Below are 114028 nucleotides of genomic sequence, written 5' to 3' on the forward strand. Positions count from 1 at the left end.
GCGCGATGCTTGTTGTTGGTCAGTTTCAGCGCCCGGCGATACAGCGACTGGGAATGCTGCGGAAGGAGGGTGTGAAAAGGGTGTGGTGTGATCATTGGTGCCTCTCGCTAAGGATGATTTTCGTCGCGCAAATCGGCCGCCGAAATGCACAGGCAACCGAAGGAGATGCCCGGAACCCGTATCCGTGGGGCAGAGGCGCGGGATCGCGCTTGCCGCTACGTTGCTGTCCGCGCACCACGAAGCGGCGGAAGCCGCAGTCTGGTTTTCCGTCAGGCACGGTGGCCCCGGCCTTGATGGCGCGTGCTGTTGCCTCGGCCTTGGTCAAGCGCCGCTTTCATGCGCGCTGCCGTTTCCAGATGACGAGGCATTGCCGGCTCCATCGGCGTGGCGCAGCGCGATCTCATAATGCTCGACCGCTTGCGCAAGCGAGGTCAGCGCGGCGTCCTTGCTGCCGGGTGCGCCGATTTCGATCATCAGCGCTTCGGCTTCTTCGATCAGCCCGACCATGGGGCCGTATTTCTTGGCCTTGGCGAGCTTGCCAAGGCTTGCGAAGATCTCTTCGAGCCGCGCAAACTGTTCACTCGTCCCTTTGCTCTGCGGCAGCGGCGCGTGGTTCGGCTCCGGATCGCTGATCATGCTTTGCATCTGTGGCTGCGCCTCGTGCATCTTGCGCTCGGCGTAGAGCACGTCTTTCAAGGTGTGCAGGCACAGGTCGTCCAAGGTTTCGGCTTTCATGAATTTGCTCCTGAATTTCGGTCTGATGCGCTGTGAGCGCGTGCGGCAATGTCTCTTGCCTGTCAGTTGCCATGATCCAGGGTTCGCGTCGTTCGACGTTTCCCCCTGTCGGCATCGGCCCGAGGCGCTGGAACGAGCGATTTGAGATACGCGTTGACCCTGAGGCGCAGCTGCGTCTTCTTGCGCTGGACTTCGTGGTCGCGCATCTCCTCGAGGGTCTGAATGAAAACATTTGCTTGTGTCTTGGGCAGCATGGTGAGTTTCCTTTCGGGTTGCAGCGGAGCGCAAAGGCCAGAACAGAAGGTCAACCAGCGCAGCAGAGCGATGGCGATCAAGGGACACAGAGCGGTCCGCAGATTGTTAAGAAGGGGCACGGGGACTGGCCCGGTGGGCATTGCCAGTCTGGCACCGTCCCAAGGCATCATGCCTTCGGACCTCAAGCCGGGGTCTTGAATAATTTTCATCACGCCCGATTGAAGTGCCCTCTGGTAGCCCTGCATTGCGCTCGTCTGACGAATTCAATCCGTCAAGACGCGCAATTAGCCAAAGCCTATAAGGCTGAGCACCACCAAGACGATGACAACTGCGCCAACAATATAAACGATCCGGCTCATGTGTAGTCCTTTCAAATGGTCACAGCGCCTGCCCCTCCAAAGTGTCGTCATGGTTCGAGAGGATGGCGCGCTTTCCCACGCGGCCAGCCTGCAAGGCGCAGCGATCGTCCGTTGCGAATGGGCAGTCAGGTGTTCTTGGCTACAGTGATGCATCAAGGGGAAGGGACGCCTCCAATTGCATCGAGCGAAGTCCTGACTGCCCGGTCTCGAAGTGCCCCCGTCGAGACTCGTGGACACGAATCAACATTACGTTTTGACGCAGGGGCCACATAGGGTCGGAATCTACTCACTATGGGGAAAGGGTCCGCCAGCACCCTGACGCTTCGATCAAGCGGGCAAGCCGCTTGTCCATACCGCCAGGACGCGCAGGCGAGGCTGCTGGCCTGGATGGCAACCGAGTGGGCGCTCGAGCGATACCTTCAAGGACGGCCTCACGGCCGTGCGGATATACTTCATCCGGTATCCGGACCATCGCACATCCCAAAATCTGCGCGTTCGTTCAACCCAGGTGGGGAAAGTGGTGAGCCCTGCAGGATTCGAACCTGCGACCCACTGATTAAAAGTCAGTTGCTCTACCAACTGAGCTAAGGGCCCACTGCCGCGGTATCTAGAAAGAGCGTGGCCGGGGGTCAACCCCAATTCCGACGACAAAGCCTCGCAATCTCTGGATTCATTTCCGGCGGGGGGTTATATGCCGCCACATGGATAAACGACGCAATACGGGTTTGCCTTTCATGAAGATGCACGGGCTGGGCAACGACTTTGTCGTTGTCGATGCGCGCGCGCATGAGTTCGGCATGACCGCCCCCTTGGCGATGGCGATTGCCGACCGGCATCGGGGTATCGGCTTTGACCAGCTGGCCGTGATCGAAACTGGCGCAGGCGACGCGCATCTGACCTTCTGGAACGCCGATGGCAGCACCGCAGGCGCCTGCGGCAATGCCACGCGCTGCATCGCGCGCTACCTGATGGACGAGACCGGCAAGGACACGCTGCTTCTCAGCACCGCGCGGGGCGATTTGCGGGCGCAGGACGCCGGCGGCGGGCAGACATCGGTCAACATGGGCGCGCCGCAGCTCGACTGGCAGGAAATTCCGCTGGCCGAGGAAATGGACACACTGGAACTGCCGATCGAGGGCAGCCCCGTGGCCACCGGCATGGGCAACCCGCATTGCACCTTTTTCGTTGCTGATGCGGACGCGATCCCGCTGGAGCAGTTCGGCCCCCGGTACGAGCATCACCCGCTTTTCCCTGAGCGCACGAATGTGCAGGTGGCAACGATCACAGGCCCCAACCGTATCCGCATGCGCGTGTGGGAGCGGGGCGCGGGCCTGACCCTCGCCTCCGGCTCTTCGTCCTGCGCCGTGGCAGTTGCGGCAGCGCGCCGGGGCCTGACGGGCCGCACCGTGCAAATCGCACTGGACGGCGGCACCCTGGACGTGGAATGGCGCGAGGATGGCGTCTGGATGACCGGGCCGACGATGCATGTCGCAAGCGGCACGCTGACCGCGCAATTCCTGGAGAGCGTCAGATGAGCGCGCCGATCTTTTCCAACCACGGCTGCCGCCTCAACGCTTACGAGACCGAGGCGATGAAGGAACTGGCCGCAGATGCGGGTCTGAAGGGCGCGGTCGTGGTCAACACCTGCGCCGTAACGTCCGAGGCCGTGCGCAAGGCGCGTCAGGATATCCGCCGCCTGCGCCGCGACAATCCGGGCGCGCGCATCATCGTCACCGGCTGCGCCGCCCAGACCGAGCCTGCGACCTTTTCGTCGATGCCCGAAGTCGATGCGGTGATCGGCAACACCGAAAAGATGCAGGCGGGAACATGGGCCGCTCTGGCGGGCGATTTCGGAACCGAGCCTGTTCAGGTCGATGACATCATGTCCGTGACCGAGACGGCAGGCCATCTGATCGACGGCTTTGGCACCCGCAGCCGTGCCTATGTTCAGGTTCAGAACGGCTGCGATCATCGCTGCACGTTCTGCATCATTCCCTATGGGCGGGGCAATTCGCGCTCGGTGCCTGCGGGCGTGGTGGTGGACCAGATCAAGCGTCTGGTGCAGCGCGGCTATAACGAGGTGGTGCTGACTGGCGTGGACCTGACCAGCTGGGGCGCCGATCTGCCCTCGGCGCCGCGTCTGGGCGATCTGGTGATGCGCATCCTGAAGCTGGTCCCCGACCTGCCGCGCCTGCGGATCTCCTCGATCGATTCGATCGAGGTGGACGACAACCTGATGCAGGCCATCGCGACCGAGCCGCGTCTGATGCCGCACCTGCACCTCAGCCTTCAGCATGGTGATGACCTTATCCTCAAGCGGATGAAGCGGCGACACCTGCGGGACGACGCAATTCGCTTTGCCGAAGAGGCGCGACGCCTGCGCCCCGAGATGACCTTTGGCGCTGATATCATCGCTGGTTTCCCCACCGAGACGGAGGCGCATTTCGAGAACTCGCTTGCTCTGGTGCGGGACTGCGATCTGACATGGCTGCATGTGTTCCCCTATTCGCCCCGCCCCGGCACGCCCGCTGCGCGGATGCCCCAAGTGGATGGCCGCGCCACCAAGGAGCGCGCGGCACGGCTGCGCGCGGCGGGCGATGCACAGGTTGCGCGTCATCTGGCGGCGCAATTGGGCCGTGCGCATGATGTGCTGATGGAAAACGCCCATATGGGCCGGACCGAACAATTCACCGAGGTCGCCTTTGACGCGCCCCGCGCCGAGGGCCAGATCGTGCACGCACAGATCAGCGGCGCGCGCGGCGTGCAGCTGTTGGCCGCCTGATGCATCCCAATCCCGCCTTTCGCGGCGCGGCCGCCGATTTCAACCTTGATTTCGCCCGCCAGCAGGGGTTTGGCATGTTGGCCGTCGCGGGCGACGGTGCGCCCCTCATCAGCCACATCCCCTTCGTTCTGAACGCTGCGGGCGACGTGGCGGATTTCCACCTTGTGCGCTCGAATCCTATTGTGGCTCTGGCCAAGGGCGGCGCCCATGCGCGCCTCGCCGTGCAGGGCCCCCATTCCTACATCTCGCCCGATTGGTATGGCATAGGGGATCAGGTGCCGACGTGGAATTACATCGCCGTTCACCTCGTGGGCGAGATTGCCCTGCGGCCCGAGGAAGAACTGCGCGACCTGCTGGATCTGCAATCAGAGGCATATGAAAAGCGGCTCGCGCCCAAGACGCCCTGGACATCGGACAAGATGACCGATGGCGTGATGGAGCGGATGATGCGCCAGATCATGCCCTGCCGGATGCAGATCAGCGAAGTGCATGGCACATGGAAGCTGAGCCAGAACAAACCCGAGGCGGCGCGCCTGAGCGCCGCAGGCCAGGTCGATGCCTTTGGGATGGGTCAGGAGATCGCTCTGTTGTCGGCGCTGATGCGCGGCGCGGTCTAGGGGTATCGGGACAGCGCTGGTCTCTGGACAGGCGCAGGGCGCCCTCATAGGCTGACGCAAATCGCACTCAGGAGAGCGCCCAGATGAAACTGCTTACCGGCCCTACATCCCCTTTTGCGCGCAAGGTCGCGGTCGTCCTGCACGAGCTTGGCATGACGGACGACGTCCAGATGCAGATCGTCACGACAACGCCGATCCAGACCGACGCCGACGTCGCTGCCGCAAATCCCTTGGGCAAGATTCCGGCCCTGATCCGCGATGACGGCGGCGCGCTCTATGACAGCCGCGTCATCTGCCGTTATCTGGACGCGCACGGCGGTGGCGGTCTCTATCCCGCGACGCGCCTCTGGGAGGTGCTGACGCTGGAGGCGACGGGCGATGCGATCATGGATGCCGGCCTTGCGATGGTCTACGAGGTGCGTATGCGCCCCGAGGCCAAGCAGTGGGACAACTGGATTGAGGCGCAGTGGGGCAAGATCACCGCCGCAATGGATGCGCTGGAGGGTCGCTGGATCAGCCATCTTTCGGGGCCGCTGGACATGGGGCAGATCTCGGTCGCTTGCGCGCTCAGCTATCTTGATTTTCGCCAGCCGCACCGCGAATGGCGCGGTGCGCGCCCGCAACTGGCCGCATGGTATGGCAAGTTCGACCAGCGCCCCTCCATGCAAAGCACCAAGCCGGAATAGAGGCTGCGCAAATGAAACGGCCCGAAACGCTGGCTGGCGTTCCGGGCCGCAAAAAGCGCAAATAACTATCCGCGATCAGAAGCTGTAGCTGATACCGATGTTGACTGCATGCGTCACAAGCTCGGTGCGCAGTTTGCCGTCCGGTTGGCCGATATCGCCCTTGATCGTCACGTCATTGTCGGACCAGGTGATCTGATATTCACCAAAAAGCGCCCAATCCTCCGTCAGGTCATACTTTATTCCCGCGATGCCGCGCAGGGCAAGGCCGGTTGTCTCGTAGTCATAGGTGCGCCGGCCCGACCCAGGCACCTGAATGTCGACATGGGGAATCGCCAGACCGATGCCCGCGCCCGCATAGGGGGTAAAACGGCTACCATCGAAGGCGCCGGGATAGCGCTTCATCACGTTGGCGGTGAAGATGTTGTGCCCATCAGTGAACTCGAGGCGGCTGACACCAATGGCCGCGCGATCTGCGGCGCTGGCATAGGCCTTGGTATGGGTGCCCTCAAGGCCGAAACCAAGGCCATTGTCCATCCACCACATGGCGCGGCCGCCGTAGTAGTAGGGATTGTCAAAGGACTTCCCGTCCCAGCTGACCTTGCGGTCAAACAGGGTGCCATCGGGCAGATAACCCGATGCATCACTATCGCTGGCGGTCTGCGTGCCAAGATAGAAGCTAAGCTCCAGCTCGGCTGCGGCGGGCGTGGCCACGGCCAGCGCCACAATTGCGGCGGCGGACTTGAAGGCATTGGACATCATATGTGACATTGGGATGAGCGCTTTCACTTTGGGCAGGTGATTGAGCGATCTGATACACCCCGCACTCCCGCGCCTCAAGCGCCGTGCGGCCAGTTGCCGCCACATGGCCGTCTCTCTGCGACATGCGCGACACATGCGCGCTCCTGCCGCATGGGGCACATTGCGCACTGGACGGGCTGGTAAAGCCCAGCTAAAACCCCGGTCGGAACGGTTGCGGGATACCTGCGACCTCAAACCCGCATGGGGCAGACTGAACCGCCCCTGAGAATGGAGTAAACCTCGTGTCCCACGCAGAAGATCACGAAGGCACCCGGAGGGATTTCCTCTATTACGCGACCGCCGGTGCAGGCACTGTCGCAGCCGGTGCCGCCATCTGGCCGCTCGTCAATCAAATGAACCCATCGGCCGACGTTCAGGCGCTCAGCTCGATCCGGGTGGATGTCGGCGGCCTCGAGCCGGGCTCGCAGCTGACCGTGAAATGGCTGGGCAAGCCGGTCTTCATCCGTCGCCGGACCGAGACCGAGATGGAGGCTGCCAATTCTGTCGATGTCTCGACACTGCCGGACCCGATCGCGCGCAACGCTAATATCGATGGAACCGCACCCGCGACGGACGCGAATCGCAGCCTTTTGACCCCTGACATGGAGGCCGGTTCGGACAGTGAATGGCTGGTCATGATGGGCGTTTGCACTCACTTGGGTTGCGTGCCGCTCGGCGATGGCGCCGGTGAGTTCGGCGGCTGGTTCTGCCCCTGCCACGGTTCGCACTACGATACTGCGGGACGCATTCGCAAAGGCCCCGCACCAACCAATTTGCCGGTGCCACCCTCGTCGTTTGACGGCGACTCAACGATCATTTTGGGATAAGGACACAAGCAATGGCTGGTATTCCGCACGATCATTATGAACCGACCTCGCGGGGGGAGAAGTGGCTGCACAAGCGCTTGCCCATCGTTGGTCTGCTTTATGACACGATCATGATTCCGACGCCCAAGAACCTCAACTGGATGTGGATCTGGGGCATCGTCCTGACTTTTTGCCTCGCGCTGCAAATCATTACCGGCATCGTTCTGGTCATGCATTACACGCCGCACGTCGATTACGCCTTTGCGTCGGTCGAGCATATCATGCGGAACGTGAACGGTGGCCACTTCATCCGCTACCTGCACATGAATGGCGCCTCGCTGTTCTTTGTCGCGGTCTACGCGCATATTTTCCGCGGTCTCTACTATGGCTCCTACAAGGCGCCGCGCGAGATCACATGGATCATCGGCATGCTCATCTATCTGATGATGATGGGCACGGCATTCATGGGCTATGTCCTGCCATGGGGCCAGATGTCGTTCTGGGGCGCCACGGTCATCACCGGCCTGTTTGGCGCAATCCCCTTCATTGGCGAGCCGATCCAGACATGGCTGCTGGGCGGACCGGCGGTGGATAACGCAACGCTGAATCGCTTCTTCAGCCTGCACTACCTTCTGCCGTTCATCATCGCGGCATTGGTGGCTGTGCACATCTGGGCATTCCATACGACGGGCAACAACAACCCGACTGGCGTTGAAGTGCGCCGCACGTCCAAGAGCGAGGCGGCCAAGGATACTGTTCCGTTCTGGCCCTACTTCGTGATCAAGGATCTCTTTGCGCTCGCCATCATCCTGATCGTCTTCTTTGCGATTGTTGGCTTCATGCCCAACTACCTGGGTCACCCTGACAACTACATCGAAGCGGATGCACTGGTCACACCTTCGCACATTGTGCCCGAATGGTACTTCCTGCCCTTCTACGCCATCCTGCGCGCCTTCACTGCTGATGTATGGGTCGTGATGGCGGCCAGCTGGATAACCGGCGGCATCGTTGACGCCAAGTTCTTTGGCGTGCTGGCAATGTTCGGCGCGATCGCGGTCATGGCTCTGGCGCCTTGGCTGGACACGTCCAGCGTCCGCTCGGGCCGGTATCGTCCGATGTTCAAGTGGTGGTTCGCGCTTCTGGTCCTCGACTTCTTCGTCCTGATGTGGGCCGGCGCCATGCCTGCCGAAGGCATCTATGGCGTCATCTCGCTGATCGCATCTGCTTATTGGTTTGCGTATTTTCTGATTATACTGCCCCTCCTGGGCGTCATCGAAAAACCGCTGCCGCAGCCTGCGACCATCGAAGAAGACTTCGCGGCGCATTACGCTCCCAATACGGGTGGTACGCAAACCATCGTCAAACCGGCCGAGTGAGAGGCAGAATGATGAACGCAACATTTCGCAAATTTGGCGCACCTGTCGCCGTGGCACTGTCGCTGACCCTTTCGGGCGGCGCGGCGCTGGCGGCGGGTGGCGAGGTCCACATCGAGGATGTGGACTTCTCGTTCGAAGGACCATTCGGCAGCTTTGATCCGCTTCAACTTCAGCGTGGACTCAAGGTTTATACCGAGGTCTGCGCGTCCTGCCACGGCCTCGAGTATGTGCCCATCCGCACATTGAGTGACGACGGTGGTCCACAACTTCCCGAGGATCAGGTGCGGGCATACGCCAGCCAATTCGAGGTCTTTGACCCCGAGCTGGACGATTACCGCGATGCCAAGCCGTCGGATCGTTTCCCCGAATCAATGCTGGAAAACGCGCCTGACCTGTCCTTGATGGCCAAGAAACGGGCCGGTTTTCACGGACCTTACGGCACTGGAATCAACCAGTTCCTCAAGGGGATCGGTGGGCCCGAGTATATCTACAACCTCATGACCAGCTATGATGAGACACCCGAATGCGCGCCTGACGATTTCCCCGGATACTACAATTCTGTGTTCGGCGCAGGCGGCTATCCGGCGGAATGCAGGGACGAAGACGGCAACTACACCGTTCCGGGCAGCTGGATCAGCATGGCTCAACCCATCTACGACGATATGGTAGAGTTCGACGATGGCCACGAGGCCACCTTGGAAAGCCAGTCGATGGATGTCGCGGCATTCCTGACCTGGACTGCCGAACCCAAGATGATGGCGCGCAAGTATGCGGGCCTGACGGGCGTCATCTTTCTGACGATCCTGTCGGTCCTTCTCTACCTGACGAACAAGCGCATCTGGGGTCCGATCAAGGGCAAGAAAAAAGACTGATCTTGCTGCGATCGCCCAATCGTAAATTCAGCCTCGACCGGTCACCCGGTCGGGGCTTTTCTTTTGGGCTGGGTGCAAGCTGCGCGGGGCGCGCGCCGCGGACCAGAGCAACGTCAGTGCGATCTGAAGCATTCCCTTCGCCACACAAGCGCAGGCCTCACGGCTCGGCGGGCTAAGGCCGGCGGAGCGTATCGCCATAGCTGATCTGGGGCTCCAGTGCGATGCGCTGGGGCCCCACGTCGGCACCCGGCTTCGCCCGATCCGCGATGATCTGCGCCGCGCGACGGCCAATCTCGTGGCGGCAGGCGTCCATCGTTGCCAACTCGCGCGGCAGACCCTTGAGCATGTTGAGCCCGTTGAAACCCGCCAGACCGATCGTGCCGGGGATGTCATAGCCCTGCTCCAACAACCACAAAAGGCCACCTGCCCCAATCATGTCGTTGGAATAGTAAAGAAAATCCAGATCAGGATCACGCTCCATCATGGCGCGGGTCATCTCACGCCCCTTCAGCAGGGCCGACCCGCCCGAGTAGAACTCGCGCTCGGCAATCTCGACCCCCGCCTTGCCCAGAACATCCGTCAGCCCCTCAAATCGTTTGCGGGCACGATGGTCGCGCGGCATCGTCGTGCCCATGAAACCTATGCGCCGATATCCCCCCTTGAGGATTGCGCGCCCCATCTGCTCGCCCGCGCGGCGGTGCGAGATGCCGACGACAGAATCGACCGGTGTGCCATCGACATCCATGATTTCGACGACAGGAATACCCGAAGCGCGCAGCATCGCACGCGACGCCTCGGAATGCTCAAGCCCTGCAATAATGACACCCGAGGGACGCCATGACAGCATCTCGTAGAGCACCTTTTCTTCCTTTTCGCGGGTATAATCCGTCAGGCCCATGACGGGCTGCAATTCCGTCTCTTCCAGCACCTCATTGATGCCCATCATGACCTCGGGAAAAACCATGTTGGACATCGACGGAATGATGACCGCAACCAGATTGACCCGGTTGGATGCCAGCGCGCCTGCGATCTTGTTCGGAACGTATCCAAGCGCCTTGGCACTGGCCAGCACGCGCAGGCGCGTCGCCTCGGACACGTCACCGCGGTTGCGCAGGACGCGGCTAACGGTCATCTCGGACACACCCGACGCCTCCGAGACGTCGCGGAGGGTCAACGTACGATTAGGTGGTTTGTTCAAAGCGGGTATCCCGGTAAATTCATGAAACGTTACCGCGAACATGAGGCACGGATCAAGCGCGATGCCCGGCCTGACCTGCACATGTCATTCGCCGATGACAAACCCGCCGCACCGCGCTATGCAGTCACCGCTGGCCCCGTGGCTCAACTGGATAGAGCAGCCCCCTCCTAAGGGGCAGGTTGCAGGTTCGAATCCTGCCGGGGTCACCACTTTCGCTCAAGTCAATGCGAGTCAGCTGCGCGCGCCCGGGCGCAATCGCAGCAGCCAGACAAAGACCAGTGTCATCACAAGGAACATCAGGCTGAACGGGCTGGTGATGAAGATCAGCGGATCGCCCTGCGAGACGATAAGTGAGCGGCGCAGGAACTCTTCCAGATAGGGGCCAAGAATGACGCCCATCAACATTGGAACGACCGGGTAGTCGAAGCGGCGCAGTGCGTAGGCGAAAATGCCGATCGCCAGTGCCATCCACATCTGGAATCCAGAAAAGGACGAGGCGTAGACCCCCGCCATCGAGATCAATGCAATGAATGCATAGAGGACGCCCCGGTTTATGCGTGCCAGCTTCAGGTAGAAGGGGCCAAAGAGCATTACGGAGATCATCACGAAACTCGACGCCACAAACAGCGCGGCGAACATCGGTGCGACGGTTGCCGTATGATCGACCAAGAGGCCGGGTCCGGGCACGAGGCCATGCAGCAGGAACACGCCAAAGATGATCGCTGTCACCGCGTCTCCGGGAATGCCCATCGTCAGCAACGGGATGATTGCGCCGCCGCACATCGCATTGTTGGCCGATTCGGAGGCCGCCAACCCCTCGTGCGATCCTTGGCCGAACTCCTTGGGGTGCTTGGCCGTGCGCTTGGCCTCGGCATAGGCGATAAAGGACGCCATTGACGCGCCGCCGCCCGGCAGCATCCCGATCAGCACGCCGATGACCGAGCTTTTGATATAGAGAAAGGCGCCAATCTCGCGGATGATGCCAAAATTCGGGATGAAGTCACGGTGCCGAAGTCGCGGCATATCGGCCACCGCGACGCCCATCGCATTGCGCGCGGGCGTCGCCGCCTGCACCAAAAGCTCGCAGATCGCAAAGAGGCCGATCACGGCGGGCAAGAGGCCGATCCCCTCGACCAGGTGATAGCTGCCGAAATCGAACCGTCCCGTGGGCACCATCGGATCGATCCCCACGGTCGAAATCATCAGGCCCAGCGTCATGGCCACGGTCGCCTTCCACAGCGATCCGCGCGCAACGATCGTGACGGTAACCACCGCCAGCAACACCAGTGAGAATTTTTCTGGCGTCCGAAACAGCAGTGCCAATTCGCTGATCGGCTGTGCCAGCAGCATCAGCACCAGCGCGCCGATCATGCCGCCAACCGAAGACGCGAAGGCGTCGAGGCTGAGCGCTTGCGCGCCATGGCCCTTCTTCATCAGGGCATGGCCATCGATACTGGTGATCGCGCCCGAGGGCGCGCCGGGAATGTTCAGCGTGATCCCCGTGATCGAGCCTGCATAGATGCCCGCCATGTAGATGCCCATCACCATGACAAGCGCGTTCACCACCTCCATCCCGAAGGTGAAGGGCAGCAGCAGCGCAATCGCCAGCGTTGCTGTCAGGCCGGGTATCGCCCCAAAGAACAAACCCAGCAAAAAGCCCCCGACAAGGTAGAGAAACGGCCAGAGCGTGAAGAGTGTGGTGAAGCCACCAAGAAGGTCCAGCATGATCCTAAAGACTCCACGTTGGCAGATAGAGACCGAACAGCTTCACAAAGAAGAGCCAACAGAAACCAGTGATTCCCAAGGCTGTGATCGCGGCGAGAGCAATGGCGCGCAGCGGGCGTCCGTGCTGCTCGTAATTGAAATAGAGGGCAACGGCGAACGTATAGGCGCCAGCGGAAATGATATACCCGACACGCTCCAGTCCGGCGGCAAAGCCCATGGTGAGGATGGCGATGATGACCGGCCCGATGATCCCGACATTCGACACGTGATCCGATTGCGCGGCAGCAGTGGCGGCTGCGCGCCCTTTGCGCAGCTCCTCCACAAGGATGCGCCCGGCGGACACATACATGATCGCGCTCAGCACGATCGGCATGAACGATGCGCCCGGCTCGACCCCGTTCGAAAAAGGCATGCCAAGGCTGAAAATCTGGCTGGCATAGACGGTGGTCAAGACCAGCAAAACCAGCGCAAAGATCGCCGGGCCGCTGGGTCGCACAGTGCGGGTCATGCGGAGATCATCCTTTGCGCGATCTGAATGGTTGGGCAGGCGCACCGATCCGGGCGCGCCCCGCCCAGCTTATCACTTCTCGAGGATACCTTGCTCGACCAGATTGTCGATCAGGGCAAACGCTTTTTCCTGCGATGCTTCGACATAGGCCGTGGTTTCGGCCCCGTCCATGTAGACAGCACCCATCGCGGTCTCTTCTGCACGTTCTTGGAACTCGGGCAGTTCGAACACATCGGCAAACGCCTTTTCCAGCACTTCGCGCTGCGCGGGGTCGATCCCCTTGGGCGCGGCGATCAGGCGAAAGCTGCCCCAGACGACATCATAGCCCAATTCCTGCATCGTCGGCACATCAGGCAGGAATTCGCTTCGTTCGGTGCCCATGACAGCCAGAACGCGCGCCTGGCCGGATTCCACCGCGGCATAGACCGCCGATGCGCTCAGCGATGCGGCGTCCGTCTCGCCAGAGAGCAGCGCCTCGCGCTGCGGGCCCGAACCGTCGGGATAGGGCACATGATTGACCTCGATCCCCGTCGCATCCGCCAGATCCAGCGCAGGCAGATGCCACACGCCGCCACTGCCGACGTTCGAAATCGACAGATCGCCGGGCGCTTCCTTGGCCGCCGCAACGAAATCTTCCAGCGTCTCATAGGGCGAATCCGCGTTCACCGCGATCACCGTGGGGTGCACCGTGACCGACGCCAGATACTCCAGCTCGGCGGTGTCATAGCCCGGCACGAGGCCATAGTAGGGTACGGTGATGACGCTGTCCCACGTCAGCGAGCCGATTGTATAGCCATCGGGACGCGCCTTCATCAGGCGCAGCGTGCCGATCCCGCTTTGCGCACCGGTGATGTTCTGGGTATTGATCCCGACACCCAGCGTCTGCTCGGCAAAATTCATGAAGGTCCGCATGACGGTATCCGTCCCGCCGCCCGCGCTCCATGGCATGATGTGCGTAAGATCCTTGGCAGGGTAGTCCTGCGCCGACGCGCCGCCAAAGGGCAACGCCAATGCCAGAGCCGCAAGCGCGGCCGTTCTGCGAGTGAATGTGATCATTTCATAGTCTCCCTGTGTATTGTTTTGTGTCTTGCCTTGCGCGCCCCGAACACTCCGAGGCGCCCCACATCAACCCATCCAGCGGCGGACAGGCGCCTTGGCCTCTTCCAGCGGCTGGCAGACGACGTCGACCAGAGTCGGCCCGTCATGGGCAATCGCCTCGCGCAGCACGCCCTCCAGCTTGGCCGGATCTTCGACGCGCCACGATTTGACGCCGTAGGCGGCAGCAACGGCGGCCTGATCGACCCGGTTGAAGTCGACATTATAATAGCGCCCACCGCAATCGTCATGTTGGCTGGCCTTGATCCAGCCGAAGCTGGAGTTTGAAAACACGATATAGGTGATCGGTGCGCGGCAGCGCGTCACTGTCTCAAGCTCGCCGCAGGTGAATCCGAACGATCCGTCGCCCATGAGGCCAACAACCTTGGACTCGGGCCTGCCGAACCACGCCCCGAGGGAGGCCGACAGCGCGTATCCCAGCGCGCCGTGCGCGCGGTTGGTGATGAAATGGCGACCGGCCTTGGGCAGTTGATAGTAGGACGAAAAATAGGGGCAGGACGTGCCGGGGTCCGACACGACGGTCGCATCCTCAGGCAAAACGCGTTGCAACGTGGCGATGATGCGCTCGGGACGAATCGGCGCCTCATCCGACTGGGCCAGGACGTTGAACTTGTCGAACTTGCGTTTCTGGATATCAGCCACGGCGGCGGCCCCGCCGAAGGTGCCCGCGCCCTGATCGCGCCTGTCCAGCTCGGCGTTCAGCGCGTCCAGCGTCATGCGCAGATCGCCAACGACGCCCACTTCGGTCGGCAACACGGCCCCGATCACCATAGGATCGACATCGCAATGCACGACCCGCGTCCCCGGCTTTGGCGCCTCCCACCGCGACGTGGTGGTCGAGCCTGCCCGGCAGCCCATGAAGACGACCAGATCCGCGCCTGCCATCGCCTCCCATGTCTCGTCCGTGCCGCCGTTCGAGCCGACGACGCCAAGGCAATTGGGATGCGTCTCGGCAAGGCTACCCTGCCCTGAAATCGAGGTCGCAACCGTGATGTCGAGCCGGGCGGCAAGGCGGTCCAGCGCCTCCATTCCGCCCGAAATCACGACCCCGCCCCCGCAGACGATCAGCGGGGATTTGGCCGACAGGATTGCATCGAGCGCTGCCTCGACAGCGCCCTGTTCGGGGCCGGTGCGATAGGCGGGATAGCTGGTCAGCTTTGGATCGGCCCAGACATCCTCGGCAGGCACCTGATCGTATTGGATGTCATAAGGCAGCCCCAGATGCGCCGCGCCCGAGCGCCCCGTGGTCATGGCGCGAAACGCCTGACGCACCATGCGCGGGATATGATCTGCGCGCTTGATCACCGTGTTCCACTTGGTCAGCGGGCGCATCAGCGCCTCCTGATCCACTTCGGTCAGCGGATAGCGCCCGTAGCTGGCGACCGATACGTCCGTAGTGATGCCGAGGACGGCATAGGAACTCTCGCTTGCCTCGATGAGGCCCGGCAGGATGTAGGTCGCACCGCCACCTGACGGCCCCTCGCAAACGCCCACCCGGCCGGTGACACGCGAATAGGCGTCGGCCATATATGTCGCGCTGCGCTCGTCCCGCGTCAGGACATGCTCGATCGGGTGATCCAGTTGCAACATCGCATCATAGAAAGGCAGCGTCGTGTCGCCACAAAGCCCAAAGATATGCCGCACGCCATGCGCCTCGAGGCTGCGAACCATGGCCTGCGCGCCTGTCATCGAATTGCTCATGCCTACTCCTTACTGTGGCGGTGGGGCCACCAAATCTGTATACAGCACAATATGCAGAACGGTGTGCAAATCAATTGCTATTTTTCAGGCACACGGTAATTTCGTTTCAGCGGCCCACATCGGGGCAGAGTTTCAAGGCAGTCGCATGATCCAGGATACTGATCCCCAAGATACCGGCGCGGTCGAGCGCGCCTATCGCACCCTCAAGGAAATGGCCGCCAGCTTTGAGTTCAAGCCGGACCAGCGCCTGAACGAAAGCGCGATTTCCGTGCAATTGTCGATCAGCCGCACGCCCTTGCGCGAGGCACTGAATCGCCTGACCGCCGAGGGCTTCCTGACGTTCAAACGCGGTCAGGGCTTTCACTGCCGGGCGCTGAACCCTGCCGAGATGATGGACCTTTACGAAGCCCGCGCCGCGATCGAAGGCGAAGCCGCGCGCCTCGCCGCGCGCCGCGCCGCACCAGAGGATATCGCCCGCCTTCGCGCCGATCTGGAGCAGTCGAAAGACCGATACACCAGCGGTGTTTCGGCGGTCGAGCTGATCCGGCTCGATGAGGATTTTCACCGCCGCATCGCGCTGATGTCACGCAACGCCGAATTGGTGCGCCTGCTGGATAACGCCGCCGCGCGCATTCACTACATTCGCGTCATCGACCTGCAACTGCTCAGCGAGCGGGACGGCGCGCCCGCCATCACCACACAGCCCCACGCACGCATATTGGATGCCGTGGCGGCGGGCGATGAGGAGGGCGCAGCGCGCGAGATGCGCTGCCATATCTCGCGCAGGCTGGAAGAGGTGACGGCAAACGTGCGCCACGCCTTTTCAAGGCTCTACGCGCCGTAACAGAGCCTCAAAATCCAGCGGCGTAGCCGTCCTTGCGGTGGTCCGACCCGGCGACATATCCGCCCTCGCTGCGCCGGATGAGCTGCGCCCCGCCAAAGCCGAACTCGGCCGCCATGCCGCCGCGCACAACGTCATGCCCCATCTCTTCGAGCGCCGCGACGGTTGCATCGGGCATCGTATCCTCGACCGCGACGCGCCGGCCAGACACGGCCTGCCACCGGGGCGCATCGCTGGCCGCTTGTGGACCCTGCCCCCACAGCATCGTGCGCAGCATCATCTGAAGATGCCCCTGCGCCTGCATCGGGCCGCCCATAACGCCAAAGCTCATCTCGGGGGCGCCACCGCGCGTGACGAAGCCGGGAATGATGGTATGGAACGGACGGCGCGATGGGCCGACAGCGGCGGGATGGCCACGTTCGGCGACAAAGCCGGCACCGCGATTCTGCATGTGGATACCCGTGCCCGGCACGACCACACCCGCACCAAAACCCATGTAGTTGGACTGGATGAAGGACACCATGCGCCCCTCGCTGTCTGCCGCCGTGAGGTAAACGGTGCCGCCCGCCTTTGGTGCGCCGGCGCCCGGATCACCCGCGCGCCCCGGATCAATCAGCGCCGCACGCGCGTCCAGATAATCGCCGGACAGCAGCGCCTCGGGGCCAAAGGCCATCGCGGCCGGATCGCCCACATGCGCGGCGGAATCGGCCAGCGCCAGCTTGGTCGCCTCGATCTGAAGGTGCAGCGCCACCGGATCGTCTGGCCCGAAATCGGCCACCTTGGTCCGGTCGACAAGGCCCAGCGCGATCAGCGCGGCGATGCCCTGCCCGTTGGGCGGAATCTCGTGCAGCTCGGCCCCGCGGAATGGCATCTGGATCGTGCCGCACCAATCGGCCTCGTGGGCGTCCAGATCGCCCTCGCTGATCGCCGACCCATTGGCGCGGGCCGCTTGAGCGATCTTTTCCGCCAAAGCGCCGCGATAGAACGCCTCGCCGCCAGTATCGGCGATCAGCTCCAGCGTCGTTGCCAGCGCCTCATTTCGGAACACCTCGCCCGCGCGGGGGGCCCGCCCGGCGGGCATGAAACATTCGGCAAAGCCCGGCTGATCCTTGAGCAGGGCCGCACCCTTGGCCCAGAGCGCCGCGATGGTGGGCGAGACGGCAAAGCCGCCGCGCGCATAGCCAATCGCAGGCTGAAAGAGCTGCGCAAAGGGCAAGCGCCCATGTTCGCGCGACAGCCGCATCCAAGCCGAAACCGCGCCCGGCACCGTCACCGCATCCCAGCCACGCTGCGGCACGCCGCCGTCAAACTGCGCCTCGGTCCAGGCGGCGGGCGAGCGGCCCGATGCATTGAGGCCATGGAGCTTGTTGCCGTCCCAGAGAATGGCGAACGCGTCCGATCCAAGGCCATTTCCCGTCGGCTCGACCACCGTCAGGCATATGGCCGTGGCCAAGGCTGCGTCGATCGCATTGCCGCCCTCGGCGAGTATCCTCAGCCCGGCCTGCGCCGCCAGAGGCTGCGACGCGGCAACCATGCTGCTGGCGAAAACGGGCGTGCGATGCGTAGGATAGAACGGGGCGTCGGTCATTTTGCGTCTTTCGTTTGGCTTCGGATGCTGTGGCAGTGCAACGTCACTCCGAGCGCCGGAATGGTCAAGACCCCGCCGCCCCCGCGCGGCTGCCATTCGGCGCCGCCCGTGGCCTCGGCGCGTGCGGCGATATGCTCGACCGTCTCGAAGGCAAGCGTGGCATCCACAAAACGGTCCGCACCTTCGGTGATATGGAGGGCAAAGCCACCGCCCGTCACGCGCCAGCCCCCGTCCGCCTGCGCCGCCTCACCTCGCGCCAGCATCGCATAGCGCGCAGCCTCCGCGCCCGGATCGGGGCTTTGCACGCTCATGCCGGTGATGCCGCAAAATCCGTTCGGATGGTCCAGCCACTCTTTGCGCCAGACCAGATCGGGCGTCAGATGCTGGCAGAAATAAACGCGCCCTGCCGGAAACTCGGCAAATGTCATGCGCACATTGTGAAAGCGGGCCATATGCTCCGCACCGTCCAGCGTCACGGGCCGCTCCAGCAGGATCGGCTCTTGCGGGGCAAAGCCCGCATCGCGCAGCCGGGCATAGGTCGCCCGCGCATCCTCAGCGCGAAAGACCAGCCCGCTGAGGCCGATGGGACTGTCCAGCACATCCTGCCGCTGCTTGCCCGTCTCGGGGACGCCCACCAGCTCCAGATAGCTGACCGGGTCCAACATCAGATGATTGATCGAGCCCAGAGAATGATGGCCGCGCGGTGTCAGATGAAACCCCAGATCGGCAAACACCTCGGCCGCCACGTCCATCCCAAGGCGGGTGTTGATGACCAGATGATCCAGTTGCATGACGTGCCTCCGCTTAGATTAGGGCTCTATCTGCACCGCCATGCGTCAGATGTCGAACCAGTTGATCCCCGGCCCAAGGTTGCGCACCAATGCGCGGCCCACCTGCCCTTGGGCACCCCAGGACGCATGGATATGACCGCACAGACAAAGCGGGCTGTGCGACGCGACAATCGCATCGCGGATCGCCGCGCTGCCCTCATGTGCGCCGTTGCTCTGCACATCGGCAGTGCCCAGCGGCGGCGTGTGGGTGATCAGCACAGCGCGCTCGGGACAAGCGGCCAGCATCAGCGCAGCATCAACCTCGGAATGGGCGATGTTCCAGTCGTGGGCCTTACGCCCCGGCACCTCGCCGCCGATGCCAAAGAACGCGGTGCCACCAATGTCCGCGCCGGTGCCGTGCAGATAGGTGATATTGGGCCAGCCATCGCAGAGGCGCGCGATCTCGTCCGGGCTGTCATGATTGCCGTGGACGATCAGAACGGGCGCGCGGCAGGTCGCAAGGATGTCCAGCGTCTCGGCCGCGCCGATCTGTTTGGACGCGAAATCACCGGCGCCCGCCACCACGTCCGCATCCGCGCTGGCATCGACGATGGCTTGGGCCGCCGCCTTGTCGCGGTGCAGATCAGAGAAGGCCAGAATACGCATCCCGGCTCAGGACTGCCGCGCGAAACGAAGCAGCACCGCGCCCGCCAGCATCCCCGCAGTCGCCAAAACCTTGGCCAGATCGAGCCGCTCTTTCAGGAAGAAGACGCCGATGAGCAAGGCAAAGACCACGCTTGTCTCGCGCAGGGCCGTGACCAGCGCGATCGGCGCCTGCGTAAATGCCCATGTTACCAGAGCATAGGCGACAAAGGACCCGCCCCCGCCCAGCACGAAAATGACGCGCCCCGGCCCCGCCATGCGGCGCAGGGTGCCCGGATGGCGTGCCGCGAGGTAGAGCGCCATGAGCAGCGAATTGACCAGCGCCACCCACGCATAAAACCCCAGCGCTGTGCCCGCGATCCGCGCGCCGTAGCCGTCGACCAACGAATAGGCGGCGATGAACATGCCGGTCACGAGGGCCAGCCCCGCCGCACTTCCGTTGCGCAGGCCATCGGCCCGGCGCACGGCGGCAAGGCTGATGATTCCCAGCGCGATGATGGCAATGGCCAGAAGCTCGGCCCCGCTCAGGTGTACGCCCAGCGCCGTCACAGAAACGACCGCCACGATCAGCGGGGCCGAGCCGCGCGCGATCGGATAGACTTGGCTCAGATCACCCGTCTCATAGGCGCGCATGAGGAACAGCTGATATCCCATATGAAGCGCCAGACCGCCGGCCATCCACGGCAGCGCGGCGGCATCCGGCATCGGCGCGATGATGATCGCGACCAGCGCGAATGGCACATGGCCGACCACCACGGCGCCCATCGCAAGCGTCTTGTCGCGGCCGCCCTTGACCGCCGCGTTCCAGATGGCATGCAAGAGGGCGGCGCCGATCACGGCAAGAAAGACGGTCAGGCTCATGTATGGCTCCCTTGTATCGCGGTCACGCTAGGCGGTTTGTGATCGGGTGGGAAGGCCCCGCCCCCAGGCCGCCCTGATCGCCGCACATGACGCAGGCCTTCCGAGCAGAGCTTCAAGAGTGCGCAGCGGCACCCAAGGGCGCCAATCTGCGCTATTCCAAACCGGTGCCGGAGTTGCTAAGCCCGCACCACCCCGAGCCAACCGATGCGAGGCGCCCCATGACCGACATTAAGCTGCACAACACACGCACGCGCAAGAAGGAGGTGTTTACCCCTCTGGATGAGAAAAATGTGCGGATGTATGTCTGTGGGCCCACGGTCTATGACCGCGCCCATCTGGGAAACGCGCGCCCCGTCGTGGTGTTCGACGTGCTCTACCGGCTCTTGCGGCATGTCTATGGCGAGGATGCCGTGACGTATGTGCGCAACTTCACCGATGTCGATGACAAGATCAACGCGCGCGCCGCCGAGAGCGGTCGCAAGATCGGCGACATCACGGAAGAGACGATCCGGTGGTTTCTGGACGACATGGGCGCGCTTGGCGCGCTCCAGCCCGATCAGATGCCGCGCGCGACGCAATTCATCCCCCAGATGGTCGCCATGATCGAGGATCTGATCGCCAAGGGCCATGCCTATGAGGCCGAGGGGCACGTTCTCTTTGCCGTCGAAAGCTACACCGAATACGGCGCGCTTTCGGGCCGCAGCATCGAAGACATGATCGCCGGCGCCCGCGTCGAGGTCGCCCCCTACAAGCGCAACCCGATGGATTTTGTTCTGTGGAAGCCATCCAGCGGCAACCAGCCGGGATGGGACAGCCCTTGGGGCCATGGCCGCCCCGGCTGGCATATCGAATGCTCGGCCATGGCGTATGAACTCTTGGGCGCAAGTTTCGACATCCACGGCGGCGGCAACGACCTGATGTTTCCACACCACGAGAACGAGATCGCCCAAAGCTGCTGCGCCCACCCCGACGGCGGCTTTGCGCAGGTCTGGATGCACAACGAGATGCTGCAGGTCGAGGGCAAGAAGATGTCCAAGTCGTTGGGCAATTTCTTTACCGTGCGGGATCTGCTGGAACAGGGCGTGCCGGGCGAGGTTATCCGGTTCGTGTTTCTATCGACGCATTACCGCAAGCCGATGGATTGGACGGCGGAGAAGGCAAAGGAGGCGGAGGCGACGTTGCGGAAATGGTATGTTCAGGCGGATCGTGCGCTTGATAACGTTAAACCATATCAAGCCGTCGTTTCCGCGCTCGCAGATGACCTGAATACATCAAAGGCTGTCAGCGAAATTCATCAGCTTTCCCACGCGGACGACGCCCCGGCTCTACGCGCCAGCTTGAAACTCTTGGGATTGATGGCGGAGCAGACGCCCTCGTGGGCGGCTGCGCCTGAAGTTGACCTTTCCGGCTGGGAAGACCGCCTCGCAAAGGTCCGGGCCAGCGCGATGGCCAACAAGGAGTTCAGCGAACTCGACCGACTCAAGGCTGCGCTTATCGACGCAGGCATCGAGGTGCGGATGCAAAAAGATCGCGTAGAATTGGTACCGGAGTCCAGTTTTGACCCAGCCAAACTTGAGGCTCTCGAATGAGCGGCGCATATCACGTCGAAAGCCCAGCCGCGCGGCGCCCGACCGCGGGGGGGCGCCGCTTTCCTATGGTCGGTGCGCTTTATGGTGCAAACACATCGGACGGGTGGTCATTGCCCAGACAGGGTAAAAGCGCCCGCCCGGGGGGCGGTCGGGCGCTGCGCGGCGGCGCGCTGGCGCACGCCTTGATTCGGCGCAAAGGGGATTCCGAGTTATGAAACATCGCCTCTCCATCTACGACACGACCCTGCGCGATGGGCAGCAGACGCAAGGCGTCAGCTTCTCAACTGCCGAGAAGCAGCGCATCGCCGAGATGCTCGACAGCCTCGGCGTCGATTACATCGAGGGCGGATGGCCCGGTGCCAATCCGACCGACAGTGCCTTCTTCGACGCTGCGCCGCGGACACGCGCGAAAATGACCGCTTTCGGCATGACCAAGCGCGCGGGGCGCAGCGCTGCCAATGACGATGTGCTCGCCGCCGTGATGAACGCAGGCACCGGCACCGTCTGCCTTGTCGGCAAGGCGCATGATTTCCATGTGGAGCGTGCCTTGGGCATCACCTTGGCGGAAAATACTCAGAATGTCGGCGAGTCCATCGCACATCTGGTCGCCAGTGGGCGCGAGGCGCTGCTGGACGCCGAGCATTTCTTTGACGGCTACAAGGCGAACCCCGCCTATGCGCTCGAGGTGTGCCGCGCGGCCTATGAGGCGGGTGCGCGCTGGATCGTGCTTTGTGATACCAATGGTGGCACCCTGCCGACCGAGATCGGGCGCATCACGTCCGAAGTCATTGCTGCGGGCATCCCCGGCGAGCGCCTAGGCATCCACACCCATAACGACACCGAAAATGCCATCGCCGGATCGCTGGCCGCCATCGACGCGGGCGCGCGGCAGGTGCAGGGCACGCTCAACGGGCTGGGCGAGCGTTGCGGCAACGCGAATCTCACCACGCTGATCCCGACCCTTCTGCTCAAGGAGCCCTACGCCAGCACCTATGAGACCGGCGTGACACTGGACGCGCTCAGGGGTCTCAGCCGCATCAGTCGCAAGCTGGACGATATCCTCAACCGCGTGCCGATGCGGCAGGCGGCCTATGTCGGCGCCTCGGCCTTTGCACACAAGGCCGGGCTGCACGCCAGCGCGATCCTCAAAGACCCCTCGACCTACGAGCATATCGAACCGGCCCTCGTGGGCAATGCGCGCATCATTCCGATGTCCAATCAGGCGGGCCAGTCGAACCTGCGCCAGCGCCTCTTGGAGGCCGGGATCGAAGTCGCGCCCGGCGATCCGGCCCTCGCCCTCATCCTCGACCAGATCAAGGAGCGCGAGGCCGAAGGCTATACCTACGACAGTGCGCAGGCCAGTTTCGAGCTTCTGGCGCGCCGCGCGCTGGGCCAGTTGCCCGATTTTTTCGAGGTCAAGCGCTACAAGGTCACGGTCGAGCGGCGCAAGAACAAGTATGACAAGATGGTCAGCCTCTCGGAGGCGGTCGTCGTGGTAAAGATCGACGGCGAGAAAAAGCTGTCGGTCAGCGAGTCGATGGACGCGCTGGGCTGTGACCGCGGCCCGGTAAACGCCCTGTCCAAGGCGCTGGCCAAGGATCTGGGCCGCTATCAGAGTGCCATCGACGACATGCGCCTCGTCGACTTCAAGGTGCGCATCACCCAAGGCGGCACCGAGGCCGTGACCCGCGTCATCATCGACAGCGAGGACGATCAGGGCCGCCGCTGGTCGACCGTAGGCGTCAGTCCGAACATCGTGGATGCCTCATTTGATGCGCTCCTCGACGCGATCAACTGGAAGCTGCTGCAAGGTGCCTGATCTGGGCCACGATCTAACCGGCTGCGCCGAACTGCTGCGCCGGGGCGACCCGGACCGGTTTCGCGCCGCGATGGCCGCGCCCGTGGCCGCGCGCCGGGTACTTTTTCCCATCTATGCGTTCAACGTCGAAGTGTCTCGCGCGCCCTGGATGACCCAGGAGTCCATGATTGCCGAGATGCGCCTGCAATGGTGGCGCGACGCGCTGGAGGAGATTGCTGAGGGCGGCAAGGTGCGGCGCCACGAGGTGGTGACGCCCCTGGCAGAGGTGCTGGACCCCGAGGGCGCCAGACTGCTCGACGCGCTGGTCGTCGCGCGCCAGTGGGACATCTACCGCGATCCCTTCGAGGACGCGGCCCATCTGACCCGCTATCTGGAGCACACCAGCGGCAACCTGATGCTGGCCGCCGCCCGCGCGCTGGGCAAGGTGGACGCACAGGTGGTGTTGGATGCAGGCTATGCCACCGGCGTCGCGGCTTGGCTGCGCGCCATCCCCGCGCTGGAGGAGGCAGGGCGCATTCCCCTGTTGGATGGCCGCCCCGAGGGGATACGCGCGCTGGCCGAGGACGGGATGCAGCGCCTGCGCGCCGCGCGCGCCCAGCGCGGCAAGATCAGCGCCGAGGCGCGCCCCGCGCTGCTGGCTGCGTGGCAGACGGGCGGAATTCTGCGCCGCGCGGCGGCCCATCCGGCGCGGGTCGCGCACGGCGGGCTGGAGCCTTCGCCGATTCGCTCAGCACTGGGGTTGATGGCGCGCTCGATGACCGGACGGTGGTAGGAACAGCATTCCAGTCACATCACGGCACACCCGTGCGAATTAAAATTTTGTTCCAATCAGGCGCCTCACCTGCAAACAAAACACCCGACTTTTGCCAAGGCGCGGACCAACACACCACGCCCCGCGTCACGTGCTGAACGGCGTTTTGGGGCCCAGAGGGCATGCCAGCGCCGCCCCTCTTCCCAAGGCGGAAATACAGCGCCATATGTTGGTGCATGCTCGACGCGCTCCCCCTCCCGGCCCATGAGTGGCCCATGATCCAGCCCGGTTGGGTCTGGCTGTGCGGTGCCGGTCCCGGTGATCCCGGCCTGCTGACGATCCACGCGCTAAACGCGCTGCGTCAGGCCGATGTGGTCGTTTATGATGCGCTTGTTCAGGAATGCATCCTCGACTGGGCACCGCAGGCGGAAAAGATCTATGCGGGCAAGCGCGGCGGCAAGCCATCAGCGGTGCAGCGCGACATCTCGCTGCATCTGGTCGATCTGGCGCGTGCGGGCAGGCGGGTGCTGCGCCTCAAGGGCGGCGATCCCTTTGTCTTTGGCCGCGGCGGCGAAGAAGCGCAGACGCTCGTGCAGCACGGCATCCCGGTGCGCATCATTCCCGGCATCAGCGCCGGGATCGGCGGGCTGGCCTATGCTGGCATCCCCGTGACCCATCGCGACGTGAACCAGTCGGTAACCTTCGTCACGGGTCACGACCAGACGGGCAACGCGCCCGCCTCGGTCAACTGGAAGGCGCTGGCCGAAGGCTCTCAGGTGCTGGTGATCTACATGGGCATGAAACATGCCGATCAGATTTCTACCGCGCTGATGGAGCATGGCCGCGACCCGGACGAGCCCTGCGCGGTCGTCTGCAACGCAACCACGCCGCAGCAACAGGTGCTTGAGACGACGCTCGGCCGCATGGCCGAAGATATCCGTGCCAGCGGGCTCGAGCCGCCCGCATTGCTGTGCATCGGGCGCTCGGTCCTGATGCGGCAGGTTCTGGACTGGCAGGGCCAGATGCAGGGCGAGCCGGTGCGCGACATGGATCCGCTGGGCCGGGGACTGGCAGCCGAGGTCGCCTAAGGCGCCTTTCGCAACCGCACCTGCCAGACACCTCGCGGAAACCCACCGGGGCCTCTTGCTAAGCCGATTCAACGGGGCTAGCAGTTTGCGGCATGACAGACGCCGCCCTCACCCCAGACGACGCCCGCGCGCGCCGCAACGTCACCGTTCTGGTGCTGGCGCAGGCGTTTTTGGGCGCGCAGATGCCCATGATCTTTATCGTCGCGGGCCTTGCCGGCGATGGTCTTGCGTCCAATCCCTGCTTTGCCACGCTGCCGATCACGCTGACCATCATCGGCTCGATGCTGTCCGCGACGCCAATGTCGGCCATCATGCAGCGCTATGGGCGCAATGCGGGCTTTGTTGTCGGCACGATGGGGGGCGCGCTGGGCGGCGCCGTGGGCGCCTACGGGCTATACACCGCCTCGTTCACGTTGTTTCTGATCGGCAGTTTCCTGACGGGCGTCTACATGAGCGCGCAGGGCTTCTTTCGCTTTGCCGCCGCCGATACCGCCAGCGACGCGTTCCGCCCCAAGGCGATTTCATATGTTCTGGCGGGCGGCCTTCTGAGCGCCATCATCGGGCCCCAGCTGGTCAAGGTGACGGCGCAGTCGATGGTGGTCCCCTTCATGGGCACCTATATCGCGGTCATCGGGCTGAACGTCATTGGCTCGGCGCTGTTTCTGTTTTTGAACATCCCCAAACCGCCCATCCCCAGTGAGGACGCCCCGCGCGGTCGCACCCGGATGGAGCTACTTAAAACGCCGCGCATCGCCGTGGCGGTGATTTGCGCCATGGTGTCCTATGCGCTGATGAACCTCGTCATGACCTCGACACCGCTGGCCGTCGTGGGCTGCGGGTTTGGCCCTAGCCGCGCGGCGGATGTTGTCACGGCGCATGTGTTGGCCATGTATGCACCCTCCTTTTTCACCGGCCACCTCATCGCGCGCTTTGGCGTTGAAAAGATCATGGGGCTGGGTATTGCGCTTTTGGCGGTTGCCGGTGTCGTCGCGCTGCAGGGCGTTGAGCTTGAGAATTTCTTTGTCGCGCTGATCCTCTTGGGCCTTGGCTGGAACTTCGGCTTTATCGGGGCAACATCGATGCTGGCGGGCGCACATGAGCCGCACGAGCGCGGGCGCATGCAAGGGCTCAACGATTTTCTGGTATTCGGCGGCGTCACCGTCGCGTCATTGGCCTCGGGCGGGCTGATGAACTGCGCGGGCGGCACTGCCGAGGCGGGCTGGACAGCCGTCAACCTCGCGATGACGCCTTTCCTCGCGCTCGCCGGGGGCGCATTGATCTGGCTGATGCTGCGAGACCGGCGCGAGGCCTGAGCTGAGCCGCCTCAGCCCAGCCCCAGCTTGTCCGCCATGAAGGCCAGAGCCACCTCCAGACCATCAGGCGCAATGCCGTGGCCGGTGCCCTTCATCACATGAGCGTAGACATCCTTCCAGCCGGCCGATTGCAGCGCCTCGGCGGCCTCGGGCAGCGATTGAGGGGGAACGACCTCATCGGCATCGCCATGCACCAAAAGGATCGGAGGGCGCGAAACCACCTCATCCACCAAAAGCTCGGGGCGCAGCAGGCGACCGGAAAAGGCGACGATCCCCGCCATCTCATCCTCGCGCCGCGGCGCAACATGCAGGGCCATCATCGTGCCTTGGGAAAAGCCAAAGAGAACGACCTGCTCGGGCAGGACATCCTCGTCCACCATCAGCGCATCGAGAAATGCGTTGAGGTCGTCGGCAGCCGCCAGCAGGCCACGCTCGGCCTCTTCCTCGCTGCTGTTGTCGATCCAGGGAATGGGAAACCACTGAAAACCGTTGGGCATGCCCGCCACGTTCTCGGGCGCGTCGGGCGCGACAAAAAGGGTATCGGGCAAATGCTCGCCCAAGGGATCGGCAAGGCCCAGAAGGTCAGGGCCATTGGCCCCATAGCCATGCAAGAAGACCACGATGGATTTCGTTTCGCCCGAAATCGGCTCTCTGCGGCCAGCGCTAAGTACTCGCGTCATCTGATGCCTTCCCTTTGTTTTGCAATCCGGTAGTAGGCCCAAAGAAGCCGCGCGGCAACCGACCTATAGGGGCTCCAATCCGCGGCCATGGCCCGCATCGCCCGCTCTTTCGGGCGTTCGGGCAGATCATAGAGGATGCGCGCGGCCTCTTGCAGGGCCAGATCGCCATGGGCAAACACATCGGCGAGGCCAAGGCTGAACATCGCATAAATCTCGGCCGTCCAGGTGCCAATGCCGGGCACGGCAGTCAGCGTTTGCAGCACCTCCTCCGTCGGCGCGGCGCGCAGCGCGTCATAATCGATGCCGGCGCGGGCCAGCTCCTGCGCATAGCGGATCTTCTGCCGGCTGAGACCAGCGGTGCGCAAGCCGTCCTCGCCCGCCTGCAAAACCGGCGCGGGCGCGGTCAGCCCCGCCTCCTGCATCCGCCCCCAGATGGCGCTGGCCGAGGCAACGCTGACCTGCTGGCTGACGATGGCGCTCAGCAACTCGGCAAATCCGTCCGGCCTGCGCCTCAGCGGCAGCGCGCCCGTTTCGGCATAGGCGCGCGCCAGATGCGGGCAGAGTGCGCAAAGCTCATCTGCATCTGCCGCCACATCGGCGTCCGTCTCGATGATCCGCAGGCTCATGGCGCGCAGGCCCTGCAGGCCCATGCCAGCGCCTCTGCCTCGGTCTCGACGCAAGGCGCGTCGGGCGGTGCGGGGCGCGCGATCATCGCCGCGCGGATACCCAGCGCGCGGGCGGCGGTCAGCTTGGTCTCGGCCCGCGCGCTGCCGGCATTGCGCAGGACCAGCCAGTCGATGCCAAGACGTTTGAAGAGCAGGGTCTCCTCCTCCACCGGAAAGGGCGGCTCCTGCACCAGCCATTCGCCGTTCGGCAACGGGCACGGCACACCGGGCGCGCCAATCTGGCGGCAATAGATGTGGCAGGTATCCAGCGCGGCATATGCCTCCAGCCCTTCGCGGCCCGTCGCCACCAGAACGCGGCTCCCCGGCGGAATATGCCGCACGGCATCCGCGTCACTGGTCACATGGGTCCAAAAATCGCCCGGCTGCGCGCGCCATTCGGGGCGGCGTAACAGGCAATAGGGCAAGCCGTTTGTCATGGCATGCTGCGCAGCATGGTGCGAGATTTCCACGGCGAAGGGATGACTGGCATCCAGCACCGCTGCTGGCCGAAGGGTGGCGAGGCAGTCAGCGAGGGCGCTGCCATGCACCGGCGCGGGCCACGCGCGGCCCATACGCGTTCCCTCGGGCTGCCAGATGGTGAAGTCAATTCCACGCGCCGCCAGCCCGGCGGCGACCCCGCGCGCCTCGCCCGTCCCGGCCAACATCAGCAGGGTCACGGCAGGCACCGACGAAAGGCAGGGCTGGGGCAGATCATGAGGGTGAGTTTAGCGAGGGTGCGGCCCCGCGCCAATCGCCAAAAGCGGGCACACCCTGCAAAGCACGCCCTCTCCGGCCGCACACAAATGGCAGATTGCCGAGAAAATTCAATGGCTTCTTTACGACGGCATCCAACGCATGAAAAAGAGCGGGCACACGGCCCGCTCTACAAGTATCAGCTGACTGAAGTGGCGCTTAGACGTGCGCCTTGGACCCGCGCGGACCTGCAAGCAGCCATATGATAAAGCCGAGGATCGGCAGGATCAGGATCAGCAGTGTCCAAAGCACTTTCTTGCCGGTGGATGCGGCAGAGGTCAGCACCTGATAGATCGCATAGATATCCGCGATCAGGACGATAATTCCGAATAGTCCAAATTCCATGGTAGATCTCCTATCTTTCGATTGGAGATACAACGTGAATGTGAGCGGTCCGGTTCCGACGAAGCGCGCCTACTTCTTGCGCCGCTTCACGTTCCCGCCCCGCTGCCCCGGCTTGCCAGCCGTCGAGCGGCCACGCGTCTTGGACCCTGCGGCGACAGCTTCGTCCACCGCAGTCTGGCGCGCCAGGGGGTCGTCGGAAATCGCCAGATCGACCGCCTCGAGGCGTTTGACCTCGTCGCGCAGGCGCGCGGCCTCTTCGAATTCGAGGTTCTCGGCGGCCTTGCGCATGTCGGTGCGCAGACCGTCCAGATGCGCCTGCAAATTGGCACCATGCAGCGGCTTGTCGACCTTGGCGGTGACGCGGTTCATATCCACATCGCCCTTGTAGAGCCCGGCGAGGATATCCTCGACGTTCTTCTTGACCGTCGCGGGCGTGATGCCGTGCTCTTCGTTATAGGCGATCTGCTTGGCGCGGCGGCGGTCCGTCTCGCCCATCGCGCGCTCCATGCTGCCGGTGATCCGGTCAGCATACATGATCACGCGCCCCTCTACGTTTCGCGCGGCGCGCCCGATTGTCTGGATCAGCGAGGTTTCCGAGCGCAGGAAGCCTTCCTTGTCAGCGTCGAGGATTGCGACAAGGCCACATTCGGGGATGTCCAGGCCCTCGCGCAGCAGGTTGATGCCGATCAGCACGTCGAACGCCCCAAGCCTCAGATCACGCAAGATCTCGATCCGCTCGATCGTGTCGATTTCCGAGTGCATGTAGCGCACCCTGATGCCCTGCTCATGCATGTATTCGGTCAGATCCTCGGCCATCCGTTTGGTCAGGGTGGTGACCAGCGTGCGAAAGCCGTCGGCAGCGACGCGGCGCACCTCGTCCAGCAGATCATCCACCTGCGTCTCGACCGGGCGAATTTCGATCACCGGGTCCAACAGGCCAGTCGGCCGGATGACCTGTTCGGTAAAGACGCCGCCAGTCTGCTCGATCTCCCATTTGGCGGGCGTCGCGCTGACAAAGACGGACTGGGGCCGCATCGCATCCCATTCCTCGAATTTGAGCGGGCGGTTGTCCATGCAGCTGGGCAGGCGAAAGCCATGCTCGGCCAGCGTGAATTTGCGGCGATAGTCGCCTTTGTACATCGCGCCGATCTGCGGCACCGACACATGGCTTTCATCGGCAAAGACGATGGCGTTGTCGGGGATGAACTCGAACAGCGTGGGGGGCGGCTCGCCCGGAGCGCGGCCCGTCAGGTAGCGCGAGTAATTCTCGATCCCGTTGCAGACGCCGGTCGCCTCCAGCATCTCAAGATCGAAATTCGTGCGCTGCTCCAGCCGCTGCGCCTCAAGCAGTTTGCCCTCGCCTACGAGTTGATCGAGCCTGACGCGCAGCTCTTTCTTGATGCCCAGAATGGCCTGCTGCATCGTCGGCTTTGGCGTGACGTAGTGGCTGTTGGCGTACACGCGGATCTGCTCGAAGCTGCCGGTCTTCTCGCCCGTGAGCGGATCAAACTCGGTGATCGCCTCCAGCTCGTTCCCAAAGAAGCTGAGCCGCCATGCGCGATCCTCAAGGTGAGCTGGGAAAATCTCGAGGCTGTCGCCCCGCACGCGAAAACTGCCCCGCTGGAAGGCGGCATCGTTCCGCTTGTATTGCTGGGCCACCAGATCGGCCATCACCTGCCGCTGGTCGTAATCGGTGCCCACCTTCAGATCCTGGGTCATCGCGCCGTAGGTCTCGACGCTGCCGATACCGTAGATGCAGCTGACCGAGGCGACGATGATCACATCGTCCCGCTCCAACAGGGCACGCGTGGCCGAGTGGCGCATGCGGTCGATCTGCTCGTTGATCTGGCTCTCCTTCTCGATGAAGGTATCACTGCGCGCGACATAGGCCTCGGGCTGGTAGTAGTCGTAATAGCTGACGAAATACTCGACGGCATTATTGGGAAAAAACCCCTTGAACTCGCCATAGAGCTGCGCCGCAAGCGTCTTGTTCGGGGCAAGGATGATGGCAGGGCGCTGCGTTTCCTCGATCACCATCGCCATCGTGTACGTCTTGCCCGTACCAGTCGCGCCCAAGAGCACCTGATCGCGGTCGCCGTCCTTGATCGACTGGCTGATCTCGGCAATGGCCGTGGGCTGATCGCCTGCGGGCGAGAACTCACTGACCATCTCAAAGCGCTTGCCGCCCTCCAGCTTGAGCCGTTCGCGCACATCGGGCGCGGGGTTGGCCAGAACGGCGGGCTGGCTGTCGGAATGGGCGTAGGGCATATCTGAACATCCTCAGGGCGGCGTGCGTCACACTTGATGCTTTTTACGCGCCATTCAACCCACGGGCGCGCCGCACCATGGATGGAAACTTGTTTATCTGCGGCGCGATGCGCCATATACAAGGCACGGCGATACATACCCCAGTCTGGATAGATCCATCATGCAGCTCGTTCTTCACGCAGGCGCCCACATAACCGACGAAGATCGCCTGCTGAAATGCCTGACGGCCAATCAGACCATGCTGGCCGAGCGCGGCACTGAGGTGCCTTATCCCAAGCAGTACCGCCGCCTTCTGCGCGATGTCCTCCATGCCGCGCCCAGCGGTCTGGCCGAGGACACGCGCGAGGTGCTGATGGATGCCTTGGGCTTTGACGAGGCGCCCGACCGTCTCATCCTGTCCAATCCGGGCTTTTTCGGAACGCCCAAGATGGCGGCATCGGGCGGGGATTTCTATACCGCCGCCGCCGGGCGCACGCAGGTCTTTCGCCAGATCTTTGCCGGGGACGAGATCGAGATGTTCTTTGCCATCTGCAACCCGGCGACCTTCCTGCCCGCCATCATGGCCCAGACCAAGTTCGACAGCCTGCGCGCGTATCTGGGCGGCGTCGATCCGCGCGAAATGCGTTGGTCGGCAATGATCGAACGTGTGCGCGGCGCCATTCCCGATATTCCCATCACCGTCTGGTGCAATGAGGACACACCCCTGATCTGGGGCCAGATCCTGCGCGAGATGGCGGGCGTCGAGCCGGGCCTGCCGCTAATCGGCGAGCATGCCCTGCTGCGCGAAATCATGACGCCCACCGGCATGGCCCGCTTTGAAAGCTATCTTGAACAGCATCCCGGCATGACCGAGATGCAAAAGCGCCGTGTCATCTCGGCCTTTCTGGACAAGTTCGCCAATGACGATGCCATCGATCAAGAGCTGGACCTGCCCGGCTGGACCGACGAATTGGTCGACGAATTGAGCGACCTTTACGACGAAGACGTCTACCGCATTGGCCGCATGCCCGGCATCACGCTCATCACACCCTGAGCGCGCCCGATCGCCGCTTGCCAAGCCTGCAACCCCCTGCTAAATGCCAATCCGGCGCCCCTATAGCTCAGCTGGTAGAGCAACTGATTTGTAATCAGTAGGTCCGCGGTTCGAGTCCGTGTGGGGGCACCATTTAATTCACCTAAGACGTTGCTTTATATTAATAAAATGTGATGTGCTTTTTTACGCATCCCCCCAAATATCCCCCCTAAGAGCGGCGATGAGGTCGGGTTATGGGCAAATCTATCGCCTCAGCCGAATCGCGCGCTCCACGGCCCAGCGCGTTCACCAATTTCCGCAAAGCGATTGCATCAACGCTACGCGCGCCGTGCTTCCAGTTCGGATGTTCAGCCCCAGCTTTCACACCGCCCCTTGCGCCGTGCATCCGGCATACCTTCCAGCCGCGAACCGCAGGGGCATGGCATGGCTTTCCGGTGCGTTTGGATTTTGCGGTGCATCGCGGTGCATCGTGTGCCCTTTGCATGGGGTTAGCGTCACTTTTCATGTTTGCCCCCCGCTTGCACGTTTCCGACGATAGCTTGCCCGCCGTCTGCGACACTGACGTGTTGCACCGTCACTGTCTGGTTACCCCCGTTGCGATGTTTTCGCAGCGCTTCCATTTGGGCCGTAAACGTTCGCGCCAGCTTGTTCACCGCCCGCTCCAAAAACTCAAGTTGTGGCGTTGTCTGTGCGTTGGCCAAGAGCATCGAAAAGCGCATCATCGCCGTATGCGTCGCTGCCATCTGTGTCGCCAGCAATGATTCCACAGCGTCCCTCGGCTTGATTTCAATAGCTATTCCAAGCGCACGGTTTCCATCATCTACGTCCGTTGTCTTGCTGCCTGCGAGCTGCAGGCAGTTGTATGCGCGTTCGGTTGCAAACTCGATGGACGTCCCGCCAAATGCGTTGCTAATCATCTCACCTGACACAAGGCGCAGCACGCATGTGCCGTCATCATTCAATGCAAATTCCGGTAGTTTTTTGCCCTCTGCGCTTGGCAGGTTTTCGACTTCGTCAGTCATTATTGCCTCCAAAATTTGAACCTTCACGCTTGAAAAACCAAGTTCGGGATAAGCCACACCAGCGCCGCCCGTTCGGCCCGTGCCGTTCCCATGCGGTCAGCCTGCGCCATTCGTCCAGCGACACGACACGCCCCGTCCAAGTCGTCACACGGCCCCCGGCTGTTTGGTCATAAGATTCGATTTCCGAAGCGCTGGGCGTTGCGACACTCGCGACATTTGCGACATTCGCGGCGATGTGCCGGGCCGGTGTCGCAGAAGTCGCGGTTGTCGCTGGGGGCGCTGCTACATCCGCTACAATCGCTACAAAGGGGCGCTGTGTAGCAGATGTAGCAAGTGTAGCAGGGGGGCAGGTGTCGCTTTCACGGCCCCCGCCCAGCTTTGCGAGTTCGGCTTGCGCATCAAACCACATCACTTGCCCCCTTCACTACCTTTGGCCAAGCATTCGTCCGTCCGGAGTGAAATCCTTCAATATCTGAGTAGATTCCGACCCTATAAACGGAAACACCCGAACCATAAATGTTAAGTGACGGCAGGGCCTCCCTCCTGCGCCGTTGAAACTTGGCGAGGCTTTCTGTTGGCGTTCTCCAATTTAACCGACAGACGGCTTCGTCCATTTTCGAAGCGGCGTGGAAATCCGGACTAGGGTCAAACCACATCGCCACCGCCCCGCACGATGCGCCATGCTTCGGCCCGCGCCGCCCCGCGCACAATCGCGCCCTCATCCAGTCGTGCCAGCCATCCATGCTTCTCGAGGATGCCCAGCGCGGCCCGCGCTTTCGGTGTCTCGCGCAAGGCGTTCGGCCCCATTTGCACCACGTCGCGTGTCATCACGTCAGGATGCGACCAGCCTGCGCTTGCGTATGAACATTTTAGCGGTTTAGGCACTGCGGATCGAGTTTTGGTGGAGTTGCGCATAGATCGAGACGCATGCTTCGCTGCCAAACGGGACGTTGCCATCGCAAGCGAGACTGATGTCAGGTTGCATTTCAAAAGCTGGCCTTCAGTGACGGTCATGCCGCTTTAGGCAAAGGACTATTTGAAACGGGTTTTCACGGCAAAGCCGGATTCCGCATAGCGCATCCCATCGACGATCGCCGCAGGCTCAAGCGTGGCGGCAAACCCCTATGACTCTCGCCCATCACCACCGCAAATGATGTGCACGAATCGGGTCAGTTAAGAGCCGCTCACGTCGCCTGACAGAATGAGCGCCGTTGCTCTTTCTAGCCCGCCGTCCAACCGCCATCGACCAGCAGATGCGTGCCAGTGATCATTGCGGCCGCGTCCGAGCAGAGGAACACGGCCGGCCCCATCAGGTCGGTCACCTCTGCGACGCGGCCCAGCTTGATCTTGGCCTCGATCCACGCGCGCTTTTCGGGGTCGGCAAAGGTCGGCTCGGTCAGGGGGGTGCGGATGAAGGTCGGACATAGCGTGTTGATGCGCACATTGAAGGGGCCAAATTCGATCGCCATCGCCTTGGTCATGCCTTCCACAGCGTGCTTCGACGCACAATAGACCGCTCGGTCAATGCCGCCCACATGACCCATCTGGCTGGAGACATTGAGGATCGCGCCACCACGCGGCCGCATGGCGCGGGCTGCCGCCTGGCTGAGGAAGTAGGCGGCGCGCAGGTTGACGTCCACGACCGCGTCGTAATCCTCGGGCGCCGTTTCGAGCGCGGGGCCGTGCCGAGCAAGGCCCGCCGAGTTGACCAGGATGTCGAGTTGGTCAAAACCTTCGATGGCCTGCCGCGTCGCCCCGGCGTCGGTGATGTCCAGGGCGAGCGCATCGGCGCTGTGACCGGCCTCGCGCAACGCCTGGGCCACCTCTTCCAACGGGCCTTGGGTGCGCGCTGCCAGCGTCACATGGGCACCCGCCTCGGCCAGCGCGGCGGCAAGGGCCAAACCGATGCCGCGCGAGGCACCCGTGACAAGCGCGCGCTTGCCGTCCAGACGCATCGACGGGGTGCGGGGCAGGTCCATCATCTGCGCGCCGGTCATTCGCGCACGAGGGGCGCGCCTTCGCCATAGGGGACGTTGATCCCGCCATAGCGGCGCACGCGGATGTTGCACTGCTCGGCATGGCCGACAAAGCCCTCCAGCATGCACAGGCGCGACCCATAAGCGCCGACCCTGGCCGCCGCCTCATCAGTGGTAACGCGCTGGTAGCTGTGGGTTTTCAGAAACTTGCCGACCCAGAGACCGCCCGTATAGCGACCCGCCTTCTTTGTCGGCAGGGTGTGGTTCGTGCCAATCACCTTGTCGCCATTGGCCACGTTGGTGCGGGGCCCGAGGAAAAGCGCCCCGTAGCTGTGCATATGCTCCAGAAACCAGTCGTCGCGGTCCGTCATCACCTGCACATGCTCGCTCGCGATGTCATTCGCGACCTCCAGCATCTCGTCGTAGGTGTCGCAGACGATCATTTCGCCATAGTCGCGCCACGAGGCACTTGCCGTCTCGGCGGTGGGCAGGATCTGAAGCAGGCGGTCGATCTCTGCCAATGTCGCATCGGCCAGCTTGGGCGAATTTGTGACCATGACCGCGGGCGAATTATAGCCATGCTCGGCCTGACCCAGAAGGTCAGTGGCACACATCTCGGCGTCCACCGTTTCGTCGGCAATCACCATTGTCTCGGTCGGCCCGGCAAAGAGGTCGATGCCGACGCGGCCATAAAGCTGGCGCTTGGCCTCGGCGACAAAGGCGTTGCCGGGACCGACCAGCATGTGCACGGGGTCAATCGTCTGGGTCCCCAGCGCCATGGCGCCGACAGCCTGCATGCCGCCCAGCACATAGATTTCATGCGCCCCGCCCATATGCTGCGCGGCGACGATGGCGGGGTGCGGCGCCCCCTTGACCGGCGGCGCGGCCGACACGATGCGCGGCACGCCCGCGACCGACGCGGTCAACACTGACATGTGGGCGCTTGCAACCATGGGAAACTTGCCACCCGGCACGTAGCAGCCGACGGATTGCACCGGGATGTTCTTGTGACCCAGAATGACGCCGGGCATCGTCTCGACCTCGATATCGGTCATCGACGCGCGCTGTGCCTCGGCAAACCTGCGGATCTGCTTCTGCGCAAACTTTATGTCGTCCATCTCCTGCGCGGTCACTTTTTGCATCGCCGCTTCGATCTGGCTGGGCGTCAGGCGGAAATCATCGGGTGCGTAGCCGTCGAACTTCTCGCTCAATTCGCGAATAGCTTCATCGCCGCGCGCCTCAATATCGGCCAATGTGCTCTCGACAATGCCGCGCACCTTTGCGTCATCCTCGCTGCGCTCCGCCTCGGATTTGCCGCGCTTGAGATATCTAATCGTCATCTTCATCTCCATTCGAAAAACATCTGACTTCGGCCAGACCCGAACCAAGCTCACGTCAAGCGCAAGGCCAGATCCGCAAAGGCAATTGGCTGGCCATCAAGGCGGAGGCCCGATATCCTCTGTATGTCCCAGCCCGGATCACGGTTTGCCGCCGCAGGCTGGGACACAGACTTTCCCAAGCTTTTCCCACATCAAAACGCAGATGCCCAACTCCAAATCGGGGGCGTTTCAAAAAAGCCGCTTACCACAAGCGCTCGAGTCCGAACTCCCGGAGACGGGGCGATACGGTTTTCAATCCTCCGCATATTTTTTGTCGAATTCCCAAACATCTGGAAATCCGATCAGTTTGTTGAACTCCTCAAAGGAGTAAAGCGGCGAACGCTCGGTCGTTCTGCCATTCTCTAGCAGGTCTGCGTAGACGTTTTCCAGTGCCGCGCCAGCCGCTAGAAAACCTGCCCCCGGAAAGATGGCGATGTTGTAGCCCATTTCCTCCAGACCGGCCTTGGACAGGATCGGGGTCTTGCCACCCTCCACCATGTTGGCCAGCGTCGGAGCGTCAATCTCGGCATTGACCCGGCGCATCTCATCTTCCGATTCAACGCTTTCGACGAAAACGACATCAGCTCCGGCCTCCTTGAACGCTTTGCCCCGGCGGATCGCCTCATCCAATCCCAGCGCAGTGCGGGCGTCAGTACGTGCGATGACCAAGAAGTCATCTGAACTGCGGCTGTCGCAAGCGACCTCGATCTTGCGCAACATCTCGTCGAGCGGCACGACCTTGCGGTTCGGAGTGTGGCCACATTTCTTGGGGAACTGCTGATCCTCCAGCTGGATGGCGGCAACCCCTGCCTGCTCGTAGCCTTTCACCGTGTGGGCCACATTGAGCAGCCCTCCATACCCGGTATCAGCGTCTGCAATCAGCGGCGTCTTGGTCATCATCGCGATGCGGCCTGCCCGCTCGACCATATCACGGTACGTGGCGATCCCTGCATCCGGCAGTCCAAGATAGCTTGCGACCGTGCCGTATCCGGTCATGTATAACGCCTGAAATCCCATCCAATCGGCCATGAGCGCCGAGATCAGATCATAAACACCTGGGGCGAGGACGAATTCGCCATCCGTCAGCATCTGTTTGAGCGTCTTGGTCATCTTTTTTCCTTATAGTTGATGGGGTCCGGCCAGCCAGGGGCGTGACTGCCTATGCTGACTTTCAAAGGTTTCGATCTTGGACAGGCTGCGCAATGTATCGGATGTCTCCGACAATCCATTGAGCAGGCATTCCTTGCGATATGGATCTATCTCGAACGTATAGGAGAGATTGCCGCAAACCACCGTTTGCGCGTCCAGATCCACGGAGATTTCAGTACCCGGATTGCCGCTCAGCGTGGTGCAGAGCTGGTCTACCGTCGCCTGCGGTGTCGGGATCACCAGCAGCCCATTCTGAAGCGAATTTCCATGAAAGATATCGGCAAAACTGGGCGCGATCACCACCCGGAAGCCATAGTCGGCCAGCGCCCAGACGGCATGTTCCCGCGACGACCCGCAGCCGAAGTTGTCGCCAGCAACTAGGATCGAGGCGGTATCGAAAGGCGACTGATTCAGGACAAAATCCGGGGCTGCCGTGCCGTCAGACTCATAGCGCAGATCGGAGAACAGCGCATCGGCAAAGCCATCCTTGCGCGCGCGAAAGAGGTAGCGGGCCGGCACGATCAGGTCAGTGTTGATATTGGACTTCGGCAGCGGCGCCGCGACGCCTCGGTGGGACTTGAAAGGTTGCATGAGGCCTCCTCAGAGCTTGCGGACATCAGCGAGATGGCCGATGACGGCCGCCGCGGCGGCCATGGAAGGGCTGACCAGATGTGTCCGGCTGCCGCGGCCCTGCCGGCCTTCGAAGTTGCGGTTCGAAGACGAGGCGCAGCGCTCGCCCGGTGGCACCAGGTCGCCGTTCATGGCGACACACATGGAGCAACCCGGATCGGTCCACTCGAAACCAGCCTCGGTAAAGATGCGGTCGATCCCTTCTGCCTCGGCTTGAGCCTTCACCTGGCCGGAGCCGGGCGTGACAAAGGCCGGCACCTGCGCCTTGCGACCCTTTGCGATGGCGGCGGCGGCACGCAGATCCTCGATGCGGCCGTTCGTGCAGGAGCCGATGAATGCGCGGTCGATCGAAATGTCTGTCAGCTGCATTCCCGCAGTCAGTCCCATGTATTCGAGGGCGTGGGAAATCCGTTTCCGTTCGTCATCGGTGTCCGCGATGGACGGGTCGGGAACTGTGCCAGTGATTGGCAACACGTCCATAGGGGAGGTGCCCCACGTGACCATCGGCGCGACCTCGTCGGAATGCATCGAGACCTCTTGGTCGAAAACGGCATCATCATCGCTGACCAATGTGCGCCAATGCGCGACGGCTTGGTTCCATGCCGCGCCCTTGGGGGCGTAGTCGCGACCCTCGATGTAGGAGAATGTGGTCTCGTCCGGGGCGATCATGCCTGTGCGCGCGCCCGCTTCGATGGTCATGTTGCACACCGTCAGGCGACCCTCCATCGACAGTCCGCGAATGGCGGATCCGGCATATTCGATCACATGGCCGGTGCCGCCACCGGCACCGATCTTGCCGATGAGTGCGAGTATCAGGTCCTTGGCCGTCACGTTCGGGCCCAATGTGCCGTCGATTGTGACCCGCATCTGCTTGGGTTTGCGCTGCCAGATTGTTTGCGTTGCCAGAACGTGGGCGATTTCGGATGCACCAATACCAAATGCCAAAGCGCCGAGGGCGCCGTGGGTGGCGGTATGGCTATCACCGCAGACCAAAACGCACCCCGGCAAAGTGATGCCAAGCTCTGGCCCCGCGACGTGCACGATGCCTTGTTTGCGCGCGCCCGGGCCGAAACTGTCAAAGCCCCAACGCCTCGACTCGGCAGCCAGCCGGTCCACCATCTGATCGAATCTCGGTTTGCGCTGCGCTGCGGAATTGCCGGTTGCGACATAGTGATCGGCAAGGCCAAAAGTCAGGTCAGGGCGGCGCAAGGCATGACCTTCCTCCTCCATCTTGTCAAAGCCTTGCGAGGTGGCGTCATGGACAATGTGGCGGTCCACGAACAGAAGTGTTGCGCCATCGGGGCGCTCCATCACGCTGTTCGCGGTCCAGATCTTCTCGAAAAGTGTGGTGCCCATCAGACCTCTCCGTTCATGTTCATTTTTTCTCGATCTGCTTCACCAGGCGTGCGTTCAGGCGCCGCATCGCAAGCGGCGTCAGGACCGCAAGAACGAGGAGAACCAGAAGCGTGAGCGAAATCGGGCGCTCAATGAAAATGCCCAGATCGCCACGTGACAGCTGCCATGTGCGCAGCAGGTTTCCCTCCATCATGCTGCCAAGCAGGATGCCGATGACCATGGCCACAGCCGGATAGTTGTAATGCTTCATGATCAGCCCGAGGATAGCGGCCGCAGTCAGTGTGATTGGGCCGACCATGGTCCCCGAAAGTGCGTAGGATCCCAGAACGGTCAGAATGGTGATTGCCGGAAGCAGGTAGCGCAAAGGCACCTTTACGATGGTCACTGCGACACGCAGGAACAGAATGCCGACCGCCGCCAGCATCAGCGCCTGGATCAGGTTCCCGCCGATGATGGCATAGACGATGTCTTTGTTGTCCGAAATGAACCGCGGCCCGCCGGTCACATTGTGCATGGCAAATGCCCCAAGCATGATAGCCGTGCCCGCGCCGCCGGGAATGCCCAACGCGAGCAGCGCGACCATTGAGCCGCCTTCCGACGAGGAGTTTGCGGATTCCGCCGCAATCACGCCGTCGGGGTTGCCAGTACCAAAGCTATCTGGATCCTTGGATACACTGCGCGCGAAGGAGTAGGACACGAGGTTCGCCACGGTCGAACCCACGCCAGGAACTGTCCCGACAAAAGCCCCGATGAGACCGCCACGGAAAATCATCCCCCACCTTTTGAATGCTCCGAAAAATCCTTTGGCTATCAGCGATAGCTTTACCTGCCTGGCCGAGGCGTCTGCGACGATGTAATCCTTGCGAGCGAGGCCAAACAACTCGGACGCTGCGAAAAGGCCGATGATGGCGGCGGTCGTGGAAATGCCATCAAGCATATACATCGAGCCCATTGTTCCGCGCATTACACCCGACGAACTCATGCCCATCGTGCCGAGCATCAAGCCGACAGCGCCGGCAAGGATACCCCGCCAGAAGTATTTTCCTGACAGCGCGGCGATGAGAAGCAAGCCCGCGACAGCAATCAAGAATAGCTCCGGTGCCCCAAGTTGCAGCACGAAGCGCGAAATGGGCTCCAGCAATATGAAGAGAAGCGTGTAGCCTATCACTGTCCCAACCGTGGAGGCGGCAAGGGCAAGGCCAAGCGCTTCGTTATGTCGGCCCTGCCGCGCCATGGGGTATCCATCGAAACAGGTGGCGATTGCCGCCGTCGTTCCGGGCACGTTCATCAGGATCGCCGGCACCGAGCCACCAAAGCCGCCCCCGGTGAAAATTGCGGTCAAGAACAGGATCGCCGACAGGAAATCCATGTAGAGCGTAAAGGGCAGAAAGACCGCCATCGCAATAGGCACGGACAGTCCCGGCAAGACGCCAAAGACGAGCCCGATGATCAGACCAATCGGCACGACGAACCAGGCGGAGGGCGTGCTGACAAGAAGCGAAATGGCGTCGCTGACGGCGTTCAGGTCAAACATGGGAGCTCACAGGAACAAGGTCGGGACTGGGATGGAAAGCACGTGTTCCAGCGCCCAGACCGGCAGCAATCCAAAGATCAGCGAGAATACGAGAACGGCGATCCAGTTGCGCGCGCCCTGCATCACCATGCTGGCCGCAATGAACACGACCGTTGCCACGTCAAAGCCAATGAATGGCATTGCGATAACGTATACCGCCATGCCGACGGACGCGCCGAACGTTCCATAGCGTTGCTGAAAAGTGTCCCTTGGCTCATCGTCCGGGACGGCAACGTCAGTGCCGCGCATCATGCTTCGGATCACCGAAAAGGCGATCAGTACAACGAATACGAGGACGATCGCACTCGCAGGCGCTATCAACAGCATGTTCTGGATCTTGGATTGCGCGGCAAAAGCGTCGCGTGCATACCAGATCGCGTATGCAGCGAACCCGGCAAGCAAAAGCAGATGCCCGGCACCGCCTGTCAGATGTCGTTTCAGCTTGTCCATGTCACCCCCCCCGATGCCGGTCGCCGCGCATGGAGAGCGCGACGACCGGGCTTGACGTTGATCACTCGAGTTTGTCGACGTACTGCGAAAAGATCTTGTAGCTTTCGTTCAAGCTCTCTGTCGTCGCCTCGGGGCCCATCCATTCGCCACCGATCTGACCCTCTGCAATAAATTGCTTGAAGTCGTCGCGCTCCAGCATGCGCTTGTAGGCGTCGACCAGTTGCTGATAAGTCTCTGGGTGGTTTTCCTTGAAGGAGGTCTGCACGGTAAGGGTCCGCAGATCTGCGGCGAGTATCGGTATTTCGACATCGAATTCCGCCAGGACCTCGTTGATGTTGGGCGCGGCCCAGATGTCGTCCGGCTCTTCCTTGATGACAGCAAGCGCGCGCACGTCGTCGGCGATGACAGAAGACCCCAGACCCGAGATGACCGAGAACGTCACCTGATTTCCGGCCAGAGCTGTGCGCATCGGCGCGCCGCCGTCATAGCTGACGAAGGTGACCGCGTCGCTGGACAGGCCCAGACGCTCCAGCATGATCAGGGTGGCAAGATGGCCGCCGTCGCCGTTGATGATGGCCGAGCTGGCCTCGCCCGGATTGTCGATGATGAACTGGACGAGTTCTTCGCCGGTCTGGAAAGGCTGATCCTTGTTCACCAGAAAGACATAGTAGTCCTGCCATTGCCCGTTGATAAAACTGAAGTCCTCCCAGTCCAACGCGCCCTGATCCCGAAGGATGTTGGAAATCAGGTAGGGGTTGACTGGCGAGACCAGCGCGACAGACCCATCGTCCGGTTGTTGCTGAAACCAGGTGTGGCCAAGCGCGCCCGACCCGCCTGCACGGTTTACCACGGTCACCGGTACGCCAAGTTCTTCGGGCAGGTAGGACGAAATGGCGCGGGCCATGCGATCGGCAGATCCACCCGGGTTGAACGGAACAATGATGCTGAGTTTGCCGGGCTCATAGCTGTCCTGCGCAGCGGCCGGAACAGCCAGACCGATTAATGCAGCGCCCAGTGTCATTGCGCCGACGATGCTCTTGAAGCTCGCGCGGCGGCTTGGTTCCTTCGTCATGTCTTTCTCCCATTGAAAAATTTTCAAAAGCGGGAACCGACATGGTTCGGCCCTCCTCCCGCAGGAGAAAATTTATTGATCGTATACAATCAGTCAAGTAGTATCTTAATCGAGAGCGATTTTGCTCTATTTTGTATGCAATATGAGTAAGGTGTGATGGCGACAGCCAAGACAACAAGTCAAAAGACAGCTTCGGTGCGTGTGTATGAACAGGCCCGCAATCAGATTTCCGTCGGCGCTCACAAGGTCGGCGACCGGCTGACCGAAGGCGCCTTGGCCGAACAGTTCGGCGTATCGCGCACGCCGGTGCGCGAGGCGTTGCAGCGGCTTGCCAGCGAAGGCTTTGTCGAGCTTTCGCCCCATGCAGGTGCCTTGGTCAAAGGCTGGTCGCGGCGTGATGTGCGCGAGGTGTTCGAGATCCGCGCCCATCTGGAAAGCATGGCCGCCGGTCTGGCGGCGCGCCACGCGACCGCTCAGGATGTGGCGCTGCTGCAATCCTTGTGCGACACGATGAAACAGTTGTCGCAAGCGCCGACGCGCGACGTTCCGCAAATTTCGGAGAAGAACCGTGCCTTTCACGCCGAAATTCTGCGAATAGGCGGCAATCGGCGGATGGCGGGCATCGCGCTCAATCTGATGGATCTGGGCTTTCTGGTGCGCTCTTTCACCAAGTTCGACCAAAAGGATTTACTGCGAAGTTCTTCTGAGCATCAGAGCCTGGTCGAAGCCATTCGCCAAGGTGACGAACGATGGGCGGAAGCGGTCATGCGCAGCCACATCCTCGCCGCGGCGAGCATCTTTACCGGAACCTGCGAAGACGAGACGGAAGCCCATGCGGCGCTTTGGCCCGCAGAAGCGACAGCATCAAACTGAAAGGAAAGCCATGGCCAAGCCAAGCCTGAGGGCCGCACTCAGCGCAGGAGACTTCGTGTGCGCTCCCGGTATTCACGACATGATCACTGCTGTGATCGCCAATCATGTGGGCTTTGACTTCGTCTATTCGTCCGGCTTCTGGGGAACGGCCTCGGTGCAGGGCATCCCGGATGCCGGTATCACCACCTACTCCGAGATGTTGTCGCGTCTCCAAACGCTGTGCCGGACGTCAAACGCGGCCGTGATCGCAGATGCCGACACGGGATTCGGGGGTCTTCTCAACGTGCATCATACGGTGAAGGGATACGAAGAAGCCGGTGCCACCGCGATCCAGATAGAGGATCAAGAGTTTCCAAAGAAATGCGGCCATACCCCATACAAACGGGTCATCCCGGCGCACGAAATGGCCGACAAGATCCGCGTGGCTTGCGCCGCGCGCGAGAACCAGGCGGAAACGCTGATCATCGCACGCACGGATGCGCTTGCGGTCGAGGGCTTCGACAAGGCCGTAGAGCGCGGACTGATTTATCGCGACGCCGGTGCGGACGTCATTTTCCTCGAGGCACTTACGACTGAGGACGAGATGCGAACCGCTTGTGAGCGCATAGACGCACCGATGATGGCCAACATGGCCGACGGCGGCATAACGCCCATCCTGCCCGCCGCGACGCTCAAGGATTTCGGCTATGCCATGGCAATCTTTCCAGCGATCTCGGGCTTGGCCGCTGCCGCAGGCGTAGAACAGGCATTGCGGGTACTGAAAACCACGGGAACGTCGCAATCTCCTGACGTTGACCTCTTCGACTTTGGAACGTTCAACGAGTTGATCGGCTTCCCGGAAGTGTGGGAGTTTGAACGAAAATGGGCCGGAAAATAAGCGAAACTGATTGATGTGGATATGAAATGATTTTCGTCTGTATTGGATGCGGCACAGTGGGCCGCGCTTGGGCTATCGTTTTCGCCCGCTCTGGGCATACAGTCCGGCTCCATGATGCCAATCCCAGCTTTGTCAGGGATGTAGCCTTGCCTGCAATGAAAGCGACCCTGACCGACCTCGGCCTTGACGAACCGGTAGAGGACATCATGGGCCGTTTCGCGGTTTGTGACGACATCGCCACCGCGGTGTCGGGGGCCGATTGGGTGCAGGAAAGCATCCGTGAAGATCTCGCGCTCAAGAAGGCTGTAATCGTCGAAATTGCAGCGACTGCGCCGCGTGATGCAATCATCGCCTCCTCGACCTCGGCATTGCCGGGATCGCTCTTTCTGAGCGACATTCCCTATCCCGAGCGCGCGTTGGTCGCGCATCCAGTCAATCCGCCGTCCCATATTCCACTCGTGGAACTGTGCGGCACCGGGTTGACCTCGGACGATACGCGCGCACGCGCGAGGGAAGTGATGACCGCATTGGGGCAGGACCCGATCATGGTGAACAAGGAGATCGACGGCTTCATCCTCAACCGATTGCAATACGTCATGTTCGCCGAGGCGATGCACCTGGTCGGAGAGGGCTATTGCTCGGCCGAGGATGTTGACAAGGTGATGACGAGTGGTCTGGCGCTCAGGTGGGCGTCGATCGGTCCCTTCATGACGGCTCACCTGAACGCGGCGCAGGGATTTGCCGGGTTTGTCGACCAACTCGAGCCGATGATGAAGAAAATGGGCACGGATGCTGTCACTGACTACGATTGGGGCGCGGAATTGGTGGAGAAGATACACGCGAAGATGGAAGCACTGGTGCCGGTCGAGAATATTCCCGAGGCGCAGCGCTGGCGCGATCGCAAGATCCTCGCCACCCGCGCGTCTCAGGAGCCGGTGAACAGCGTCCGTGCGACCCCTCGGTAGAGTTTCATGTCCGCCATTACCCTGGGCCATCAGGATCCGCCGGGTTCAATCGTGCGGCGATGCAGGACCGAACAACAGCACCGGGGCGATTCGTGAATTTACCCTCTGTCTAAGGCTCGAATTACAAAGCACCAACAGACGTGGCAGCTTGACCAACACCCGCCGCCAACCAAGCTTCGCGCAGATAACTGGACCCCAAAATACCCCAGCACGATGCGCCGGAAGCATCCGAAAAGGATAAGACCATGGCCGCAAAACCGCGCCGTATCGCCATCGTAACCGGTGCAAGCAGGGGCTTGGGCCGCGCCATAGCGCTGGCTCTGGCGGAAGATGGGTGTGCCCTAGTTCTTGCGGCGCGCGACGCAAAGGCGCTGGCAGAGGTGGCGGCAGAGGCGGACAAGCGCGGCGCCGCAGGTAGTCTGGTGCTTTCTACTGACCTCAGCCTTCCCGGCTCACCCAGTGCCGTCATCGACCAAGCCATTAAATCCTTTGGACGCATCGACATCCTGATCAACAACGCCGGTGACACCCAACGTGGGGATTTTCTGGATCTTGAGGATGATCTGCACCTGTCAGGATTTGCGCTGAAGTATCACGCCACAGTGCGCATGTGTCGCGCGGCATGGACCTATCTCGAAGAAAGCGGTGGGTGCATTGTCAACATCGCCGGCATCGGCGCGCAGACGCCGGACGCGCAATTCAGCATCGGCGGTCCGGTGAACTCGGCGTTGATAAATTTCTCCAAGGCAGTTTCCAAACGCAGTGGCGCGCCACGCGTGAACGTCGTTTGTCCCGGAAATATCGAGACCGACCGGCTATCGCGGCGTATCGAAACCTATGCGGATCAAAACGGTCTGTCCCGTGAGGACGCATCGCGCCAGATGCGCGACAATCTGGATATTGACGCATATGGGAAGCCCGAGGATGTCGCGTCCATGGTGCGCTATCTTTGCTCACCTGATGCCAGTTACATCACCGGCGCCAACTTCATTGTAGATGGCGGTGCGACGCAAGGTATCTGACCCAAGCACCTTTTTTGAAACCGATTTGCGGCAAGTCGCTAAGGTTCGCTGAGGACCGGCATGGGCCACTCCCGGTGCGTTGCAATACGGGCTGAATAATACGGCGCCGCCTCCAAAAAAAACCAAATGGATGGGCTGCCTGCCGCTGTCGCAGCGCAAGGGGCTATGCGGTGCCCTCCAGAGCGCGCTCGTAGTCCTTCCCCGGAATCGCATCCAAAAGGGACTGAGTGTACTCGTTATCCGGGTTGTGCAGCACCTTGCCCGCCGGACCAGCCTCGACGATGCGGCCCTTTTGCATGACGATAATCCGATCGCAGACGCGCGCCGCAACGCGAAGGTCATGCGTGATGAACAGCATCGACAGATCCAGACGCGTCTTGAGATCGGCCAGAAGGTCCAGCACCTGCGCCTGGATCGACACGTCCAGCGCCGACACGGCCTCGTCCGCGATGATGATCCGAGGGTCCAGCGCCAGCGCGCGTGCGATACCGATACGCTGGCGCTGACCGCCGGAAAACTCATGTGGGAAGCGCCTTAGGGCAGAGGCATCAAGACCGACAAGATCAAGGAGTTCGCGGGCGCGGGCCATTGCCTCAGCCTTGGGCGTGCCGTACGCGATCAACCCTTCGGTCAGGATGCGCGAGACACGGGCGCGTGGATTAAGGGATGAAAACGGATCCTGAAAGATCATCTGCAACTTGCGCCGCTGGTCGCGCAGCTCTGCGCCCGACATATGGGCAATATCGGCACCATCTACCATGACACGGCCACTGTCAGGATCGAGCAGACGCACAAGGCAGCGCCCGACCGTCGACTTGCCCGAGCCGCTTTCGCCCACGATGCCGATCGTCTCGCCTGCATAAAGCTGAAAATTGACATCCTGCACAGCCTTGACCACGCGCCGCTTGCCAAACAACATACCGGATCCCGTCGAGAAGGTCTTGTTCAAGCCCTCGACTGTCAGGATCGGATCGCGCGTTTGCTCGGCGCCCTCGGCGTGCTGGGTCAGGCGCGGGATCGCGTCAATCAGCGCGCGCGTGTAAGGGTGCTGCGGCCTCAGCAGCACCTCGTCGGCAGTGCCGGCCTCGACGATCTTGCCGGTCTGCATGACGATCACGCGGTCGGCAATATCGGCCACAACACCGAAATCATGGGTGATGAAGATCACCGCCATGCCACGCGATTTGCGCAAATTCTCAATCAGCTTGAGGATCTGCGCCTGCGTCGTCACATCGAGTGCTGTCGTCGGCTCATCCGCGATCAGGATGTCAGGCTCCAGCGCCAATGCCATCGCGATCATCACGCGCTGGCGCTGACCGCCCGACAGCTGAAAGGGATAGGCGCGGATGGCGGAGTCGGGGTCAGGAATGCCGACCTCGCCCAAGAGCTCGAGCGCGCGCGCCCGCCGCTCGGGGCCGCTCAGCGCGCCATGCGCCTCGAACACTTCGGCAATCTGCGCGCCGACACGCATCAGCGGATTGAGCGCGCTCAGAGGCTCCTGGAAGATCATCGAGATGCGGCTGCCGCGCAGCTTCAGCATCTCTTTCTCAGGCAGTCCGAGTATCTCGCGCCCGTCAAAGGTGATGGTGCCGCCCGCAGGCTCGACCCCTTGGGGCAAGAGGCCCATGACGGCGTTGGCCGACATGGATTTCCCCGAGCCAGACTCGCCTACGATGCAGAGGATCTCGCCGGGGGCGAGGTCGAAATTGATCTCTTGCGCCGCATACATGCGGTCGGCCCCGACAGGCAACGCGATGGCAAGGTCACGGATTTGCAAAAGGCTCATTCGGATTTCCTCGTCAGGCGCGGGTTGAGCGCATCGTTCAGGCCCTCGCCGATCAGGTTCAGCGCGAGCACGGTCAGCAGGATCGCCATGCCCGGCAAAAAGGACAGCCACCATGCGGTGCGGATCACGGTGCGCGCCGCGCCGATCATGTAACCCCATGACATGATGTTGGGATCGCCAAGCCCAAGGAATGACAGCGAGCTTTCCAGCAGGATCGCCTGCGCCACCATCAGCGAGGCCAGCACGATGATGGGCGGCAGCGCATTAGGCAGGACATGGCGCAGGATGATCTGCGTATTGCCCAGACCCGACAGGGTCGCCGCCTCGACGAACTCGCGCGTCCTGAGGCTCAGGACTTCGCCGCGGACCAGACGCGCGACGGGCGGCCAACTGACCACCGCGATGGCGATGATGACAAAGGTCAGACTGGGCTGGAAGATCGCCAGAAGCACGATGGCAAGCGCGAAGCTGGGGATGGTCTGAAAGAACTCGGTAAAGCGCATCAGCGCATCATCCGTGCGTCCCGCGAAATAACCGGCAAGCGCGCCCACGGGCACGCCGATCGCAAGTGCCACGATGGTCGACACAAGGCCGACCAGAAGGCTGACATAGGCGCCATGAAAAAGCCCGCTCAGCACATCACGCCCCACCGCATCGGTGCCCAGTGGCAGACCATCCTGCACAAAGGGCGCCAGAAACGGACGCTGGACCATCTTCCATGGGCTTTGCGGAAAGATGATGGGCGCGAGGATGGCCGCGAGCACCACGAGTATCAGGATCACGAGGCCAATGACGGCGCCGCGGTTATAGCAAAAGCGTTTCCAGAAATCCTTCATGATGTCAGCCTTATGCGCGGGTCGATAATCACGTAAACGACATCGGTGATGAGATTGAACAGCAGCACCATCGCCGCCGAGATGTAGAAGACCCCAAGGATCACGTTGTAATCACGCTGGTTGATCGCCTCGAACATCAGGCGGCCGATACCCGGCCATGCAAAGACCGTCTCGGTCAGGATCGCACCGCCAAAGACCTGCCCCGCCTGAAGGCCCGCCAATGTGATGACCGGCAGCAGGGCATTGCGCAGGATATGGCGCCGCTGGATCACGCTGCGCTTGAGACCCTTGGCACGGGCGGTTTTCACGAAATCGAGGCGGCTGACCTCAAGCATCGAAGCGCGGGTCATGCGCATGTAGATCGCCATGAAAAAGAGGCCCAGCGTCGAGGCGGGCAGCACCAGATGCTTGGCCACGTCCAGAACATGCGCCATGCCCGTATAGCCCGCGCCGATGGTCGAATAGCCAAAGCCAGGGAGCCAGCCCAGCCAGACGGAAAACACCAGCGCGGCCATCAGCGCCACCCAGAAAAGAGGCGTCGCGTAAAAGAGCAGCGCGAGGGTGGAGATCACAGTATCGCCCCAGCTGCCCTGACGGGCCGAGGCGGCGACGCCCGCAATGACGCCCAAAACCAGCGACAGGACGAATGCAACGCCGGTCAGCAAAAGGGTCGCAGGCAGGCGGTCACCGATCAGTTCGGCCACCGGCATCTGCTGGCGAAAGGAATATCCAAGGTCCAGCTGAACGGCGCCCTTGATGTAGATCCACAGCTGAACATACAGCGGCTGATCAAGGCCAAAGCGCTCGCGCAAGTCAGCGAGGAATTTCTCGTCGGCGGCCCCCGCCTCGCCAGCCATGACAGCGGCAGGATCGCCGGGCGCGGCGTGGATCAGAAAGAAGTTGAAGACAAGGATGGCCAGCAGGATGAACACCGCCTTGACCAGCCTGCCCAGGATGAAACGTGTCACTGGCTCTGCCCTGTTTTCTGGAGTGTTTTTAAGTGGATCCGGGACGCATCAGCGCCCCGGACCGATAGGCGGATGCCCTTACTCTTCAGCAATCCAGACATCACGGAAGCCATCATTCACGCCAAAGGCAGTGTTGACGGGGTTCTTGATGTTGCAGCGGTAGATCGTTGGAAAGCCCAGCTCCAGCAGCCAGATGTTCGCAACATCCGAAACGATCTGATCCTGGATCTTCTTGTAGGCCTCCTCGCGATCTGCAGGATCGGCCATCAAAGCGGCCTCGTTCCACATCTCGTCAACCTCGGCGTTCTGGTAGTTGGCGACGTTGTTCCAGGGCGAGCCGGGCTCGGCGTTGTCGCCAAGATACGTGCGCGAGACGCCCAGGGCAGGATCGCCATACTGGTACAGGTAGGTGAAGGCCAGATCGAAGTCCCGATCGGCAACCTTCTGGTTCCAGCCGGCGACATCGGCGGGCACCAACTCGGCATCCATGCCGATTTCCGCCAGGTTCTGCTTGACCGCTTCGGCCCAGCGCGTCCACGTCTCGCCATACGGCAGGGCAAGGATGCGGATGGTCTCGCCATCATAGCTCGAGTCTTCCAGCAGTTGCTTGGCCTTTTCGGGATCATAGCCGATGTCCGGCGTGTCACCCGAATAAAAGCGCGTCGAGGACGAAACCGGACCGGTGGCGACTTTACCCAGATCGTTCCAAAGCGCGGTCTTGGCGAAATCGCGGTCCATCGCGTGCATGATCGCCTTGCGGACGTTCAGATCATCCAGAGGCTCGTTGTCCAGGTTGACCCACATCCATGACAGCGGCCCGAAATACTCCCAACCCTTGTCGGTGATGCATGTATTCTCCATGTCGCGAATACGCGGCACTTCGAAGTTCTCGATCGAGCCACCGGGCAACACATCGACCTTGCCGGTCTCATATGCCACCGCCCGCGATGCCGCGTCGGGGATCACGTGATAATAGACCTCATCCACATAGGGCTTGCCCTCCATGTAGTAGTCTTCGTTCTTGACCAGATGGATGTAGCTGCCCTTGACCCACTCTTCGAACTTGAAGGGGCCGGTGCCGATGGGGGTGTTGTTCGCCTCGTTGGAAGCGAAATCCGTGCCCTCATAGATATGCTTGGGAATCATCGGCGCGGTCCCGGTCTCGAAGATGCCGATGAAAGGGCCGAATGGCTGCTTGAGGTTGAAGACGATCGTGTGATCGTCGGGCGTCTCGATGCTCTCGACATGGGTCAGATAGGTCCGCATCCGTGAATGCGTCTCACGCAGGAATACGTCGATCGAAAACTTCGCGTCCTCGGACGTGAACTCCTCGCCGTCATGGAACACGACCCCCTCACGCAGTTTGAACGTGTAGGTCAGACCGTCCTCTGAAATGTCCCATGATTCGGCCAGTTGGCCCTCGGGCTTCAGGTCGGAATCATAGCGCAGAAAGCTCTCATAGATATCGCCCGCCACCATCTGGGTCGGGCCATTCTGGAGCAGGCCGATCATCAGGCCCGGCGGTTCAGGCTGAATGACGACGTTCAGCGTGCCGCCCGCCTGAGGCTCGCCATCCTGGGCGGCCAGAGGGCCAGCCAAGGAGCCGGTCAGCGCCAGCGCCACGGCGGCAGCAGCGAATTTGAAAGGTCGAAGCATTGTTTTTATTCCCCGTTGTTGTTGTCGTTTCGTTTTTTATGGATCCAGACTACCTAAAATCTGGCAGTTTTCCACCCATCATATTTTCGCCCATCATTCAGACGGCCCGCCCGCTCACCCGGATTTCGGACCGCGAGAGGTGGCAAATGAGGCGATGTAGCCGCTAATTCCTTCACGCCCTTCGTAGATGTCAGCGCGGACCTGCGCCCGCGCCGCCTCGGGGTCACGCGCCTCGAAGGCGGCAACGACGCCATGATGACGCTGCACCATGTCCTGCCGCGCACTCTCGTAGTAGCCCGCGATCAGTGGCCCCATGCGCAGCCAGAGCCGCGTCAAGATCTCCAGCAGGATCGGCATGCGCGCCACCTCGGCCAGCGCGAAATGGAACTTCTGGTTCAACTCGGCGGCGCGGGTCCAACGGGCGGCGGCGATCGCGTCTTCGTTGCGGGCGATGATGCGGCGCAGATTGGCGATGTCCTGATCCGTGGCGACGCGCGCGGCCTCCGCAGCGGCCATCCCCTCCAGCTCGGTGCGCAGGGCCGCAATCTCAAGATATTGCGCCAAGGTCGGCACCGGCACGCGCACGTCGCGCAGCGTGCGCTGCTCCAGCGCGTTGTCCTGCAAAAGGCGCTGAACCGCATCGCGCACCGGAGTCGAACTGGTCCCGAGGGCCTCGGCGAGGCCGCGTATCGTGATCTTCTGGTCCGGGCGCAGCTTGCCGCAAACGAGGTCCTGACTGACCCTGTCGTAAATGGCCCTGCCAAGCGATTCCTTGCTGAGTTCTTTCATCCGCGCCCCTGATTTTGATGCATCATGCATCACACGGATTGATCCGGCAAACGAAACTTGCCATGTTCCACCCATATTGACGATACGGCGCGGGCGGCCCACTACTGGCCTCGGACCTGCCCGCCCCCCACCGACAAGGACACCCCGATGAAAGCCTTCTTTGACGAACGTCAGCTGCGCCACGCGCCCAAGACCTATTTCCGACGCGGCGCCGCGATGCCGCATCAGGAACAACCGCAGCGCGCCGAAATCCTGCGCGACATGCTGGCAGCCGAAGGTTTTGAAATCGCCAAGCCACGCGATCATGGGCTGGATCCAATCAAGGCGGTGCATGATCCCGATTACGTCGATTTCCTGCCCACCGCCCATGCGCGCTTTGTCGAAAGTGCAGGGTCCGAGGCGCTGGCGATCCCCACCATGCACCCCGGCCGCCGCCGTGGCAAAGAGCCCAAGGACATTCATGGCCAGCTTGGATGGTGGATGACCGACACCTCGACCCCGCTGACCGAAGGTACGTGGGAGGCGATCTATTGGTCGGCCCAGACCGCCATCGAAGCCGCCGAAGAGGTGCTGTCGGGCGCGCGCAGCGCCTATGCTCTCTGCCGCCCGCCGGGGCACCATGCAATGCGCGATGGCTCGAACGGGTTTTGCTTTTTCAACAATGCCTGCGTCGTCGCCAATCATCTTACTTCAAAATACAAGAAGGTCGCGCTGATTGATGTGGACGTCCACACCGGCAACGGATCGCTCGATATCCTTTACGAGCGCGGCGATATCTTTTTCTGCTCGCTCCACCCTGATCCGACGACCTACCCCACCTTTTTTCTGGGCCACGCGGATGAAACCGGCGAAGGCGAGGGGGCGGGCAAGTCGCTGAACCTTCTGCTGGAACAGGGCGCAACCGAGGACGATGTGCTGGTCACTCTCGACAAGGGGATTGCCGCAATCACCGATTTTGGCGCCGATGCGCTGGTCGTCTCGCTGGGCTTTGACATGGCTGCCGACGATCCGCTGGCCGCCGTGCAGGTCTATCCCAAGGGATTTGCCGAAATGGCCCGCCGCCTTGCCGCGCTGGACCTGCCGACGGTGCTGGTGCAGGAAGGCGGATACCTTGGCCCATCGCTGGCCGACAATGCCAAGGCGTTCCTGACCACCTTCCGCGAGGCCACAGCATGAGCGATGCACCCAAGGAAATGAACGGCGCCGAGAGCGTCGTGCGCAGCCTGCATGCGGCAGGCGTCGACGTGTGTTTCGCCAATCCCGGCACCTCCGAAATGCAATTCGTCGATGCGCTGGACCGGACCAAGCTGATGCATTGCGTGCTCGGCCTCTTCGAGGGGGTCGTGACCGGCGCCGCCGATGGTTATGCCCGTATGGCGGGCAAGCCTGCTGTGACGCTGCTGCATCTCGCGCCCGGCTTTGCCAACGCAGCGGCGAACCTGCACAACGCCAAGAAGGCCCGCGTGCCGATGGTCAATCTCGTCGGCGATCACGCATTGCGTCACCGCCAGTATGACGCGCCCCTTTCAGCGGACGTCGAAGCCGCCTGCGCGCCCTTTTCCGACTGGGTGAAGTCAGGCGAGAACGCAGGCAGTTTCGCCGCCGACGCAATGGAGGCGCTGCGCGTCGCCAAGGGCAAGCCGGGGCGCATCGCATCGCTGGTCGCACCCGCTGACATCGGCTGGGACGAAGGCGGCAAGATGGCCGCCGAAGTCGCGTCCGAGGGGCCCGTGCCGCTGGACGAGCGGCTGCTGGACAAGGCGGTCGACATGCTGGCACCGGGCGCTAAAACCGCCATCCTCGTCGGCAATTCCGTGCTGGAAGACACCGCCACGCTCAAGCTGCTGCAAGGCATTTCGGAACAGACGGGCGCGACCGTCCTCGCACCCACCTCATCGCGCCGGATCGAGCGGGGGCAGGGCCGTGTGCCCCTGCCCAAGATCCCCTACCCGATCAACGAGGCGATTGATTGCCTCGCCTCTTACGAGCGCGCAATCCTGATCGAGACGCTGCCTCCCGTCGCCTTCTTCGCCTATCCGGGCAAGCCGAGCCTTCTGTTGCAAGAGGACTGCGCACAGATCACCCTGACCGGCGTTGATGGGGATGGGCAAGCCGCCGTCGCGGCCCTGGCCGACCGTATCGGCGCAAAGCCAGGCACGGGGCACAGCCCTGCCCTGCCCCCGCGGCCCACGTCCGGCGCAATCACGCTCGACAATATCGCCGCCGCCCTCGCAAACGCCCTGCCCGAAGATGCCATCATCATCGACGAGGCGGTATCCTCCGGCGGTGCGACCTTCCCGGCCGGGGACATGGCGCGGCCCAATTCGTGGCTGGCGCTGACGGGCGGCTCGATCGGCATCGGCATCCCCCTGTCGGCAGGCGCGGCCATCGCCTGCCCCGAGCGCCCAGTGATCACGCTTCAGGCCGACGGATCGGCCATGTACACGATCCAGGGCCTCTGGACGCAGGCGCGCGAGGGGTCGAACGTGACGACCATCATCCTCGCCAATCAAAGCTATGAGATCCTCAAGCATGAGCTACACAACGTCGGCGCCCAGCCCGGCGAGGACGCGCTCAACATGCTGAACCTTGACCGCCCGCATCTGGACTTCGTCGCCGTTGCCAAGGGCATGGGCGTGCCCGGCCGCCGGGTCGAGGATGTGGCCGAATTGATGCGCGCCATCGAGGACGCAGCAAAAGAACCCGGCCCCTACCTCATCGAAGCAATGCTCTGACCCCGAAAAGGAATTGACCATGACACTGGACGCAGATCTGCGCGAACGCATCATCAAGGCAGTCGAGGACGGCTTTGACGCCCAGACCGCATTCACCCAAAAGCTGGTGCAAAACCCCTCCGTGCGCGGGCATGAGCATAGCATCCAGGACCTGCTGTTTCGCGAGTTGCAGGGCCGCGGCTATGTCATGGACCGTTTCGACATGGACCGCACCGCGATCGAGGCGCATCCCGGCGGCTCCAAGTTTTCCGATGATCATTCGGACGCCCCCATCGTCGTCGGCATCCACCGCCCGCGCGAGGAAAAGGGCCGCTCCCTGATCCTGCAATCGCATCTGGACGTGGTGCCCGAGGGGCTGCATGACATGTGGTCCGACGCCCCCTTCTCCGGCAAGATCGATGGCGACTGGATGTATGGACGCGGTTCGGGCGACATGAAGGCCGGCGCGGCCGCCAATCTCTTTGCCCTCGATGCTCTGCGCAGTCTGGGCCTTCAGCCCGCGGCGACGGTCTATGTACAGTCCGTCGTCGAAGAGGAATCCACCGGCAACGGCGCGCTTCAGACCTTCCTTCAGGGCTATACCGCAGACGCCGCCTTTATCCCTGAGCCTGAAGAGGAAATGCTGGTGCGCGCCAACTTGGGCGTGCTGTGGTTTCAGGTGCAGGTGCGCGGCGTGCCGGTGCACGTGCGCGAGATGGGCGAGGGCGCCAATGCGATCGACGCCGCCTATCGCATCGTCGCCGCCCTGCGCGAGATCGAGGAAGACTGGAACAAGGACAAGGCGGGCCGTCCCCACTTCGAGAATGAGGCGCACCCGATCAACCTCAACATCGGCAAGATCGAGGGCGGCGACTGGGCGTCTTCGGTGCCGTCATGGTGCAACGTCGACTGCCGCATCGGGATCTATCCTGGCGTCAGCGCCGAAGAGGCCGCGAAGGAAATCACTGACCGCGTCAAAGCCTATGCCGAGGCGGATGCCTTCCTTGCCAACAACCCGCCGCAGGTGGTCTTCAACGGCTTTTATGCCGAGGGCTACGTGCTGGACGAGGGCAGCGAGGCAGAGGCGGTTCTGGGCCGCGCGCATGAGGCCGCCATCGGCGCGCCGATGAAATCCTTCATGACCGCAGGCTATCTCGATAACCGGGTCTATGCGCTGTATAACCAGATCCCGTCGCTCTGCTATGGGCCGAAATCGCGCAACATCCACGGCATTGACGAATGCGTAAGCCTGTCGTCGGTCAAGAAGATCACCACGACGATGGCGCTCTTCATCGCCGAATGGTGCGGCACCGAGGCGGTCGAGCGCTGATGTCTGCCGTTGGCCTGCCCACGTTCAGCACGGCCAGCGCGTCTGCGCCTGCTCCGGCTGATCTTCTGGCGCATGATGCGCCGGAAATCACGCTGGACAAGGCCGCCGAATTGGCACGGGATATTTTTGGCATAAGCGGCTCTATCAGGCCGCTTAGTGCCGAAAGAGATGCCAATTTTCACATCCGACTGGAGACCGGCGAGGAGGCGCTGCTCAAGGTCACGAATGCGGTCGAGGACCAAGGCGTCACCGAAATGCAGACCGCCGCACTGATGCATCTGGCCCGAGTCGATCCGGCCCTTCCAGTGCAGCGCATCTGCCAGACCCTGACCGGGGCGCCTTCGGCTATTATCACCGGCCCCGGCGGCGATGCGCATGTCGTGCGACTGATGAGCTATCTGGACGGCACGATCCTCAGCAGCGCCGCGCCAGCACAGGGTCTATACAAGGCGCTAGGCACGCTTCACGCCCGATTGACGATGGGCCTGCGCGGGTTCTTTCACCCGGCGGCGGGCCATGTCCTGCAATGGGACATCAAACAGGCGCATCGCCTGCGGCCCATGCTAGATGCCGTCGAGGATCACACCCTGCACGAGCGGTTGACGGCGACCATCGACCACTTCGACGCCGAGATCGCACCGCGCCTGCCCGCCCTGCGCGCGCAGGTCGCGCATAACGACTTCAATCCGCACAATCTGCTGGTCGATGGCCCTGAGGCGACACGCGCAACCGGCATCATCGACTTCGGCGACATGGTGCATACGCCCCTCGCCTGCGATCTGGCCATTGCCTGCTCGTATCAGATCAGCGAGGGCAGCCAGCCCATGCAGCGCATCACGCAGATGATCCAAGGCTACACCGCGCTGATGCCACTGGAAGACGCCGAGCTGAACCTTTTGCCCGACCTCATGCGCCTGCGCCACGCGACCACGCTGACAATCGCCGCGTGGCGCGCGCGGCGCTATCCGGCAAATGCGGACTATATCCTGCGCAACACGGCCGCATCCCTGCGCGGCCTCGATGCCATCGACCGCATCGGCCTGCCCTCCGCGCGCGATGCGATTCACGCCGCCGCAACGGCGCCTCATGAAAGGCAATCCGCATGAGCATGGTCAACGCCTTTGATGCGGCCTCCGCCGGACAGTTGGATCCCGAGGATCGCGCCCTGATCGAGCGGCGCGCGCGCGTGCTTGGCCCCGCCTACCGCCTTTTCTACGAAGAACCGCTGCACCTCGTGCGCGGCGAAGCCGCATGGGTCTGGGACAAGGCTGGCAAGAAATATCTCGACGCCTACAACAATGTGGCGTCGCTGGGTCACTGCCATCCGCATGTCGTTCAGGCCATCGCCGCACAGCTTGGCGTGCTCAACACGCACACCCGTTATCTGCATGAAGGCGTCGTGAGCTATGCCGAGCGTCTCTTGGCCACCATGCCCGATGCGCTGGGACATGTGATGTTCACCTGCACCGGGTCAGAGGCCAACGATCTGGCGCTGCGCATCGCGCGCAGCTACACGCGCCGACAGGGGGTGATCGTTACCCGCCTCGCCTATCACGGCCTCAGCGAATCGGTGTCCGAACTGTCGCCGTCCTTGGGCGATTTCGTAACGCGCGGCCCGCGCGTGCGCCTGATAGATGCGCCAAATGCGCTGACCGTCCCGGGGGAAGATCAGGGCGCACGCCTTGCCGCCGATCTGGCCACCGCAATTGCCCAGATGCGCGCCGATGGGATCGAGCCTGCAGCATTTATCGTCGACACGGTTTTTTCCAGTGACGGCCTCTACCCCGATCCGGCCGGTTTCCTGAAACCCGCCGTGGATCTCATCCGCGCCGAGGGCGGCCTCTTTATCGCGGACGAGGTTCAGCCGGGATTCGGCCGGACCGGCGACGCCTTCTGGGGATTTCAGCGACATGGGCTGGTGCCCGACATGGTCACGATGGGCAAGCCGATGGGCAACGGCTTTCCCGTCTCGGGCACCGCAATGCAACCGCATCTGGTGGCCGAGTTCGGCGAAAAGGCGCGCTACTTCAACACGTTCGGCGGCAATCCCGTGGCTGCTGCCGCTGGCATGGCCGTGCTGGATGTGATCGAAAACGAGGGTTTGCAGGAAAACGCCGCCCGCGTCGGTGCACATCTGAAAGCAGGGCTACAGGACCTCGCCGCGCAGCGCAGCGATATTGGCGATGTGCGCGGCGCAGGCCTCTTTCTGGCGGTGGAATGCGTGACGGATAGCGAGACGAATGCACCAGACGCAGCGCGCGCAGGCTTTGTCGTCAATCACCTGCGACGCAACGGCGTGCTCATCAGTGCGACGGGGCCCGGCGCGAATATTCTCAAGATCCGCCCGCCCCTTGTCCTGACCCGCGAGCAGGCGGATATCTTTGTGGGCGCAACCACGGCCGCTTTTGCGGCCTCCTAGCTGTGCCGCCACGCCAATCTGCTAGCGGCGGTCATGGGCCTTCAGTCCTTCTGCTGCACTTCCTCGAGGCCCATCGATAGCGCGGAGCCAAGCGCCGCGATCACGGCAAAGACCAACAGCACGGGGGCCGGGCCAAACTGCTCAGCCGCGAGGCCAAAGAGGCCGCCCGCAAGCAGGGCAATGCCGATGAGCGTGTTGGAAAGAGCCGTGTAGCGCGCCCTGAAGGCGTCCTCGGCCATGTCCGTCAGATGCAGCTTGCGACCAGCGCGCACGCCCTCATAGGCAATCTGCGCGGCAAAGATCGCAGCCGCCGCACCAAAGGCACCGCCAAGACCACCCAGCGCAATGCCAAGGCCGCCCACAACCGCGAAAACCACCGCCCCCAGCGCACCCGCAAGCATCAACGTCTGCCTGCTGGAGTGATCCGACAAACGGCCCCAGACATACGAGGCCAGAACCGATGCCGCCGTCGAGGCCATCACAAGGGGACCAAGCTCATTCAGCGCACTACGGCCCGAGGCAGCGGTGAGCATCACGATGAAGGGCGGCGCCAGTGCGGTCACGGCAAGGGCCGCGCGCGAGGCCACGAAAATCCGCAGTTGAGCATCGGTAAGAATTGGATCGACGAGCGCCGAGAGGGAGCCGTCGTCATCCGCACCCTCCGTATCGCCGGAAGGTTCGTGCAGGCGCAAAAAGAGAACCGAAGCCAGCAGGAATGCGCCCCCAGCGACCGCGATGATCGCCGCAAGCGGCCAGACCGCCACTTCGAACAGGCCCGCCGCCATCAACAGGCCGACGCCGAATACCGTCACAGAGGCGACCGACGCGGCAAGGCCGGTGATCGCACCGCGGCGGCGCTTGGTGATGGTCCGTGCCAGCGCGTCCTTGTAACTGACCGAAGCCGCCGACCGCGCAACGGCCAACACGGCCAGACAGGCCACGATCGCCCCGCCCGCCCATGCACCGCTCAGCAAGAGCGCCGAGGCCGCGATGCCCAGCGCCGCAAGCCCCTGCACCGCGCTTCCAACTGCCCAGAATCGCTTGCGCTCCGGGCTGGCCTCGACGCGCCGGGCCAGCGCGAGTTGCGGCAAGAGTGCCCCGGCCTCGCGCACAGGCACCAGCGCGCCGATCATCGCACCCGGCGCACCCAGAGCAGTTAGCAACCAAGAAAGCACCAGCTTGGGGTCAATCAGCGCATCGGCAGTCTTGGTCAGGATCAGGGACACCACATGCACAAGGCCGTTAGCGGCCTCTTCGGCACGCACATCGCCAGGTTTTGTATCAGTGATCCGCCCAAACGCGGCCTTTGCGAAGTTGGTCATCGTGAATCAAGCCTTCTGAATAGGGCGTTCAGGTAGCTTTGAACGCGGCCATCGACAAGGCTTGGTCGGCATGTGCAGGCCAATGTCACGCTGCGGCGGTCACTGCGCCGAATCATGGCGCGACAATCGCCGCACGGTCACGCCCCAGTGCACGAGCCAGTCATAAAATGTCGGGAATTGGTGGAGCCTAGGGGGATCGAACCCCTGACCTCCTGCATGCCATGCAGGCGCTCTCCCAGCTGAGCTAAGGCCCCGATGCGACCTTATGGGCCGCTGAATGCTGACTTAGGCAAAGCGCCGGGCGGGATCAAGCGAAAAAACCAGCCCGGCGATGCTGTGTCAGGTATCGTCGTCATCCGACGCGACGTCGGCGATCTCGTCGAGCGAGACATCGTCGTCATCTTCGTCCTCAAGAACGTCATCGCCCAGATCAACGTCGACCTCATCGGCGTCATCATCGTCCAACACCTTGTCGTTATCGGTGTTGGCCTCTTTCATCTTCTTCGTCTCGGCATCTTCGGCGTCGGCCTTGATCGACCGGCTCTTGCCGGTGTTCAACTCGACGACTTCGCCCGTGTACGGGCTGACGATCGGATTCTTGTTCAGGTCGTAAAAGCGCTGGCCCGTCGTAGGGCACAGGCGTTTGACGCCCCATTCTTCCTTGGGCATGTTGCGTCCCTTTCAAATATGGTGCCTTGCATGCGGCCTGCGCCACCTGCCATAACGGTGCAAAGGTGTCAAAGCCTTTAAGACAGGCACCCGCAGCGACATTCAAGGCATATGGGCGAGCATCTCCTTCCCGGCAACCCCCCTATCGCAGTTACCCTGCGAAGATCTGCGCGCGCGCGGCGTATCAGCCTGCGCGTGTCGGCACTGGATGGGCGTGTCACACTGACGCTGCCACGCGGCCTGCCCGAACGTGAGGCGCTGGAATTCGCCCGCTCGAAACAGGCGTGGCTACAGGGGCATCTGGACGGGCGCACGCCCGAGGTTCAGGCCATTCCCGGCGCCGAGATCCCCGTCGAAGGCCAGATGCTGCGCATCCAGGCCGGCGCGGGCAAGCGCGTGACGCCCACGGGCGGTGCGCTGGTGGTCCCCGGCGGGCAGCCCGCGCGCCTTCAGGCGTGGCTGAAAACACTGGCGCGCGACCGCCTGGCCACGGCATCTGACCGCTACGCCGCTGCCTTGGGCCGCCCTTATGGCAAGCTCAGCTTGCGCGACACGCGCTCGCGCTGGGGGTCATGCTCGTCCAGTGCGGGCCTCAGCTATTCTTGGCGGCTTATCATGGCACCGCCCGAAGTACTGGAGTATGTGGCCGCGCATGAGGTCGCGCATCTGGAACAGATGAACCACTCACCCGCCTTCTGGACGTTGGTAGGCAATCTGATGCCCGCCTATGAGACGCACCGCAGATGGCTGCGCCAGCATGGCGCGGAGCTGCACCGCTATCGCTTTGATTGACGGCGCGTGATTTTGTGATCACAAGGGTCTCATGCTGATGAACCCGCGTCCCGATCCAGTTCCCGCTGCCCATGACCGCGTTTATCGCGGCCTTCGCACGCGCATCATGCACGGCCAGATCGCACCGGGCCAGGCGCTGACGCTGCGCGGTATCGGCAAGGAATTCGATGTTTCGATGACGCCTGCACGCGAGGCGTTGCGCAGGCTGGTGGCCGAGGGCGCGCTGACGCTCAGCCAATCGGGCCGGGTGGCGACCCCCGAGTTGAGCAACGACCGAATCGAGGAACTGGCCGCGCTGCGCTCACTTCTTGAGGTCGAATTGGCCAGCCGCGCTCTGCCCCGCGCCCATATCGCGCTGATCGACCGGCTGACCACGATCAACGGCGCGATCGCCGAGGATATCGCGCGGCACGATGCCGTCGCCTATATCCGCCGCAATCTGGAGTTTCACCGCACGCTCTATCTGCGCGCTCAGGCCCCCGCGATGCTGGCCATGGCCGAGACGGTCTGGCTGCAACTTGGCCCGACGATGCGCAAGCTATATGGCAAGCTGCGCCAGAAAGAACCGCCCCCCTATCATCGCCTCATCATCGGTGCGCTCAAGGCGGGGGACGAGCCTGCGCTGCGCCTCGCCGTGCGGTCAGATGTGACGCAAGGGCTGAGAATGCTGGCGAGTTAAGCCGCCAGACCCTTGCTGCCCAGGCTCAGGAATTTTTCGCGGCGGTCCTGCACCAGCGCCTTGGCGTCCATGCCATCCAGACCGCCCAGCATCTGAATCAGCGCGGCGCGGACGTTTTCCATCGCCTTCTTGGGGTTGCGATGCGCCCCGCCCATCGGCTCGTCGATCAGGCGGTCGGCAATACCCAGCTTGAACAGATCCTGCGCCGTGAGGCGCAGCGCCTCGGCCGCCTCGCGCATCTTTTCGGAATCCTTCCACAGGATCGACGCGCAGCCCTCGGGCGAAATCACGGAATAAACCGAATGCTCCAGCATGGCGACACGGTTGGCGCTGGCGAAAGCGACGGCGCCGCCCGATCCACCCTCGCCGATCACGACGCTGACCAGGGGCACGCCAATCTGAAGGCATTTCTCGGTGGAGCGTGCAATCGCCTCGGATTGTCCACGCTCTTCGGCGCCCTTTCCGGGATAGGCACCGGGCGTATCGACCAACGTGATGACCGGCAGGCCGAACTTGCCCGCCATCTCCATCAGGCGGATCGCCTTGCGGTATCCCTCGGGGCGGGCCATGCCGAAATTACGCTCGATCCGGGATTTCGTGTCATTGCCCTTTTCATGGCCAATCACCATCACGGGGCGGTCATCCAGACGCGCCAGACCGCCCATCACCGCGTGATCGTCCGCAAAGTTGCGATCCCCGGCCAGCGGCGTGTATTCCGTGAACAATGCCTTGATGTAGTCACTGCAATGGGGCCGTTCGGGGTGGCGCGCCACCTGGCATTTGCGCCAGGGCGTAAGGTCCTTGTAGAGGTCGCGCAGCATGTTCGCGGCCTTCTTGTCCAGCGCGGCCGCCTCCTCTTCGACATCGACACCCTCGCCCGCGCGCGCCATCGCCCGCAGCTCTTCGGCCTTGCCTTCGATTTCGGCGAGGGGTTTTTCAAAGTCGAGATATTGCGTCATGGGGTCGGCTCCGGTTGGTGCCTGCGTTATATGACCCTGCGACGTGCCAAATGCAATCAGGTTGCCGCGCCGCGCGCACCGTCCACGCTCCTAGTGAGGCATCAGAACGGGGATCAGCGTCGCCACCAAGAGCACGGCCATTGTCCAGTTGAACGCACGCAGCCGCCCTCGCGTGCCCAGAAACCTGCGCATCTGCTGGCCAAGCGCCGTCCAGCTGGTCGTGCTGATCGACGAGACCGCGCAATAGACGCCCGCGACCCACAAGATCGCCGTCGGCTCGCGACCGCCCGCATAGAGCGTGATGGTCGAAAGCGCCATGAACCACGCCTTGGGATTGACCCACTGGAACGCGGCTGCTTGCAAGAAGGTCAGCGGCTTGCCGATCTCCTCCGCGCCCGCCTGCGGGGGCGGGGCGGCATTGGCGATCTTCCACGCCAGGAACAGCAGGTAAAGCACACTGAGAAGTGTCAGGATCGTCTGCACGATGGGAAACGCCTCAAAGACGCGGATGATGCCGACGCCCACAAGCAGCGTCAGCACGGGCATCCCCACCCCGATCCCGAACATATGCGGCACCGTGCGGCGAAAGCCAAAATTGGCTCCCGACGCCATCAGCATCAGGTTGTTCGGGCCGGGCGTGATGACCCCGACAAAGCAGAAGGCGACCAGCGCCATGAGAATATCCACTGTCATACACGCAATAATATTCAAGCAAGCCTGCAAGTAAATTGCGTATATTTGCGTAATCAGTAAATTTATGCAATTATTACGCGGAATGGACAAAGTAACAGAACGCATATTGCAAGAGCTTACCCGCGACGGGCGCATCAGCAACATCCTGCTGGCCGAGCGCTGCGGCCTCTCGCCCAGCGCGTGCCTGCGCCGCGTGCAGGATCTGGAGCGCCGGGGCGTGATTGCAGGCTACCGCGCGGTCCTCGATCGCGGCGCGATGGGCGTCGGCTTTGTCGCCTATGCGACCGTCGGCCTCAACAGCCACACCAAGGCCAGCCAGCAGGCGTTCGAGCGGGCAATGGCCGCCGCGCCCGAAGTTGTGGAGTGTCACAACATCACCGGGGCGGTCGAATATCTGGTGCGGATAGAGGTGGCCGATCTGCCCAGCTACAAGGCGTTTCACACCGATGTCATGGGCGTGTTGCCGCAGGTTAACGCGATCACATCCTATGTCGTGATGGGCTCGCCCAAGGATGCACGCGCCTGATGGCTTTCCAGTTGCTGCTGCGCGGGGTATGCCACCGCCCATGACAACAATGCCCGACATTTACGCCCAAAAGGTCAATTCCGGCGAGCTGACCGCCGATCCCGCGCAGGAGGCCGTCCTGCCCGAGTTCGAGCGCATTCGCTCCGCACTGGCCGAGCCGCAATCGAGGGGATGGTTCCGCAAGGCGCCCGAGCCGCCCAAGGGCCTCTATATGTGGGGCGGTGTCGGGCGCGGCAAATCCATGCTGATGGATATGTTCGCCGCCTCGCTGGACGTGCCGAACAGGCGGGTGCATTTTCATGCCTTCATGCAGGAAATCCATGCGGGCATCCACGCCGCGCGCCAGAAGGGCGAGCAGGATGCGGTCGCCCCCGTTGCGGAAAAGGTGGCCAAGGACGTGCGCCTGTTGGCCTTCGACGAAATGCAGATCACCGACATCACCGACGCGATGATCGTGGGCCGCCTCTTTCAGGCGCTTTTCGATGCGGGGGTCGTGGTGGTCACCACGTCCAACCGGGTGCCGGATGATTTGTACAAGAACGGGCTGAACCGTCAGCTCTTTTTGCCCTTCATCGAACTGATCAAGGAGCGGATGGTCGTCCACGAGCTGACCTCGCCCAATGACTACCGGCAGGACCGTATCGCAGGCAGCCCCACGTATTTCACACCCAACAACGCCGAAGCGCGCGCGCAGATCGAGCAGGTCTGGCAAAACCTGACCGAGGGCAAGGCAAAACCGCACACACTTACCGTGCAAAAGCGCGAGCTGGAGATCCCCGCCTTTCACAACGGCGTCGCGCGGGCCACGTTCTATCAGCTGTGCGGGCGCATGTTGGGCGCGGCGGATTACCTGGCGCTGGCTGATGCCGCGCGCGTGCTCGTGCTTGAGGATATTCCCTTGCTCAGCCGCCAAAACTTCAACGAAGCGAAACGCTTTGTCACATTGATCGACGCGCTCTACGAGGCCAAAGTTCAACTGATCTGTTCGGCAGCCGCAACGCCCGAGTTTCTCTACGTCGAAGGTGAGGGAAGTTTCGAGTTCGAGCGCACCGCCAGCCGCCTGCGCGAGATGCAGTCCGAAGGTTGGGGCACCGCCTGACCCGAGCCGATCAAGGGCGCAGCCCCCCTTTCAAAATTTCAGCCAAAGGCTATATATCGTCTTTGAGTTACCCGCCCAGACACACCGACGAGCGCAGCAGACACATGGACCTCATGACATCGCAGCAATGGACAATGGCCACCGATGACGATGACGACAGCGACAGTTCCGTCGTGGTCGCCACCCGCCCCAAGACCAAGCGTCCGCCCCTCTACAAGGTGCTCTTGCTGAACGACGATTACACTCCGATGGAATTCGTCGTCGCCGTGCTGGAGCGATTCTTTGGCCTCAGCAGCGCGCAGTCGTTCGAAATCATGCTGACCGTCCACAAAAAGGGCGTTGCGGTCGTCGGCGTCTTCAGTCACGAGATCGCGGAAACCAAGGTGGCGCAAGTCATGGACTTTGCCCGCAAGCACCAACACCCGCTGCAATGCACAATGGAACGGGAATAGACATCATGTCCGGCATTAGATTGTCCTTGGCGCTCGGGGGCGGCGGTTTGTCCCTGCCGGATGACGCGCGCATCGCGGTCTTTGCGCCGACACCCGATCATGACCTGTCGGAATTGCCACAGGATCTATGCCACGTCATCACCGGCACCAAGCCGGACAGCGACTATTTCGCGGCGCTCGGATTTGCCTGCAATACCGCGCCCGAGGGGCGCTATGGTGCTGCGCTCGTCTGCCTTCCGCGCGCCAAGGACCGTGCCCGCGCGCTGATCGCCGAAGCGGCAGATGTGACGGACGGGCCGGTGATCGTCGACGGGCTGAAAACCGACGGCATCGAATCGGCCATGAAGGCGTGCCGCAAGCAGGCCGATGGCGTATCGGGCCCGATCAACAAGGCTCATGGCAAGCTTTTCTGGATGGATCCGGCCCCCGAACTGGCAGGCTGGCGCGCTGGCGCGCCCGGCGAGATCGAGGGCGACTATGTCACCGCACCGGGCGTGTTTTCCGCCGATGCGATAGACCCTGCCTCTCAGGCATTGGCCGACAACCTGCCCGAAACGCTTGGCGCGCACGTGATCGATCTGGGCGCAGGTTGGGGCTACATCACCCGCCGTGTGCTGGAACGCGAGAGCGTCAAACACATCGACGTGGTCGAGGCCGACCATGCCGCACTCGCCTGCGCGCGGATCAACGTGGCCGACCCGCGCGCGCAGTTTCACTGGGAGGATGCACTGCGCTGGCGCCCCGAAACGGGCGCGGACACGATTGTGATGAACCCTCCCTTTCACACGGCCCGCAAGGCCGACCCTGCACTGGGCCGCGCCTTCATCTCGGCATCTGCCGAAATGCTGAAGCCATCGGGCCAGCTCTGGATGGTGGCCAACCGCCATCTGCCATACGAAACAACACTCGCCGGCCTCTTTGCAGACGTGTCAGAAGCCCCCGGTGGCGACACCCGGTTCAAGCTGCTGCACGCCCGGCGGCCCCTGCGCAAGAAGCGCTAGCCCACCCTCACAAGGACGCATTCACAATGTCATTTTCGGTATCCGGCAAGACGGCCATCGTCACCGGCGGGGCCAATGGTATCGGCCTCGCCATCGGGCGGCACCTGGCCGACAAGGGCGCGAACGTCATGTTTGCGGACATGGACGAGGAGATGCTGATCGCGCAACTGGGCGATCAGCCCGACGACGGTAACATTCGCTACTTTGCAGGCGACCTGCGGCAAAAGCTGACGCTCGCCAACCTGCTGTCGGCAACAATCGACGCATTCGAGTCGGTTGATATCCTCATCAACGCATCGCGCCAGGTCGTCACGTCAGACCCGCTGAACCCCGACGACGATGCTGTCTCACTGCTGATCGAGCAAAACCTGATGACCGCCCTGCGCCTGAGCCAGCTGGTGGCCAAGCGCATGATCAAGCAGTCCGAAGACGAGGAGGCGCCCTCCGGTGGCGTCATCATTAACCTCTCGTCCATCGCGACCTGCCGGGCCAATCCCGACCTTTTGGCCTACGGGATTTCGTCGGCGGCCATTGACCAGATGACGCGCTCCCTTGCCGTCACGCTGGCGCCGCACCGGATCCGCGTCAACGCGCTTGCCTTCGGCTCGGTGATGAGTCGGTCGTTGCAGGAAACGCTCAAGGATCACGACGACTACCGCGACGATATCGAGCAGCACACGCCGCTTGGCCGCATCGCAGCGTGCAGCGAGTTGGTCGACGCGGTGCAGTTTCTGGCCAGCGATGCCGCCAGCTTCATGACCGGACAGATCATGACACTGGACGGCGGGCGATCCTTGGTCGATCCTGTGGCGGCCCCCGCGCACTGACCATCCTAGAAGGGACACCCATGACCAACGATTTCTCCAGCGAAAAGCGTCGCGCCGCCGAATGGTTTCGCAGTTTGCGCGACCAGATCGTCGCAGCCTTCGAGGGGTTGGAGGACAGTCACGATACCGGCCCTCTGGCGGATGCAGAGCCGGGCCGGTTCGAGGTCAGCGAAACACGGCGCAGCGCCGATGACGGCAGTGACGCGGGCGGCGGCCTGATGAGCGTCATGCGCGGCGGGCGCGTTTTCGAAAAGGTCGGTGTCAACGTCTCGGAGGTTTACGGCCAATTGGGCGAGGGCGCGCAAAAGGCAATGGCCGCGCGCGGTGTGCCGGGTATGGAGAGTGATCCCAGCTTCTGGGCCAGCGGCATCAGCCTTGTCGCGCATATGCAGAACCCGCATTGCCCGGCCGTTCACATGAATACGCGCATGTTCTGGACGCCGCATGCCTGGTGGTTCGGCGGTGGTTCGGATTTGAACCCCTGCATCGAGTATGAGGGTGACACGGCGCATTTCCATACGCAGCAGCGCGCGCATCTGGACCCGCACGGCGCAGACCTCTACCCCCGGCTCAAGGAATGGGCGGACGAATATTTCTACATTCCCCATCGCAAGCGGGCGCGCGGCGTCGGCGGCATCTTCATGGACGATCAGAACTCCGGCGATTGGGAGGCGGATTTTGCGCTGACCCAAGACATCGGGCGCGCCTTCCTGCCCGCTTATGTGCCGCTGGTCGAAGCGCGGCGCACCCAAACCTGGGACGATGCGGACAAGGACGCGCAGCTGATCCATCGCGGCCTTTATGCCGAATACAACCTTGTCTACGACCGCGGCACCAAGTTCGGCCTTGCGACGGGGCATGACGCCAACGCGGTTCTCATGTCGCTGCCACCTCTGGCCAAGTGGGTCTGAGGCGGCCCGACACACCCTTGCAACTCTCGGTTTCGGGTCGTGCGCTGTGAACGCTGCGCACGCCTCGCCTTTAGCTGGTATCTAGGCGCTCATGGCATGACGCTCTCGTCAGGCGGGTCGACCACCAGATCGGCCCAGACGATGCGGTGGCGGCTGGCCAACGCCGCGGTATCGGCCGCAGGGCCGTCCAGTGGCCAGATCACACCTGACGCGCTCACATCCCAGTCCAGCGAGGGCAGGACATAGCTGACCCGTTGAACGGGCGGGGTCACGCGCGGCCAATGCACCGTGGCCGTGCGCGGCGTGCCGCCCGGACGCGAAGGACGGACATCGCGAATGCGTGGATCCGACAGAAGCCCGCGTATGCCGGCCTTGATCCCTTCACCGCGCTCCGGGTCCTGATTGGCAGACCCTAATAGGACAAAGCGCCGGTCCGGTGCGGGGCCAAAATCGCCATCGAGGTAATGACTCCAGAACCTGAGCTGATCGTGGTTGCGCCGCCCGTTGCGATCCTCCGGTCCGTCGAACACGGGCGGATTCGCGTGAAAGGCCAGCACAGTCACCGGCCCAGAGGGATGGCGCACCGGCACCGCCCAATGGGCCACATCGGCAAGGCGCAGGATATCGAGCGTCTCGATAGAATAGTAAGGTGCGCCATCCTGCCGGGGCAGCATCGGCTGCGGCATCTCGCGCCATAAAATGCCGCTGAGGTCCCTCACACCCGCCGTGTCGATCGGCCAGCGCGACAAAAGCGCCATGCCGCCATGCCCGGCGAAATCACCGTGTCCTTGCGCATCCTCAGGCTCGCCCAGCCGCCCGTCACGGTCCAGATCTATGCCGGTGGACATGCCGGTGTTCGGCCTGAGCGCAAAGATGTGCGGATAGTCCAAGCCCTGCTGCGCAATAAGATCCTGCAACGCGCCCAGGGCCAAGAGGTCGATGTCATAGTCGATATTCTGGAGCAGGATGACGTCCGCGCCCGCGCCCGCGATCACCGAGGCGACGGCCTGAGCCTGTTCATCACCCCGCAAGATATCGCGCAAGAGCAGGCCCGGCCCATCACGCGACAGATCGGTGTTGTAGGTTGCGACCCGCAGGGTGCCGCCCCAAGCGGCCGAACCCAGCGCCAGCCATAAAACGCAAAGCGCAATCAGACCGCCTGCAACGACTGCTCGGCCTGCGCATAGGCACGGCGCCGCTTGGCCGAAATCAGCTCGGCCACACGGTACATTGCGATGCCCCTCATCACGAGGCTGGCGGGAAGAAAGGCCCATCCACAAATCGTCCAGATCAAGGTTTGCGGGTGAAGCACCGACGTCGTCTCGATAACGCCCTGCATCACGGCCGCGATCACTGGCAGCAAGAATGGCAGCACGAAGCCTAACGAAAGGTTAATGCTTGCTTCGCGCTGAAGCTTCTGCACGACATCGCCGCCGCGTGTTGGATCAAAGAGAGGCAAATTCATCCAGACATTGAAGGCGCCGTGCCGCACGGGCCAGCCGAGAATGCGAACGATCAAGGTAAAGAGCACGATGATGACCAGCGCAGCCGCATAGCTGAGCCCCGCCGCGATGCCGACGAAATCGACCACCTCAAGTGGCGTATGCACAGGCAACAGCAATAGAACCTGACGCACCGGCGAGTATGGAAAATCAAGAAGTCCGCCAATGCTGCGACCGAGGTCGGTCAAAAGCAACGCCAACGAGCTAGGATCATGTCCACCGCGCGCAATGATCGACAGGATCAGGATGACTGCGCCTAGGGCAATGAACTTGATCCGGTTGTAGGGCGCAGCAAAACGGAATTCGATTATGCTGGGCGAATGGGCCCAATATTCGGCAAACACCAAAAGGCCCGCCGCAAAAGCGATCAGCAGAATGATCTGGCTGGCCTCATGAGCGCCTTGATCCACCATCAGCGATGGCAGGGCGATCAGAACAGCCACCAATAAGGCGCGCACAACCGCGCCTGCGACATGTGAAAACACTGCCCGACCCCTTCAACTTGGCCTGCCACGATACGATGCCGCGGCGTTGTTCCAACTTGATCCCGCTCTTTATGGCGGTATGCCTCAATTCAGCCTTGATCTTGCCTTGTTTGAGCTTCTCTCTCAAGAAATAGAGCGTCTTTTCGAGCAGTTGGCGCAATCAGTTAAAGTAGTGGTGCCCGATTGCATCAATTCCGGGCGCTGCAAAAGGCAGGGAATGTGCGCGCCACAAGATATGGGTGGCGTGGCGGCATACGCCACTAAAGCGGTCCGCCAGAGCCCGGATCACAGCCTTTGGCAGAGGCAGTGCAAAATATGGAGGGTGCGCGCCCTCAGCTGAAGTCTCAGGCCAAGGGCGCGGCGCTGGGGAGGGCGTAATAGCGCCCCACCACGATGCAGCTTACACCCAAGGGCGCTGGGTGCTGGCGCTCGCCTCGAAGGTGTCGATCGCCGCGGCCTTCTCCATCGTCAGGCCGATATCGTCGAGCCCTTCCAGCAGACAATGCTTCTTGAACGCGTCGATTTCGAAAGTGATCGCTTCGCCGTCAGAGGTGGTGACGGTCTGCGCCTCCAGATCGACCTCGATCCGCGCATTCGCACCCTTCTGCGCCTCGGCCATCAGCAGATCCACCTGCTCCTGAGGCAGCGCGATGGGCAGGATGCCGTTCTTGAAGCAGTTGTTGTAAAAGATATCGGCAAAACTGGGCGCAATGACACAGCGAATGCCAAAATCCTTGATTGCCCAAGGCGCATGCTCGCGCGACGAGCCACAGCCGAAGTTATCGCCCGCGACGAGGATCTCTGCCTCGCGATAGGCGGGCTTGTTCAGGACGAAATCGGGCAACTCCTTGCCGTCATCGTCATAGCGCATCTCATCGAAAAGATTCACGCCAAGGCCCGAACGCTTGATCGTCTTGAGGAATTGCTTGGGAATGATCATGTCAGTGTCGATGTTGATCATCGGCATGGGGGCGGCAATGCCGCTGATCTTGGTAAATTTTTCCATCGGTCTGTCCTTTTGTCGGGGGCCGCTTGCCCGGAACCGGGGTTTGACGGCGGGCGTTCAGTCGTGGAACGCCAAGAGAGGAAACATCATGTCATATCGCGAGGGTGCGAGTGTCGATTGGGATTGGGGCAATGGCACCGGAACCGGAAAGGTGACCCAAGTCTACACGCAAAAGATCACACTCAAGATCAAGGGCACCGAGGTGACGCGCGACGCGTCCCAAGACGAGCCAGCCTACCGCATCCGCCAGGAAGACGGTGGCGAAGTGCTCAAAGCGCACAGCGAGCTGCGCAAATCCTGAGGGCGCGCCGCAGGCCATCACATCATCTCGCGCACATCGGTCAGGCGGCCCGTGATCGCCGCAGCCGCCGCCATCGCGGGCGACATCAGGTGCGTGCGACCGCCGCGCCCTTGCCGTCCCTCGAAGTTGCGGTTTGACGTGGCGGCGCAGCGCTCGCCGGGGCTAAGCTGATCGGGGTTCATCGCCAGACACATGGAACAGCCGGCAAGGCGCCATTCAAAGCCCGCCTCGATAAAGATATCGGCCAGCCCCTCTTCCTCGGCCTGCGCCCGCACAAGGCCCGAGCCGGGGACGATCATGGCGCGCAGCCCGTCCTTGACCTTCTTGCCCTTGAGGATCGCGGCAGCCGCGCGCAAGTCCTCGATCCGGCCGTTGGTGCAGGACCCGATAAAGACCGTGTCGATCTCGACCTCGCTCAGCGGCGTGCCTGCCGTCAGCCCCATGTAGTCCAGCGCGCGCTTGACCGCATCGACCTTGCCACCCGCGAAATCCGCCGGGCCGGGCACCTTGGCGGTGATGGGCAGAACATCCTCGGGGCTGGTGCCCCAAGTGACGACCGGCGCGATATCCTCGCCCTTGAGCGTCACGACCTTGTCCCAATGCGCATCGTCATCGGAATAAAGCGTCTTCCACCAGGCCATCGCGGCCTCCCACTGCGCGCCCTTGGGCGCGTGGGGGCGGCCCATGCAGTATTCAAACGTCTTTTCATCGGGCGCGATCAGACCGGCGCGCGCACCGCCCTCGATGGCCATGTTGCAGACGGTCATCCGCCCTTCCATCGACAGATCGCGAATGGCCTCGCCGCAATACTCGATGACATACCCGGTGCCACCTGCGGTCCCTGTCTCGCCAATGACGCTGAGGGTGATATCCTTGGCGGTGACCCCTGGGCTGAGCTTGCCGGTGATCTCGACCTTCATGTTCTTGCCCTTGCGCTGGATCAGCGTCTGGGTGGCCAGAACATGCTCGACTTCGGAGGTGCCGATACCATGCGCCAACGCGCCAAAAGCGCCATGCGTGGCGGTATGGCTATCGCCGCAAACGACCGTCATGCCCGGCAGGGTCCAGCCCTGCTCGGGGCCAACAATATGCACGATGCCCTGGCGGACGTCCGAAACGGGGTAATAATGGATGCCGAAATCGGCGGCGTTCTTGTCCAGCGCCTCGACCTGGATCTTGCTCTCGGGGTTTTCGATCCCCTTGGCGCGGTCCAGTGTGGTCGGCACGTTGTGATCCGGCACGGCAATCGTCTTGTCCGGCGCGCGCACGGTGCGGTTTGTCATGCGCAGCCCCTCAAAGGCCTGCGGGCTGGTCACCTCATGGACGAGGTGGCGATCGATATAGATCAGGGATGTGCCATCATCGGCCTCGTGCACCAGGTGGGCATCCCAGATCTTGTCATAGAGCGTCTTGGGGGACATAGGTCCTCTCCCGTTTTGTCAGATTGTAAGGGTAACGATCGGGCGAGTGCCCGTCATAGATGCGCCAGCACGGACAAGGACGCGCCAAAGAACCGCCAAGGCAGGCGCGATCTGTCATCCATGTCGATAATCTTTGTCATGCAGTGGGAATACTACCTGCGCCCGCCTCTATCAAGTGCGCCGCACAAGAAGAGAAGGCGGGTTTCGAGTTCGGCCTCGGGCTTGAGTATTTTTGCCAAGATGAAGCCGGGCGCATGGCTACTTTTATCTTGGGTTCCAATACCCATGCTTCCAAAAGGTCAGTCAGGCGCCAACATATACCCCTCGCCGCGCACCGTTTGCAGATAGCGGGGCTGTTTCGGATCTGCCTCGATCTTGCGGCGCAACCGGGTGATTTGCACATCAATGGCGCGTTCCTGCGCCTGCCCACGGTCGCGGCCCAGATCCTCGACGAGTTTTGATCGGGTCACCGGCTGTCGCAAGGATTGCGAGAAAATGCGCATCAGCTGGGTCTCGGTCGCGGTCAGGCGGATGGGCTCGCCGCTTTTGGTAAGCTCGGCGCGCTCCATATCATAGCGCACAGGACCCAGCGCGAGGATCTTGGGCGCGGTGCCCTCGGCCTCAGGCTCGGGCATGCGGCGCAGGATGGCATTGATCCGCAAGAGCAGTTCCTTGGGCTCGAAAGGTTTTGCCAGATAATCGTCTGCACCCGCCTCAAGCCCGCTGATGCGGTCATCCGTCTCGCCCCGAGCGGTCAGCAAAAGGATGGGTGTCGTCATCGTTTCACGCAGAGCGCGTGTCAGGGCAACACCATCCTCGCCCGGCATCATCACGTCCATCACGATCAAGTCAAACTCCAGCCCGCCCAGCAAGCGCCGTGCATGGGCGGCATCGCGCGCGACCGAGATCAGGAAGCCATGCCGCGCGAGGAACTTGCGCAATAGGCCACGGATACGCTCGTCATCGTCGACGATCAGCAGATGGGGGGCCGGATCGCTCATGATTGCGCCTCTCTGAGGGTCTGGTAACGGCGCCGCATGTCAGGATCCATCATCGCCTCCAAAACTTGCCGGAATCCGGCAACGGCCCCCGGCCCCGCGGCGCGGTAGGCCGCGCGCATCCGGGCGCGCTGCGCATCGCTCAGCTGCCGCTCCAGCGCGGCGCCATCGGGCGTAAGCTGCAGGTTGCGTTCGCGCTTGTCCACCTTTCCGACGCGGCTGTCGACAAGGCCGTCATCCACCAATGTGCGCAGCACGCGGTTCAGCGATTGCTTGGTCACGCCCAGGATGTTCAGCAGGTTCGTCACCGTCGTGCCCGGCTTGCGGGCGATGAAGTGGATCGCCCGGTGATGGGCGCGCCCATAGGCCATGGTTCCAAGGATCCGGTCCGGATCGGCCGTGAAGCCCTGATACGCAAAGAACATCGCCTCGATGCCCTGTTGCAGCTGCTCATCCGTCAGAAAGAGCAGCGCCTCTCCGCCTTGAACCTCAGCCATGTCACCCCTCCGCTGTCCTCTTGCCACAACTTATGTCAGCTTTGTTGACTTTCCAAGTTTCAACTGGTAGCGAATCGCAGTTTATGCGCAATTTTACGTCCGATCCGGTCGTAACTGGCGCAACAAATGCAAAGAACGCGCCTTGGAGGGCATATCATGGCTGGCTACGACGACCGCGACGGCAAGATCTGGATGGATGGCAAAATGGTCGATTGGCGTGATGCCAATGTCCACATCCTGACGCATGCGATGCATTATGCCAGTTCGGTCTTCGAGGGTGAGCGCGCGTATAATGGCAAGATCTTCAAAAGCCGCGAGCATTCCGAGCGGCTGCACTTTTCTGCCGGAGAGTTGGACTTCGTGATCCCCTACACTGTGGACCAGATCGAGGCGGCCAAGGCGCAGGTCCTGACCGAGGCGGGCCTGACGGATGCCTATGTGCGCGCCATCGCATGGCGCGGCGCGGGGCCCGACATGGGTGTCGCCAGTTCGCGCAACCCGGTGCATCTGGCCATCGCCGCCTGGGAGTGGGGCGCCTACTATGGCGATGCCAAAACCAAGGGTGCCAAGCTGGACATCTCCAAGTGGAAGCGGCCCAGCCCCGAGACGATCCCCGTTCACGCCAAGGCCGCGGGGCTATACATGATCTGCACCACGTCCAAGCACGCCGCCGAGGCCAAGGGATGCTCGGACGCGCTCTTCATGGATTACCGGGGCTATGTGGCCGAAGCGACCGGGGCCAACATCTTTTTCGTCAAGGACGGGGAGGTCCACACACCGCTGGCCGACTGCTTTCTCAACGGGCTGACACGCCAGACGGTGATCGGGCTGCTCAAGGACAAGGGCATCACCGTCCACGAGCGTCACATCATGCCCGGCGAGATGGAAGGGTTCGAGCAATGCTGGCTGACCGGGACCGCCGCCGAGGTGACGCCCGTGGGCATGATCGGCGACTATACATTCGAGGTCGGCGCGCTGACGCAGGACATCGCCGAGACGTATGAGAAACTGGTCCGCAGCTAGACCAACCAGCAACATGCAAGGACGAAGGGCGCCCCGTTGAGGCGCCCTTTTTCTTAGCCCGCCGATATGCCGCGCAATCGCTCGGACCGCCGCCTGAGCAATTCAACCGTGGTCAGCAAGGCGATCGAGATGCACACAAGGATGGTCGCCACCGCAAGGATGGTGGGCGAGATCTGTTCGCGCAGGCCGGTGAACATCTGCCACGGCAGCGTCTTTTGCGAGGCCGAGCCGACGAACAGCACGACAACCACCTCGTCGAAGGACGTGATGAAGGCAAACAGCCCCCCCGAGATCACGCCCGGCAGGATCAGGGGCATTTGCACGCGAAAGAACGTGGTGACCGGATTGGCCCCCATGTTCGCCGCAGCGCGCGTCAATGAGCTGTCAAACCCGACCAGCGTGGCCGTCACGGTGATGATGACAAAGGGGATACCCAGCACCGCGTGGGCAAGGATCACCTTGATGTAGCCCACGAGGTTCTTGTCGAGGCCCATGGAGCCTTCCATGAAATTGCCGATCTTGGAGTAGAAAAAGAACATGCCGGTGGCCGAAATGATCAGCGGCACGATCATCGGTGAAATCAGGATGGCCATGATGGCCCGGCGGAAGGGCACATGGCTCTGGCTGAGGCCGATGGCCGCAAGCGTACCGAGACTGACCGAGATGATCGTGGCGATCGGCGCAATGATCAGCGAATTCTTGAAGCTGCGCTGCCATTCATTGTTGGTAAAGAAGTCGCGGTAATGCTTGAGCGAATATCCGTCGGGATCAAAGCTGAGCATCTCTGGCGTGAAGGTAAAGAAATTCTCGGCGTTGAACGACAAAGGAATGATCACAAGGATCGGCGTGATCAAAAAGATGAAGACAAGCGCACAGATCACCCGAAAGGCGTAGTACCAGACCCGCTGGCCGAACGTGGCATAGATAGGAAGGCTCATGTCGCGTTACCCCAGTTTCACGTTGTCGATGCCGACGATCTTGTCATAGCACCAGTAGAGCAGCAGAACGACGACCAGCAGGATAGTGCCCAGCGCGGCGGCAAGGCCCCAATTCAGGCTCGACGAGATGTGATAGGCGATCCGGTTCGAGATAAAGATACCCTTGGTGCCGCCGACGATTTCGGGCGTGATGTAATAGCCGATCGACAGGATGAAGACGAGGATCGAGCCCGCGCCGATGCCCGGAATGGACTGCGGAAAATACACCCGCCAGAAGGCCGTCCAGTTGGTCGCACCCAGTGATTTGGCCGCGCGCAGATAGCTGGGATTGATCGTCTGCATCACCGAATACATCGGCAGGATCATGAACGGCAGCAGGATATGCGTCATCGCGATGATCGTGCCGAACTGGTTGTTGATCATGATCAGGCGGTTTTCATCCGCGACGAGCCCGACCCAGACCAGAACGTCATTGATGACCCCCTGCTGTTGCAGCATCACCTTCCATGCCGACGTCCGCACCAAGAGCGATGTCCAAAAGGGCAGAAGCACAAGGATCATCAGCAGGTTCGCCTGCCGCATCGGCAGGTTCGCCAAGAGCCAGGCAACAGGGTAGCCCAAGAGGATGCAGGCGCCCATGATGGTCAGCGACATGATGAGCGTGCGAATGAACAACTGAATCAGGACGCGTGTATTCTCGGGCTGGACTTCGATGCCGTCGGGCGTCTTTTGCATGTCGACGGCGTTCAGGAAATAACCGCTGGTATAGCTGCCGCTATGTGTCTGGATCACCCGCCAGGTCTCCAGCGCGACCCAATCTTCGTCCGTCTCGGCAAAGATCTCGCGGTAGTCGGGCGCGGTCAGGCCCGCGTCGGCCAGCGCGCTCAGCGCATCCTTTTGCGGGCCATCATAAGCGGCCAGTCGGTCGGCAAAGCGGGGGCTGGTCACATCATCCAGCAGGGCAAGGTAGATCGTCTCGACCGGCAGTGTCTCGGCAACCACGTCGTTTTCGACCAAGCCTGTGATGACGGCAAAGGCTGTGTAGGCCCGCGCGGCGGTCGGCATCAGCTCTGAGGCGGCCAGCGACGGGGCGAAATTCATCTCGCCCACGGGCTTTTCATCGGCCAGCCAACGAATGCGCTTTTCTTGCAGCGCAAGAAGGTCGTCGTCGACGGCAACGCCGGCGCCCGCGTTGAAGAGTTCGAAATAGGTCTCACGCTCGCCCCAGCGCGGATCGACAACCTCGAGCGCCTCTTGCGCATCGTCGCCCGGATCGTCCAGCTTGCGGCCAGCCTGCCGGAACAGCGACGACATGCCGCTGGCCTCGTAGTTCAGCCGCGAGCCGAGGCGGGTGTGCCGCTTCATCTCGCTCGCGAGGAAAAGATCGTAATACATCGCGCGGAAGACGGCCTCGTCGGGCAGTTCATCGGTTGCGCCATCCCATTCGGCAAGCTCTTCGACCGTGTAGGGCAGCGTATCTTCAACGATCTGGTTTTCGACCGATCGAAACAGCATGTCGCCAATGGGGAAGATGAACGAGATCGTGATGAAGATCAGCAAAGGCGCGATCAGGGCCAGCGCACGTAGCTTCTGCACACGCAGCGCGCGCGACAGACTACGCTTCAGCGGGGTTCCGTCGGCGGCCAGGACCGGCCCGTTTGTGGCGGTATCGCTCATATTCAATCGGTCCCTTCGACCAGGATGATCACGCTGTCGGCGGTCCGTCTGCGGATGTCGGCGACGGCTTGGTATTCGGGGTCGTTGTAGGCGGCGGTTGCCGCGACATAGCTGGGGAATTCGATCACGACATGCCGCTCGAGCGTGCTACCCTCAAGCGTCTCGCAGGCACCGCCACGAACGACAAACCGTCCGCCGTGCCGCTCAAATATAGGCGTGTCGCGGGCAACGTATTCCGCATACGCGCCGGGATCCTTCACCGTGATATGACCGATCAGATAACCCTTGGGCATGTGAGCGTTGTCCCCGTTTGGTGTGTGCGGCCCGTTCTATGCGGGCCGCACGTTATATTGGGCGGTGAGGCGGGCGCAAACGCCCGCCGCGTGCCAGTCTTATTGTGCCAGCCACGCCTGGAATTTGGCGTCGATGTCGTCGCGGTAGTCAGCCCAGAACTCGTAGTTGTAGAGGAAGGTGTTCTTGGCGTTCTCCGGATCGGTCGGCATATGGGGTGCCATCTCGATTCCCAGCTCGGCATGTTGGCCGACCAGCGGGGCCGACGATTTGCGCGCCGGGCCATAGCTGATGTAGGCGGCCTGATCGGCCAGACGCTGGGTGTCCGTCGCGAACTTCAGATAGTCCAGAGCCGCTTGCGTGCGCTCTTCGCTCAGGCCGGTGGGAATGATCCAACCGTCGATGTCGAACACCTGAGCGTCCCACAGCATGCCAACGGGCTGGTCCTGCTCTTCGATCAGGCTGAACAGACGACCGTTGTAGGTCGATCCCATGACGACTTCGCCATCGGCCAGAAGCTGGGGCGTGTCCGAACCGGTCGACCACCAGACAACGCTGTCGCGAATGGTGTCCAGCTTGTCCAGTGCCTGCTGCTGACCTTCGTCGGTCTCCAGCACGTCATAGACTTCGTCCTTGGCAACACCGTCACAGAGCAGCGCCCATTCCATGTTGTTGATCGGGCGCTTTTCCAGCGAACGCTTGCCGGGATATGCTTCGAGGTCAAAGACGTCGCAGACATCATCCGGAGGCGTGTCGCCGACCAGATCGGTCCGATAGCCGAATGTCGTCGAATAGACGATGCTGGGCACATAGCAGTCCGAAACCAACAGATCACCAAAGTCATCCGTTGGCGCCGAGCCATCATCGCCTGGGGCCAGCATCTCGTCGAAGTCGATCTCCATCGCCAGGCCTTCGTCGCACAGGCGAATGGCGTCGGCGGCGACCACGTCGACCACATCCCACGTGATGTTGTCGGCCTCGTTCATCGCGCGCAGCTTGGCCACGGCCTCGTTCGAGCTGTCGTCGTTGATGATCGATATGCCGGTCATCTCGGTATAGGGCTCGTGATACGCCTTGGTTTGCGAGTTGGTGTATGCGCCGCCCCAGCTTACGATGGTCAGCTCTTCAACTTCGGCGGAGGCCATACCCGCCACAGCGGTCAGTGCTGTCGAGGCCAGTAGTGTTTTGGTCAGTTTCATTTTTTTCTCCCTAGTGAGGCCCGTTTTCATTGTGGATGAGGGGGCGGCACGGACCTGTCCGCCAGTCCCTCTATTCATCGGGCCGCGATGGCCGCGATATTCCTGACGTCATGCATCCAGTGCACGGCAATCCTGCGGAAGCCAGCCGATCTCCAGCTGCTCTCCGGGTTGAAGGCGCTTCTGATCCGGCGCGTTGCGTGTCTTGACGATGAAATCATCGCTGCCAGCCACGCGCAGACGCGTGCGGAAAATATCGCCCATATAGACGAATTCCAGCACCTCGGCCTTGAGCGTATGCACGCCCTGCTGCAAGCGCTGCTTATCGAATTCAACACGCTCGGGGCGGATCGAGACCTGCGTGCGCTCGCCGACCTTGGTGACGTTGACAGCGTGGCAATCAATCAGCTCGCCGCCATCCAGCTGGACCACGGCATCCTTGCCCTTGATCTCCTTGACGACACCCTGAAGCGTGTTGTTCTCGCCGATGAACTGCGCAACAAAGCTGTTCTCGGGGCGCTCATACAGCTCGTCGGGCGCGGCGATCTGCTGAATCCGGCCATCATCAAAGACAGCAACGCGGTCCGACATGGTCAGTGCTTCAGTCTGGTCATGGGTCACGTAAACCGTTGTGATCCCTAGGTTATGCGCCAGATCGGTGATTTCGAACTGCATCTTTTCGCGCAGCTGCTTGTCAAGCGCGCCAAGGGGCTCGTCCATCAGGACCAACTCGGGCTCGAACACCAGCGCGCGGGCCAGTGCGACGCGCTGCTGCTGGCCACCAGAAAGTTGAGCAGGCCGGCGACCCCCAAAGTGGCCCATCTCGACCATATCGAGCGCGCGCTTGACCTTCTTTTCCCGGTCGTCTTTACCGATCTTGCGCACCTCCAGCGGAAAGCTGAGGTTTTCGGCAATCGTCATGTGCGGGAAAAGGGCGTAGTTCTGAAACACCATGCCAATCCCGCGCTTGTGCGGTGGGATGTTGTTGATCGACGTGCCGCCAAGGCGAATATCGCCATGCGTCGCCGTCTCGAAACCGGCCAGCATCATCAGGCACGTCGTCTTGCCAGAACCAGAGGGCCCCAGCATCGTCAGAAATTCGCCCTTGGGAACTGAAAGGTTCAGGTCTTTGACGACAAGGGTTTCCCCGTCATAGCTCTTTTGCACGCGTTCGAATTCAACGAACGCATCGCTGGTCTGCGACTCTGACAAATGAGTCTCCCCGTTGTTTATATTTAGTCGCGATCATTGCCGCGTTAGAGGCAGACTAAACCGCCAAACGCGCTTCATTGCAACCGTCATGCGTCACTTTTTACGCCAATTGCGGCACTTACGAAGGGACGTTCAATATTTGTGCAATCCGCTCGCGCAAAAAAGGGGGCACGCGCATGCGGCGTGCCCCCTTCTTGGAACAGTCTCATGGCCAGCAGGGCGCGGCCAGATGTCCAGATCAGCCCAGCACGGATTTCACGGCCAGCACGGTCTTGCTGACGACCTCATCCGCCTCGGCGCGGCTGAGGCAGAAGGGCGGGGCAAAGCCCAGGATATCGCCTTGCGGCATCGCCCGTCCGATCACGCCGTGCGACATCAACGCTGTCGTCACCTGCGGGCCGATCTTGTCGGCGGCATCAAAGAAGTGGCGCCCGTCACGCTCCTTGACGAACTCGACGGCGCACATCATGCCCTCGCCGCGAATGTCCCCGACATGCGGATGATCGCCCAGCGCGTCGCGCATCGCGGCGTTCAGGTAGGCCCCAACCTCGCGGTTGTTCTCGATGAGGTTCAGATCGTCCAGCAGCTTGAGATTGGCCACGCCCGCCGCGGCCCCGATGGGATGCGCCGAATAGGTCCAGCCGTGGCCGATAGGGCCGTTTTCGTCCGTGCCCTGCTCCAGCACTTTCCACATGCGATCTGACACGATGCTGCCCGACAAGGGGGCATAGGCACTGGTCAGGCCCTTGGCGATGGTCATCAGGTCCGGCTTCATCCCGTAGTGGTCCGACCCCATCATGCTGCCCGTGCGGCCAAAGCCGGTGACGACCTCATCGGCGATCAGCAGGATGTCATGCTTGTCCAGAACTTTCTGGATGGCGTCCCAATAACCCGCAGGCGGCGGCACGAGGCCGCCCGTGCCCAGCACAGGCTCGCCGATGAAACCGGCGATAGTGTCGGCGCCGTGCTCGGCAATCAGCTCTTCCAGCTTGTCGACGCAATGCTGCACAAACTGCGCCTCGGACTGGCCCTGATCCTCGCGGCGGAAGTAATAGGGTGCCTCGGTATGGATCACCTGCTCCAGCGGGAGGTCGAACTTCTTGTGAAACAGCTCAAGCCCCGTCAGCGACCCTGTCATAAGGCCCGAGCCGTGATAACCGCGCCAGCGCGAGATGATCTTCTTTTTCTGGGGGCGGCCCAGGATATTGTTGTAATACCAAAGCAGCTTGATGTTGGTCTCATTGGCGTCCGAACCCGAGAGGCCGAAATAGACCTTGGACATATGATCCGGCGACCGGTCCAGCACCATCTTGGCCAACGTGATGCTGGCCTCGGTGCCGTGGCCGACATAGGCATGGTAATACGCCAACTCACGCGCCTGATCGGCAATCGCCTCGGCGATTTCGGAGCGGCCATAGCCGACGTTGACGCAATAAAGGCCGGCAAAAGCGTCGAGATGCTTGTTCCCCTCGCGGTCCTCGATATGGCAGCCCTTGGCGCCGGTGATGATGCGGCTCTGCATCTCGCCGCGTGCGAATTGCGCCAGATGGGTCGAGGGGTGAAAGAAATTGTCGCGGTCCCATTCGGCCAGCTGATCGTTTCTGAGCATCGGGGAAGGTCTCCTTGGAATATCTACGCGCGGAATTGCCCCGCACCTTTGCGCGGAAAATGCCGCATGTCACGCAGCGTGTGTAACTGAATAATCTGCGCCGTGCAGAAGATTCTTCTGCTAGTGACCCAAGAGCGCGGCAAAGGGCGGCACGGGACTGTCCTTGACCGTCTTGGTCACGACATAGGTAAAATACCGCGCCAGCCCGATCCCGGCCTCCAGCATGTCGTCAAGCAGCGCCTGATACCCTTCGATATCGCGCGCCACGATCTGCAAGAGGTAATCATACCCGCCCCCCAGCGCCCAGCATCCGGTGACCTCGTCATAGCCGGCCATCGCCGCCTCGAAACGGCGAAAATCAGCGGCGGTGTGGCCCGTCAGTTCTGCCGTGACAAAAACCGACACATGCGGGCCGAGCTTCTTCAGGGCGATGCGCGCGTGGATCCCTTCGATCACGCCCGCCGCCTGCAATTTGCGCACACGCTCCCAACAGGGGCTGGCTGACAGGCCCGCCCGGACGGCCAGTTCGGCATTGGTCATGCGCCCGTCGCGGGCCAGCGCGCGCAGGATATCCAGATCGCGGGCATCGAGGCGGATCATGCTGTCTCTCACAAATGGCTGCTTCGCCCTCACCATTGGGCAGAGCGCGCCGCGCGTCAACGCAGCGAGCGTCGGGGCGTCAAAAACGACATCGGATGACGCGCATGGCACGCCATTCATCGGTTCAGCGAGCAAAATGCCGCAAGGAAATCAAAAAGAAGGCCCAGACATGATCGAAAAGGACATCCCTTTCAGCACCGCCGAATATCAAAGACGGCTGACGAAAACCCGCCGCGCGATGGAGGCCGCGAATATCGACGTGATGTTCTGCACCGACCCGTCCAACCAGAACTGGCTGACCGCCTATGACGGCTGGTCGTTCTACGTGCATCAAGGCGTGCTGGTGTTTCCCGATGCCGATCCGGTCTGGTGGGGCCGCAGCATGGATGCCAACGGCGGCGTGCGGACCGTCTGGATGGAGGATGAGCGCGTCTGGGGCTACGCCGACAAATACGTTCAGTCCACCGTGCATCACCCGATGGAGGATCTGGCGGAGCGGCTCAAGGATCTGGGCCTGGGCGCGGCCCGGATCGGTGTCGAGATGGACAATTACTATTTCTCGGCCAAGGCCTATCAGGTGCTGCGAGACGAATTGCCTGATGCGACGCTGATCGACGCCACCGCGCTGGTCAACTGGCAGCGCGCAGTAAAATCAAGCGAAGAGATCGCCTGCATGCGCAAGGCGGCGGGCATCACCGACAAGATCATCAATGGACTCCGCGAGCGGGTTGAGCCGGGCATCCCCAAGAACGAGATCGTGGCCGAGATCCTGCGCGATGCCGTGCGCGGCATTCCCGGCGCATGGGGCGATTATCCGGCCATCCTGCCCCTTTTGCCTTCCGGCAGCGAGGCGGGCGCGCCGCACCTGACGTGGAACGGGCGGCCCTTCATGCGGGATGAGGCGACATTCTTTGAAATCTCGGGCGTCTATCGCCGCTATCACGCGCCCTGCTGCCGCACGATGATGCTGGGCAAGCCGACCGATGAGATGCGCCGCGCCGAGGGCGCCATGATCGAGGGTCTCGGCGCCGGGATCGAGGCTGCGCGCGCAGGCGCGCGGGCCCGCGACATTGCCGAGGCGCTGAACGGCGCATTGGAAAAGGCCGGGATCGAACGCGGCGCGCGCTGCGGCTATCCCGTCGGCCTCAGCTATCCGCCCGACTGGGGCGAACGCACCATCAGCCTTCGCTCCAGCGACGACACGGTGCTGGAGCCGGGCATGACATTCCACTTCATGCCCGGCCTCTGGATGGAAACCTGGGGGATGGAGATCACCGAGACGATCCTCATCACCGAGGATGGCCCGGCCGAAACGCTGTGCAACCAACCGCGCGAGCTTTTTGTCAGGGATTAACCCAGATAGACTTTGCCCTTGGGATACCGCACGCGCGGAACGCTGCGCGTGGCCAGGAAAAACCCAAGGGTCAGGGGGCCGACGCGGCCCAGAAACATGATGAGCATGATCGTGATGCGGCCGACGGTATCCAACTCGCCGGTGGCGCCTCGCGACAGCCCGACCGTGCCGAAGGCTGATGTCACCTCGAACGCGAGATCCAGGAAATCGCCGTCATGCGAGATGGAGGTGACGAAAATCCCGGTCAAAAAAGGTGTGCAGCACAAGAAATGGTCATTTCGGACGTTCGAAACGAAAAACGGGCGCAGTCGATGACCGCGCCCGTCTGAATTCGGCAAAAGGCAGGCTTACTTGGCCTTCATCAGGCCCTCGGCCTTGAGGTGCTTGTGCGTCAGGTCCAGCGCTGTCCAGGCGCGCTCGACCAGCGTGTCGATTTCGTCGTCGTTGATGACCAGCGGCGGCGAGATGATCATGCGGTCGCCGACGTGGCGCATCACAAGACCGTTCTTGAAGCAATGCTCGCGCGTGATCAAACCCACATCGCCCTCATTGCCGGCGAACTTCGCACGGCGGCTGGCATCGGGAGTCAGCTGGATGGCGCCCATCATGCCAATGCTCGACGCCTCGCCAACCAGCGGGTGATCGCCAAGGCTGCCCCATTTCTCGGAAAGATAGGCGGCGGTGTGGTTTCCGACATGATCCACGATGTTTTCCTCTTCGAGGATCCGCAGATTTTCGAGGGCGACGGCGCATGTCATCGGGTGGCCCGAATAGGTATAGCCGTGCGCAAACTCGCAATTGTTGATGACCTCGGCCACCTCGTCACAGACAACCGAGCCACCGATGGGCGCGTAGCCACTGCTGAGACCCTTGGCGATGGTCATGATATGCGGGCGGATGTCGAGGGTCTGACTGCCGAACCATTTGCCCGTGCGCCCGAATGCGCAAATCACCTCATCCGCGATCAGCAGGATATCATGCGCGTCGCAGATGCGCTGAATCTCGGGCCAGTAGGTGCTGGGCGGAATGATGACGCCGCCCGCGCCCTGAATGGGCTCGGCGATGAAGGCCGCGACGCGGTGCTCGCCCAGCTCTTCGATCTTTTTCTCCAACTGGCGCGCACGCTCCAGCCCGAATTCCTCGGGCGTCATGTCGCCGCCCTCGGCCCACCAATGCGGCTGGTCGATATGGCAAATATCCGGGATCGGCAGACCGCCCTGCTCGTGCATGAAGGACATGCCCCCAAGGCTGCCACTGCCCATTGACGAGCCGTGATAGGCGTTCTTGCGGCTGATGATGATGTTCTTTTCGGGATGACCCTTTTGCGCCCAGTAGGTGCGAACCATGCGAATGTTGGTATCATTCGCCTCCGAGCCTGAGCCTGCAAAGAACACGTGGTTCAGATCGCCCGGTGCAAGCTGCGACAGCTTGTTCGCCAGTGCGATGGCGGGCACGTGGGACGTCTGGAAAAACGTGTTGTAATAAGGCAGCTCGCGCATCTGGCGTGCGGCAGCGTCGGCCATCTCTTCGCGGCCATAGCCGATGTTGACGCACCAAAGGCCCGCCATCGCGTCAAGATAGTCGTTGCCATCCGTGTCGGTCAGCGTCACGCCATCGGCCCGTGCGATGATACGCGCGCCTTTTTCCTTAAGCTCGCCCGCATGGGTGAAGGGGTGCATGTGGTGGGCGGCGTCCAGCGCCTGAAGCTCGGACGTGGGCGGGTGATTGGCGATCATGTTCATGAGCTGGCCTTTCGTTATCATAAAAATGGGGTGGGTGCGGCGCTTTGCGCGATTGGTCCCAAAATATGATCAAATTCCAGTTTGTCAATCGAATCACTCGCCATCGCGGGTCTGTTCAGCGGCGGCTTGCGCGGCTTCGTCAAGCGACGCGCGCAGCTGATCCATGCCCTGACGGACATCCGCACCGATCGCAGCGGCGGCCGCATCGGCATCTTGCGCGCGCATCGCACAGAGCAGATCCTTGTGGTTGTCTGGAAGGTTCTGCGTGCCCAGCCGCCCGCACAGAACCCGCATCGCGGGCCCGAACCGCAGCCACAACCCCTCGGCCAGATCCGCCAGAATGGGCGATTCCGCCAGCGTGTAAAGGGTGAGGTGAAACTGATGGTTCAGATGCAGGTAACTGCGCAAATCACCCTGCCGAATTGCCCCGTCAAGCGCGCCGTCGATCGCGGCCAGCGCATCGATATCAGGGGCCTCGGCACGCTCTACAGCGCGGCGCGTCAGGTAAGGATCCAGCCATTCGCGCGCGACGATGATCTCGCTGATGGCGGCCGCGTCCAGCTGCGGCACGCAGACCCGGCGATTGCCCTGGAATTCCAGCGCGCCTTGGGATGTCAGGCGACGGATCGCCTCGCGCACCGGGGTCATTCCCGCATTGAGACGCGTCGTCAGCCCCTGAATCGTCACCGCCTGTCCCGGCGTCAGATCGCCGTAGAGCACCATTTCGCGCAGGCGCAAATACACTTGGGCATGCGCCGGCAAACCGACGTCGGCGCTGCTGAATTTAAGGGCAGAAAGCTGCATCGCGCGCTGCGCTCCGATCGATTTCCATGTCCAAGGTTGCGAGTTTAACGACCTCATGAAAACATTACCATATTGCCATATGCGATAAACTTGATCAAATTCGCGGCAGCGGTGACAAGATCACCGATCCATAGGGAGAAGATAATGCAAAAGACCATTCTGACCACCACAGCCGCCGTTGCACTGATGGCCGGCGCCGCCACCGCCCAAGAGGTGCGTGTTTACAACTGGTCCGACTACATCGACGAAGAACTGCTGGAGAAGTTCGAAGAGGAAACCGGCATCGACCTGATCTATGACGTCTTCGACAGCAACGAGGTCCTTGAGACCAAGCTGCTGGCAGGCGGCTCGGGCTATGATGTCGTCGTGCCGTCGGGCACCTTCCTTCAGCGTCAGATCACGGCCGGCGCGTTTCAGGAGCTGGACAAATCCAAACTGCCGAACATCGAGAACATGTGGGATGTCGTCGAGGAACGCACAGAGCAGTATGACCCCGATAACGCCTACTCGATCAACTACATGTGGGGCACCACCGGCATCGGTGTGAATGTCGCCAAGGTTCAGGAAGTCCTCGGCGAGGACGCTCCAATCGATTCGCTGGAGCTGGTATTCAATCCCGAGAACATGGAAAAGCTGGCATCCTGCGGTGTTCACATGCTGGACGCGCCCGCCGAGATGATCCCGATGGCCCTGCAGTTCATGGGCGAAGATCCCAACAGCCACGACCCGGACGTGATTGCCACGACCGAGCCCGTGCTGACCGCGATCCGCCCGTATATCTCCAAGTTCCACTCGAGCGAGTATATCAACGCGCTGGCCAACGGCGATATCTGCGTCGCCATCGGCTGGTCGGGCGACATCCTGCAAGCGCGTGACCGCGCCGCCGAGGCCGACAATGATGTCGAGATCGAATACAACGCGCCCAAGGAAGGCGCGCAGATGTGGTTCGATCAAATGGCGATCCCCGTGGATGCGCCCAATGTCGATGAGGCGCATCAGTTCCTGAACTTCATCATGGACGCGGAGAATGCAGCGGCTGCGTCGAACTACGTCTATTACGCCAACGGCAACAAGGCGAGCCAGGAGCTGCTGGTCGATGACGTGATCAATGATCCGGCGATCTATCCGGACGAAGAGACGATCAACAACCTCTTCACCACCACGCCTTGGGATCCGCGGGTGCAGCGCACCGTCACGCGCCTGTGGACCAAGATCAAGTCGGGCACCTGATAGCCCCCGGCGATCCAGCCCGCGCAACTCGTGCTGCGCGGGCTTTTTCAACACCCCCGACCGGGAGCCACGATGAGCCAGACCGTTTTCGAGCCGTGGAACGATCCGCAGGCAAAGCCGCTGATTCAGTTCAAGAACGTGACCAAGCGTTTCGGTGACTTCACCGCAATCGACAATCAGACATTCGATATCTACGCACGCGAATTCTTTGCCCTGCTTGGCCCCTCGGGCTGTGGCAAGACCACGCTGATGCGGATGCTCGCCGGGTTTGAAAAGGTGACGGAGGGCCAGATCGTGCTGGACGGCGTCGATCTGGCGCCGATCCCGCCGAACAAGCGGGCCGTGAACATGATGTTCCAGTCCTACGCCCTGTTCCCGCATCTGTCGGTTTACGACAACATCGCCTTCGGTCTCAAACGCGACAAGATGCCCAAGGACAAGATTGCAGATCGCGTCACGCAAATGCTGAAGCTTGTCCGGCTGGAAAAATTCGCCCAGCGCAAGCCACATCAGATTTCTGGCGGTCAACGCCAGCGCGTCGCCTTGGCCCGCAGCCTCGCCAAGGCGCCAAAACTTCTGCTTCTGGACGAGCCTATGGGCGCACTGGACGCCAAGCTGCGGCAGGACACGCAATTCGAACTGGTGGATATTCAGGAGAAAACCGGCACGACCTTTGTCATTGTGACCCACGACCAGGAAGAGGCGATGACCGTCGCCAGCCGCGTCGCAGTCATGGACGACGGCAAGATCATGCAGGCCGACACGCCCGCAAATATCTATGAGGCGCCAAATTCCGTCTATGTCGCGGATTTCATCGGCGATGTGACCATCATCGAAGGCCGCGCCACCAAGAACGGCACCGGCTATGACATCGCTTTTGCCGAGGGCCAACCAACGCTGCATGCGAAATCGGAAAAGACGCTCCAGAACGGGCAGACCTGCCATCTGGCGATCCGCCCCGAGAAAGTCACGATCACCGCCGACAAGCCCGAGGCGTCAAATGCGCTGAAGGGCAAGATCCTCGACATCGCCTACCTCGGAAACCTCTCGACCTACCATGTCAAGCTGGAGACGGGCCAGGTCATCAAGGCCCAAACGGCCAATACGCGCCGCCTGTCACGCCGCAGCTTCACCTGGGAGGATACCGTCTGGCTCAGTTGGACCGACACTGCCGGTGTCCTGTTGGAGGGTTAAGCCATGCGCCGCGCCATCTTGATCGCCGTTCCCTACCTGTGGCTCGTCGCGCTCTTTCTCGTGCCGTTTCTGATCGTGCTCAAGATCAGCCTCAGCGACATTGCGCTGTCCATCCCGCCCTACACCCCGACGCTGGACCTCGGCGCGGGATGGGAGGGGATCAAGACGTTCTTCGCCGGTCTCGATTTCGAGAATTTCGAATTTCTGACGACCGACGATCTTTATTGGAAGGCATATTTGTCCTCGCTCAAGATTGCGTTCATCGCCACGTTTCTGACCCTGCTCGTCGGCTATCCCATCGCCTACGGCATGGCGAGCGCCCCGGATCACTGGCGCCCGACGCTGATGATGCTGGTCATCCTGCCGTTCTGGACCAGCTTTCTGATCCGGGTCTATTCCTGGGTCGGCATCCTTGCGAACGAAGGCTATCTGAACCAGTTCCTGCTGGGCATCGGCGTCATTTCCACACCGCTGACGATCCTCAACACGAACGTCGCGGTCTATATCGGCATCGTCTATACCTATCTGCCCTTCATGATCCTGCCCATCTACGCCGCGCTCGAGCGTATGGATGGCTCGCTGCTGGAGGCGGCCGAGGATCTGGGGTGCAGCCGCATCACCGCCTTCTGGCTGGTGACCTTCCCCTTGTCGAAAAACGGCATCATCGCGGGTTGCTTTCTGGTGTTCATTCCCACCATCGGCGAGTTTGTGATCCCGTCCCTCCTGGGTGGGTCCAGAACGCTGATGATCGGCAAGGTGCTGTGGGAGGAGTTCTTCAACAACCGCGACTGGCCCGTTGCCAGCGCCGTGGCGGTGATCCTGCTGATCATCCTCATCATCCCCATCATTCTATTTCAGCGGAACGAGCAAAAGCAGAGGGAGCTTGAGGGATGAGGCGTGTCACATGGTTCAACGCCACGTCCCTAACGCTGGGATTCGCGTTTCTCTATCTGCCGATGGTGATCCTGATCATCTACAGCTTCAACGATAGCCAGCTCGTCACCGTCTGGGCCGGGTTTTCCACCAGATGGTATGGCGAGCTGTTGCAGAACGACGCATTTCTGGACGCCGCATGGATCACGATCAAGGTCGCGGTGATTTCCTCGTCGATCGCAACAGTTCTGGGCACGATGGCCGCCATCGTGCTGGTGCGCGCGGGCCGGTTTTCGGGCCGCACGCTGTTTTCCGGCATGATCTATGCGCCTCTTGTCATGCCCGAGGTGATCACCGGCCTGTCCCTGCTCCTGCTCTTTATCGGGCTCAACATCGACCGGGGCGTGATGACCATCGTGCTGGCGCATACGACCTTCTCGATGTGCTATGTATCGGTCGTCGTGTCGTCACGTCTTGTCAGCTTCGACCAATCGCTCGAGGAGGCGGCGCTGGATCTGGGATGCTCGCAAATGCAGGCGTTCTTCCTCGTGACGCTGCCGATCATCGCGCCTGCGGTCATTTCGGGCTGGCTGCTTGCCTTTACGCTCAGCCTTGATGATCTGGTCATCGCCAGCTTTACCGCCGGACCCTCGTCGACCACGCTGCCGATCAAGATCTGGTCGTCGATCCGTCTTGGCCTTAGCCCCGAAATCAACGCACTTTCGACCCTGATGATTACCATCGTGGCTGTTGGCGTCATCACCGCCTCACTTGTCAGCAAGCGAAGCAGTCTGAAACGGCAGGCGGATGAGCGCGCGGCCGGCACATGAAGCGCATCTACCCTGCCCATGCCTACAGCGAGGCGCCCCGCGCCGCCTGCTATTGGCCGATCACGACCGAAGGTGCGGCAAACCCGCCCGCGCGCGGCACTCTGACGGCAGATGTGGCCATAATCGGCGCAGGTTTCACCGGCCTTTCCGCCGCGTTGCACTTGGCCGAGGATGGCGCGGACGTCATCGTCCTCGAGGCGCAGGATGTTGGCTGGGGCGCATCGGGGCGCAATGGCGGGTTTTGCTGCCTCGGCGGGTCAGCGGCCAGTGACAAGGCCCTGACGCGCCAATTCGGCGAGGAAGCGCGCCGCGAATTCCGCGCGACCGAGCGCCACGCGGTCGAGCTTGCCGCCAACCTGATCGACCGCCACCACATGCAGGTCGACCGCCATTCGCAGGGCGAGACGGTGATGGCCCACACGCCCGCCGCCTTCGACGGATTTGAGGCGCGCGCACGCAAGGTCGAGCAGGATTATGGTGTCTCTCCTACGATCATTCCGGCGCATGAACAGGCACAGAACGGCATGTCAGGGCCGTTTCATGGCGCGATGACCACGCCCATCGGCTTTGCCCTGAACCCTATGAAATACATTCAGGGACTCGCCAACGCGTGCCGCGCGGCGGGTGTGCGCATTCGCGCGCACAGCCCCGTCCACCAGATCGACCAGGGCGCAAGTTTCAGCCTGCAAACGCCCGAGGCCCGCATTCAGGCCCGCCGCCTGATCGTGGCGACAAACGGCTATAGCTCGGACAATCTGCCGGACTGGATGAAGGGCCGCTATTTGCCCACACAGTCCAACGTCTTGGTGACACGCCAGATGACCGACGATGAGTTGAACACCCAAGGCTGGACCACGCGCCAAGCTTGCTATGACGACCGCTTTTTCCTGCATTACTTTCGCCTGATGCCGAACAATCGGATGCTCTTTGGCATGCGCGGCGGCCTTTTCAGCGCGCCTTGGGCCGATGCGCGGATGCACGGCAATATCCGACAGCATTTCGAGACGATGTTCCCCGAATGGGCCCATGTCGAGACACCGCACAGCTGGCATGGACTGCTCAGCATCGCACGCGATCTCACGCCCTACGCCGGGCCGATCGACACCATGCCCGGCGCGTTCACCGCGCTTTCTTATCATGGAAACGGTGTAGCGATGGCCACCTACGCTGGCGCGCTGCTGGCCGATCTGGCGCAGGATCGCAAGCCACAGAACCTCTACCCCGAAATCATGAAACGCCCGCCCAAACGCTGGCCCTTGGGCCGGTTCAGGCGGGCGTGGTTCTGGCCCGTCTATGGCGCGATGTGGGCGACGGGTGCCTGAGCCAAGATCTTTCAGCTCATCACCATGATCGCCTTGGCGTTGGTGAATTCCTTCATGCCAAACCCGCCATGTTCGCGCCCGTATCCGGAATCCTTGACCCCGCCAAAGGGCATGTTGGGCGTCGCCATGCCAAACCCGTTGATAAAGATCATGCCGGTATCGAACTCTTCCGCCGCAAGCTTGACCGCAGCTTCGGTGTCCTGCGAGAGGATCCCCCCACCAAGGCCATATCGGCTGTCGTTGGCAATGCGCATGGCATCCTTGTCATCCTTGGCCCGGATCAATGACGCAACGGGACCAAACAGCTCACCGTCATAGGCAGGCTGACCCGGCGCAACATCGCCCAGAACCGTCGCAGGATAGTAATAGCCCGCGCCACCCGGCAGCTTGCCACCACAAAGGATGGTCGCGCCGTTTTTTACGCTGTCATTCACCTGATCCTGCAAATCGTCGCGCAGGTCCTCGCGCGCCATCGGGCCGATGTCTGCATCATCTCCGGTCGGGTCGCCCGCCTTCAGCGCAGCCATCCGCTCGACAAAGGCCTCGCGAAAGTCGTCATAAAGCGTCTCGACCACGATAAACCGCTTGGCCGCGATGCAGGTTTGCCCGTTGTTGTAGACACGCCCCATCACACAAGTCTCTAGCGCCATTTTCAGGTCCGCATCCGACAGCACGAGGTAGGCATCGTTCGAACCCAGTTCCAGCACTGATTTCTTCAACGCCTTGCCTGCCTTTTCGCCCACATGGCTGCCTGCGCCGGGACTGCCCGTCAGGGTCACGCCGCGTACCTTGTCGTTGGCAATGACATGGTCGGACTGGTCGTGCGAGATGATCAACACCGTAAAAAGGTTCTCCGGCAGGCCGGCGTCCCGATAAATCCGCTCGAGCAGCAGGCCAGATCCGGTGACATTCGCCGCGTGCTTCAGCAGAACACCATTACCAGCCATCAGGTTGGCTATCGAATAGCGCACCACCTGATAGGCCGGGAAATTCCACGGCTGGATGCCGTAAATGACGCCAATTGGCGCGTGAACGACGCGGCCCCGCTCTCCGTTGGCAATCTCGCGGTCCTCCGGGGCCAATACGTCGGGGCCATGCTCGGCCGTATAGTCACAAATGGCGGCGCAGAGATCGACTTCCTGATGCGACTGCTTCAACAGCTTGCCCATTTCCTGGGTCATCAGCTGAGCCAGCTCTTCCTTGTTGTCACGCAGGCCTTGGCCAATCGCCTTGAGGATCTTGCCACGCGCGGCGTGGTCGGTCTTGCGCCAACTCAGAAAAGCCTCGTGACAGCCATCGATCTTGGCGTTCATCTCGGCATCGGTGAAATAGCTGTAACTATCGATCGCCTCGCCCGTAGCGGGATTGATCGTCTGAAATGTATTGGACATTTTGGCCTCGCGTTGAAGTGCAGTTGCATATCAAACGCGCGGCTTGCCTGCGCCGTTCCGTTACCCCTGCGGCGTCCGAAGCGCCCTGGCCCGCCCCCGCTTGAGGCCGAGGTGATGCTCGCGCAGGATGATTGCGATGCCCGCAGCAGCGATCAAGGCCGCCCCGATCAGCATCGGCCCGGTTGGCACCTCATCAAAGATGAAATAGCCGATGACCAGCGCAAAGAGCATGGAGGCATAGTCGAAGGGCGCCACGATGCTGGCGTCCGCATGGCGATAAGACAGCGTGAGAAATATCTGTGCCGCCCCGCCGATCACGCCCGCCAGCACCAATTGCCCCGCCAGCCAACCGGACGGGATGACCCACCCGAACGGCATCGTCATGGCTGACAGGACCGTTGCCGTCACCGAGAAATAAAAGGCAATCGCCGCCGGATGCTCGGTCTGCACCATCGAACGGATCGTGATCTGTGCAATCGCCGCGAATGTGGCCCCGATCAGCACCACCACCGCGCCCAGCACCTCGGAAGCCGCGACGGGGCCACCGCCAAAAACGCTGAGCTTCGGTGCGAGGATGACAAGCACACCGATCAGACCGACGCAAACCGCGCTGATGCGAAAGACGCCGACTTTCTCACCCAGAAAAAGCGCCGCGAAGATCACGATAAGCAGCGAGGATGTGTAGCTGAGCGCCGTCACTTCCGGCAAAGGCAAAAGCGCAAGACCGGCGAACATCATGGCCATAGCCATCGTCCCCGCAATGCCGCGCCCCGCGTGCCCCCAGATGGATTTCACGCGCAGCCCGGTCGAAAGCTGCCCCAGCATGATGAGCCACACCACCGTCACCGGCACGGCAAAAAGGGATCGAAAAAAAACGGCTTGGCCTGCCGGCACCTCGTCTGAGGCCGCCTTGATCAGCGACGACATGATGATGAAGAGAACGACCGCGCATAGTTTCAGCGAGATCGCCTTGACCGGCTGCATCGGCATGGCTCCTTTTGCGGCCATGCATGCGCCTGGCCCCGACCGAGGTCAAGGCCAAGGCGCTATCTTGGTGGGGGCATATAGCCCCGGCCTCTAGCTGCGCGGCAAAACCCAGTCGGCCCGCGGGAAGTGGCAAGTGTAACCGTTCGGCACGCGCTGCAGATAGTCTTGATGCTCGGGCTCGGCCTCCCAGAAGTCGCCGACGGGCTCGACCTCGGTCACGACCTTGCCGGGCCACTTGCCACTGGCCTCCACGTCGCGGATCGTGCGCCGCGCCTCCAGCTTTTGCGCATCATCGACATAGTAAATTGCCGAACGATAGCTGATACCTACGTCATTGCCCTGCCGGTTCAATGTGGTCGGATCGTGGATCTGAAAGAACAGCTCAAGGATCTCGCGATAGCTGATCTTGTCCGGGTCAAAGATGATCTCGATCCCCTCGGCATGGGTGCCATGATCGCGGTAGGTGGCATTGGGCACGTCACCGCCCGTATAGCCCACCCGCGTCGACAGGATGCCCTCCCGTTTGCGGATCAGATCCTCCATCCCCCAGAAACATCCTCCTGCCAATACGGCGCGTTGCTCACTCATGCCCGGTCCTCCACTTGATTCAGATATTCGCCATAGCCTTCTGCCTCCATCTCGTCCTTGGGGACAAAACGAAGCGAGGCCGAATTTATGCAGTAGCGCAGACCGCCCCTGTCGCGCGGCCCGTCGGGAAAGACATGGCCTAGATGACTGTCGCCATGCGCACTGCGCACTTCGACGCGGCGCATACCCAACGTGTCATCCTGCAACTCGGACACATGCGCCGGCTCGATCGGCTTGGTAAAGCTGGGCCAGCCGCAGCCGCTCTCGTATTTGTCCGCGGATGCAAACAGCGGCTCGCCGGAAACGATGTCGACATAGATCCCCGGCGCCTTGTTGCCCAGATACTTGCCCGTTCCGGGCCGCTCCGTGCCGCTTTCTTGCGTCACGTGAAACTCTTCGGGACTAAGGCGCGCGATTGCATCGGGGTCTTTGGTATAGCGGGTCATGGAAAACTCCTCTCGATGACGGCTCTTGCCCTCATAGATGGCCGCGCCGCATGAAAATCCAACCGATATTTCACGCGGCTCTCATTGGATTGAGCGCAATACATGCTTTTTCTTGGCAAAAACAACCAAATCCCGCCGGTGGCAAAGCGCGCGGCGCTACCAATCCATCACCACCTTGCCCGAATTGCCTGAAATCATGGCAGCGAACCCCTGCTCGAAATCATCTATTCCGATGCGATGCGTGATCAGCCCGCTGACATCGAGGCCCGATTGAACCAGCGCGATCATCTTGTACCACGTCTCGAACATCTCGCGGCCGTAGATGCCCTTGACGTGCAGCATCTTGAAGATGATGGCGTTCCAATCGACCGCGAACTCGGTGGGCGCGATGCCCAGCAGGGCAATCTTGCCCCCGTTGTTCATATGGCTGATCATCTGCTGCATGGCCGCAGCAGCGCCCGACATCTCGAGGCCCACGTCAAAGCCTTCGTGCATGTCGATGCGCGCCATGACATCGCCAAGCTTTTCTTTCGAGACGTCGACGACATGCGGCACGCCCATGCGGCGCGCCAGATCGAGGCGATAGGGATTGATGTCCGTGATCACCACCTTCCGCGCACCGACCTTTGACGCAACCAGCGCGCCCATGATCCCGATCGGCCCCGCGCCGGTCACCAGCACATCCTCGCCCACCAGATCAAAGCTGAGCGCGGTATGCACCGCATTGCCAAACGGATCGAAAATGGCCGCGATTTCGTCCGTGATGTCATCTGGGACCGGCACGACATTCATCTCGGGGATGCAGACATATTCGGCAAAGCTGCCGGGCCGGTTCACGCCAACGCCCTTGGTATTGCGGCATAGCTGTCCGCGCCCGGCGCGGCAATTCCGGCAGGTGCCGCAGACGATATGCCCCTCGCCACTGACCCGCTGGCCGATCTTGTAGCGCGTTGCGGCGCTGCCGGTGTCGGCAATCTCGCCCACGAATTCATGGCCGACCACCATCGGCACCGGCACTGTCTTGGCGCTGAACTCGTCCCACTTCCAGATATGCACGTCAGTGCCGCAAATCGCGGATTTGCGCACCTTGATCAGCACGTCTTTCGGCCCCGGCTCGGGCACCGGGACATACTCCATCCACAGGCCCGGCTCGAGTTTGGCCTTGACCAATGCCTTCATGCGGTTGTCCATTCAGATCACTCCCAATTCGCGGCCAACCTTGGCAAAGGCATCAATTGCCTCATCCAGCATGTCGCGCGTCAGCCCGGCACTCATCTGCGTGCGGATCCGGTCCTGATCCTTGGGCACGACAGGATAGCTGAACGCGGTCACGTAAACCCCGTGATCGCCCAGTTTTGCGGCCATTTGTTGCGCCAGTTTGGGGTCGCGTAGCATGACGGGAATGATCGCATGTTCGCCGGGCAACAGCTCGAACCCCAGATCGGTCATGCGGGTGCGAAAATGCGCGGCATTGTCCCAAAGCTGCGCGCGCAGATCATCCCCCGCCTCGACCAGATCGAACATCTTTAGCGAGGCAGCGGCAATCACGGGCGCAAGCGTGTTTGAGAAAAGATAGGGCCGCGAGCGCTGGCGCAGCCAGTCGACCACCTCCGCAGAGGCGGCGGTATAGCCACCCGATGCGCCGCCCAGCGCCTTGCCCAGCGTGCCGGTCAGAATATCGACCCGGCCCATCACGCCGCAATGCTCGATGCTGCCCCGCCCGGTAGCGCCGACAAACCCGGTGGCATGACAGTCGTCGACCATCACCAGCGCATCATACTTGTCCGCCAGGTCGCAGATCTCGGCCAATCGGGCGTAATAGCCGTCCATCGAGAATACGCCATCTGTGGCAATCAGCCGGTGCCGCGCACCTTTTGCCTCCTGCAAACACCGCTCAAGATCGGCCATGTCGCTATTTGCATAGCGATAGCGCTGCGCCTTGCACAGGCGCACACCGTCAATGATGCTCGCGTGGTTCAGCGCATCACTGATGATCGCGTCCTCGGGGCCGAGAATAGTCTCGAACAAACCTGCGTTCGCGTCGAAACAACTGGGGTAGAGGATGCAGTCCCCCGTCCCGAGGAAGTCGGCGATGCGCGCCTCAAGGGCCTTGTGCTCTTCCTGGGTGCCGCAAATGAACCGCACCGACGCCATGCCAAATCCATAGCGATCCAGCGCCTCCTTGGCGGCACCGATGATCTCTGAATTGTCGGCCAGACCGAGATAGTTATTCGCGCACAGATTGACGACCTCTGCGCCACTTTCCAGCGATACGCGCCCTGACTGGGGCGAGGTGATGACACGCTCGGTCTTGTACAATCCCTCGTCCTTGAGGCCCTCAAGGCGCGAGGCGATGTCTGCATCGAAATCTTTGGCGGCACTCATGGCAGCGTCCTTTCACTGACTCGTCTTGCCCGCAGGCTAAAGCAAATCCCCCGCATGGGACATGGGCGCAATTGGCGTCTAACCTGCAATGCGCGGTCGCCCCGACGCCTCGACCGTGATCTCACCCTCCAGGAACACCTGCCGCGCCTCGGCCTGCGCCGTGCGCAGATCGCGTGTGGCGGTGATCTGAATATCCTCGGCCCCAGCCGTGATGGCGCCGGCGCGCGCCGCGGCCCGCAGCGCCGACTCAAGCGCATCAAGGGCCGCACTCACCTCGCGGTGATCCTCGGGGCCGGTCTCCAGATGCACGCGGAAAAGCCCCTCTGACGGCGAGGTGACAGTGCCACTGCGCCGGATGGTAACGCGGCCCACGACCGCGCCGATGGCATTGGCAACACCCGCGTGTTCGGGCAGTATCATCTCGCAGCCAAGGCGCCTGCCGACCGCCGGATAATAGGTCGCCGCCGAGGCACCCAAGCCCACGACAGGCACATTCAGACCCGCATTCAACCTTATCAGACCCTGATGCTGGTCCATGCCGCGTTGCATCAACACATGCCGCGCCAACTGATCGGGCGCGAGGCCGAATGCCGACTCCTCTTCGGCAAACCCTGTCTCGAGAATGGCCAGAACCGTCTGCGTGGTTAGCTGATCGACGATCATGCGCGCCATGTCTGCGGCATCGCCCGCGATGAGATTGCCTGATCCGGTCCGTTTACGCGCCAGCAAGGCAAGCGCCTTTTGCGCGGCCTCGCTATCCCACGCGGTGGCATGCCCCAGAACATGGCTGGCGTCGGAGGGTGTCACGCCCGAGATCTGGACCAGGCCGCGTGCCACCAGACGCGTAAGCGCCTGCCCCTCAAGCCGCGTGCGCAAGACGGCGCCGACCGGCTGCACGCCGCCGCGCGCGATCCGATCCAGAAGGGCATCGTCGCGTTCGGCCAGACCGCCCGCCTCGACGCCCGGCACGGCCCGCACGAAGGCCGCGTCATGCTCGCCCGGCACAGTGCTGCGCAGCTGCGCATCAAGCGCGCGATGCACCACGTCGGGGGCATCCTGCGCAATCAGGCTGACGGGCAGCACGCGGCGAGGGCCAAGCACAACGCCCCCGGCCAGACCATCCGCTTGCACATGAACCTCGCTATCGCCGCCGAGGCCGGTGGTGCGCATACCAACCGCCTCGACCATCGTGCGCCACGGGCCAACCTGCGCGCCCGCCGGATCAATCATCGGCTTGCCCCCGCGCAGAACCGCGACATCGGTGGTCGTGCCTCCGATATCCGACACCAGCGCCGTATCAACGCCCGTCAGCCAGCGCGCGCCGACAATGGACGCAGCCGGACCGCTTAGAATTGTCTCGATCGGGCGCTCTCGAGCCTGATTAGCGCTGATAAGCGCGCCATCGCCCCGCACCACCATCAGGGGCGCGTCTATGCCCAGATCAGCCAGCTTGCCCTCGGCCTTTTCGATCAAGCGCGCGATCATGCCGATCAAGCGCGCGTTAAGAAGCGCGGTCAAGGCCCGCTTGGGCCCGTTCAGCTTGGCCGACAGATGGTGCGAACATGATACGGGCCGCCCCGTCACCTCCGCGATCATGCGCTGCGCTGCCAATTCATGCTCAGGATTGCGCGTGGCGAATTGGGACGCGACCGCAAAGGCGGAAATCCCGCGATCCTCGCGCAGCCACGCCTCAAGTGAAGTCATGTCCAGAGGCCGCGCCTCGTAGCCAGCATGATTATGCCCGCCTTCAAGGATCAGGGCCGGATCACCGCCCAGCGCGGCGCGCAGCCCGTGCCCATCCAGATCTTGCGCGCGAAAACCGATATAGATCAGACCGACGCGCCCGCCCTGCCCCTCGACCAGCGCATTCGTCGCCAATGTGGTCGACAGGGACGCAAGCGCGATATCGGCCGGTTTGGTCCCGCTATCGGCCAGCACCTTTTCCACCGCCGCACCAATCCCGATGGCGAGGTCGTGACGCGTTGTAAGGGCCTTGGCGCTTGCGATCACCTCGGCCTCATCACGGATAAGGACCGCATCGGTATAGGTGCCGCCGGTATCCACGCCGAGCAAAATCGCCATGTCATTTCTCCTGAGTGACGCGCCTCTCGCCATATGACGGACATCGGGCCTAATCCATCCCTTTTGCGGCAGCGTCCAGTCGCTCCAGCGCCCAGGCCGCCGCCTCCGCGACCACCGGATCCGGATCGACCAGATGCGGGCGCGCGGCCTCAGCCAGATCTGGTTGTCCAGAGTTGCCGATGGCGTAAAGCACATTGCGCAAGAAGCGATTGCGCCCGATCCGCTTGATCGGGCTGCCCGAGAATTTCGCACGAAAGGCGGCGTCGTCCAGACCGGCAAGCTCCGCCAAGGGCGGCGCCAGAAGATCGGGCCGCGCATGGTAGCGGATCTCGCGCGCATCCTGGGCGAACTTGTTCCACGGGCAAACGGCCAGACAGTCGTCACAGCCATAGATCCGATTGCCCATCAGGACGCGCAGTTCCGGATCGATCGGGCCGTGATGTTCGATCGTCAGATAGGAAATGCAGCGCCGCGCATCCATCTGGTAAGGCGCGGGAAAGGCATTCGTCGGACACACGTCGAGGCAGGCACGGCAACTGCCGCAGTGATCCGCCTCGGGCGCATCCCGCTCCAGATCAAGCGTGGTAAAGATTGAGCCGATAAAGAACCAACTGCCCAGATCACGGCTGACGAGATTGGTATGTTTGCCCTGCCAGCCCAGACCTGCCGCCTCGCCCAATGGCTTCTCGGGGACGGGCGCGGTATCAACGAAAACTTTGACCTCGACGTCGTCAGATGCGCCGGGCGTCTCGGCGATCAGCCAGCGCGCAAGCCGTTTCAGCCGTTTCTTGACGAGGTCATGATAGTCCTTGTTCTGCGCATAGACACTAATCGCAGCCTTCTCCGGGTGCCTCAGAACCTCCAGAGGATCATGCTCGGGCGTATAGCTTTCGCCCAGCATGATGACGGATTTCGCCTCGGGCCAAAGCGCGGCGGGGTTGCCGCGCCAGTGACTGCGCTCGGCCAGCCAGCCCATCTGGCCATGATAGCCCGCCTCCAGAAACGAGGCGAGGCGATCCGGCACCTGCGGCACGTCACCGGGCCTGCAAATCCGGGCCAGGTCAAACCATTCGGCCCGTGCCTGCGCAACCAGTCGCTCTTTCAGACCGTCCATGCTTTTTCTTGGGTCAAATACCCCATCGGGCCCCCGCTTCAAAAATCGAGGTTGGAATAGTGCCGCGGCGGGGGAAACCCCGAAACCTGATCGGCCAGAATACTGCGAAACGCGGGACGTGACTTGATCTTGGCGTACCAATCCTTGACCACATCGCTGCGGTTCCAATCCACGTCCGAGATGTAATCCAGCGCACTCAGGTGCGCGGCGGCGGCGAAATCGGCCAGCGTCATGACGTCGCCAGCCAGCCAGCGGCGCTGCTCCAGCAAGTGGGCCATGTAATCGAGGTGATATTTGATCGCCTTGGCGCCCGATTTGACGTTGCCGCTATCGGGAAAGCCAGCGCCCATCATCTTTTTGTTCACCCGCTCGTAGAGCAGTTTGGACGTGACCTCGTGATGAAACTTGTCGTCGAACCAGGCCACCAGCCGGCGCACCTCATAGCGGCCCTCTGCACCGCGCGGCATCAACGGAGGTTCGGGGTATTTCTCTTCGAGATATTCGCAGATGGCAGCGCTCTCGGGCAGGGTGCGCCCGTCGATACGCAAGACGGGCACCTTGCGGGCCGGGTTACGGCGGTGAAAATCCGGGTTTTCCTCCCAGTATCGCTCCTCCACCAGCTCGCACTCGATCTTCTTCTCGGCAAGGCTCAGGCGGACCTTTCGGCAGAAGGGCGACAGGGGAACGTGATAGAGCTTGGCCATGACGTGGCGGACCTTTGTTGAGACGGGTGCCCTTCCATGCCCGGTAAGCGTGTGGTTTTCAATCCTCGAAACACGCAGCACGCCCGTCGCGGCGGATCGTGGCCGCGCCGTCCATGATCGAGGCGGCGCGTTTTCTCACCCAATCGCTGGGCTGACTGGCCGAACGGTTCTTGGGGTCAGGCAGGATCGCGGCCAACCGCGCAGCCTGCCGGTCGGTAAGATCAGCGGCATTGACGCCGAAATAGTGACGGGCCGCAGCGCCAACGCCGAATATGCCCTCGTCGAACTCGGCCACGTTCAGATAAACCTCGATGATGCGCCGTTTGGACCAGGCGGTCTCGACGACAGGCGTCATCGCTGCCTCGAGCGCCTTGCGAGGCCAGGACCGGCCATGCCACAGGTAGACGTTCTTGACGGTCTGTTGACTGATCGTCGACGCGCCGCGGGCGCCGCCCCGCTCCAGCACCTCGCGGATCGCGCGCATGTCAAAGCCCCAGTGATTGCAGAAATTGGCATCCTCCGCCGCGACGGCAGCGCGGGCCATCACCGGCGCGATATCGTCGATAGGCGTCCAGACATAGGCGATCTGCCCGAGCCTGCGCGCCTCCTGCTTCATGTAGAACGTCGGCCCCGGCGGCGCGACAAACCCATGCCAGAGCGAGGCCGCGCCCATGACCAGCGCGCCCGTGATCAGCGTCCAGAGCGACCACCGCCGCAGCCACGCCAAGGGCGATCGCTTGCGAGACGGCTCCTTGGTGGGTTTTCTGGGCATGGTCTGGCCTTGAAATGGCGCGCGGCCCGGTAGTTTTGGGCCGCGCGATGTGAGTATTTGAAGAACAATGAAAGCGCTGGCGCCTCAGCCCGCCAGATGATCCACGACTTCGACATGCTGTGCGAGGCGGCGCACTTCGCCCATATAGCGCTCGATCAGGGCCGGATCGTGGGGCGCGGGGCTGACCCCTGCGGGAAGCTCGCCCGCCAAAGCCGATTCGATCGCCATGGAGAGCGGGATCGAGACGAGGCGCGCCATCGCGGTGCCGCGCGCATCACCCCATGCGTCCATCACATATGTCTTGTGCCAGACGGCGGCGCCGTTGCGCTCGGCCTTGAGTGAGACGCACATGACCACGCGGTCAGGCTCACCCTCGTCATACGCATGCTCGCCCCAGAACGTGTCGGACATCTCGCGTAGGCGGGCATCCCCCTCGGGGCCCTGAAGCGTCTCGACCTCGGCAAAGACATCGCTCCACGCGTCGGTCCAACCATTGAGGCGCAGGGTGCCGCGCACGAACTCCTTGACCCGCCATTCTGGATCAAAGCGGTAATCGGCGATGAAGGGGACGCTGTCTCGGTTCGGATAGACCTCGAACGTCTCAGGCGCGGGCAGCGGCGCCGAATAGCTGCTGATCGCGTCCCAAGGGCGATCGACACGCAGCTCGGCATGGTCGCGGATCGAGCGCGAGGGCGAGCGCAGTGCCTTGAGCACTCCGAGGGGTGACCAGCTGAACTTGTAGCGGAACGCATTGGGATGCTTGGGGATACCGCCACAATAGCTGAGGAAGGTCAGATCGTTTTCGGGATCGACCGTGCCGCTAGCGCGGTAATCAGCGACGAGGGTGTGCGCCATCAGGTGGTCGATACCGGGATCGAGGCCGATCTCGTTGACGAAGGTCAGACCTGCGGCCTCGGCCCGCGCGTGCAGCGCGCGCATTTCAGGCGCGATGTAGGAGGAGCTGGCGAAATGCGCGCTCTTGGTCAGGCACATCTCGGCGAGGGGCACATGCCAGTCGCCGGGCAGCATCGAGACCACGATATCGCCAGCCTGCACCTCGGCAGCCAGCGCGTCCATGTCGAAAGTCTGGATGCGTTGGGTAAGGTCGCCCACCGCATCCTGCGCCTTGCCAAGGCTGCGGTTCCACACCGTCACCTCATGCCCTGCCTCGATCAGCCTGCGCAGGCCCGGGATGGCCGAAAGGCCCGTTCCACACCAATGGATCGTCATGTCAGTGGCCTTTCATTGCCGTCGTGAATGTTTCGTGCGCCCGTCCCCAGACGCCTCGATCAAGATGGCCCAAAGCGCGCAGCGAGGGCAAGAGGAGGGCGGCAAAGTCCTGCGAGGATTCCACCGGAAGCAGGGAGGGCAGATTGTCGATGGCCATGACGTCCATCGGGGGCGCATCATGCACCCGCCGCGCCGGCGCGGCCCAGTCGGTGGCCGCATCATAGATGGGGACCGGGTTGTAATCGCTGTCAGGATCGCAGGCGACATCGCCGATTACCGTGAGGTCACGCGGCGCCTCCAACGCGGCNGCATCATAGATGGGGACCGGGTTGTAATCGCTGTCAGGATCGCAGGCGACATCGCCGATTACCGTGAGGTCACGCGGCGCCTCCAACGCGGCCTTCGGCACGAAAACGGGGGTGCCCGGGCGCGCAAAGATGCAGTTGAGGAACATGTCATGCTCCAAGATCTGCGGAAACGGGCCGCCCTGCGACGTCTCGGCCATATCCCAGAGGGTCGGCGCGAGGCCCATGGCGGTGCAAAGGTCCGCCGCCCCGGTGCCAACGCGGCCCAGCGCGCCGATTATGATGGCCGAAGGGATGCGCAGGCCGCCGAGGTCGCGCGCCAGATCGGCCAGCAGCGCATCCTTGCCACCATAAGTGGCGACAGCGGGGCAAATGCCCCCGCGCTGCTGCGCCGCCCATGCCTTCACAGTGACGGCAGCGCCCGCATACCCGGCCCAATAGCCGAAGGCGGCAACGCGGCGGCCGTCCTCGTCCACCAGATACTCCAGATCATAAAGCGTGCCGCCCCCCTCGCGAAATCGGTTCAGAAGGGCGCGCCCGGAATGCTGTCCCTTGAAGGCATGACCGAACATGATGTGGCGATGCGGCAGGGGCGTGCCATCCTCGGGCAGCTCCTTGAGACCGAAGATGATGGCATCCTCGGGCGCGTCCGGCCAGCTGGCGGCGGCGGCGATGTCGCAGCCCGCATCGCGGTAGCCGTCGATCAGGATGGCGCGCTGGTCACTCTGCTCGACCGTCACTTTCATACCGGCGGCCATCAGCTCGCGCGCGCCTTCGGGCGTCAGTCCGACGCGCTCTTCATTCGGGCGCTGCTCGGCCCGGACCCACAGATGTGTCATGCTTGGCCTCCCTTAGAACATGCCGGCGGCGCGGACCGCCTTGACCGACGCACGCGCCTCCATTGCCTCTCGAAAGGCCGTGATGCGCGGGAAGTTTGCCACGTCGACGCCGTCGCCCTTGAGCCATTGGCACATCACAAAGAGGTGCGGATCGGCCACCGTCACACGATCGCCCATGACGAAGGGGCCTGTCAGGCAATGCTCTTCGACGTAGGTGGCGCTGGCGGTCATCGTCTTGGGCACTTGGGCGCGCATATCGGCGTGCGACTCTTCCCGTTCGGCCCAGCGATAGGCGCGCGGGCCGTGGGCGTGGTTTACCTGCATCGTGCTGGCCAGATAGTGGATTACACCGCGCACACGCGCGGCCTCGACGGGCGCCTCCGGCATCAGCCTTGCCCCCGGTGCAATGGCCGCGATGTAATCGAGGATCGCGCCCGTTTCGGTCAGAACGGTCCCTTCGACTTCGAGGGCAGGCACGCGTCCCTTGGGGTTGATCTGGTGGTAGGCGGGCTTGGTCTGTTCGCCATCCTTGAAGCTGACCTTGTAACTGTCGAACGCAAGCCCGGCCTCGTGCAGGGCGATGGGGATCGTCACGGATACGGTGCCGGGCGCGTAATAGAGTTTCATTGCGGCCTCCTGCCGTTTTTAGATAAAAGTGCGGGCATGGGCCCGGTCTGCGGCGTCAAGGTGCGGTGTCGCGTTGAAGCTGTCCAGCACCAACTGGCCATGCACGTACCGCAGCCGATGGACCGAGCTGTTGTGCGTGCGCAGCATCATGCGCGTCATGGAATCGGTATCGAGCCCAAGCACATGCCGCATGACCATGCCGATCACGCCGCCCGAAGTGACCAGCATGCTGCGCCCATGCTGCGCGGCAATTTCTTCGATCATCGCTACGGTGCGGGTATGGAAGCTGCCGAATGTCTCGGGAATATCGACGAGGCGGTCCTCGGCCCAGTGCGAGATCACCTGCGGCATGTAGCGATAGAAATCATAGGCGCTGTCAGGCGCGGCGACACCGTGCTGCACCTCCATCGCGCGGGCCAGATCGAAATATGTCAGCTCGTTCAGGCGCGCATCCTCGGAGGTGGAGGCAAAGCCCATCGCCGCCGCGGTCTGGCGCTGGCGTGTCAGCGTGCCTGTGATGATGCGGTCGAACTGCGGGTCAGTCGCGTTCAGCCACTCGCCCAGCCACGCGGCCTGACGATGGCCCATTTCCGAAAGGCGGTCATATCCCGCCTCGTCGGCGGCCCCGGAGTTGGCCTGCCCGTGGCGGATCAGGATAATCTCTGTCATGGCCTGCTCACACCTCGACCTTCAACTTGGTCTGCTCGCCAACGCCAAAGACGCGCTTGTAGCGGGCGACCTCATCGGCCGGGCCCATCGCCTTGTTCGGGTTATCCGACAGCTTGACCGTGGGCCGCCCATTGGCCGCGACCGCCTTGCACACAAGCGAAAACGGGGCCAGCGCATCGCCGGGCACAAGGCCGCGAAAGTCATTGGTCAGATACGTGCCCCAGCCGAAGGACACCCGCACCCGGCCCGAGAATTGCGCATGAAGCTCGGCAATCTTGGCCTCATCCAGGCCATCGGAAAAGATGATCAGCTTCTGCGATGGATCCTCGCCCTGACGCTTCCACCAGTCGATCGCCATTTCGGCAGCGGTCGCCGGATCGCCCGAATCGATGCGAACACCGGTCCAGCCGCTGAGCCAGTCGGGCGCATTTAGCAAAAAGCCCTTGGTGCCATAGGTGTCGGGCAGAATGATGCGCAGATTGCCGTCATGTTCTTCGTGCCAATCGCTCAGGACATCATAGGGCGCGCGGGCCAGCGCCTCGTCATCCTCGGCAAGCGCGGCATAGACCATGGGCAGCTCGTGCGCATTGGTGCCAATGGCCTGAAGGTCACGGTTCTTCGCGATCAGGCAATTGGAGGTGCCGACAAAATTATCGCCCAGCCCCTCCTGCATGGCGCGCACGCACCAGTCCTGCCAAAGGAACGAATGCCGCCGCCGCGTGCCAAAATCGGCCAGTCGAAGGCCGGGAACCTCGCGCAGCGTCTCGACCTTTTCCCACAGCTTGGTCATCGCGCGGGCATACAGCACCTGAAGCTCGAACCTCTCCATCTTGTGCAGAACCGCGCGCGAGCGTAGCTCCATGATGACGGCCAGCGCGGGGATTTCCCACAGCATGACTTCGGGCCATGAGCCCTCGAATGTCAGCTCGTATTGATCGCCCACCCTTTCGAGGTGATAGGGTGGCAGGCGAAGGTTCTCGAACCAATCCATGAACTCCGGATTGAACATCTGGCGCTTGCCATAGAACATGTTGCCCCGCATCCAGGTGCTCTCACCGCGCGACAGCGACAGCGATCTGATGTGGTCCAGTTGTTCACGCAACTCGCCCTCGTCCACGAGGTCGGCAAGCGGGATATGCGTGGATCGGTTGATGAGGCTGAAGGTCACTTGCGTATCAGGCCGGTTGCGGAACACCGTCTGGCACATCAGCAACTTGTAAAAATCAGTGTCGATCAGAGACCGCACGATAGGGTCGATTTTCCATTTGTGGTTGTGCACGCGGGCAGCGATATCGACCATGTCAGGCTCCGGAATTTACTGCGCAGGGTTAAAGCAGGCCCAAGGCAGGATTTGCAAGCGTTGCCGCGCCTGCCCTCATACGGCGTCAGGCGCCATCTGGGACATCGTCCATCATCGCGCGCAGCCCTTCGCGATAGCTGGGATAGCGCAATGTCACGCCCAGTTCCTTCTGGATCCGGTCGTTGCTGACGCGTTTGGATTCCGCGTAAAAGCTGCGCGCCATCGGCGACATCTCGGCCTCCTCGAAAGGGACGGCTTCGGGCAGCGGCATCCCAAGCAATTCGGCGGCATAGCCGATCACATCCTGCGGCGGCGCGGGGTCGTTGTCACATACGTTGTAGATGGCACCCGGATCCGGCGCACGCATTGACGCAGCCAGAACCTGCGCAATATCCTCGACATGGATCCGGCTAAAGACCTGCCCCTCCTTGATGATGCGTCGCGCCTTGCCCGCGCGCACCTTGGCAAAGGGGCCGCGACCGGGCCCATAGATCCCGGCAAGGCGAAAGATGTGCAGCGGCAGATCCGGGATGGATTGCCATGTCGCCTCCGCCTCCTGCCGCAAGACGCCGCGCCGGGTGCCGGGATCGAGGGGCGTGGCCTCATCCACCCAGCCGCCATCGTGATCGCCGTAAACACCGGTGGTGGAAAGGTATCCCGCCCATTCCAGATGCGGCGCAGCGCGCGCGATATCATCGCGCAGCGTCGACAGCACCGGATCACCGTCCTCATCAGGCCCAGCCGAAATCAGCAGATGCGTCGCCTCTGCCAGCGCGGGGGCCATATCGGTGCCGGGCCAGATCACGGCCTCGACGCCCTCGCGGGCCAGTGTTTCGGCCTTTGCCGCGTCTCGCGTGGTGCCGATGATACGCCAGCCACCCGCGTCGTTCAGCAGGGCGCCCAGCGCGCGGGCCGAGTATCCGTGCCCAAAGGAAAGAAGTGTTTTCGTCATCTGCCTGATATGCGCCCCCGATATGCCCAAGGCAAGGGTGTGGCCCTGCTTGCGCCCGCCCCGCTGGCAGTGCACCCTTTGCGCACAGATCATGCTTGGAAGCGGACGGGGGGCCAAAAATGCAAGCCAAGGAACAAACAATCCTCAGTCCGGCAACAAACCCACCGCGCACATTTACCGAGGCGGTCGCCGCTGTCGATCACCTGCAAGCCCTCTATGACGAGGCGGTGGATTTCTTGCGCCAGGGCTTTGCCAGCGCCCTCACAGGCCCGCAGCCCGAGCACCGCGTTCGCGCCTTTTATCCCGAAGTCCGACTGACGACCTCCAGTTTTGCCGAGATCGACACGCGCCTCGCCTTCGGCCATGTCGCGGCGCCCGGCACGCATGCCGCGACGGTCACGCGTCCCGATCTGTTTCGCACTTACCTGATCCAGCAAATCGGTCTCTTGCTGGAAAATCACGGCGTTCCGGTCACTGTTGGCGTCTCGCAGACACCCATGCCGGTGCATTTCGCCGTCGCGCAGGATGCGCGGATGACCGTCCCGCACGAGGGCGCGGCTGGATTTATCCTGCGCGATGTCTTTGACGTGCCGGACCTCGGCACGATGGATGACGACATCATCAACGGTTTGGCCGGCCCCACTGCGGATGGCACCAGGCCGCTGGCGCCCTTCACCGCGCAGCGCGTCGATTATTCGCTGGCGCGGCTGGCGCACTATACGGCGACATCACCGGGGCATTTTCAGAACCACGTGCTCTTCACCAACTACCAGTTCTATGTCTCCGAGTTCGAGGCCTATGCCCGCCGCGTGCTGGCCGATCCGGCCACTGGCTACACCAGCTTTGTCGGGACAGGCGATACCGAGATCACATCGCCCGATGCCCCGATAGAGGCGCCGAAAAAGATGCCGCAGATGCCCACCTATCATCTCAAGAAACCTGACGGTTCTGGCATCACTCTGGTCAATATCGGCATCGGCCCCTCCAATGCCAAGACAGCGACCGATCACATCGCGGTCCTGCGCCCCCATGCATGGATCATGGTTGGCCATTGTGCCGGGCTCCGTAATTCGCAGCGGCTGGGCGACTATGTTCTGGCCCATGCCTATTTGCGCGAGGATGGCGTGCTGGACGCCGACCTGCCCACTTGGGTTCCGATCCCTGCCTTGGCCGAAATTCAGATCGCCCTCGAAGAGGCGGTCGAGGATGTCACCCAACTGGAGGGCTACGAGCTGAAGCGGATCATGCGCACCGGCACCGTCGCCAGCGTCGACAACCGAAACTGGGAACTGCGCGACCAGTCCGGGCCGGTCCGTCGCCTCAGCCAGAGCCGCGCCATCGCGCTCGACATGGAGAGCGCGACAATCGCGGCCAACGGCTTTCGCTTTCGCGTGCCATATGGAACGCTCCTGTGCGTTTCCGACAAGCCGCTCCATGGCGAGTTGAAGCTTCCGGGCATGGCGAGCGCCTTCTACAGCGGTCAGGTCGCACGTCACCTGATGATCGGAATTCGCGCGATGGAGGCACTGTCCCAGATGCCGCTCGATCGTCTGCACAGCCGCAAGTTGCGCGCCTTTGACGAAACCGCATTTCTCTGACACGCGGTTGCACCGGTGGTGGGACACACCTTGAGAGCGGCATATTTATGCGCAAATATCGCCCCACATACCTCAGTATGCGTTGTATTACCCATTAAAATGGGGTTACACCTGACGACGAGGCCCAGACAGCGGGCAGAAAAAGGAGACCACTCAATGGCAAAACCCATGACAAAGACGCAGCTCGTTGCCGCACTGGCAGACGAGATGGGCGGCGACAAGAAGACTGCGGGCACGGCCCTCGACAGCATCATCAACGTGATCACACGCGAAGTATCGGGCGGCGGCGCCGTCACCCTGCCCGGCGTCGGCAAGATCTACTGCCGCGAACGCCCCGAGCGGATGGTGCGCAACCCCGCCACTGGCGAGCAGATCAAGAAAGATGCGGACAAGGTCGTCAAGATGACCATCGCCAAGGCGCTGAAAGATAGCGTGAACGGCTGATCTTGCATCTTGCACCGGATTTCTAAAGGGTCGCCTGGATGGGCGGCCCTTTTGCTTTGGCGCCTTTAACGCGAGGCACTCGGGATGGATCTGCGCAGTATCGTGATGGGCGTCGGCTTTGCCGTCATGTGGTCCAGTGCCTTCACCTCTGCGCGCATCATCGTCGAAGCCGCGCCCCCGCTCAGCGCACTCGCGCTCCGTTTCATTATCTCGGGCCTTCTAGGCGTCTTCATCGCTTGGCTTCTCGGCCAGTCCTGGCGGCTGACCCCATCTCAGTGGCGCGCCTGTATCATCCTCGGCATTTGCCAGAACGCGCTCTATCTAGGCCTGAACTTTGTGGCCATGCAAACCATCGAGGCGTCATTCGCCGTGATCATCGCGTCGATGATGCCCCTCTTGGTGGCACTCGCCTCGTGGCTTTTTCTGCGCGAACGTCTGCCGCGGCCAGCAATCATGGGCCTCATGGCGGGCTTTGCCGGGGTTGCGATGGTGATGGGCACGCGGCTGTCCGGCGGGGTCGATCTGTATGGCATGACCCTTTGCATTCTGGGCACGGTCGCGTTGACGGTCGCGACGCTCAGCGTGCGGGGCGCAACTTCGGGCGGCAACTTCCTGATGGTGGTCGGGCTTCAAATGCTGATCGGCGGCGCAGTGCTGGCGGTCGTGGCGGCATTCACCGAAACGCTCGTCATTGAGTGGAGCTGGCGACTGGGCGCGGCATTTGTCTGGACTACGCTCATTCCCGGCCTTGCCGCAACGCTTGTGTGGTTCAAGCTGGTTCAGCGCATCAGCGCTACCCGCGCCGCGACCTTCCACTTTCTCAATCCGTTTCTGGGGGTCGCCATCGCCGCGCTCGTTCTGGGGGAGAAGCTTCAGCCGACGGACCTGATCGGCGTCGCCATCATCATGGCCGGCATCCTCGCGGTACAGCTTTCGCGCCGACCAAAATCCTGAGGCCAAAGGCGTAGACCTAGCCGACCTTGCACGCCGCCAAAACCGCCATGTTGACGATATCCGTGGATGTCGAAGTGGATGAACAGATCTGCACCGACTTATCCAGCCCCGACAGGATGGGGCCGATGATGGTCGCGCCCGCCATTTCCTGCATCAGCTTGACCGAGATGGAGGCGGAATGCCGCGCCGGCACGACAAGGATGTTTGCCGGACCCGTCAAACGCTGAAACGGGTAAGCCTCCTGCGCGGCGGTGTTCAAAGCCACATCGACAGTCATGTCGCCCTCGAACTCGAAGTCGACGCCACGCTGCTCAAGAACCTTGGGCGCGCGATGCATCTTTTCCGCCCGCTCCGATTGCGGATAGCCAAAGGTTGAAAAGCTGACAAAGGCAACACGCGGCTCAAGGCCGAGGTGACGGGCCACACCTGCCGCGCGCTCGGCGATATTGGCCAGATCGTTTTCATCGGGCCATTCCTGCACCAGCGTATCGGCAACCAGAACGATGCGCCCCTTGTGCATTACCGCCGTCACGCCTGCGACGCCATGTTCGGCATCCGCATCGAAGACATGGTTGATCAGCTCCAGCACATGCGCCGATTTGCGCGTTGCCCCGGTGATCAGGCCATCGCCATGCCCATGCGCCAGCATCAGCGAGGCAAAGACATGCCGGTCACGCGTGGCGAGGCGGTTGATGTCGTGACGATCATATCCCTTGCGCTGCAACCGCTCGTAAAGAAAGGCGCGATACTCTTCCAGATGGGGCGTATTGGCGGCGTTGACGATTTCCAGTTCGGCCACGGCATCCGCCATACCGGCAGCCTCCAGCTTGGCCTTGACGTCGGGCTCACGGCCGACGACCAGCGCCTTGCCGATGCCTGCGCGCTGATACTGCACAGCGGCGCGCAGCACGCGGGGGTCATCGCCTTCGGCGAAGATCATCGTGGCCTGCGCCGCGCGCGCCCGCGCGTTGATCGAGCGCATGATGCTGGCCGTCGGATCCATCCGGCCCTTCAGCGCGATTTCATAGGCGTCCATGTCGATGATTGGACGGCGCGCGGCCCCCGTCTGCATGCAAGCCTTGGCCACAGCAGGCGGGATCGTATAAATCAGGCGCGGATCGAAGGGCGCGGGGATGATGTAATCCCGCCCGAAGGCCAGCTTGCGTCCGTAGGCCATCCCCACCTCGTCGGGCACATCCTGCC

General features: G+C 62.2%; 110 protein-coding genes, 4 tRNA genes and 2 pseudogenes (1 of these 116 cut by a window edge). 45 read left to right on the forward strand and 71 right to left on the reverse strand.

The features are described 5' to 3' along the window. Positions 1–321 precede the first annotated feature (321 nt). The 3 genes from V8352_RS06480 to V8352_RS06490 all read right to left on the reverse strand — a co-directional run bounded on the left by V8352_RS06480 (position 322) and on the right by V8352_RS06490 (position 1943). The gene (locus V8352_RS06480) at positions 322–735 is read right to left on the reverse strand and encodes a DUF892 family protein (protein ID WP_336423460.1); all 414 of its coding nucleotides are present in this window, start codon (positions 733–735) and stop codon (positions 322–324) included. 62 nt (positions 736–797) lie between these two features. After that, a complete protein-coding gene (locus tag V8352_RS06485) occupies positions 798–1235 on the reverse strand; it encodes a hypothetical protein (protein WP_336423461.1) in 438 nt (145 codons plus the stop codon). A 632-nt stretch (positions 1236–1867) separates the two neighbouring features. Then, positions 1868–1943 (reverse strand) — tRNA-Lys (locus V8352_RS06490). Positions 1944–2050: 107 nt separating this feature from the next. Here V8352_RS06490 and dapF point away from each other — a divergent pair. The 4 genes from dapF to V8352_RS06510 all read left to right on the forward strand — a co-directional run bounded on the left by dapF (position 2051) and on the right by V8352_RS06510 (position 5434). Continuing rightward, positions 2051–2884 (forward strand): diaminopimelate epimerase, encoded by an 834-nt coding sequence (dapF, locus tag V8352_RS06495; protein ID WP_336423462.1) that lies wholly within the window; start codon positions 2051–2053, stop codon positions 2882–2884. Next, positions 2881–4131: a tRNA (N(6)-L-threonylcarbamoyladenosine(37)-C(2))-methylthiotransferase MtaB gene (gene mtaB, locus V8352_RS06500; protein WP_336423463.1), complete on the forward strand. Its 1251-nt coding sequence runs from the start codon at positions 2881–2883 to the stop codon at positions 4129–4131. Before dapF ends, mtaB begins: the two co-directional genes overlap by 4 nt. Continuing rightward, a complete protein-coding gene (locus V8352_RS06505) occupies positions 4131–4748 on the forward strand; it encodes an FMN-binding negative transcriptional regulator (protein WP_336423464.1) in 618 nt (205 codons plus the stop codon). Before mtaB ends, V8352_RS06505 begins: the two co-directional genes overlap by 1 nt. 83 nt (positions 4749–4831) lie before the next feature. Continuing rightward, positions 4832–5434 carry a glutathione S-transferase gene (locus V8352_RS06510; protein ID WP_336423465.1) on the forward strand — a complete coding sequence of 201 codons (603 nt, stop codon included), beginning with the start codon at positions 4832–4834 and terminating at the stop codon, positions 5432–5434. A 75-nt stretch (positions 5435–5509) separates the two neighbouring features. On the opposite strand, the gene V8352_RS06515 is transcribed toward V8352_RS06510, so the two are convergent. Continuing rightward, positions 5510–6202, reverse strand: a complete 693-nt coding sequence (locus tag V8352_RS06515; RefSeq protein ID WP_336423466.1) for an outer membrane beta-barrel protein — start codon at positions 6200–6202, stop codon at positions 5510–5512. A gap of 272 nt (positions 6203–6474) precedes the next feature. On the opposite strand from V8352_RS06515, the gene petA reads away from it, so the two are divergent. Genes petA through V8352_RS06530 form a run of 3 tightly spaced genes read left to right on the forward strand, consistent with a single transcriptional unit; the run spans position 6475 to position 9286 of the window. Then, positions 6475–7059: a ubiquinol-cytochrome c reductase iron-sulfur subunit gene (gene petA / locus V8352_RS06520; RefSeq protein ID WP_336423467.1), complete on the forward strand. Its 585-nt coding sequence runs from the start codon at positions 6475–6477 to the stop codon at positions 7057–7059. 11 nt (positions 7060–7070) lie between these two features. After that, entirely contained in the window at positions 7071–8414 is a 1344-nt protein-coding gene (petB, locus tag V8352_RS06525; protein WP_336423468.1) for a cytochrome b, read from the forward strand. A gap of 8 nt (positions 8415–8422) precedes the next feature. Continuing rightward, complete coding sequence (locus V8352_RS06530; RefSeq protein WP_336423469.1) at positions 8423–9286, forward strand: cytochrome c1; 864 nt, start codon at positions 8423–8425, stop codon at positions 9284–9286. 172 nt (positions 9287–9458) lie between these two features. Here the strand turns inward: V8352_RS06530 and V8352_RS06535 are convergent, their stop codons facing one another. Further along, a complete protein-coding gene (locus V8352_RS06535; protein ID WP_442970972.1) occupies positions 9459–10526 on the reverse strand; it encodes a LacI family DNA-binding transcriptional regulator in 1068 nt (355 codons plus the stop codon). A 90-nt stretch (positions 10527–10616) separates the two neighbouring features. On the opposite strand from V8352_RS06535, the gene V8352_RS06540 reads away from it, so the two are divergent. Further along, a tRNA-Arg gene (locus V8352_RS06540) sits at positions 10617–10693 on the forward strand. 22 nt (positions 10694–10715) lie between these two features. Here V8352_RS06540 and V8352_RS06545 read toward each other — a convergent pair. From V8352_RS06545 to V8352_RS06560, 4 genes are all read right to left on the reverse strand, one after another. After that, on the reverse strand, positions 10716–12209 hold the full coding sequence (locus V8352_RS06545) for a tripartite tricarboxylate transporter permease (RefSeq protein ID WP_336423471.1): 1494 nt from the start codon (positions 12207–12209) through the stop codon (positions 10716–10718). Between the two features lie 4 nt (positions 12210–12213). After that, positions 12214–12717, reverse strand: coding sequence for a tripartite tricarboxylate transporter TctB family protein (locus V8352_RS06550; protein ID WP_336423472.1), 504 nt, complete (start codon positions 12715–12717; stop codon positions 12214–12216). A gap of 72 nt (positions 12718–12789) precedes the next feature. Beyond that, positions 12790–13773 carry a tripartite tricarboxylate transporter substrate binding protein gene (locus V8352_RS06555; protein WP_336423473.1) on the reverse strand — a complete coding sequence of 328 codons (984 nt, stop codon included), beginning with the start codon at positions 13771–13773 and terminating at the stop codon, positions 12790–12792. Positions 13774–13842: 69 nt separating this feature from the next. Next, the gene (locus V8352_RS06560; RefSeq protein ID WP_336423474.1) at positions 13843–15534 is read right to left on the reverse strand and encodes a thiamine pyrophosphate-binding protein; all 1692 of its coding nucleotides are present in this window, start codon (positions 15532–15534) and stop codon (positions 13843–13845) included. 145 nt (positions 15535–15679) lie between these two features. On the opposite strand from V8352_RS06560, the gene V8352_RS06565 reads away from it, so the two are divergent. Beyond that, entirely contained in the window at positions 15680–16378 is a 699-nt protein-coding gene (locus V8352_RS06565; RefSeq protein WP_336423475.1) for a GntR family transcriptional regulator, read from the forward strand. Positions 16379–16385: 7 nt separating this feature from the next. On the opposite strand, the gene V8352_RS06570 is transcribed toward V8352_RS06565, so the two are convergent. Genes V8352_RS06570 through V8352_RS06585 form a run of 4 tightly spaced genes read right to left on the reverse strand, consistent with a single transcriptional unit; the run spans position 16386 to position 20257 of the window. Further along, positions 16386–17963 (reverse strand): gamma-glutamyltransferase family protein, encoded by a 1578-nt coding sequence (locus V8352_RS06570; RefSeq protein ID WP_336423476.1) that lies wholly within the window; start codon positions 17961–17963, stop codon positions 16386–16388. Beyond that, positions 17960–18754, reverse strand: a complete 795-nt coding sequence (locus V8352_RS06575) for a VOC family protein (protein ID WP_336423477.1) — start codon at positions 18752–18754, stop codon at positions 17960–17962. Before V8352_RS06575 ends, V8352_RS06570 begins: the two co-directional genes overlap by 4 nt. Positions 18755–18799: 45 nt before the next feature. Then, entirely contained in the window at positions 18800–19399 is a 600-nt protein-coding gene (locus V8352_RS06580; protein WP_336423478.1) for a metallophosphoesterase family protein, read from the reverse strand. 6 nt (positions 19400–19405) lie between these two features. Then, positions 19406–20257 carry a DMT family transporter gene (locus tag V8352_RS06585; RefSeq protein WP_336423479.1) on the reverse strand — a complete coding sequence of 284 codons (852 nt, stop codon included), beginning with the start codon at positions 20255–20257 and terminating at the stop codon, positions 19406–19408. A 218-nt stretch (positions 20258–20475) separates the two neighbouring features. Here V8352_RS06585 and cysS point away from each other — a divergent pair, with 218 nt between their 5' ends. From cysS to V8352_RS06610, 5 genes are all read left to right on the forward strand, one after another. Then, positions 20476–21846, forward strand: coding sequence for a cysteine--tRNA ligase (gene cysS / locus V8352_RS06590; RefSeq protein WP_336423480.1), 1371 nt, complete (start codon positions 20476–20478; stop codon positions 21844–21846). A 211-nt stretch (positions 21847–22057) separates the two neighbouring features. After that, a complete protein-coding gene (gene cimA, locus V8352_RS06595) occupies positions 22058–23665 on the forward strand; it encodes a citramalate synthase (RefSeq protein WP_336423481.1) in 1608 nt (535 codons plus the stop codon). Next, positions 23658–24437 (forward strand): squalene/phytoene synthase family protein, encoded by a 780-nt coding sequence (locus V8352_RS06600; RefSeq protein ID WP_336423482.1) that lies wholly within the window; start codon positions 23658–23660, stop codon positions 24435–24437. The genes cimA and V8352_RS06600 overlap by 8 nt, the downstream gene beginning before the upstream one ends. Before the next feature lie 215 nt (positions 24438–24652). Next, positions 24653–25504, forward strand: a complete 852-nt coding sequence (gene cobA, locus V8352_RS06605; protein ID WP_336423483.1) for a uroporphyrinogen-III C-methyltransferase — start codon at positions 24653–24655, stop codon at positions 25502–25504. 92 nt (positions 25505–25596) lie between these two features. After that, positions 25597–26817, forward strand: coding sequence for an MFS transporter (locus V8352_RS06610; protein ID WP_336423484.1), 1221 nt, complete (start codon positions 25597–25599; stop codon positions 26815–26817). Positions 26818–26828: 11 nt separating this feature from the next. Here the strand turns inward: V8352_RS06610 and V8352_RS06615 are convergent, their stop codons facing one another. The 5 genes from V8352_RS06615 to uvrB form a co-directional block, all read right to left on the reverse strand. After that, positions 26829–27497: an alpha/beta hydrolase gene (locus V8352_RS06615; protein ID WP_336423485.1), complete on the reverse strand. Its 669-nt coding sequence runs from the start codon at positions 27495–27497 to the stop codon at positions 26829–26831. After that, positions 27494–28123: a DNA-3-methyladenine glycosylase family protein gene (locus V8352_RS06620; protein ID WP_336423584.1), complete on the reverse strand. Its 630-nt coding sequence runs from the start codon at positions 28121–28123 to the stop codon at positions 27494–27496. Before V8352_RS06620 ends, V8352_RS06615 begins: the two co-directional genes overlap by 4 nt. Then, positions 28120–28839, reverse strand: a complete 720-nt coding sequence (locus V8352_RS06625) for a precorrin-6A/cobalt-precorrin-6A reductase (RefSeq protein ID WP_336423486.1) — start codon at positions 28837–28839, stop codon at positions 28120–28122. Before V8352_RS06625 ends, V8352_RS06620 begins: the two co-directional genes overlap by 4 nt. 235 nt (positions 28840–29074) lie before the next feature. Beyond that, on the reverse strand, positions 29075–29260 hold the full coding sequence (locus V8352_RS06630) for a PLDc N-terminal domain-containing protein (RefSeq protein WP_336423487.1): 186 nt from the start codon (positions 29258–29260) through the stop codon (positions 29075–29077). A 69-nt stretch (positions 29261–29329) separates the two neighbouring features. Continuing rightward, the gene (gene uvrB, locus V8352_RS06635; RefSeq protein ID WP_336423488.1) at positions 29330–31528 is read right to left on the reverse strand and encodes an excinuclease ABC subunit UvrB; all 2199 of its coding nucleotides are present in this window, start codon (positions 31526–31528) and stop codon (positions 29330–29332) included. 160 nt (positions 31529–31688) lie between these two features. Between uvrB and V8352_RS06640 the strand changes: the two genes are divergently transcribed. After that, positions 31689–32561 (forward strand): hypothetical protein, encoded by an 873-nt coding sequence (locus V8352_RS06640; protein WP_336423489.1) that lies wholly within the window; start codon positions 31689–31691, stop codon positions 32559–32561. A gap of 56 nt (positions 32562–32617) precedes the next feature. Next, positions 32618–32693: transfer RNA gene (locus V8352_RS06645), tRNA-Thr, on the forward strand. A gap of 362 nt (positions 32694–33055) precedes the next feature. Here V8352_RS06645 and V8352_RS06650 read toward each other — a convergent pair. From V8352_RS06650 to V8352_RS06695, 10 genes are all read right to left on the reverse strand, one after another. Then, positions 33056–33640, reverse strand: a complete 585-nt coding sequence (locus V8352_RS06650; protein WP_336423490.1) for a hypothetical protein — start codon at positions 33638–33640, stop codon at positions 33056–33058. 588 nt (positions 33641–34228) lie between these two features. After that, complete coding sequence (locus tag V8352_RS06655; protein WP_336423491.1) at positions 34229–34411, reverse strand: hypothetical protein; 183 nt, start codon at positions 34409–34411, stop codon at positions 34229–34231. Between the two features lie 392 nt (positions 34412–34803). Continuing rightward, positions 34804–35562 (reverse strand): SDR family NAD(P)-dependent oxidoreductase, encoded by a 759-nt coding sequence (locus V8352_RS06660; RefSeq protein ID WP_336423585.1) that lies wholly within the window; start codon positions 35560–35562, stop codon positions 34804–34806. 14 nt (positions 35563–35576) lie between these two features. Then, the gene (gene hisD / locus V8352_RS06665) at positions 35577–36899 is read right to left on the reverse strand and encodes a histidinol dehydrogenase (RefSeq protein ID WP_336423492.1); all 1323 of its coding nucleotides are present in this window, start codon (positions 36897–36899) and stop codon (positions 35577–35579) included. Between the two features lie 291 nt (positions 36900–37190). After that, positions 37191–38048 carry an isocitrate lyase/PEP mutase family protein gene (locus tag V8352_RS06670; protein WP_336423493.1) on the reverse strand — a complete coding sequence of 286 codons (858 nt, stop codon included), beginning with the start codon at positions 38046–38048 and terminating at the stop codon, positions 37191–37193. A gap of 9 nt (positions 38049–38057) precedes the next feature. After that, positions 38058–38678, reverse strand: a complete 621-nt coding sequence (gene leuD / locus V8352_RS06675; protein WP_336423494.1) for a 3-isopropylmalate dehydratase small subunit — start codon at positions 38676–38678, stop codon at positions 38058–38060. 9 nt (positions 38679–38687) lie between these two features. Further along, the gene (leuC, locus tag V8352_RS06680) at positions 38688–40076 is read right to left on the reverse strand and encodes a 3-isopropylmalate dehydratase large subunit (RefSeq protein ID WP_442970976.1); all 1389 of its coding nucleotides are present in this window, start codon (positions 40074–40076) and stop codon (positions 38688–38690) included. 16 nt (positions 40077–40092) lie between these two features. After that, on the reverse strand, positions 40093–41607 hold the full coding sequence (locus V8352_RS06685) for a tripartite tricarboxylate transporter permease (protein ID WP_336423496.1): 1515 nt from the start codon (positions 41605–41607) through the stop codon (positions 40093–40095). A 6-nt stretch (positions 41608–41613) separates the two neighbouring features. Further along, a complete protein-coding gene (locus tag V8352_RS06690; protein WP_336423497.1) occupies positions 41614–42096 on the reverse strand; it encodes a tripartite tricarboxylate transporter TctB family protein in 483 nt (160 codons plus the stop codon). 61 nt (positions 42097–42157) lie between these two features. Next, positions 42158–43168: a Bug family tripartite tricarboxylate transporter substrate binding protein gene (locus tag V8352_RS06695; protein ID WP_336423498.1), complete on the reverse strand. Its 1011-nt coding sequence runs from the start codon at positions 43166–43168 to the stop codon at positions 42158–42160. A gap of 195 nt (positions 43169–43363) precedes the next feature. Here V8352_RS06695 and V8352_RS06700 point away from each other — a divergent pair, with 195 nt between their 5' ends. From V8352_RS06700 to V8352_RS06715, 4 genes are all read left to right on the forward strand, one after another. After that, positions 43364–44041 carry a GntR family transcriptional regulator gene (locus tag V8352_RS06700; protein ID WP_336423499.1) on the forward strand — a complete coding sequence of 226 codons (678 nt, stop codon included), beginning with the start codon at positions 43364–43366 and terminating at the stop codon, positions 44039–44041. Next, positions 44001–44918, forward strand: coding sequence for an isocitrate lyase/PEP mutase family protein (locus V8352_RS06705; RefSeq protein ID WP_336423500.1), 918 nt, complete (start codon positions 44001–44003; stop codon positions 44916–44918). Before V8352_RS06700 ends, V8352_RS06705 begins: the two co-directional genes overlap by 41 nt. A gap of 26 nt (positions 44919–44944) precedes the next feature. Further along, positions 44945–45883 carry a 3-hydroxyacyl-CoA dehydrogenase NAD-binding domain-containing protein gene (locus V8352_RS06710; RefSeq protein ID WP_336423501.1) on the forward strand — a complete coding sequence of 313 codons (939 nt, stop codon included), beginning with the start codon at positions 44945–44947 and terminating at the stop codon, positions 45881–45883. A 245-nt stretch (positions 45884–46128) separates the two neighbouring features. Further along, complete coding sequence (locus V8352_RS06715) at positions 46129–46905, forward strand: SDR family oxidoreductase (protein WP_336423502.1); 777 nt, start codon at positions 46129–46131, stop codon at positions 46903–46905. 163 nt (positions 46906–47068) lie between these two features. On the opposite strand, the gene V8352_RS06720 is transcribed toward V8352_RS06715, so the two are convergent. The 5 genes from V8352_RS06720 to V8352_RS06740 form a co-directional block, all read right to left on the reverse strand. Beyond that, positions 47069–48691, reverse strand: coding sequence for an ABC transporter ATP-binding protein (locus tag V8352_RS06720; RefSeq protein ID WP_336423503.1), 1623 nt, complete (start codon positions 48689–48691; stop codon positions 47069–47071). Next, on the reverse strand, positions 48688–49527 hold the full coding sequence (locus tag V8352_RS06725) for an ABC transporter permease (RefSeq protein ID WP_336423504.1): 840 nt from the start codon (positions 49525–49527) through the stop codon (positions 48688–48690). The genes V8352_RS06720 and V8352_RS06725 overlap by 4 nt, the downstream gene beginning before the upstream one ends. Further along, positions 49524–50495, reverse strand: coding sequence for an ABC transporter permease (locus V8352_RS06730; protein WP_336423505.1), 972 nt, complete (start codon positions 50493–50495; stop codon positions 49524–49526). Before V8352_RS06730 ends, V8352_RS06725 begins: the two co-directional genes overlap by 4 nt. 78 nt (positions 50496–50573) lie before the next feature. Next, positions 50574–52151, reverse strand: a complete 1578-nt coding sequence (locus tag V8352_RS06735) for an ABC transporter substrate-binding protein (protein WP_336423506.1) — start codon at positions 52149–52151, stop codon at positions 50574–50576. Between the two features lie 114 nt (positions 52152–52265). Next, positions 52266–52940, reverse strand: coding sequence for a GntR family transcriptional regulator (locus V8352_RS06740; RefSeq protein ID WP_336423507.1), 675 nt, complete (start codon positions 52938–52940; stop codon positions 52266–52268). 147 nt (positions 52941–53087) lie between these two features. Between V8352_RS06740 and V8352_RS06745 the strand changes: the two genes are divergently transcribed. The 5 genes from V8352_RS06745 to V8352_RS06765 are packed head-to-tail and all read left to right on the forward strand — an operon-like array spanning position 53088 to position 59403. Further along, positions 53088–54116, forward strand: coding sequence for a histone deacetylase family protein (locus V8352_RS06745; RefSeq protein ID WP_336423508.1), 1029 nt, complete (start codon positions 53088–53090; stop codon positions 54114–54116). Beyond that, positions 54113–55675, forward strand: coding sequence for an acetolactate synthase large subunit (locus tag V8352_RS06750; RefSeq protein ID WP_336423509.1), 1563 nt, complete (start codon positions 54113–54115; stop codon positions 55673–55675). The genes V8352_RS06745 and V8352_RS06750 overlap by 4 nt, the downstream gene beginning before the upstream one ends. 19 nt (positions 55676–55694) lie before the next feature. Beyond that, entirely contained in the window at positions 55695–56984 is a 1290-nt protein-coding gene (locus V8352_RS06755; RefSeq protein WP_336423510.1) for an ArgE/DapE family deacylase, read from the forward strand. Then, positions 56984–58090 (forward strand): phosphotransferase, encoded by a 1107-nt coding sequence (locus V8352_RS06760; RefSeq protein WP_336423511.1) that lies wholly within the window; start codon positions 56984–56986, stop codon positions 58088–58090. Before V8352_RS06755 ends, V8352_RS06760 begins: the two co-directional genes overlap by 1 nt. Beyond that, positions 58087–59403, forward strand: coding sequence for an aspartate aminotransferase family protein (locus V8352_RS06765; RefSeq protein ID WP_336423512.1), 1317 nt, complete (start codon positions 58087–58089; stop codon positions 59401–59403). Before V8352_RS06760 ends, V8352_RS06765 begins: the two co-directional genes overlap by 4 nt. A gap of 41 nt (positions 59404–59444) precedes the next feature. Here V8352_RS06765 and V8352_RS06770 read toward each other — a convergent pair whose 3' ends face one another. From V8352_RS06770 to V8352_RS06780, 3 genes are all read right to left on the reverse strand, one after another. Next, positions 59445–60725, reverse strand: a complete 1281-nt coding sequence (locus tag V8352_RS06770; protein ID WP_336423513.1) for an MFS transporter — start codon at positions 60723–60725, stop codon at positions 59445–59447. A gap of 178 nt (positions 60726–60903) precedes the next feature. Beyond that, positions 60904–60979: transfer RNA gene (locus V8352_RS06775), tRNA-Ala, on the reverse strand. 85 nt (positions 60980–61064) lie between these two features. Then, positions 61065–61394, reverse strand: a complete 330-nt coding sequence (locus V8352_RS06780; protein ID WP_336423514.1) for a TIGR02300 family protein — start codon at positions 61392–61394, stop codon at positions 61065–61067. Positions 61395–61505: 111 nt separating this feature from the next. Between V8352_RS06780 and V8352_RS06785 the strand changes: the two genes are divergently transcribed. Then, complete coding sequence (locus V8352_RS06785) at positions 61506–62186, forward strand: M48 family metallopeptidase (RefSeq protein WP_336423515.1); 681 nt, start codon at positions 61506–61508, stop codon at positions 62184–62186. Between the two features lie 31 nt (positions 62187–62217). After that, positions 62218–62865 (forward strand): GntR family transcriptional regulator, encoded by a 648-nt coding sequence (locus V8352_RS06790; protein ID WP_336423516.1) that lies wholly within the window; start codon positions 62218–62220, stop codon positions 62863–62865. Here V8352_RS06790 and V8352_RS06795 read toward each other — a convergent pair. Then, on the reverse strand, positions 62862–63824 hold the full coding sequence (locus V8352_RS06795; RefSeq protein ID WP_336423517.1) for an acetyl-CoA carboxylase carboxyltransferase subunit alpha: 963 nt from the start codon (positions 63822–63824) through the stop codon (positions 62862–62864). The two genes, V8352_RS06790 and V8352_RS06795, sit on opposite strands and share 4 nt — an antisense overlap. 90 nt (positions 63825–63914) lie before the next feature. Continuing rightward, complete coding sequence (locus V8352_RS06800; RefSeq protein WP_336423518.1) at positions 63915–64517, reverse strand: LysE family translocator; 603 nt, start codon at positions 64515–64517, stop codon at positions 63915–63917. 82 nt (positions 64518–64599) lie between these two features. Here V8352_RS06800 and V8352_RS06805 point away from each other — a divergent pair, with 82 nt between their 5' ends. The 6 genes from V8352_RS06805 to hemF all read left to right on the forward strand — a co-directional run bounded on the left by V8352_RS06805 (position 64600) and on the right by hemF (position 69333). After that, on the forward strand, positions 64600–65043 hold the full coding sequence (locus tag V8352_RS06805) for an Lrp/AsnC family transcriptional regulator (RefSeq protein ID WP_336423519.1): 444 nt from the start codon (positions 64600–64602) through the stop codon (positions 65041–65043). A gap of 40 nt (positions 65044–65083) precedes the next feature. Next, positions 65084–66142 (forward strand): cell division protein ZapE, encoded by a 1059-nt coding sequence (gene zapE / locus V8352_RS06810; RefSeq protein WP_336423520.1) that lies wholly within the window; start codon positions 65084–65086, stop codon positions 66140–66142. A 113-nt stretch (positions 66143–66255) separates the two neighbouring features. Next, positions 66256–66594: an ATP-dependent Clp protease adapter ClpS gene (gene clpS, locus V8352_RS06815; RefSeq protein WP_336423586.1), complete on the forward strand. Its 339-nt coding sequence runs from the start codon at positions 66256–66258 to the stop codon at positions 66592–66594. Positions 66595–66599: 5 nt separating this feature from the next. Further along, on the forward strand, positions 66600–67595 hold the full coding sequence (locus V8352_RS06820) for a class I SAM-dependent methyltransferase (RefSeq protein WP_336423521.1): 996 nt from the start codon (positions 66600–66602) through the stop codon (positions 67593–67595). Positions 67596–67621: 26 nt separating this feature from the next. Next, complete coding sequence (locus tag V8352_RS06825; RefSeq protein ID WP_336423522.1) at positions 67622–68422, forward strand: SDR family NAD(P)-dependent oxidoreductase; 801 nt, start codon at positions 67622–67624, stop codon at positions 68420–68422. 20 nt (positions 68423–68442) lie between these two features. Next, a complete protein-coding gene (gene hemF, locus V8352_RS06830; RefSeq protein ID WP_336423523.1) occupies positions 68443–69333 on the forward strand; it encodes an oxygen-dependent coproporphyrinogen oxidase in 891 nt (296 codons plus the stop codon). Between the two features lie 89 nt (positions 69334–69422). Here hemF and V8352_RS06835 read toward each other — a convergent pair whose 3' ends face one another. Both V8352_RS06835 and V8352_RS06840 read right to left on the reverse strand, forming a co-directional pair. Next, positions 69423–70487, reverse strand: a complete 1065-nt coding sequence (locus V8352_RS06835; protein ID WP_336423587.1) for an endonuclease/exonuclease/phosphatase family protein — start codon at positions 70485–70487, stop codon at positions 69423–69425. After that, positions 70484–71320, reverse strand: a complete 837-nt coding sequence (locus tag V8352_RS06840; protein ID WP_336423524.1) for a hypothetical protein — start codon at positions 71318–71320, stop codon at positions 70484–70486. Before V8352_RS06840 ends, V8352_RS06835 begins: the two co-directional genes overlap by 4 nt. A gap of 46 nt (positions 71321–71366) precedes the next feature. Here V8352_RS06840 and V8352_RS06845 point away from each other — a divergent pair, with 46 nt between their 5' ends. Next, entirely contained in the window at positions 71367–71660 is a 294-nt protein-coding gene (locus V8352_RS06845) for a hypothetical protein (protein WP_336423525.1), read from the forward strand. Between the two features lie 60 nt (positions 71661–71720). Here the strand turns inward: V8352_RS06845 and leuD (V8352_RS06850) are convergent, their stop codons facing one another. After that, a complete protein-coding gene (gene leuD, locus V8352_RS06850; protein ID WP_336423526.1) occupies positions 71721–72326 on the reverse strand; it encodes a 3-isopropylmalate dehydratase small subunit in 606 nt (201 codons plus the stop codon). An 88-nt stretch (positions 72327–72414) separates the two neighbouring features. Here leuD (V8352_RS06850) and V8352_RS06855 point away from each other — a divergent pair, with 88 nt between their 5' ends. After that, the gene (locus V8352_RS06855) at positions 72415–72627 is read left to right on the forward strand and encodes a DUF2945 domain-containing protein (protein WP_336423527.1); all 213 of its coding nucleotides are present in this window, start codon (positions 72415–72417) and stop codon (positions 72625–72627) included. 17 nt (positions 72628–72644) lie between these two features. Here the strand turns inward: V8352_RS06855 and leuC (V8352_RS06860) are convergent, their stop codons facing one another. The 3 genes from leuC (V8352_RS06860) to V8352_RS06870 form a co-directional block, all read right to left on the reverse strand. After that, positions 72645–74048 carry a 3-isopropylmalate dehydratase large subunit gene (gene leuC, locus V8352_RS06860; RefSeq protein ID WP_336423528.1) on the reverse strand — a complete coding sequence of 468 codons (1404 nt, stop codon included), beginning with the start codon at positions 74046–74048 and terminating at the stop codon, positions 72645–72647. Between the two features lie 299 nt (positions 74049–74347). Beyond that, positions 74348–75049: a response regulator gene (locus V8352_RS06865; RefSeq protein WP_336423529.1), complete on the reverse strand. Its 702-nt coding sequence runs from the start codon at positions 75047–75049 to the stop codon at positions 74348–74350. Then, complete coding sequence (locus V8352_RS06870) at positions 75046–75543, reverse strand: MarR family winged helix-turn-helix transcriptional regulator (protein WP_336423530.1); 498 nt, start codon at positions 75541–75543, stop codon at positions 75046–75048. The genes V8352_RS06865 and V8352_RS06870 overlap by 4 nt, the downstream gene beginning before the upstream one ends. Before the next feature lie 156 nt (positions 75544–75699). Between V8352_RS06870 and V8352_RS06875 the strand changes: the two genes are divergently transcribed. Further along, positions 75700–76566: a branched-chain amino acid aminotransferase gene (locus V8352_RS06875; protein WP_336423531.1), complete on the forward strand. Its 867-nt coding sequence runs from the start codon at positions 75700–75702 to the stop codon at positions 76564–76566. Positions 76567–76619: 53 nt separating this feature from the next. Here the strand turns inward: V8352_RS06875 and V8352_RS06880 are convergent. From V8352_RS06880 to V8352_RS06910, 7 genes and pseudogenes are all read right to left on the reverse strand, one after another. Continuing rightward, positions 76620–77498: pseudogene (locus V8352_RS06880) on the reverse strand (ABC transporter permease); the annotation flags it as partial. A gap of 12 nt (positions 77499–77510) precedes the next feature. Then, positions 77511–79181: an ABC transporter permease gene (locus V8352_RS06885; RefSeq protein WP_336423533.1), complete on the reverse strand. Its 1671-nt coding sequence runs from the start codon at positions 79179–79181 to the stop codon at positions 77511–77513. A 2-nt stretch (positions 79182–79183) separates the two neighbouring features. After that, on the reverse strand, positions 79184–79474 hold the full coding sequence (locus V8352_RS06890; RefSeq protein ID WP_336423534.1) for a DUF1330 domain-containing protein: 291 nt from the start codon (positions 79472–79474) through the stop codon (positions 79184–79186). Positions 79475–79573: 99 nt separating this feature from the next. Further along, on the reverse strand, positions 79574–80671 hold the full coding sequence (locus V8352_RS06895) for an extracellular solute-binding protein (RefSeq protein ID WP_336423535.1): 1098 nt from the start codon (positions 80669–80671) through the stop codon (positions 79574–79576). 108 nt (positions 80672–80779) lie between these two features. Next, a complete protein-coding gene (locus tag V8352_RS06900; RefSeq protein ID WP_336423536.1) occupies positions 80780–81880 on the reverse strand; it encodes an ABC transporter ATP-binding protein in 1101 nt (366 codons plus the stop codon). Positions 81881–82118: 238 nt separating this feature from the next. Beyond that, positions 82119–83489, reverse strand: a complete 1371-nt coding sequence (locus V8352_RS06905; protein ID WP_336423537.1) for an aspartate aminotransferase family protein — start codon at positions 83487–83489, stop codon at positions 82119–82121. Positions 83490–83609: 120 nt separating this feature from the next. Beyond that, positions 83610–84086 carry an Lrp/AsnC family transcriptional regulator gene (locus tag V8352_RS06910; RefSeq protein WP_336423588.1) on the reverse strand — a complete coding sequence of 159 codons (477 nt, stop codon included), beginning with the start codon at positions 84084–84086 and terminating at the stop codon, positions 83610–83612. 172 nt (positions 84087–84258) lie between these two features. Between V8352_RS06910 and V8352_RS06915 the strand changes: the two genes are divergently transcribed. Next, a complete protein-coding gene (locus V8352_RS06915; RefSeq protein WP_336423538.1) occupies positions 84259–85443 on the forward strand; it encodes a M24 family metallopeptidase in 1185 nt (394 codons plus the stop codon). Here the strand turns inward: V8352_RS06915 and V8352_RS06920 are convergent. From V8352_RS06920 to V8352_RS06930, 3 genes and pseudogenes are all read right to left on the reverse strand, one after another. After that, positions 85440–85685, reverse strand: a pseudogene (locus V8352_RS06920) (potassium transporter TrkG); the annotation flags it as partial. The gene V8352_RS06915 and the pseudogene V8352_RS06920 sit on opposite strands and share 4 nt — an antisense overlap. Positions 85686–85790: 105 nt before the next feature. Continuing rightward, the gene (locus V8352_RS06925) at positions 85791–87185 is read right to left on the reverse strand and encodes an aspartate aminotransferase family protein (protein WP_336423539.1); all 1395 of its coding nucleotides are present in this window, start codon (positions 87183–87185) and stop codon (positions 85791–85793) included. 93 nt (positions 87186–87278) lie between these two features. Then, on the reverse strand, positions 87279–87989 hold the full coding sequence (locus V8352_RS06930; RefSeq protein ID WP_336423540.1) for a GntR family transcriptional regulator: 711 nt from the start codon (positions 87987–87989) through the stop codon (positions 87279–87281). 144 nt (positions 87990–88133) lie between these two features. Between V8352_RS06930 and V8352_RS06935 the strand changes: the two genes are divergently transcribed. The 5 genes from V8352_RS06935 to V8352_RS06955 all read left to right on the forward strand — a co-directional run bounded on the left by V8352_RS06935 (position 88134) and on the right by V8352_RS06955 (position 93438). After that, positions 88134–89219, forward strand: a complete 1086-nt coding sequence (locus V8352_RS06935) for a polyamine ABC transporter substrate-binding protein (protein ID WP_336423541.1) — start codon at positions 88134–88136, stop codon at positions 89217–89219. Positions 89220–89291: 72 nt separating this feature from the next. Then, on the forward strand, positions 89292–90413 hold the full coding sequence (locus V8352_RS06940; protein ID WP_336423542.1) for an ABC transporter ATP-binding protein: 1122 nt from the start codon (positions 89292–89294) through the stop codon (positions 90411–90413). A 3-nt stretch (positions 90414–90416) separates the two neighbouring features. Further along, positions 90417–91307 carry an ABC transporter permease subunit gene (locus V8352_RS06945; RefSeq protein ID WP_336423543.1) on the forward strand — a complete coding sequence of 297 codons (891 nt, stop codon included), beginning with the start codon at positions 90417–90419 and terminating at the stop codon, positions 91305–91307. Continuing rightward, positions 91304–92116: an ABC transporter permease gene (locus tag V8352_RS06950; protein WP_336423544.1), complete on the forward strand. Its 813-nt coding sequence runs from the start codon at positions 91304–91306 to the stop codon at positions 92114–92116. Before V8352_RS06945 ends, V8352_RS06950 begins: the two co-directional genes overlap by 4 nt. Further along, positions 92113–93438, forward strand: a complete 1326-nt coding sequence (locus V8352_RS06955; RefSeq protein WP_336423545.1) for an NAD(P)/FAD-dependent oxidoreductase — start codon at positions 92113–92115, stop codon at positions 93436–93438. Before V8352_RS06950 ends, V8352_RS06955 begins: the two co-directional genes overlap by 4 nt. 11 nt (positions 93439–93449) lie before the next feature. On the opposite strand, the gene V8352_RS06960 is transcribed toward V8352_RS06955, so the two are convergent. From V8352_RS06960 to V8352_RS07035, 16 genes are all read right to left on the reverse strand, one after another. Next, positions 93450–94829, reverse strand: a complete 1380-nt coding sequence (locus V8352_RS06960) for an NAD-dependent succinate-semialdehyde dehydrogenase (RefSeq protein WP_336423546.1) — start codon at positions 94827–94829, stop codon at positions 93450–93452. Positions 94830–94889: 60 nt separating this feature from the next. After that, complete coding sequence (locus V8352_RS06965) at positions 94890–95813, reverse strand: DMT family transporter (protein ID WP_336423589.1); 924 nt, start codon at positions 95811–95813, stop codon at positions 94890–94892. 93 nt (positions 95814–95906) lie between these two features. After that, positions 95907–96404 carry a peptide-methionine (S)-S-oxide reductase MsrA gene (msrA, locus tag V8352_RS06970; RefSeq protein WP_336423547.1) on the reverse strand — a complete coding sequence of 166 codons (498 nt, stop codon included), beginning with the start codon at positions 96402–96404 and terminating at the stop codon, positions 95907–95909. Further along, positions 96401–96850 (reverse strand): peptide-methionine (R)-S-oxide reductase MsrB, encoded by a 450-nt coding sequence (msrB, locus tag V8352_RS06975; RefSeq protein WP_336423548.1) that lies wholly within the window; start codon positions 96848–96850, stop codon positions 96401–96403. Before msrB ends, msrA begins: the two co-directional genes overlap by 4 nt. A gap of 156 nt (positions 96851–97006) precedes the next feature. Further along, complete coding sequence (gene tdh, locus V8352_RS06980) at positions 97007–98041, reverse strand: L-threonine 3-dehydrogenase (RefSeq protein WP_442970975.1); 1035 nt, start codon at positions 98039–98041, stop codon at positions 97007–97009. After that, positions 98042–99235, reverse strand: coding sequence for a glycine C-acetyltransferase (locus V8352_RS06985; protein WP_336423549.1), 1194 nt, complete (start codon positions 99233–99235; stop codon positions 98042–98044). Positions 99236–99313: 78 nt separating this feature from the next. Then, positions 99314–101317, reverse strand: coding sequence for a hydantoinase/oxoprolinase family protein (locus V8352_RS06990; RefSeq protein ID WP_336423550.1), 2004 nt, complete (start codon positions 101315–101317; stop codon positions 99314–99316). 49 nt (positions 101318–101366) lie between these two features. After that, a complete protein-coding gene (gene queG, locus V8352_RS06995; RefSeq protein WP_336423551.1) occupies positions 101367–102431 on the reverse strand; it encodes a tRNA epoxyqueuosine(34) reductase QueG in 1065 nt (354 codons plus the stop codon). A gap of 38 nt (positions 102432–102469) precedes the next feature. Continuing rightward, complete coding sequence (fzlA, locus tag V8352_RS07000) at positions 102470–103135, reverse strand: FtsZ-binding protein FzlA (protein WP_336423552.1); 666 nt, start codon at positions 103133–103135, stop codon at positions 102470–102472. Between the two features lie 58 nt (positions 103136–103193). Then, positions 103194–103907 (reverse strand): monofunctional biosynthetic peptidoglycan transglycosylase, encoded by a 714-nt coding sequence (mtgA, locus tag V8352_RS07005; protein ID WP_336423553.1) that lies wholly within the window; start codon positions 103905–103907, stop codon positions 103194–103196. Between the two features lie 84 nt (positions 103908–103991). Then, positions 103992–105137, reverse strand: a complete 1146-nt coding sequence (locus V8352_RS07010) for a saccharopine dehydrogenase family protein (protein ID WP_336423554.1) — start codon at positions 105135–105137, stop codon at positions 103992–103994. A 1-nt stretch (position 105138) separates the two neighbouring features. Beyond that, on the reverse strand, positions 105139–106281 hold the full coding sequence (locus V8352_RS07015; protein WP_336423555.1) for a saccharopine dehydrogenase: 1143 nt from the start codon (positions 106279–106281) through the stop codon (positions 105139–105141). 12 nt (positions 106282–106293) lie between these two features. Beyond that, positions 106294–106908: a glutathione S-transferase family protein gene (locus tag V8352_RS07020; RefSeq protein ID WP_336423556.1), complete on the reverse strand. Its 615-nt coding sequence runs from the start codon at positions 106906–106908 to the stop codon at positions 106294–106296. Between the two features lie 18 nt (positions 106909–106926). Further along, on the reverse strand, positions 106927–107577 hold the full coding sequence (locus V8352_RS07025; protein WP_336423557.1) for a histidine phosphatase family protein: 651 nt from the start codon (positions 107575–107577) through the stop codon (positions 106927–106929). Between the two features lie 7 nt (positions 107578–107584). Then, positions 107585–108877, reverse strand: a complete 1293-nt coding sequence (gene pncB, locus V8352_RS07030) for a nicotinate phosphoribosyltransferase (protein ID WP_336423558.1) — start codon at positions 108875–108877, stop codon at positions 107585–107587. A gap of 85 nt (positions 108878–108962) precedes the next feature. Continuing rightward, on the reverse strand, positions 108963–109829 hold the full coding sequence (locus tag V8352_RS07035) for an SDR family oxidoreductase (protein WP_336423559.1): 867 nt from the start codon (positions 109827–109829) through the stop codon (positions 108963–108965). A 119-nt stretch (positions 109830–109948) separates the two neighbouring features. Between V8352_RS07035 and V8352_RS07040 the strand changes: the two genes are divergently transcribed. The 3 genes from V8352_RS07040 to V8352_RS07050 all read left to right on the forward strand — a co-directional run bounded on the left by V8352_RS07040 (position 109949) and on the right by V8352_RS07050 (position 112825). Further along, entirely contained in the window at positions 109949–111427 is a 1479-nt protein-coding gene (locus V8352_RS07040; protein WP_336423560.1) for an AMP nucleosidase, read from the forward strand. 156 nt (positions 111428–111583) lie between these two features. Beyond that, the gene (locus tag V8352_RS07045; protein WP_336423561.1) at positions 111584–111871 is read left to right on the forward strand and encodes an HU family DNA-binding protein; all 288 of its coding nucleotides are present in this window, start codon (positions 111584–111586) and stop codon (positions 111869–111871) included. 84 nt (positions 111872–111955) lie between these two features. Beyond that, positions 111956–112825 (forward strand): DMT family transporter, encoded by an 870-nt coding sequence (locus tag V8352_RS07050; protein ID WP_336423562.1) that lies wholly within the window; start codon positions 111956–111958, stop codon positions 112823–112825. A 16-nt stretch (positions 112826–112841) separates the two neighbouring features. Here V8352_RS07050 and V8352_RS07055 read toward each other — a convergent pair whose 3' ends face one another. Next, a protein-coding gene (locus V8352_RS07055; protein ID WP_336423563.1) for an NADP-dependent malic enzyme crosses the window boundary here: on the reverse strand, positions 112842–114028 show its 3' portion. The gene runs 1069 nt beyond the window's last position; 1187 of the gene's 2256 nt are visible here — the last part of the coding sequence; the start codon falls outside the window, past its right edge; its stop codon occupies positions 112842–112844.

Source organism: Roseovarius sp. D0-M9, from assembly GCF_037083805.1.
Classification (GTDB): domain Bacteria; phylum Pseudomonadota; class Alphaproteobacteria; order Rhodobacterales; family Rhodobacteraceae; genus Roseovarius.

Coding starts and splice junctions, on each gene's coding strand:
- V8352_RS06740 (WP_336423507.1), bottom strand. CDS start 52,940: ATGAAAGAACTCAGCAAGGAATCGCTTGGCAGGGCCATTTACGACAGG.
- V8352_RS06905 (WP_336423537.1), bottom strand. CDS start 83,489: ATGCTCAGAAACGATCAGCTGGCCGAATGGGACCGCGACAATTTCTTT.
- V8352_RS07035 (WP_336423559.1), bottom strand. CDS start 109,829: ATGACGAAAACACTTCTTTCCTTTGGGCACGGATACTCGGCCCGCGCG.
- V8352_RS06670 (WP_336423493.1), bottom strand. CDS start 38,048: ATGACCAAGACGCTCAAACAGATGCTGACGGATGGCGAATTCGTCCTC.
- cimA (WP_336423481.1), top strand. CDS start 22,058: ATGAAACATCGCCTCTCCATCTACGACACGACCCTGCGCGATGGGCAG.
- V8352_RS06575 (WP_336423477.1), bottom strand. CDS start 18,754: ATGCAACTGGATCATCTGGTCATCAACACCCGCCTTGGGATGGACGTG.
- V8352_RS06760 (WP_336423511.1), top strand. CDS start 56,984: ATGTCTGCCGTTGGCCTGCCCACGTTCAGCACGGCCAGCGCGTCTGCG.
- V8352_RS06640 (WP_336423489.1), top strand. CDS start 31,689: ATGCAGCTCGTTCTTCACGCAGGCGCCCACATAACCGACGAAGATCGC.
- V8352_RS07045 (WP_336423561.1), top strand. CDS start 111,584: ATGGCAAAACCCATGACAAAGACGCAGCTCGTTGCCGCACTGGCAGAC.
- V8352_RS06965 (WP_336423589.1), bottom strand. CDS start 95,813: ATGCAGCCGGTCAAGGCGATCTCGCTGAAACTATGCGCGGTCGTTCTC.
- V8352_RS06485 (WP_336423461.1), bottom strand. CDS start 1,235: ATGCAGGGCTACCAGAGGGCACTTCAATCGGGCGTGATGAAAATTATT.
- V8352_RS06515 (WP_336423466.1), bottom strand. CDS start 6,202: ATGTCACATATGATGTCCAATGCCTTCAAGTCCGCCGCCGCAATTGTG.
- V8352_RS06800 (WP_336423518.1), bottom strand. CDS start 64,517: ATGACAGTGGATATTCTCATGGCGCTGGTCGCCTTCTGCTTTGTCGGG.
- petB (WP_336423468.1), top strand. CDS start 7,071: ATGGCTGGTATTCCGCACGATCATTATGAACCGACCTCGCGGGGGGAG.
- V8352_RS06960 (WP_336423546.1), bottom strand. CDS start 94,829: ATGTCCAATACATTTCAGACGATCAATCCCGCTACGGGCGAGGCGATC.
- tdh (WP_442970975.1), bottom strand. CDS start 98,041: ATGGACAACCGCATGAAGGCATTGGTCAAGGCCAAACTCGAGCCGGGC.
- cobA (WP_336423483.1), top strand. CDS start 24,653: ATGCTCGACGCGCTCCCCCTCCCGGCCCATGAGTGGCCCATGATCCAG.
- V8352_RS06480 (WP_336423460.1), bottom strand. CDS start 735: ATGAAAGCCGAAACCTTGGACGACCTGTGCCTGCACACCTTGAAAGAC.
- V8352_RS07010 (WP_336423554.1), bottom strand. CDS start 105,137: ATGACGATCCATTGGTGTGGAACGGGCCTTTCGGCCATCCCGGGCCTG.
- V8352_RS06820 (WP_336423521.1), top strand. CDS start 66,600: ATGTCCGGCATTAGATTGTCCTTGGCGCTCGGGGGCGGCGGTTTGTCC.
- V8352_RS06990 (WP_336423550.1), bottom strand. CDS start 101,317: ATGGCGATTTTGCTCGGCGTGGATACCGGCGGCACCTATACCGATGCG.
- V8352_RS06925 (WP_336423539.1), bottom strand. CDS start 87,185: ATGAACATGATCGCCAATCACCCGCCCACGTCCGAGCTTCAGGCGCTG.
- mtgA (WP_336423553.1), bottom strand. CDS start 103,907: ATGCCCAGAAAACCCACCAAGGAGCCGTCTCGCAAGCGATCGCCCTTG.
- V8352_RS06550 (WP_336423472.1), bottom strand. CDS start 12,717: ATGACCCGCACTGTGCGACCCAGCGGCCCGGCGATCTTTGCGCTGGTT.
- V8352_RS06580 (WP_336423478.1), bottom strand. CDS start 19,399: ATGCGTATTCTGGCCTTCTCTGATCTGCACCGCGACAAGGCGGCGGCC.
- V8352_RS06570 (WP_336423476.1), bottom strand. CDS start 17,963: ATGACCGACGCCCCGTTCTATCCTACGCATCGCACGCCCGTTTTCGCC.
- V8352_RS06510 (WP_336423465.1), top strand. CDS start 4,832: ATGAAACTGCTTACCGGCCCTACATCCCCTTTTGCGCGCAAGGTCGCG.
- V8352_RS06870 (WP_336423530.1), bottom strand. CDS start 75,543: ATGGCTGAGGTTCAAGGCGGAGAGGCGCTGCTCTTTCTGACGGATGAG.
- uvrB (WP_336423488.1), bottom strand. CDS start 31,528: ATGCCCTACGCCCATTCCGACAGCCAGCCCGCCGTTCTGGCCAACCCC.
- V8352_RS06875 (WP_336423531.1), top strand. CDS start 75,700: ATGGCTGGCTACGACGACCGCGACGGCAAGATCTGGATGGATGGCAAA.
- V8352_RS06940 (WP_336423542.1), top strand. CDS start 89,292: ATGAGCCAGACCGTTTTCGAGCCGTGGAACGATCCGCAGGCAAAGCCG.
- V8352_RS06955 (WP_336423545.1), top strand. CDS start 92,113: ATGAAGCGCATCTACCCTGCCCATGCCTACAGCGAGGCGCCCCGCGCC.
- V8352_RS06755 (WP_336423510.1), top strand. CDS start 55,695: ATGACACTGGACGCAGATCTGCGCGAACGCATCATCAAGGCAGTCGAG.
- V8352_RS06935 (WP_336423541.1), top strand. CDS start 88,134: ATGCAAAAGACCATTCTGACCACCACAGCCGCCGTTGCACTGATGGCC.
- V8352_RS06505 (WP_336423464.1), top strand. CDS start 4,131: ATGCATCCCAATCCCGCCTTTCGCGGCGCGGCCGCCGATTTCAACCTT.
- zapE (WP_336423520.1), top strand. CDS start 65,084: ATGACAACAATGCCCGACATTTACGCCCAAAAGGTCAATTCCGGCGAG.
- V8352_RS06695 (WP_336423498.1), bottom strand. CDS start 43,168: ATGACGAAGGAACCAAGCCGCCGCGCGAGCTTCAAGAGCATCGTCGGC.
- hisD (WP_336423492.1), bottom strand. CDS start 36,899: ATGACGATTAGATATCTCAAGCGCGGCAAATCCGAGGCGGAGCGCAGC.
- V8352_RS06765 (WP_336423512.1), top strand. CDS start 58,087: ATGAGCATGGTCAACGCCTTTGATGCGGCCTCCGCCGGACAGTTGGAT.
- V8352_RS07050 (WP_336423562.1), top strand. CDS start 111,956: ATGGATCTGCGCAGTATCGTGATGGGCGTCGGCTTTGCCGTCATGTGG.
- V8352_RS06690 (WP_336423497.1), bottom strand. CDS start 42,096: ATGGACAAGCTGAAACGACATCTGACAGGCGGTGCCGGGCATCTGCTT.
- V8352_RS07025 (WP_336423557.1), bottom strand. CDS start 107,577: ATGACAGAGATTATCCTGATCCGCCACGGGCAGGCCAACTCCGGGGCC.
- V8352_RS06655 (WP_336423491.1), bottom strand. CDS start 34,411: ATGACACGCGACGTGGTGCAAATGGGGCCGAACGCCTTGCGCGAGACA.
- V8352_RS06615 (WP_336423485.1), bottom strand. CDS start 27,497: ATGACGCGAGTACTTAGCGCTGGCCGCAGAGAGCCGATTTCGGGCGAA.
- V8352_RS06915 (WP_336423538.1), top strand. CDS start 84,259: ATGATCGAAAAGGACATCCCTTTCAGCACCGCCGAATATCAAAGACGG.
- V8352_RS06785 (WP_336423515.1), top strand. CDS start 61,506: ATGGGCGAGCATCTCCTTCCCGGCAACCCCCCTATCGCAGTTACCCTG.
- cysS (WP_336423480.1), top strand. CDS start 20,476: ATGACCGACATTAAGCTGCACAACACACGCACGCGCAAGAAGGAGGTG.
- V8352_RS06725 (WP_336423504.1), bottom strand. CDS start 49,527: ATGAAGGATTTCTGGAAACGCTTTTGCTATAACCGCGGCGCCGTCATT.
- queG (WP_336423551.1), bottom strand. CDS start 102,431: ATGGACGGTCTGAAAGAGCGACTGGTTGCGCAGGCACGGGCCGAATGG.
- pncB (WP_336423558.1), bottom strand. CDS start 108,877: ATGGTCGATATCGCTGCCCGCGTGCACAACCACAAATGGAAAATCGAC.
- V8352_RS06545 (WP_336423471.1), bottom strand. CDS start 12,209: ATGCTGGACCTTCTTGGTGGCTTCACCACACTCTTCACGCTCTGGCCG.
- V8352_RS06720 (WP_336423503.1), bottom strand. CDS start 48,691: ATGAGCCTTTTGCAAATCCGTGACCTTGCCATCGCGTTGCCTGTCGGG.
- V8352_RS06535 (WP_442970972.1), bottom strand. CDS start 10,526: ATGTTCGCGGTAACGTTTCATGAATTTACCGGGATACCCGCTTTGAAC.
- V8352_RS06560 (WP_336423474.1), bottom strand. CDS start 15,534: ATGAGCAATTCGATGACAGGCGCGCAGGCCATGGTTCGCAGCCTCGAG.
- leuC (WP_336423528.1), bottom strand. CDS start 74,048: ATGTCCCCCAAGACGCTCTATGACAAGATCTGGGATGCCCACCTGGTG.
- V8352_RS06930 (WP_336423540.1), bottom strand. CDS start 87,989: ATGCAGCTTTCTGCCCTTAAATTCAGCAGCGCCGACGTCGGTTTGCCG.
- V8352_RS06985 (WP_336423549.1), bottom strand. CDS start 99,235: ATGAGTGCCGCCAAAGATTTCGATGCAGACATCGCCTCGCGCCTTGAG.
- msrB (WP_336423548.1), bottom strand. CDS start 96,850: ATGACCCGCTATACCAAAGACCCCGATGCAATCGCGCGCCTTAGTCCC.
- V8352_RS06710 (WP_336423501.1), top strand. CDS start 44,945: ATGATTTTCGTCTGTATTGGATGCGGCACAGTGGGCCGCGCTTGGGCT.
- V8352_RS06610 (WP_336423484.1), top strand. CDS start 25,597: ATGACAGACGCCGCCCTCACCCCAGACGACGCCCGCGCGCGCCGCAAC.
- dapF (WP_336423462.1), top strand. CDS start 2,051: ATGGATAAACGACGCAATACGGGTTTGCCTTTCATGAAGATGCACGGG.
- fzlA (WP_336423552.1), bottom strand. CDS start 103,135: ATGGCCAAGCTCTATCACGTTCCCCTGTCGCCCTTCTGCCGAAAGGTC.
- V8352_RS06805 (WP_336423519.1), top strand. CDS start 64,600: ATGGACAAAGTAACAGAACGCATATTGCAAGAGCTTACCCGCGACGGG.
- V8352_RS06530 (WP_336423469.1), top strand. CDS start 8,423: ATGATGAACGCAACATTTCGCAAATTTGGCGCACCTGTCGCCGTGGCA.
- V8352_RS06855 (WP_336423527.1), top strand. CDS start 72,415: ATGTCATATCGCGAGGGTGCGAGTGTCGATTGGGATTGGGGCAATGGC.
- V8352_RS06945 (WP_336423543.1), top strand. CDS start 90,417: ATGCGCCGCGCCATCTTGATCGCCGTTCCCTACCTGTGGCTCGTCGCG.
- V8352_RS06715 (WP_336423502.1), top strand. CDS start 46,129: ATGGCCGCAAAACCGCGCCGTATCGCCATCGTAACCGGTGCAAGCAGG.
- V8352_RS06565 (WP_336423475.1), top strand. CDS start 15,680: ATGATCCAGGATACTGATCCCCAAGATACCGGCGCGGTCGAGCGCGCC.
- V8352_RS06750 (WP_336423509.1), top strand. CDS start 54,113: ATGAGCGATGCACCCAAGGAAATGAACGGCGCCGAGAGCGTCGTGCGC.
- V8352_RS06735 (WP_336423506.1), bottom strand. CDS start 52,151: ATGCTTCGACCTTTCAAATTCGCTGCTGCCGCCGTGGCGCTGGCGCTG.
- leuD (WP_336423526.1), bottom strand. CDS start 72,326: ATGGAAAAATTTACCAAGATCAGCGGCATTGCCGCCCCCATGCCGATG.
- V8352_RS06705 (WP_336423500.1), top strand. CDS start 44,001: ATGCGGCGCTTTGGCCCGCAGAAGCGACAGCATCAAACTGAAAGGAAA.
- V8352_RS06660 (WP_336423585.1), bottom strand. CDS start 35,562: ATGGACCTGCCCCGCACCCCGTCGATGCGTCTGGACGGCAAGCGCGCG.
- V8352_RS06950 (WP_336423544.1), top strand. CDS start 91,304: ATGAGGCGTGTCACATGGTTCAACGCCACGTCCCTAACGCTGGGATTC.
- V8352_RS06770 (WP_336423513.1), bottom strand. CDS start 60,725: ATGACCAACTTCGCAAAGGCCGCGTTTGGGCGGATCACTGATACAAAA.
- V8352_RS06795 (WP_336423517.1), bottom strand. CDS start 63,824: ATGACGCAATATCTCGACTTTGAAAAACCCCTCGCCGAAATCGAAGGC.
- V8352_RS06585 (WP_336423479.1), bottom strand. CDS start 20,257: ATGAGCCTGACCGTCTTTCTTGCCGTGATCGGCGCCGCCCTCTTGCAT.
- V8352_RS06555 (WP_336423473.1), bottom strand. CDS start 13,773: ATGATCACATTCACTCGCAGAACGGCCGCGCTTGCGGCTCTGGCATTG.
- V8352_RS06685 (WP_336423496.1), bottom strand. CDS start 41,607: ATGTTTGACCTGAACGCCGTCAGCGACGCCATTTCGCTTCTTGTCAGC.
- V8352_RS06745 (WP_336423508.1), top strand. CDS start 53,088: ATGAAAGCCTTCTTTGACGAACGTCAGCTGCGCCACGCGCCCAAGACC.
- V8352_RS06895 (WP_336423535.1), bottom strand. CDS start 80,671: ATGAAACTGACCAAAACACTACTGGCCTCGACAGCACTGACCGCTGTG.
- leuD (WP_336423494.1), bottom strand. CDS start 38,678: ATGCAACCTTTCAAGTCCCACCGAGGCGTCGCGGCGCCGCTGCCGAAG.
- V8352_RS06885 (WP_336423533.1), bottom strand. CDS start 79,181: ATGAGCGATACCGCCACAAACGGGCCGGTCCTGGCCGCCGACGGAACC.
- V8352_RS06620 (WP_336423584.1), bottom strand. CDS start 28,123: ATGAGCCTGCGGATCATCGAGACGGACGCCGATGTGGCGGCAGATGCA.
- V8352_RS06865 (WP_336423529.1), bottom strand. CDS start 75,049: ATGAGCGATCCGGCCCCCCATCTGCTGATCGTCGACGATGACGAGCGT.
- clpS (WP_336423586.1), top strand. CDS start 66,256: ATGACATCGCAGCAATGGACAATGGCCACCGATGACGATGACGACAGC.
- V8352_RS07020 (WP_336423556.1), bottom strand. CDS start 106,908: ATGAAACTCTATTACGCGCCCGGCACCGTATCCGTGACGATCCCCATC.
- mtaB (WP_336423463.1), top strand. CDS start 2,881: ATGAGCGCGCCGATCTTTTCCAACCACGGCTGCCGCCTCAACGCTTAC.
- hemF (WP_336423523.1), top strand. CDS start 68,443: ATGACCAACGATTTCTCCAGCGAAAAGCGTCGCGCCGCCGAATGGTTT.
- V8352_RS06630 (WP_336423487.1), bottom strand. CDS start 29,260: ATGGAATTTGGACTATTCGGAATTATCGTCCTGATCGCGGATATCTAT.
- msrA (WP_336423547.1), bottom strand. CDS start 96,404: ATGAGTGAGCAACGCGCCGTATTGGCAGGAGGATGTTTCTGGGGGATG.
- V8352_RS06825 (WP_336423522.1), top strand. CDS start 67,622: ATGTCATTTTCGGTATCCGGCAAGACGGCCATCGTCACCGGCGGGGCC.
- V8352_RS06890 (WP_336423534.1), bottom strand. CDS start 79,474: ATGCCCAAGGGTTATCTGATCGGTCATATCACGGTGAAGGATCCCGGC.
- V8352_RS07040 (WP_336423560.1), top strand. CDS start 109,949: ATGCAAGCCAAGGAACAAACAATCCTCAGTCCGGCAACAAACCCACCG.
- V8352_RS06780 (WP_336423514.1), bottom strand. CDS start 61,394: ATGCCCAAGGAAGAATGGGGCGTCAAACGCCTGTGCCCTACGACGGGC.
- V8352_RS06790 (WP_336423516.1), top strand. CDS start 62,218: ATGCTGATGAACCCGCGTCCCGATCCAGTTCCCGCTGCCCATGACCGC.